This is a genomic window from Pseudomonas sp. NPDC089996, from assembly GCF_044748405.1.
GTDB lineage: Bacteria > Pseudomonadota > Gammaproteobacteria > Pseudomonadales > Pseudomonadaceae > Aquipseudomonas.
The window spans coordinates 170411-262344 of record NZ_JBIVGA010000009.1; the positions used below are offsets into that span (position 1 = coordinate 170411).

Annotated in this window: 103 protein-coding genes, 1 tRNA gene, 3 pseudogenes and 1 riboswitch (1 of these 108 cut by a window edge); of the genes and pseudogenes, 36 read left to right on the forward strand and 71 right to left on the reverse strand. The window is 62.5% G+C overall.

Features of this window, described 5'->3' with window-relative positions; genetic code table 11:
• The 5 genes in view from mrdA to ACIPW4_RS17540 are tightly spaced (at most 44 nt apart) and all read right to left on the reverse strand, a layout consistent with a single transcriptional unit that may run on beyond the window.
• Positions 1-57, reverse strand: the 5' end (the start) of a protein-coding gene (mrdA, locus tag ACIPW4_RS17520) for a penicillin-binding protein 2 (protein ID WP_400659993.1). Its footprint begins 1833 nt before the window's first position; only the first 57 of its 1890 coding nucleotides appear in the window; the start codon lies at positions 55-57; the stop codon falls past the left edge of the window.
• A 16-nt stretch (positions 58-73) separates the two neighbouring features.
• Complete coding sequence (rlmH, locus tag ACIPW4_RS17525) at positions 74-541, reverse strand: 23S rRNA (pseudouridine(1915)-N(3))-methyltransferase RlmH (protein ID WP_008090421.1); 468 nt, start codon at positions 539-541, stop codon at positions 74-76.
• A gap of 9 nt (positions 542-550) precedes the next feature.
• Positions 551-973: a ribosome silencing factor gene (gene rsfS / locus ACIPW4_RS17530; RefSeq protein ID WP_400659996.1), complete on the reverse strand. Its 423-nt coding sequence runs from the start codon at positions 971-973 to the stop codon at positions 551-553.
• A 44-nt stretch (positions 974-1017) separates the two neighbouring features.
• On the reverse strand, positions 1018-1677 hold the full coding sequence (gene nadD, locus ACIPW4_RS17535) for a nicotinate-nucleotide adenylyltransferase (protein ID WP_400659999.1): 660 nt from the start codon (positions 1675-1677) through the stop codon (positions 1018-1020).
• 1 nt (position 1678) lies between these two features.
• Entirely contained in the window at positions 1679-2950 is a 1272-nt protein-coding gene (locus ACIPW4_RS17540) for a glutamate-5-semialdehyde dehydrogenase (protein WP_400660001.1), read from the reverse strand.
• Between the two features lie 204 nt (positions 2951-3154).
• Here ACIPW4_RS17540 and ACIPW4_RS17545 point away from each other — a divergent pair, with 204 nt between their 5' ends.
• Both ACIPW4_RS17545 and ACIPW4_RS17550 read left to right on the forward strand, forming a co-directional pair.
• A complete protein-coding gene (locus ACIPW4_RS17545; protein WP_400660004.1) occupies positions 3155-3847 on the forward strand; it encodes a DNA-3-methyladenine glycosylase in 693 nt (230 codons plus the stop codon).
• 3 nt (positions 3848-3850) lie between these two features.
• Positions 3851-5167, forward strand: coding sequence for a bifunctional DedA family/phosphatase PAP2 family protein (locus tag ACIPW4_RS17550; protein WP_400660006.1), 1317 nt, complete (start codon positions 3851-3853; stop codon positions 5165-5167).
• Positions 5168-5294: 127 nt separating this feature from the next.
• Here ACIPW4_RS17550 and ACIPW4_RS17555 read toward each other — a convergent pair whose 3' ends face one another.
• From ACIPW4_RS17555 to ACIPW4_RS17565, 3 genes are read right to left on the reverse strand one after another with little or no spacing between them, the layout of a single operon-like run.
• Positions 5295-5885: an LON peptidase substrate-binding domain-containing protein gene (locus tag ACIPW4_RS17555; RefSeq protein ID WP_400660008.1), complete on the reverse strand. Its 591-nt coding sequence runs from the start codon at positions 5883-5885 to the stop codon at positions 5295-5297.
• A gap of 9 nt (positions 5886-5894) precedes the next feature.
• The gene (locus ACIPW4_RS17560; protein ID WP_400660176.1) at positions 5895-6605 is read right to left on the reverse strand and encodes an LrgB family protein; all 711 of its coding nucleotides are present in this window, start codon (positions 6603-6605) and stop codon (positions 5895-5897) included.
• 2 nt (positions 6606-6607) lie between these two features.
• On the reverse strand, positions 6608-6973 hold the full coding sequence (locus ACIPW4_RS17565; RefSeq protein WP_400660011.1) for a CidA/LrgA family protein: 366 nt from the start codon (positions 6971-6973) through the stop codon (positions 6608-6610).
• Positions 6974-7116: 143 nt separating this feature from the next.
• Between ACIPW4_RS17565 and ACIPW4_RS17570 the strand changes: the two genes are divergently transcribed.
• The 3 genes from ACIPW4_RS17570 (at position 7117) to ACIPW4_RS17580 (ending at position 10157) form a co-directional block, all read left to right on the forward strand.
• The gene (locus ACIPW4_RS17570; protein ID WP_400660014.1) at positions 7117-7572 is read left to right on the forward strand and encodes a MaoC family dehydratase; all 456 of its coding nucleotides are present in this window, start codon (positions 7117-7119) and stop codon (positions 7570-7572) included.
• Between the two features lie 179 nt (positions 7573-7751).
• The gene (locus tag ACIPW4_RS17575; RefSeq protein ID WP_400660016.1) at positions 7752-9485 is read left to right on the forward strand and encodes a C13 family peptidase; all 1734 of its coding nucleotides are present in this window, start codon (positions 7752-7754) and stop codon (positions 9483-9485) included.
• Positions 9486-9512: 27 nt separating this feature from the next.
• Positions 9513-10157, forward strand: a complete 645-nt coding sequence (locus ACIPW4_RS17580) for an oxidoreductase (protein WP_400660018.1) — start codon at positions 9513-9515, stop codon at positions 10155-10157.
• Between the two features lie 3 nt (positions 10158-10160).
• Here the strand turns inward: ACIPW4_RS17580 and ACIPW4_RS17585 are convergent, their stop codons facing one another.
• From ACIPW4_RS17585 to ACIPW4_RS17600, 4 genes are all read right to left on the reverse strand, one after another.
• Positions 10161-10448, reverse strand: coding sequence for a YceK/YidQ family lipoprotein (locus ACIPW4_RS17585; RefSeq protein ID WP_400660021.1), 288 nt, complete (start codon positions 10446-10448; stop codon positions 10161-10163).
• A complete protein-coding gene (gene ubiX / locus ACIPW4_RS17590) occupies positions 10445-11077 on the reverse strand; it encodes a flavin prenyltransferase UbiX (protein WP_400660024.1) in 633 nt (210 codons plus the stop codon). The genes ACIPW4_RS17585 and ubiX overlap by 4 nt, the downstream gene beginning before the upstream one ends.
• Positions 11074-12423, reverse strand: coding sequence for a UDP-N-acetylmuramate:L-alanyl-gamma-D-glutamyl-meso-diaminopimelate ligase (gene mpl / locus ACIPW4_RS17595; protein ID WP_400660026.1), 1350 nt, complete (start codon positions 12421-12423; stop codon positions 11074-11076). Before mpl ends, ubiX begins: the two co-directional genes overlap by 4 nt.
• Before the next feature lie 66 nt (positions 12424-12489).
• Complete coding sequence (locus ACIPW4_RS17600) at positions 12490-14466, reverse strand: sigma-54-dependent Fis family transcriptional regulator (protein ID WP_400660029.1); 1977 nt, start codon at positions 14464-14466, stop codon at positions 12490-12492.
• 255 nt (positions 14467-14721) lie between these two features.
• On the opposite strand from ACIPW4_RS17600, the gene ACIPW4_RS17605 reads away from it, so the two are divergent.
• The 9 genes from ACIPW4_RS17605 (at position 14722) to ACIPW4_RS17645 (ending at position 24014) form a co-directional block, all read left to right on the forward strand.
• A complete protein-coding gene (locus tag ACIPW4_RS17605; protein ID WP_400660032.1) occupies positions 14722-16242 on the forward strand; it encodes an aldehyde dehydrogenase family protein in 1521 nt (506 codons plus the stop codon).
• A 198-nt stretch (positions 16243-16440) separates the two neighbouring features.
• Complete coding sequence (gene eat / locus ACIPW4_RS17610) at positions 16441-17889, forward strand: ethanolamine permease (protein ID WP_400660035.1); 1449 nt, start codon at positions 16441-16443, stop codon at positions 17887-17889.
• 46 nt (positions 17890-17935) lie between these two features.
• Positions 17936-19330, forward strand: a complete 1395-nt coding sequence (locus tag ACIPW4_RS17615) for an ethanolamine ammonia-lyase subunit EutB (protein ID WP_400660037.1) — start codon at positions 17936-17938, stop codon at positions 19328-19330.
• A gap of 9 nt (positions 19331-19339) precedes the next feature.
• A complete protein-coding gene (eutC, locus tag ACIPW4_RS17620) occupies positions 19340-20158 on the forward strand; it encodes an ethanolamine ammonia-lyase subunit EutC (protein ID WP_400660040.1) in 819 nt (272 codons plus the stop codon).
• A gap of 109 nt (positions 20159-20267) precedes the next feature.
• Positions 20268-20726: a GNAT family N-acetyltransferase gene (locus ACIPW4_RS17625; protein ID WP_400660041.1), complete on the forward strand. Its 459-nt coding sequence runs from the start codon at positions 20268-20270 to the stop codon at positions 20724-20726.
• A gap of 307 nt (positions 20727-21033) precedes the next feature.
• Entirely contained in the window at positions 21034-21681 is a 648-nt protein-coding gene (locus ACIPW4_RS17630) for a DedA family protein (protein WP_400660043.1), read from the forward strand.
• 8 nt (positions 21682-21689) lie between these two features.
• Positions 21690-22505, forward strand: a complete 816-nt coding sequence (locus ACIPW4_RS17635; RefSeq protein ID WP_400660046.1) for a zinc-dependent peptidase — start codon at positions 21690-21692, stop codon at positions 22503-22505.
• Between the two features lie 105 nt (positions 22506-22610).
• On the forward strand, positions 22611-23138 hold the full coding sequence (gene ppa / locus ACIPW4_RS17640; RefSeq protein ID WP_016484715.1) for an inorganic diphosphatase: 528 nt from the start codon (positions 22611-22613) through the stop codon (positions 23136-23138).
• Positions 23139-23315: 177 nt separating this feature from the next.
• The gene (locus ACIPW4_RS17645; RefSeq protein ID WP_400660048.1) at positions 23316-24014 is read left to right on the forward strand and encodes a helix-turn-helix transcriptional regulator; all 699 of its coding nucleotides are present in this window, start codon (positions 23316-23318) and stop codon (positions 24012-24014) included.
• 329 nt (positions 24015-24343) lie between these two features.
• On the opposite strand, the gene ACIPW4_RS17650 is transcribed toward ACIPW4_RS17645, so the two are convergent.
• Positions 24344-26521 (reverse strand): TonB-dependent siderophore receptor, encoded by a 2178-nt coding sequence (locus ACIPW4_RS17650; RefSeq protein WP_400660050.1) that lies wholly within the window; start codon positions 26519-26521, stop codon positions 24344-24346.
• A 193-nt stretch (positions 26522-26714) separates the two neighbouring features.
• On the opposite strand from ACIPW4_RS17650, the gene ACIPW4_RS17655 reads away from it, so the two are divergent.
• The 8 genes from ACIPW4_RS17655 to ACIPW4_RS17690 all read left to right on the forward strand — a co-directional run bounded on the left by ACIPW4_RS17655 (position 26715) and on the right by ACIPW4_RS17690 (position 36142).
• Positions 26715-27407: a response regulator transcription factor gene (locus ACIPW4_RS17655; RefSeq protein WP_400660052.1), complete on the forward strand. Its 693-nt coding sequence runs from the start codon at positions 26715-26717 to the stop codon at positions 27405-27407.
• Positions 27407-28753 carry a histidine kinase sensor domain-containing protein gene (locus ACIPW4_RS17660; RefSeq protein ID WP_400660054.1) on the forward strand — a complete coding sequence of 449 codons (1347 nt, stop codon included), beginning with the start codon at positions 27407-27409 and terminating at the stop codon, positions 28751-28753. Before ACIPW4_RS17655 ends, ACIPW4_RS17660 begins: the two co-directional genes overlap by 1 nt.
• Before the next feature lie 70 nt (positions 28754-28823).
• Positions 28824-29714, forward strand: a complete 891-nt coding sequence (locus tag ACIPW4_RS17665) for an alpha/beta hydrolase (protein WP_400660057.1) — start codon at positions 28824-28826, stop codon at positions 29712-29714.
• Positions 29715-29801: 87 nt separating this feature from the next.
• A riboswitch (FMN riboswitch) is annotated at positions 29802-29943 on the forward strand.
• Between the two features lie 80 nt (positions 29944-30023).
• On the forward strand, positions 30024-30674 hold the full coding sequence (gene ribB, locus ACIPW4_RS17670; protein ID WP_400660059.1) for a 3,4-dihydroxy-2-butanone-4-phosphate synthase: 651 nt from the start codon (positions 30024-30026) through the stop codon (positions 30672-30674).
• A 262-nt stretch (positions 30675-30936) separates the two neighbouring features.
• Complete coding sequence (locus ACIPW4_RS17675; RefSeq protein WP_008092375.1) at positions 30937-31179, forward strand: exodeoxyribonuclease VII small subunit; 243 nt, start codon at positions 30937-30939, stop codon at positions 31177-31179.
• Entirely contained in the window at positions 31176-32063 is an 888-nt protein-coding gene (gene ispA / locus ACIPW4_RS17680; protein WP_400660061.1) for a (2E,6E)-farnesyl diphosphate synthase, read from the forward strand. Before ACIPW4_RS17675 ends, ispA begins: the two co-directional genes overlap by 4 nt.
• Before the next feature lie 188 nt (positions 32064-32251).
• Complete coding sequence (gene dxs, locus ACIPW4_RS17685; RefSeq protein WP_400660063.1) at positions 32252-34147, forward strand: 1-deoxy-D-xylulose-5-phosphate synthase; 1896 nt, start codon at positions 32252-32254, stop codon at positions 34145-34147.
• 111 nt (positions 34148-34258) lie between these two features.
• Positions 34259-36142: a TonB-dependent receptor domain-containing protein gene (locus tag ACIPW4_RS17690; RefSeq protein ID WP_400660066.1), complete on the forward strand. Its 1884-nt coding sequence runs from the start codon at positions 34259-34261 to the stop codon at positions 36140-36142.
• Here ACIPW4_RS17690 and ACIPW4_RS17695 read toward each other — a convergent pair.
• From ACIPW4_RS17695 to nrdR, 12 genes are all read right to left on the reverse strand, one after another.
• On the reverse strand, positions 36120-36932 hold the full coding sequence (locus ACIPW4_RS17695) for a cobalamin-binding protein (RefSeq protein WP_400660069.1): 813 nt from the start codon (positions 36930-36932) through the stop codon (positions 36120-36122). The two genes, ACIPW4_RS17690 and ACIPW4_RS17695, sit on opposite strands and share 23 nt — an antisense overlap.
• Positions 36932-37351 carry an MFS transporter gene (locus tag ACIPW4_RS17700; RefSeq protein ID WP_400660072.1) on the reverse strand — a complete coding sequence of 140 codons (420 nt, stop codon included), beginning with the start codon at positions 37349-37351 and terminating at the stop codon, positions 36932-36934. Before ACIPW4_RS17700 ends, ACIPW4_RS17695 begins: the two co-directional genes overlap by 1 nt.
• Positions 37348-37965, reverse strand: a complete 618-nt coding sequence (gene ribA, locus ACIPW4_RS17705; RefSeq protein ID WP_079226374.1) for a GTP cyclohydrolase II — start codon at positions 37963-37965, stop codon at positions 37348-37350. Before ribA ends, ACIPW4_RS17700 begins: the two co-directional genes overlap by 4 nt.
• A gap of 221 nt (positions 37966-38186) precedes the next feature.
• Entirely contained in the window at positions 38187-38930 is a 744-nt protein-coding gene (locus tag ACIPW4_RS17710) for a substrate-binding periplasmic protein (protein ID WP_400660076.1), read from the reverse strand.
• A 16-nt stretch (positions 38931-38946) separates the two neighbouring features.
• Positions 38947-39450 carry a phosphatidylglycerophosphatase A gene (locus tag ACIPW4_RS17715; protein WP_027917812.1) on the reverse strand — a complete coding sequence of 168 codons (504 nt, stop codon included), beginning with the start codon at positions 39448-39450 and terminating at the stop codon, positions 38947-38949.
• Entirely contained in the window at positions 39447-40415 is a 969-nt protein-coding gene (gene thiL, locus ACIPW4_RS17720; RefSeq protein WP_400660079.1) for a thiamine-phosphate kinase, read from the reverse strand. Before thiL ends, ACIPW4_RS17715 begins: the two co-directional genes overlap by 4 nt.
• A gap of 18 nt (positions 40416-40433) precedes the next feature.
• On the reverse strand, positions 40434-40934 hold the full coding sequence (gene nusB, locus ACIPW4_RS17725; RefSeq protein ID WP_400660082.1) for a transcription antitermination factor NusB: 501 nt from the start codon (positions 40932-40934) through the stop codon (positions 40434-40436).
• Positions 40931-41407 (reverse strand): 6,7-dimethyl-8-ribityllumazine synthase, encoded by a 477-nt coding sequence (ribE, locus tag ACIPW4_RS17730; RefSeq protein ID WP_103448796.1) that lies wholly within the window; start codon positions 41405-41407, stop codon positions 40931-40933. The genes nusB and ribE overlap by 4 nt, the downstream gene beginning before the upstream one ends.
• A 92-nt stretch (positions 41408-41499) precedes the next feature.
• Complete coding sequence (gene ribBA / locus ACIPW4_RS17735; protein ID WP_400660085.1) at positions 41500-42591, reverse strand: bifunctional 3,4-dihydroxy-2-butanone-4-phosphate synthase/GTP cyclohydrolase II; 1092 nt, start codon at positions 42589-42591, stop codon at positions 41500-41502.
• A gap of 18 nt (positions 42592-42609) precedes the next feature.
• A complete protein-coding gene (locus ACIPW4_RS17740) occupies positions 42610-43275 on the reverse strand; it encodes a riboflavin synthase (RefSeq protein WP_016497780.1) in 666 nt (221 codons plus the stop codon).
• Between the two features lie 42 nt (positions 43276-43317).
• Positions 43318-44448 carry a bifunctional diaminohydroxyphosphoribosylaminopyrimidine deaminase/5-amino-6-(5-phosphoribosylamino)uracil reductase RibD gene (ribD, locus tag ACIPW4_RS17745; protein WP_400660088.1) on the reverse strand — a complete coding sequence of 377 codons (1131 nt, stop codon included), beginning with the start codon at positions 44446-44448 and terminating at the stop codon, positions 43318-43320.
• 2 nt (positions 44449-44450) lie between these two features.
• A complete protein-coding gene (nrdR, locus tag ACIPW4_RS17750; protein ID WP_009685710.1) occupies positions 44451-44915 on the reverse strand; it encodes a transcriptional regulator NrdR in 465 nt (154 codons plus the stop codon).
• Between the two features lie 105 nt (positions 44916-45020).
• On the opposite strand from nrdR, the gene ACIPW4_RS17755 reads away from it, so the two are divergent.
• Genes ACIPW4_RS17755 through trxA form a run of 3 tightly spaced genes read left to right on the forward strand, consistent with a single transcriptional unit; the run spans position 45021 to position 47037 of the window.
• A complete protein-coding gene (locus ACIPW4_RS17755) occupies positions 45021-45473 on the forward strand; it encodes a YbaY family lipoprotein (protein ID WP_400660091.1) in 453 nt (150 codons plus the stop codon).
• Positions 45474-46133 carry a class I SAM-dependent methyltransferase gene (locus ACIPW4_RS17760; protein ID WP_400660094.1) on the forward strand — a complete coding sequence of 220 codons (660 nt, stop codon included), beginning with the start codon at positions 45474-45476 and terminating at the stop codon, positions 46131-46133.
• A gap of 31 nt (positions 46134-46164) precedes the next feature.
• Complete coding sequence (gene trxA, locus ACIPW4_RS17765) at positions 46165-47037, forward strand: thioredoxin (RefSeq protein ID WP_400660097.1); 873 nt, start codon at positions 46165-46167, stop codon at positions 47035-47037.
• 131 nt (positions 47038-47168) lie between these two features.
• Here the strand turns inward: trxA and ACIPW4_RS17770 are convergent, their stop codons facing one another.
• Positions 47169-47504 carry a hypothetical protein gene (locus tag ACIPW4_RS17770; protein WP_400660100.1) on the reverse strand — a complete coding sequence of 112 codons (336 nt, stop codon included), beginning with the start codon at positions 47502-47504 and terminating at the stop codon, positions 47169-47171.
• A gap of 131 nt (positions 47505-47635) precedes the next feature.
• Here ACIPW4_RS17770 and ACIPW4_RS17775 point away from each other — a divergent pair, with 131 nt between their 5' ends.
• The 6 genes and pseudogenes from ACIPW4_RS17775 to ACIPW4_RS17800 all read left to right on the forward strand — a co-directional run.
• Positions 47636-48211 carry a DUF2796 domain-containing protein gene (locus ACIPW4_RS17775; RefSeq protein WP_400660102.1) on the forward strand — a complete coding sequence of 192 codons (576 nt, stop codon included), beginning with the start codon at positions 47636-47638 and terminating at the stop codon, positions 48209-48211.
• Between the two features lies 1 nt (position 48212).
• Positions 48213-48923: an ABC transporter ATP-binding protein gene (locus ACIPW4_RS17780; protein WP_400660103.1), complete on the forward strand. Its 711-nt coding sequence runs from the start codon at positions 48213-48215 to the stop codon at positions 48921-48923.
• Entirely contained in the window at positions 48923-50188 is a 1266-nt protein-coding gene (locus ACIPW4_RS17785) for an ABC transporter permease (RefSeq protein ID WP_400660106.1), read from the forward strand. The genes ACIPW4_RS17780 and ACIPW4_RS17785 overlap by 1 nt, the downstream gene beginning before the upstream one ends.
• An 11-nt stretch (positions 50189-50199) precedes the next feature.
• Entirely contained in the window at positions 50200-50817 is a 618-nt protein-coding gene (locus ACIPW4_RS17790; RefSeq protein ID WP_400660109.1) for a DUF3299 domain-containing protein, read from the forward strand.
• A 109-nt stretch (positions 50818-50926) separates the two neighbouring features.
• Entirely contained in the window at positions 50927-51610 is a 684-nt protein-coding gene (locus tag ACIPW4_RS17795) for an OmpW family protein (RefSeq protein WP_400660111.1), read from the forward strand.
• An 82-nt stretch (positions 51611-51692) separates the two neighbouring features.
• A pseudogene (locus ACIPW4_RS17800) lies at positions 51693-52013 on the forward strand (winged helix-turn-helix transcriptional regulator); the annotation flags it as partial.
• Positions 52014-52147: 134 nt separating this feature from the next.
• Here the strand turns inward: ACIPW4_RS17800 and ACIPW4_RS17805 are convergent.
• Together ACIPW4_RS17805 and ACIPW4_RS17810 are read right to left on the reverse strand one after the other, a co-directional pair.
• Positions 52148-53080, reverse strand: a complete 933-nt coding sequence (locus ACIPW4_RS17805; RefSeq protein ID WP_400660113.1) for an NAD-dependent epimerase/dehydratase family protein — start codon at positions 53078-53080, stop codon at positions 52148-52150.
• Entirely contained in the window at positions 53073-53957 is an 885-nt protein-coding gene (locus ACIPW4_RS17810) for a sugar nucleotide-binding protein (RefSeq protein ID WP_400660116.1), read from the reverse strand. Before ACIPW4_RS17810 ends, ACIPW4_RS17805 begins: the two co-directional genes overlap by 8 nt.
• Before the next feature lie 283 nt (positions 53958-54240).
• Here ACIPW4_RS17810 and ACIPW4_RS17815 point away from each other — a divergent pair, with 283 nt between their 5' ends.
• On the forward strand, positions 54241-55038 hold the full coding sequence (locus tag ACIPW4_RS17815; protein WP_400660119.1) for a TSUP family transporter: 798 nt from the start codon (positions 54241-54243) through the stop codon (positions 55036-55038).
• Between the two features lie 5 nt (positions 55039-55043).
• On the opposite strand, the gene ACIPW4_RS17820 is transcribed toward ACIPW4_RS17815, so the two are convergent.
• Positions 55044-55853, reverse strand: coding sequence for a helix-turn-helix domain-containing protein (locus ACIPW4_RS17820; protein ID WP_400660123.1), 810 nt, complete (start codon positions 55851-55853; stop codon positions 55044-55046).
• A gap of 179 nt (positions 55854-56032) precedes the next feature.
• Between ACIPW4_RS17820 and ACIPW4_RS17825 the strand changes: the two genes are divergently transcribed.
• Together ACIPW4_RS17825 and ACIPW4_RS17830 are read left to right on the forward strand one after the other, a co-directional pair.
• Entirely contained in the window at positions 56033-57475 is a 1443-nt protein-coding gene (locus tag ACIPW4_RS17825; protein WP_400660125.1) for an alanine/glycine:cation symporter family protein, read from the forward strand.
• Between the two features lie 72 nt (positions 57476-57547).
• Positions 57548-58534: an asparaginase gene (locus ACIPW4_RS17830; protein ID WP_400660127.1), complete on the forward strand. Its 987-nt coding sequence runs from the start codon at positions 57548-57550 to the stop codon at positions 58532-58534.
• Positions 58535-58658: 124 nt separating this feature from the next.
• Here ACIPW4_RS17830 and ACIPW4_RS17835 read toward each other — a convergent pair.
• The 9 genes and pseudogenes from ACIPW4_RS17835 to ACIPW4_RS17875 all read right to left on the reverse strand — a co-directional run.
• A tRNA-Sec gene (locus tag ACIPW4_RS17835) sits at positions 58659-58754 on the reverse strand.
• A 6-nt stretch (positions 58755-58760) separates the two neighbouring features.
• Positions 58761-60683, reverse strand: coding sequence for a selenocysteine-specific translation elongation factor (gene selB, locus ACIPW4_RS17840; RefSeq protein ID WP_400660179.1), 1923 nt, complete (start codon positions 60681-60683; stop codon positions 58761-58763).
• Positions 60680-62107, reverse strand: a complete 1428-nt coding sequence (gene selA, locus ACIPW4_RS17845; protein WP_400660130.1) for an L-seryl-tRNA(Sec) selenium transferase — start codon at positions 62105-62107, stop codon at positions 60680-60682. Before selA ends, selB begins: the two co-directional genes overlap by 4 nt.
• A gap of 136 nt (positions 62108-62243) precedes the next feature.
• Positions 62244-63170, reverse strand: a complete 927-nt coding sequence (gene fdhE, locus ACIPW4_RS17850; protein WP_400660132.1) for a formate dehydrogenase accessory protein FdhE — start codon at positions 63168-63170, stop codon at positions 62244-62246.
• Positions 63171-63174: 4 nt separating this feature from the next.
• Complete coding sequence (locus ACIPW4_RS17855; protein ID WP_400660135.1) at positions 63175-63831, reverse strand: formate dehydrogenase subunit gamma; 657 nt, start codon at positions 63829-63831, stop codon at positions 63175-63177.
• Positions 63828-64778, reverse strand: coding sequence for a formate dehydrogenase subunit beta (fdxH, locus tag ACIPW4_RS17860; RefSeq protein WP_400660138.1), 951 nt, complete (start codon positions 64776-64778; stop codon positions 63828-63830). The genes ACIPW4_RS17855 and fdxH overlap by 4 nt, the downstream gene beginning before the upstream one ends.
• Positions 64778-67846 carry a formate dehydrogenase-N subunit alpha gene (gene fdnG, locus ACIPW4_RS17865; protein WP_400660141.1) on the reverse strand — a complete coding sequence of 1023 codons (3069 nt, stop codon included), beginning with the start codon at positions 67844-67846 and terminating at the stop codon, positions 64778-64780. Before fdnG ends, fdxH begins: the two co-directional genes overlap by 1 nt.
• Before the next feature lie 495 nt (positions 67847-68341).
• On the reverse strand, positions 68342-69211 hold the full coding sequence (locus tag ACIPW4_RS17870; RefSeq protein WP_400660144.1) for a DMT family transporter: 870 nt from the start codon (positions 69209-69211) through the stop codon (positions 68342-68344).
• A 322-nt stretch (positions 69212-69533) separates the two neighbouring features.
• Positions 69534-69848, reverse strand: a pseudogene (locus tag ACIPW4_RS17875) (NADP-dependent 3-hydroxy acid dehydrogenase); the annotation flags it as partial.
• A 170-nt stretch (positions 69849-70018) separates the two neighbouring features.
• On the opposite strand from ACIPW4_RS17875, the gene ACIPW4_RS17880 reads away from it, so the two are divergent.
• On the forward strand, positions 70019-70504 hold the full coding sequence (locus ACIPW4_RS17880; RefSeq protein ID WP_400660146.1) for a heme-binding protein: 486 nt from the start codon (positions 70019-70021) through the stop codon (positions 70502-70504).
• Positions 70505-70571: 67 nt separating this feature from the next.
• Here the strand turns inward: ACIPW4_RS17880 and ACIPW4_RS17885 are convergent, their stop codons facing one another.
• On the reverse strand, positions 70572-71123 hold the full coding sequence (locus tag ACIPW4_RS17885) for a single-stranded DNA-binding protein (protein WP_400660149.1): 552 nt from the start codon (positions 71121-71123) through the stop codon (positions 70572-70574).
• Positions 71124-71132: 9 nt separating this feature from the next.
• Positions 71133-72527, reverse strand: a complete 1395-nt coding sequence (locus ACIPW4_RS17890) for an MFS transporter (RefSeq protein WP_400660152.1) — start codon at positions 72525-72527, stop codon at positions 71133-71135.
• 129 nt (positions 72528-72656) lie between these two features.
• Between ACIPW4_RS17890 and uvrA the strand changes: the two genes are divergently transcribed.
• Positions 72657-75491, forward strand: coding sequence for an excinuclease ABC subunit UvrA (gene uvrA / locus ACIPW4_RS17895; protein WP_400660155.1), 2835 nt, complete (start codon positions 72657-72659; stop codon positions 75489-75491).
• Positions 75492-75563: 72 nt separating this feature from the next.
• Here uvrA and bfr read toward each other — a convergent pair whose 3' ends face one another.
• The 31 genes and pseudogenes from bfr to ACIPW4_RS18050 form a co-directional block, all read right to left on the reverse strand.
• A complete protein-coding gene (gene bfr / locus ACIPW4_RS17900; protein WP_400660158.1) occupies positions 75564-76028 on the reverse strand; it encodes a bacterioferritin in 465 nt (154 codons plus the stop codon).
• A gap of 164 nt (positions 76029-76192) precedes the next feature.
• Positions 76193-77632: a catalase gene (locus tag ACIPW4_RS17905; protein ID WP_400660160.1), complete on the reverse strand. Its 1440-nt coding sequence runs from the start codon at positions 77630-77632 to the stop codon at positions 76193-76195.
• A gap of 170 nt (positions 77633-77802) precedes the next feature.
• Positions 77803-78189, reverse strand: coding sequence for a 50S ribosomal protein L17 (rplQ, locus tag ACIPW4_RS17910; protein ID WP_003255451.1), 387 nt, complete (start codon positions 78187-78189; stop codon positions 77803-77805).
• Positions 78190-78231: 42 nt separating this feature from the next.
• Positions 78232-79233 carry a DNA-directed RNA polymerase subunit alpha gene (locus tag ACIPW4_RS17915; protein WP_003255452.1) on the reverse strand — a complete coding sequence of 334 codons (1002 nt, stop codon included), beginning with the start codon at positions 79231-79233 and terminating at the stop codon, positions 78232-78234.
• Between the two features lie 21 nt (positions 79234-79254).
• Positions 79255-79875 carry a 30S ribosomal protein S4 gene (rpsD, locus tag ACIPW4_RS17920; RefSeq protein WP_027917844.1) on the reverse strand — a complete coding sequence of 207 codons (621 nt, stop codon included), beginning with the start codon at positions 79873-79875 and terminating at the stop codon, positions 79255-79257.
• 15 nt (positions 79876-79890) lie between these two features.
• Positions 79891-80280, reverse strand: coding sequence for a 30S ribosomal protein S11 (rpsK, locus tag ACIPW4_RS17925; RefSeq protein WP_003255454.1), 390 nt, complete (start codon positions 80278-80280; stop codon positions 79891-79893).
• 18 nt (positions 80281-80298) lie between these two features.
• Positions 80299-80655 (reverse strand): 30S ribosomal protein S13, encoded by a 357-nt coding sequence (rpsM, locus tag ACIPW4_RS17930; RefSeq protein ID WP_003255457.1) that lies wholly within the window; start codon positions 80653-80655, stop codon positions 80299-80301.
• Between the two features lie 131 nt (positions 80656-80786).
• Positions 80787-80903, reverse strand: a complete 117-nt coding sequence (rpmJ, locus tag ACIPW4_RS17935) for a 50S ribosomal protein L36 (protein ID WP_002555468.1) — start codon at positions 80901-80903, stop codon at positions 80787-80789.
• A 28-nt stretch (positions 80904-80931) separates the two neighbouring features.
• Positions 80932-82263 (reverse strand): preprotein translocase subunit SecY, encoded by a 1332-nt coding sequence (gene secY / locus ACIPW4_RS17940; protein WP_003255459.1) that lies wholly within the window; start codon positions 82261-82263, stop codon positions 80932-80934.
• Positions 82264-82698 carry a 50S ribosomal protein L15 gene (gene rplO / locus ACIPW4_RS17945; protein WP_023382625.1) on the reverse strand — a complete coding sequence of 145 codons (435 nt, stop codon included), beginning with the start codon at positions 82696-82698 and terminating at the stop codon, positions 82264-82266.
• Between the two features lie 3 nt (positions 82699-82701).
• Positions 82702-82878, reverse strand: coding sequence for a 50S ribosomal protein L30 (rpmD, locus tag ACIPW4_RS17950; protein ID WP_003255463.1), 177 nt, complete (start codon positions 82876-82878; stop codon positions 82702-82704).
• Between the two features lie 2 nt (positions 82879-82880).
• Positions 82881-83381, reverse strand: a complete 501-nt coding sequence (gene rpsE, locus ACIPW4_RS17955) for a 30S ribosomal protein S5 (RefSeq protein WP_023382626.1) — start codon at positions 83379-83381, stop codon at positions 82881-82883.
• A gap of 3 nt (positions 83382-83384) precedes the next feature.
• Positions 83385-83735 (reverse strand): 50S ribosomal protein L18, encoded by a 351-nt coding sequence (gene rplR, locus ACIPW4_RS17960; protein WP_003255467.1) that lies wholly within the window; start codon positions 83733-83735, stop codon positions 83385-83387.
• Between the two features lie 10 nt (positions 83736-83745).
• Positions 83746-84279, reverse strand: a complete 534-nt coding sequence (rplF, locus tag ACIPW4_RS17965) for a 50S ribosomal protein L6 (RefSeq protein ID WP_167063069.1) — start codon at positions 84277-84279, stop codon at positions 83746-83748.
• 12 nt (positions 84280-84291) lie between these two features.
• The gene (gene rpsH, locus ACIPW4_RS17970) at positions 84292-84684 is read right to left on the reverse strand and encodes a 30S ribosomal protein S8 (protein WP_003255471.1); all 393 of its coding nucleotides are present in this window, start codon (positions 84682-84684) and stop codon (positions 84292-84294) included.
• Positions 84685-84893: 209 nt separating this feature from the next.
• The gene (gene rpsN / locus ACIPW4_RS17975) at positions 84894-85199 is read right to left on the reverse strand and encodes a 30S ribosomal protein S14 (RefSeq protein ID WP_008089807.1); all 306 of its coding nucleotides are present in this window, start codon (positions 85197-85199) and stop codon (positions 84894-84896) included.
• A 13-nt stretch (positions 85200-85212) separates the two neighbouring features.
• The gene (gene rplE / locus ACIPW4_RS17980) at positions 85213-85752 is read right to left on the reverse strand and encodes a 50S ribosomal protein L5 (protein WP_003255474.1); all 540 of its coding nucleotides are present in this window, start codon (positions 85750-85752) and stop codon (positions 85213-85215) included.
• Between the two features lie 20 nt (positions 85753-85772).
• The gene (gene rplX / locus ACIPW4_RS17985) at positions 85773-86087 is read right to left on the reverse strand and encodes a 50S ribosomal protein L24 (protein ID WP_003255476.1); all 315 of its coding nucleotides are present in this window, start codon (positions 86085-86087) and stop codon (positions 85773-85775) included.
• A gap of 11 nt (positions 86088-86098) precedes the next feature.
• Positions 86099-86467: a 50S ribosomal protein L14 gene (gene rplN, locus ACIPW4_RS17990; protein WP_008089810.1), complete on the reverse strand. Its 369-nt coding sequence runs from the start codon at positions 86465-86467 to the stop codon at positions 86099-86101.
• Positions 86468-86490: 23 nt separating this feature from the next.
• Positions 86491-86757 carry a 30S ribosomal protein S17 gene (gene rpsQ / locus ACIPW4_RS17995; protein WP_008089812.1) on the reverse strand — a complete coding sequence of 89 codons (267 nt, stop codon included), beginning with the start codon at positions 86755-86757 and terminating at the stop codon, positions 86491-86493.
• A gap of 2 nt (positions 86758-86759) precedes the next feature.
• Positions 86760-86951 carry a 50S ribosomal protein L29 gene (gene rpmC, locus ACIPW4_RS18000; RefSeq protein ID WP_002555481.1) on the reverse strand — a complete coding sequence of 64 codons (192 nt, stop codon included), beginning with the start codon at positions 86949-86951 and terminating at the stop codon, positions 86760-86762.
• The gene (gene rplP, locus ACIPW4_RS18005) at positions 86951-87364 is read right to left on the reverse strand and encodes a 50S ribosomal protein L16 (protein WP_003255479.1); all 414 of its coding nucleotides are present in this window, start codon (positions 87362-87364) and stop codon (positions 86951-86953) included. The genes rpmC and rplP overlap by 1 nt, the downstream gene beginning before the upstream one ends.
• Positions 87365-87376: 12 nt before the next feature.
• A complete protein-coding gene (rpsC, locus tag ACIPW4_RS18010; RefSeq protein WP_003255481.1) occupies positions 87377-88063 on the reverse strand; it encodes a 30S ribosomal protein S3 in 687 nt (228 codons plus the stop codon).
• A 13-nt stretch (positions 88064-88076) separates the two neighbouring features.
• Complete coding sequence (gene rplV / locus ACIPW4_RS18015; protein ID WP_003103908.1) at positions 88077-88409, reverse strand: 50S ribosomal protein L22; 333 nt, start codon at positions 88407-88409, stop codon at positions 88077-88079.
• Positions 88410-88420: 11 nt separating this feature from the next.
• Complete coding sequence (gene rpsS / locus ACIPW4_RS18020) at positions 88421-88696, reverse strand: 30S ribosomal protein S19 (protein WP_003255482.1); 276 nt, start codon at positions 88694-88696, stop codon at positions 88421-88423.
• Positions 88697-88712: 16 nt separating this feature from the next.
• On the reverse strand, positions 88713-89537 hold the full coding sequence (rplB, locus tag ACIPW4_RS18025; RefSeq protein ID WP_003255483.1) for a 50S ribosomal protein L2: 825 nt from the start codon (positions 89535-89537) through the stop codon (positions 88713-88715).
• Positions 89538-89551: 14 nt separating this feature from the next.
• Complete coding sequence (gene rplW, locus ACIPW4_RS18030) at positions 89552-89851, reverse strand: 50S ribosomal protein L23 (protein WP_003255484.1); 300 nt, start codon at positions 89849-89851, stop codon at positions 89552-89554.
• A complete protein-coding gene (gene rplD / locus ACIPW4_RS18035) occupies positions 89848-90450 on the reverse strand; it encodes a 50S ribosomal protein L4 (RefSeq protein WP_027917846.1) in 603 nt (200 codons plus the stop codon). The genes rplW and rplD overlap by 4 nt, the downstream gene beginning before the upstream one ends.
• Before the next feature lie 12 nt (positions 90451-90462).
• Positions 90463-91098 (reverse strand): 50S ribosomal protein L3, encoded by a 636-nt coding sequence (gene rplC / locus ACIPW4_RS18040; protein WP_027917847.1) that lies wholly within the window; start codon positions 91096-91098, stop codon positions 90463-90465.
• An 80-nt stretch (positions 91099-91178) separates the two neighbouring features.
• Positions 91179-91490, reverse strand: a complete 312-nt coding sequence (rpsJ, locus tag ACIPW4_RS18045; protein ID WP_003186070.1) for a 30S ribosomal protein S10 — start codon at positions 91488-91490, stop codon at positions 91179-91181.
• Between the two features lie 141 nt (positions 91491-91631).
• Positions 91632-91934 (reverse strand): annotated as a pseudogene (locus ACIPW4_RS18050) (elongation factor Tu); the annotation flags it as partial.

Here is a 91934-nt window from a genome sequence, read left to right on the forward strand (position 1 = left end):
GTTACGCACCAGGCGGGCGTCTTTCTCGTGGTCCTTGAGACGAATCGGCTGCGACATCGGACTGCTTACAGGCTCATTTGTGGTAAGGGTGCCCGGACAATACCGTCCAGGCCCGGTAGATCTGCTCGCCGATGAGTATCCTTACCAACGGGTGCGGCAGGGTCAGCGGCGACAGCGACCAGCGTTGCTCGGCGCGCGCGCAGACCTCAGGCGCCAGCCCTTCCGGGCCGCCCACCATCAAATTCACCGTGCGCGAGTCCAGGCGCCAGCGGTCCAGCTCGGTCGCCAGCTGCTCGGTACTCCAGGGCTTGCCATGGACCTCGAGGGTGACGATGCGTTCCCCAGGCTGGACCTTGCTCAGCATGGCCTCGCCCTCCTGACGGATCAGGCGGGCGACGTCGGCATTCTTGCCACGGGTGTTCAGCGGGATTTCCACCAGCTCGAGCGACAGCTCCTGGGGCAGGCGCTTGGCATATTCATGCCAGCCTTCCTCGACCCACTTGGGCATGCGCGAGCCGACCGCGATCAGGCGCAGACGCACGACGCTTCCTTATTCCCGGTCTTTGATCTTGGAATCGAAGTAGTCGCTGGCGTTTTCCGGGCTGTGGTGCTTGCCATCGGCGGCACGGCTCTGCTCGGCGCCCAGCCACAGGCGTTCCAGGTCATAGAACTGACGGGCAGCGGCAGTCATCATGTGGACGATGACGTCGTTCAGGTCCAGCAGTACCCAGTCGCTGTCACCCTTGCCTTCTTCGCCCAGCGGCTGCGCGCCCTTGGCCTTGACCGCTTCACGGACCTTTTCCAGCATCGCGTTGATCTGGCGGTTGGAGGTACCGGTGGCAATGATCATGTAGTCGGTCAGGCTGTGCTTATCGCGCACGTCGATGACCTGGATGTCCTGGGCCTTGACGTCTTCCAGGGCGGCTTTGGTCAACTCGACCAGTTCTTCGCCATTGATTTTTTGCTTGCTCATATAAAACTCTTCAACTCGTTTGGATGAGGCACCCTGGGGCACCGTCAGTTTGGGGCACGATACAGTTCGTGCGCCTCGATGTAGGCCAGTACGGCGTCCGGCACCAGGAACCTCACCGATTTGCCGCTGGCCAGCAGCTGTCGGATCTGTGTAGCCGACACCGCGAGCGGTGTCTGCCAGACGAACGAAATATTCCCCGCCGGGCCGGACATGGCGGTGGGATCGCTCTCCGAGCGCGCAGCCAGCAGGTTGCGCAACTCGTCAGGGGGTTCAACGTCGGCATCCGGGCGTTGCAGCACCAGGATGTGACAGTGTTGCAGCAGTTGTTCCCAGCGGTGCCAGGTGGGCAGGCCGCAAAAGGCATCCCAACCCAGCACCAGGAACAGCTGGTCGTCGGCACCCAACTCGGCACGGATCGATTCCAGCGTGTCGATGGTGTACGACGGTTTGTCGCGGTCAAGCTCGCGGGCATCGACGCTGAGGCAATCGACGCCCTGCACCGCTTCACGGACCATGGCCAGGCGGTCCTGCGCCGCCACCTGCGGGGTATCGCGGTGTGGCGGGCGGGCGTTGGGCAGCAGGCGCAGTTCATCGAGCGCCATGAACTCGGCCACTTCCAGCGCGCTGCGCAGGTGGCCGATGTGCACGGGGTCGAAGGTACCACCAAGAATGCCGATGCGCCGGACTGCCTGGGCCTTGCTCAACTCAGCAGGACTCCTGGCCGCGCAGCTGGCCGTCACCGATCACCACGTACTTCTCGCAGGTCAGGCCTTCCAGGCCGACCGGGCCGCGGGCGTGCAGCTTGTCGGTGGAAATGCCGATTTCTGCGCCCAGGCCATACTCGAAGCCGTCAGCGAAGCAGGTCGGGGTATTGAGCATCACCGATGCCGAGTCGACCTCGGCCATGAACTGACGGGCCTGGCCCTGGTGTTCGGTGATGATCGAATCGGTGTGGTGCGAGCCGTAGTGGTTGATGTGCTCGATGGCCTGGTCCAGGCCATCGACGACGCGAATCGACAGGATCGCGTCGAGGTACTCTGTGTGCCAGTCGTCTTCGGTGGCCGGCTTGGCGTCGATCAGCGCGCGGGTACGCTCGCAGCCACGCAGCTCGACGCCCTTCTCATGGAAGCGGCGGGCCATTTCCGGCAGGAAGCCTTCGGCCACGCGCTGGTCGACCAGCAGGGTTTCCATTGCGCCACAGATGCCGTAACGGTAGGTCTTGGCATTGAATGCCACGCGCCAGGCCTTGTCCAGGTCGGCGTGCTCGGCCACGTAGACGTGACAGATGCCGTCCAGGTGCTTGATGACAGGCACGCGGGCATCGCGGCTGATGCGCTCGATCAGGCCACGGCCGCCGCGCGGCACGATGACATCGACGAACTCTGGCATGCTGATCAGCGCGCCGACGGCTTCGCGGTCGGTGGTCTCGACCACTTGCACCACCGCCGCCGGCAGGCCGGCTTCGGCCAGGCCACGCTGGATGCAGGTGGCGATGGCGCGGTTGGAGTGGATGGCCTCGGAACCGCCACGCAGGATGGTGGCGTTGCCCGATTTCAGGCACAGGCTGGCGGCATCGATAGTCACGTTCGGGCGCGATTCGTAGATGATCCCGATCACCCCCAGTGGCACGCGCATCTTGCCCACCTGGATGCCCGACGGCCGGTAGCTCATGTCGCGAATGGCGCCGACCGGGTCTGGCAGGCTGGCTACCTGGCGCAAGCCGGTGATCATGCCGTCGATACGCGCCGGGGTCAGCGCCAGGCGGTCGAGCAGCGCTGGCTCCAGCCCGTTGGCACGGCCGGCGGCCAGGTCCAGCTCGTTGGCTGCGGCAAGCTCGGCGCGCGCAGCATCCAGCGCATCGGCAGCGGCCTGCAGGGCGCGGTTCTTCTGCGCGGTGCTGGCACGAGCGATGACGCGGGAAGCCTGGCGTGCGGCGCGACCCAGGCGGGTCATGTAGTCAAGAACGGACTCAGTCATGGGTTCGGTGTCTTGGCGAAGGGGAAATCGGCTGATTATAACTGTCGCGCAGGTATACGCCCAGCGGCGGGTGGCGGATGGTAGTAAATGGTGGCCACGACGCCATAGGAAAGATGTAACGGCGCTTATCGAACTGTCTCTGTTCAGCCTCGATTAAGCCATTCATTGCTATCATCCCCGCCTTTATTGCCACGAACCGCCAGCATGCCAGCCTCTACGCCCTGCCCTGCACGCGCCCTGCCTGACAGTTTCTTCGACCGCGACGCCCAGACCTTGGCCAAGGCATTGCTGGGCAAAGTCATCCGGCATCGCCACGGCAACCTTTGGCTGGCCGCACGGATCATCGAAACCGAGGCTTACTACCTGACCGACAAAGGCAGCCATGCGTCCCTTGGCTATACCGAGAAGCGCAAGGCGCTGTTCCAGGGCGGCGGGCACATCTACATGTATTACGCACGGGGTGGCGATTCACTCAACTTCAGCGCCCTGGGCCCGGGGAATGCGGTCTTGATCAAGTCCGCCTACCCTTGGGTCGATGGCATTTCCGACGCCAACAGCCTTGCGCAGATGCAACTGAACAACCCTGATGCCAGCGGCAAGCTGCGCCCCCCCGAACGCCTGTGCGCCGGGCAGACCTTGCTGTGCAAGGCCATGGGCCTGAAAGTGCCGCACTGGGACGCGCAACGCTTCGACCCCGAGCGCCTGTACGTCGAAGACTGCGGTATCGCCGTGCCACGGGTAATCCAGGCTGCACGCCTGGGCATTCCCCACGGCCGCGACGAACACCTGCCCTACCGCTTCGTCGATGCCGAATTCGCCCGCTTCTGCACACGGAACCCGCTGCGCCGGGGCCAAGTCGAAGGGCAAGACTTTTTCATCCTCAATCAAGGAAGCTGAAACATGGGCCAATGGCTCGACAGCCTTACCGGCTGGCTCAGCGCCAACCCCCAGTGGCTTGGCCTGGCGATTTTTCTGGTGGCCTGCGTGGAGTGCCTGGCCATCGCCGGCATCATCGTGCCGGGCACGGTGCTGCTGTTCGCGGTAGCCGTACTGGCCGGCAGTGGCGCCTTCAGCCTGGGGGAAACCCTGCTGCTGGGTTTCCTCGGTGGCCTGCTCGGTGACGCGCTGTCATACACCATCGGCAAGTACTTCCACCAGAACATCCGCCGCCTGCCGTTGCTGCGTCACCACCCGGAATGGATTGGCAGCGCCGAGGCCTACTTCCAGCGCTACGGCATTGCCAGCCTGCTGGTCGGGCGCTTCATCGGCCCGCTGCGGCCGATGCTGCCGATGGTTGCCGGGATGTTCGACATGCCGTTACCGCGCTTCATCGCCGTGAGCCTGTTAGCCGGAGCGGGCTGGTCGGTCGCCTACCTGTTGCCGGGCTGGACCACCGGCGCGGCCATGCGCCTGCCCTTGCCGGAAGGTTTCTGGCTGGATGCCGGGATCATCGCCGGCACACTTGCGGTGATTATCGGCCTGAGCCTGAACAGCAGCATTCGTGATCAGCGTCATGGTACCCGGCTGATTGCCGGTTTGAGTTTCATCGCCTTGGCTGGGCTGTTCATAGGCTGGCCTTACCTGCACGAATTCGATCAGGGTGTGATGACACTGGTGCAGGAACACCGCAGCCAGGCAATCGATGGCACCGTGGTGCTGGTGACCCGGCTCGGCGACTTCAAGACCCAGTTCTTCCTCGGCGGCCTGCTCACCGGCTTGCTGCTGCTCGCCCGGCAGTGGCGCCATGCCGTGTTCGCGGGCGGCGCACTGATGGGTACGGCGATTGCCAATGGCACGCTGAAATGGCTGTTTGCCCGGGCCCGGCCGGAGGTACTGACCGACCCGCTGACCAGCTACAGCATGCCCAGCGGGCACAGTTCAGCGTCGTTCGCGTTCTTCCTGACCCTGGCGGTGCTCGCGGGACGCGGCATGCCACCGCGCATGCGGCTGACCTGGGTTTTGCTGGGCTGCATTCCGGCACTGGCGATTGCCTTGTCGCGGGTGTATCTGGGGGCGCACTGGCCGACCGACATCATGGCTGGGGCCTTGCTGGCCTGCTGCGTGTGCGCGCTGAGCCTGACGCTGGTGCAGTACCGTCAGCCGTTGACGGCGCTGCCGCTAAAGGTGTGGTGGCTGGTGTTGCCGGCGTGCATCGCAATGCTGGCGTTCTTTGCCATGTATGCGCTGCCTCACGCTTTGCTCCGCTACCAGTATTGAGGTGGCCTGTACCGGCCTCTTCGCGGGCACGCCCGCTCCCACATGATGACCGTTTTCCTAAGGTCAGCGCGGTATCTGTGGGAGCGGCTTTAGCCGCGAAGAGGCCGGTACTGACAACCGAAATCAGTCAGGCGAACAGTTCGCCCTGAATCCGCTCCAGCAGCTTCTGGATCTCTTCCAGCCGCTGCGCCGGCGAGCCGATCGCCAGCAGGTCCAGCTTGTCCTCTTCCATGAAGGGCAACAGGTACGCCAGCTGGTTGGCCAGCGCCTGGCGCCCGTCGACATCCCGCGGCATGTCCAGCGCCTCGACCATCGGGTGCTCGCCCAGGGCAACCAGCAACGCCAGCAGGTCATCGTCCTGTTCGGTCAGCGGGCTGTCAGCCTGTTCGGCCAACCAGTGCACCTCGCCCACCAGCAACTGGTCCTTCTGCACCTCGGTCTGGCTCACCTCGAAGCGACGAACGCCCTCCACACGAATGCCCAGCAAGCCGTTGTCCTGCTGGACGAAGTCGCGAATCATCGGTTCGCAGCCAATCGAAGCCACCACCGGCGGCGCCTTGCCGACCTGCTCGCCTTCGACGATGCACACCACGCCAAAGCCGCTACCCTGCTTCATACAGCGGCCAATCATGTCCAGGTAGCGCGCCTCGAAGATCTGCAGATCCAGCAGGCAACCGGGAAACAACACGGTATTGAGCGGAAACAGCGGTAGCGTCATCACAACTCCTCAAGCCACCAGGCTGACCGCCAACGGCAGGAACACCGCCGTGGCAACCCCCATCAGGCTCATTGCCAGCGCGGCAAAGGCGCCGCACTCGTCACTTTCCTGCAAAGCCACCGAAGTGCCCACGGCATGGGCCGTTACTCCCAGCGACATGCCACGTGCCTCCGGGCTGTGCACACCCAACCGGGTCAGCAGCGCCGGCCCGAAGATCGCCCCGATCACACCGGTGATCAATACGAACACGGCCGCCAACGCCGCCACACCGCCAATCTGCTCGGCTACCAGCATGGCGATCGGCGAAGTGACCGATTTCGGCGCCATGGTCATCAGGATCATGTGCTCGGCGCCGAACCACCAGCCCAGCAACAGGCAGCACACCGTGGCGAACAGGCCTCCGACTACCAGCGTAGTAAACGTCGGCCAGAACAGCTGCCGGATGCGCCTCAAGTTGAGGTAGAGCGGCACCGCCAGGGCCACCGTGGCGGGGCCGAGGAGGATGTTCATGATCTCGGTGCTCTTGCGGTATTCGGCGTAGCTGATGCCGCAGGTCAGCAGCACGCCGATCACCAGCAGCATTGATACCAGTACCGGCTGCAGGAAGATCCAGCGGGTTTTTTCGTAGGCTGCCAGCACGATCTGGTAAGCGCCCAGCGTAATACCGATGCCGAACAAGGGATGGTGGATGACGGCGTCGAGCGCGCCTTGCCAGTCCAGAATCATGGTTGCTCCTCGTGCTTGCCGTGCTGGCGATCGATGAGCTTCTGCATCAGCCAACCGACGAACACCAGGGTTACCAGGCAGGAAATCAGCAAGGCCCCGGCAATGGCCCAGAAATCCGCGGCAATATCCTTGGCGTAGACCATCACCCCCACCGCCGGTGGTACCAGCAGCAGTGGCAGGTAACGTAACAAGCTACCCGCGGCCTCGTTCAGCGGCTTGCCAACCTCGCCACGGGCGATGAGGAAGAACAGTAACAACAACAGGCCTATGATCGGGCCCGGCAGAATCGGCACGCACAAGTGATTGAGCGCCGTGCCCAGCAGCTGAAACAGCACCAGCCAGGTCAAACCACGCAACAGCATAAACATCTCCTTCAGGCATGCCGGCCATTATAAGCACGCGCCGCCTGCAAGCCGATATTCGCCGAAAAGCGGGTATCTTGACTGAAACGGTTCGCCGTGATGATCTAGCACTCCCGTACCAAATGACAATCTGGAGTGTCGCGATGCCCTATGTACCGGTAAACGAGCTTGCGCAGTACGTTGGAAAGGAGCTGGGACGCTCCGACTGGTTGAAGATCGACCAGCAGCGCATCAACCTGTTCGCCGAGGCAACCGGTGATTTCCAGTTCATCCATATCGACCCGGAGAAGGCGGCGAAAACCCCGTTCGGCACGACCATAGCCCATGGTTTCCTGACCTTGTCGCTGATCCCCAAGCTGATGGAAGACATCCTGGTGATGCCTGAAGGGCTGAAGATGGTGGTCAATTATGGGCTGGACAGTGTGCGTTTCATTCAGCCGGTGAAGGTCGACAGCAAGGTGCGGCTGAAGGTGGACCTGGGTGAGGTCACCGAGAAAAAGCCCGGGCAGTGGCTGCTCAAAGCAACCGTTACCCTGGAGATCGAAGGCGAAGAGAAGCCGGCCTATATCGCCGAACCCCTCTCGCTCTGCTTCGTCTGAACCGGCCTCTTCGCGGGCACGCCCGCTCCCACAGGATCTTCACAAGCACTGGCCATTGTGCAACCCCTGTGGGAGCGGGCGAGCCCGCGAAGAATCCAGCACCGATTTCGATTGGATCACAGATACCTGCGCCCCCCATTCTGCGGCATACTCGGCAGACTTTTTGCCCGGATTCCGCCATGCGTCCACTGCTCCCCCTCGCACTGACCCTGATGCTCGCTGCCTGCGGCGATGGCGAGTCGTTGTCTCCGCCTGACGCGCGCCTGCCCGACGGCGGTCGCTACCGGGGCCAGGTGGTCGATGGCCTGCTGCAGGGCGAAGGGCGCATCGACTACCCCAACGGCAGCTGGTACGCCGGCAGCTTCAAGGACGGCCAGTGGCATGGCCAGGGCGAGTGGCACGGCAGCAATGGCGAGGTCTACCGCGGCCAGTTCGACAAGGGCCTGTTCCAGGGCCTTGGCGACCTGACCACCCCAGGCAGCCACTACGCCGGCACCTTCAGCCACGGCAGGCGCGACGGCGAAGGCGCCCTCAAGCAGGCCGACCAGACCTACCGCGGCCAGTTCAAGGACGACCAGTACGAAGGCGCAGGCGAGCTCGAACTGGCCGATGGCAGCCGCTACCAGGGCCTGTTCGCCAAGGGCAAGCCCAACGGCGCGGGCGTGCGCAGCGATGCCAGCGGCAACCAGTTCAGCGGCCGCTTCGTCGATGGCCAGCTGCAAGGCAGCGGCACCTATGACAGCGTCGATGGCGAGCAGTACATCGGTGAATTCAAGGACAACCGCCTGGAAGGCCGCGGCCGCTACGAAAATGCCGATGGCGACGTGTGGATCGGCGACTTCAAGGACGGTTCGCTGATCGGCGAAGGCGAATTGCTCGGCAGCGATGGCAGCCACTACAAAGGCACGTTCGTCGACTGGCGCCTGTCTGGCCAAGGCAGCCTGCAATTGCCTGATGGCAGCCACTACGTTGGCGGCTTCGACAACGACGCCTACCAGGGTCATGGCAAGCTGACCCTGGCCAGCGGCCAGGTCGAGAGCGGCTTCTGGGTCAATGGCGTGCGTATCCGTGACCAGAAAGGCAAGCTGCTGCCCGACCCGCTGGACCTTGCCCTGCTCAACCAGGGCCGACTGCTCGACGAAGCTTTGGCGCGAGTACCTCGCTCGGCGCCGCCCGTCCAGCTGTACAGCCTGGTGCTGGCCGGCGATGGCCAGCAGAGCGTGTTCCTGCGTGAAGCCGACTATGTCAGCAACATGCTCAAGGTGCGTTTCGGTGCCCGCGGCCAGGTCACCCTGGTCAACCACCGCGACCAGATGACCACCCGGCCCATGGCCACCCGCGAGAACCTCACCCGCGCCGCCCGCACCCTGGCCGAACGCAGCGGCCCGGAAGACCTGATCTTCATCTACCTGACCAGCCACGGCAGCCAGGACCACCAGCTGGTGCTGGACCAGCCGCGCTTGCAGCTGGCCGACCTGTCCGCCGACGAACTGGCCAGCGCCTTGGCACCACTCAAGGACCGCGACAAGGTCATTGTCATCTCCGCCTGCTATTCAGGTGGCTACATCGCCCCGCTCAAGGACGACCGTACGGTGATCATGACAGCGGCCCGTGCCGACCGAGTATCGTTCGGCTGCTCGGAGGAAGCTGATTTCACCTATTTTGGCGATGCCTTGTTCGCCGAAGCCCTGAACCAGACCGACGACCTGAAACAAGCGTTTGAACTGGCGCGTACCAGTGTTGCCGAAAGAGAACGAAGGGAAGGTTTCGAAGCCTCCGAGCCACAAATCTGGGCACCGCCCGCAGTACTGGCACATTGGCAGCAACTGCGTCAGCATCAGGCCGAGGAAGCCTTGCGTAATGCGGCTCAAGCCAAGGCGCAGGAGCAGGAAAAAACGCCGGCCAGCCGCTAAGCTTGAGTGTATCAAGGGAGAGACATCATGTATTTGACGCCTCAGCATGTCCTGCTTGCCGGAGCCACCGGCCTTACCGGTGAGCATCTGCTCGACCGCCTGCTCAACGAGCCCACCATCAGTCGCGTGCTGGCTCCGACACGCCGGCCATTGGCCGAACACCCCCATCTGGAAAACCCGGTGGGCGACCCGGCAGTGTTTCTCCCGCAACTGGCCGGTCGCGTCGATATCGCCTACTGCTGCCTGGGCACCACGCTCAAGCAGGCGGGCTCGGAGCAAGCGTTCCGCGCCGTGGACCTGGACATGGTCGTGGCCTTCAGCAAGCGGGCACGGGAAATGGGCGCGCGGCACCTGCTGGTGGTCAGCGCCATTGGTGCCGACCCCAAGTCATCGGTTTTCTACAACCGGGTCAAGGGCGAGATGGAAGAAGCGCTCAAGGCTCAGGATTGGCCACAACTGACCATCGTGCGGCCGTCGCTGCTGTTGGGTGAACGGGTACAACCACGGCTCGGCGAGAGGCTGGCATCACCGTTTTCGAAGTTGATTCCGGGTAAGTACCGGGGCATCGAGGCCTGCACCCTGGCACGGGCGCTGTGGCGCCTGGCGCTGGAAGAAGAGGACGGGGTACGGGTTATCGAGTCCGACGAGTTGCGCAGGCTCGGCAGGTTGTAACCCCTACAGCCCGCCTGAAGCCTGAAAGCCTATTCCTGCCGCAGTCAGCAATGACAGTGGCAGGAACAGTGTATCCAGCAGCATGCTGCCGGGCAGGTCCAGGCGTGGGTATGCTGGCGCTTCGGCCCCGAAACGATCCTTGGGGCAGCAACCGCCATTGATCACATACAGGTCCAGCCGGGTGCCGGCATACACCACCGGTGCCCCGGGCTTGTTGGCATCCAGCGTGCGCACCGTGGCGCAGCCGCCGAGCTGGCCTGCCACCAGCAACCCCGCCAGCAAACGCCTCAATCATCAACCCCGAAATGGTGTTCACCCCAGCGCGGCAGCATGTCCTGCGGAATGTTCAGCAGGTTGAGAACACGCGCCACGACGAAGTCGATCAGGTCATCGATGGTCTGCGGCTGGTGATAGAACCCCGGCGCCGCAGGCAGGATGACCGCGCCCATTTGCGACAGCTTGAGCATGTTCTCCAGGTGAATGGTCGAGAAGGGTGCCTCGCGCGGCACCAGGATCAACTGCCGACGCTCCTTGAGGGTGACGTCGGCGGCACGCTCGATCAGATTGTTGCAGGCACCGGTGGCGATGGCCGACAGGGTACCGGTAGAACACGGCACCACCACCATCGCAGCGGGCGCACCAGAGCCCGAAGCCACCGGCGACATCCAGTCTTCCTTGCCGTACACGCGGATCTGCCCGTCGGCAGCACCGGTATATTCGGTCAGAAACGCCTGCATCGCCTGAGGCTTGGCCGGCAGGAGTACATCAGTCTCGGTAGCCATCACCAGCTGCGCGGCCTTGGAAATGAGGAAGTGCACCTCACGGTCCTCGCGCACCAGGCAGTCGAGCAGACGCAGGCCATACTGCGCCCCGGAGGCACCCGTCATGGCCAGGGTGATACGTTCGGGACCGTTGCTCACTTCAACGCCTCGGCCAGCTTGCCATGCAGGCCGCCGAAGCCGCCGTTGCTCATGATCACCACATGCGTGCCCGGGCGTGCCTGGCCTTTGACCCGGTCGATGATCGCCTCGAGGCTATCGGCGACCACACTGGGCACGGTGCATTGCGCCGCAGTGGCGGCCAGGTCCCAACCCAGGTTGGCAGGCGCGTACCAGATCACCTGGTCGGCGTCGTTGACGCTTTCCGGCAAACCGTCACGGTGGGCGCCGAGCTTCATGGAGTTGGAGCGCGGCTCGATGATGGCGATGACCGGTGCTTCGCCAACGCGCTTGCGCAGGCCGTCGAGAGTCGTGGCGATGGCGGTCGGGTGGTGGGCGAAATCGTCGTAGATGGTCACGCCCTGAACTTCAGCGACCTTCTCCATGCGCCGTTTGACGCTCTTGAATGCGCTCAGGCCTTCGATACCCATGGCTGGCACCACGCCCACATGACGGGCAGCAGCCAGCGTGGCGAGGGCATTGGCGACGTTGTGCTGGCCGGTCAGGGCCCAGTCGACCACACCCTGCGCTTCACCATCGAACAGCACTTCGAAACGCGAGCCGTCGGCGCTGAGCAGGCGCGCCTGCCACTGGCCACCTTCACCGGTGGTCTGCACCGGGGTCCAGCAGCCCATGCCGATCACCCGCTCCAGCGCTTGCTCGGTGGTCGGGTGAATCACCAGGCCTTCGCTCGGAATGGTCCGCACCAGATGGTGGAACTGCCGCTCGATGGACGCCAGATCAGGGAAGATATCCGCGTGATCGAACTCAAGGTTGTTGAGGATCGCGGTGCGCGGGTGGTAATGCACGAACTTCGAACGCTTGTCGAAGAAGGCGCTGTCGTACTCGTCGGCCTCGACCACGAAGAACGGCGTGCCGCCCAGGCGCGCCGATACCGAGAAATTCTGCGGTACGCCGCCGATCAGGAAGCCCGGGCTCATGCCGGCGTGCTCCAGCACCCAGGCGAGCATGCTGCTGGTGGTGGTCTTGCCGTGGGTACCGGCGACAGCCAGCACCCAGCGGCCCTGCAGCACATGGTCGGCCAGCCACTGCGGGCCAGACACGTAAGGCAGGCCCTTGTTCAGTACATGCTCCACCGCCGGGTTGCCCCGCGACATAGCGTTGCCGATGACCACGAGGTCCGGCGCCGGCTCCAGCTGAGCCGGGTCGTAGCCCTGGGTCAGCTCGATGCCCTGGGCTTCGAGCTGGGTGCTCATGGGTGGGTAGACGTTGGCGTCGGAGCCGGTGACGCGGTGGCCGAGCTCTTTGGCCAGCACCGCCAGCGAACCCATGAAAGTGCCGCAAATACCGAGAATATGAATATGCATGGTCGACCTCGCAAAACTTCGAGGCAGGGTAGCCCAGGGCGCGGGAATTCGCACCCGGTGTTTTGCTCAGGCGCCCCTGGCGATGCCGTGTTTGCGCAGTTTTCGATACAAGGTATTGCGGCTGACCCCCAGGTGCTCGGCGACCCGGGTCAGGTGCCAGTGTTTTGCCTCCAAGATCTCCATCAATGCCTGTCGCTCAGCGTGTAGGAGCGGCCTTGTGTCGCGAAAGAGCTGCGCAGCAGCCCCGGCGGTTTCAGCGTCAGCGCAGAGAATGTGGGGCCGCTCAGCGGCCCTTTCGCGACACAAGGCCGCTCCTGCAGGGCTTGCACCATTGCGGACAATTGCAGGTAGATCCGATATTGCGACATGCGAGTTTTCACACAGCGCCACCAAGGTCCGCAGCACATTGCGCATCTGCCGCACGTTCCCCGGCCAGGCAAAATCAAGCAACGCCTGGCGTGCTTCGGGCGCCAGCTGCACCACCTGCCCTTGTGCCTCCTGGCGCAACAGGAAGTCCAGCAACGGCCCCTTGTCACTGCGCTCGCGCACCGCTGGCAGTGTTACCTCCAGCCCATTGAGCCGGTAGTACAGGTCTTCGCGGAAACTGCCCTGCTCCACCCGTTCCAGCAAATCCCGGTGGGTGGCACTGACGATCCGCACATCCACCGCCTGCGCCTCACCGCCAATCGGCACCACTTGGCGCTCTTCCAGCACCCGCAGCAGGCGGGTCTGCAAGGCCAGCGGCATGTCGCCGATCTCGTCCAGCAACAAGGTGCCGCCATCGGCCTGCAGCAGCTTGCCGCGCATGCCCTCCTTGCGCGCGCCGGTGAAACTGCCACCGCGATAGCCGAACAGTTCACTTTCGATCAGGCTCTCGGGGATCGACGCACAGTTCACCGCCACGAATGGCTTGCCACGGCGCTGGCTGGCCTGATGCACGGCTTGGGCGAAGGCCTCTTTACCGCAGCCGGTCTCGCCACACAGCAGTAGCGGCACATCGCGCTCGAACACGCGCACGGCACGCTGAAAATCCTGCTGCAAGGCCGGGTCCAGCAAGCAGATGCCAGGCTGTACGGCAGGCCTGGCCTGGGGCAGGCTGGCCGGTACTGTCCACAACGGCGCCCGTGCTTGCCCGCGCAGGCTGGCGTACACCTGGCGGCCGTCGCGGGTGCGCAACGGCCAGACCGTGCTGCCGCCTGGCGTGGCACGGCTGAACAGCTCATCATGGCTGCAGGCGAAGAACCTCTCCAGCGGCTTGCCCAGCACGCCGCCGCGGATGCTGCCCAACAGGTTCAGAGCACTCTGGTTGGCAGCGCAGATGCAGCCATCGCCATCGAACGCCAGCAACCCTTCGCTGAACTGGCCAACCGACTCGGCCTGCACATGGAAGCGCAGCAACCATTGCTGCTCGAAATGCCGCAGGAAGTAACAGCTCTCGATCATCTTCGCCGAGAGATTGACCAGCGCCATGGTGTGGAACTGGCTCTGGCGCGACACGTCTGGCCGCGCCGAGGACACATCAAGCACCGCCAGCAGCTCACCATGGGGGTCGAATACCGGGCTCGCCGAGCAGGTCAGCCCGGTATGGCGGCCACGAAAATGCTCGTTCTGGTGAATGGTCAGGGCCTGGCGCTCGACCAGGCAGGTGCCGATGCCATTGGTGCCTTCGCGAGCTTCACTCCAGTCCGCCCCCAGCCACAGCCCGGCACGCTCGAAACTGCGCCGCTCGCCGGGCGCCGTGACACAGTTGAGGATCACCCCGCGGGCATCGGTCAGTAGCACCGCATGGCCGGCACCGGACAGCTGCTGGTGCAGGCTGTTCATCTCGTTGCCGGCGATGCTCAACACCTGGCGCAGGCGCTCACGACTTTCCAGCAGGCGGCCGTGTTCGAGCACCACGGGAGCTTCGATCACTGACGGGTCGAGGTGATAGTCGTCCAGGCAGCGCAGCCAGGAGCGGGCAATGGAAGGATCGCTGCCCGCTTCACCACGGGCAACGGTGTGCACCTGCTGGGCATGGCGGCTGAATGAATTGCTCTGCATTAGTTGTTGTTCTCCGCAGATAGAGATTCACCCCAGCATCCTCCACCCGCGCAGGCTTTGCAACGTGCCCGCCGGCAGCGTGTCGCAAACGGTACAAAGTGTCACCCATGCTGTGCCAGGCCTGGTACAGCGCGGCTTCGCGCGATGCTGGGGCATTACCCAAGTCATTGATTGCACAGGGGCTCACCACGCTGGCCCAACCTTTGCTCTACGCTTTTCAACTCCCCAACAAACATAACAGCCAGGAGACACACCATGCGTTACGCACATCCCGGTACCGAGGGCGCGAAGGTTTCCTTCAAGAGCCGCTACGGCAACTTCATCGGTGGTGAGTTTGTGGCCCCCGTCAAAGGTCAGTACTTCGAAAACACCTCCCCGGTGAACGGCCAGCTGATCGCCGAATTCCCTCGCTCCACAGCCGAAGACATCGATAAAGCTCTGGATGCCGCCCATGCAGCCGCCGACGCCTGGGGCCGTACCTCGGTTCAGGACCGCTCCAACGTCCTGCTGAAGATCGCCGACCGCATCGAACAGAACCTGGAAATCCTGGCCATCACCGAAACCTGGGACAACGGCAAGCCAATCCGCGAAACACTCAATGCCGATATCCCGCTGGCGGTCGACCATTTCCGCTACTTCGCCGGCTGCATCCGCGCCCAGGAAGGCGGCGCCGCAGAAATCAACGAAGGCACCGTGGCCTACCACATTCACGAACCGCTGGGCGTGGTCGGGCAGATCATCCCGTGGAACTTCCCGATCCTGATGGCCGCCTGGAAGCTCGCGCCAGCATTGGCCGCCGGCAACTGTGTGGTGCTCAAGCCGGCCGAGCAGACCCCGCTGGGCATCACTGTGCTGGTCGAGCTGATCGGCGACCTGCTGCCCAAAGGCGTGCTCAACGTGGTGCAGGGTTATGGCCGCGAGGCCGGTGAAGCGCTGGCCACCAGCAAGCGCATCGCCAAGATTGCCTTCACCGGCTCTACCCCGGTCGGCTCGCACATCATGAAATGCGCGGCCGAGAACATCATCCCGTCTACCGTCGAACTGGGCGGCAAGTCGCCGAACGTGTACTTCGAAGACATCATGCAGGCCGAGCCGAGCTTCATCGACAAGGCCGCCGAAGGCATGGTGCTGGCGTTCTTCAACCAGGGCGAGGTGTGCACCTGCCCATCGCGCGCACTCGTGCAGGAGTCGATCTACCCGCAGTTCATGGAAGTGGTGATGAAGAAGGTTCTGCAGATCAAGCGCGGCGACCCGCTGGACACCGACACCATGGTCGGTGCCCAGGCTTCGCAGCAGCAGTTCGAGAAGATCCTCTCGTACCTCGAGATCGCCCAGAAGGAAGGCGCCGAGCTGCTGACCGGCGGCAAGGTGGAAAAACTCGAAGGCGCGCTGGCCACCGGTTACTACATCCAGCCGACCCTGCTCAAAGGCAACAACCGCATGCGCGTGTTCCAGGAAGAAATCTTCGGCCCGGTGGTCAGCGTCACCACCTTCAAGGACGAAGCCGAAGCCCTGGCCATTGCCAACGACACCGAGTTCGGCCTGGGTGCTGGCGTGTGGACTCGCGACATCAACCGCGCCTACCGCATGGGCCGCGGCATCAAGGCTGGCCGCGTGTGGACCAACTGCTACCACCTGTACCCGGCGCATGCCGCGTTCGGTGGCTACAAGAAGTCCGGTGTCGGCCGTGAGACCCACAAGATGATGCTCGACCACTACCAGCAGACCAAGAACCTGCTGGTGAGCTACGACATCAATCCGTTGGGCTTCTTCTAAACCGCGTACTTGGGGCTGCTGTGCAGCCCTTTCGCGACACAAGGCCGCTCCTACAGGCTATCGCGTCCCCTTGTAGGAGCGGCCTTGTGTCGCGAAAGGGCCGCAAAGCGGCCCCATGGATACTGGCTCGCTTCCTGCAATCCCCATCACCATCGGCCCGGAAACCCTCCGGCCACCAAGAAAAAGAACAGGTGAACTATGCCAAGCGATCAATCCGCCGGCGCGCCGGCAGGGTCTTCCGTGGACTTCGAAAAAGTCGGATCGGACTATTTCCAGCAACGTGAACTCAAGAAAGGTGCCGCCGGCTGGGTACTGCTGGTGGGCCTGGGCGTTGCCTATGTGATTTCCGGCGACTATGCCGGCTGGAACTTCGGCCTGGCCCAGGGTGGCTGGGGCGGCATGTTCCTCGCCACCCTGCTGATGGCCACCATGTACCTGTGCATGTGCTTCTCGCTGGCCGAACTGTCCTCGATGATCCCCACCGCTGGCGGCGGCTACGGCTTTGCCCGCAGCGCCTTCGGCCCGTGGGGCGGTTTTCTGACCGGCACGGCGATCCTCATTGAATACGCCATCGCCCCCGCCGCCATTGCCACGTTCATCGGCGCCTACTGCCAGTCACTGTTCGGCATCGGCGGCTGGATGATCTACCTGGCGTTCTATGTGGTCTTCATCGGCATTCACATCTTCGGCGTGGGTGAAGCGCTGAAGCTGATGTTCATCATCACCGCCATCGCGGCCATTGCCCTGGCCGTGTTCCTGGTGGCCATGGTGCCCCATTTTGATGCAGCCAACCTGTTCGACATCGCCAAAACGGACGCCGTCGGTGCCAGCAGCTTCCTGCCGTTCGGCTATGTCGGTGTGTGGGCGGCGATCCCCTATGCCATCTGGTTCTTCCTCGCCGTCGAAGGCGTGCCACTGGCCGCCGAAGAAACCAAGAACCCCAAGCGTGACCTGCCACGCGGCCTGATCGGCGCGATGCTGGTGCTGGTGGCCTTCGCCCTGCTGATCCTGGTGGTCGGCCCAGGCGGTGCGGGCTCCGAAGCCCTGAAGGCCTCGGGCAACCCGCTGGTCGAGGCGCTGGCCAAGGCCTACGGCGGCTCCACCTGGATGGGCAGCTTCGTCAACCTGGTCGGTCTGGCCGGCCTGATCGCCAGCTTCTTCTCGATCATCTATGCCTATTCGCGGCAGATCTTCGCCCTCTCACGCGCCGGCTACCTGCCGCGCAAGCTGTCGGAAACCAACAAGAGCAAGGCCCCGGTCATGGCGCTGGTGATCCCCGGGATCATCGGCTTCGCCCTGTCGCTGACTGGCCAGGGCGACCTGCTGATCCTGGTGGCGGTATTCGGTGCCACACTGTCGTATGTGCTGATGATGGCCGCGCACATCACCCTGCGTATCCGTCGGCCGAAAATGGAACGCCCTTACCGCACCCCGGGCGGCATCTTCACCTCGGGCCTGGCCCTGGTGCTGGCCTGCATCGCCGTGGTCGCGGGCTTCCTGGTCGACCCACGGGTGGTGATTGGCGCTGCAGTGATCTATGCGGTGCTGATTGCCTACTTTGCGTTCTACAGCCGCCACCACCTGGTTGCGGGCACACCGGAAGAGGAATTCGCCGCGATCCAGAAGGCCGAAGAGGCCCTGCACTGATCGCTGCCACCTGCCGCGGGCCATCCCGCGGCTCTGGAGATTCTGTATGGCAAGTTTCGTACACACGGTCGGCCACCTGGTCTACCGCTTCGACAGCCTCAAGGACCTGATGGCCAAGGCCAGCCCGGCCCGTTCCGGGGACTTCCTGGCCGGTGTCGCCGCCAGCAACGACGGCGAACGGGTCGCCGCGCAGATGGCCCTGGCCAACATCCCGCTGACGCATTTTCTGAATGAAGCGCTGATCCCCTACGAACAGGACGAAATCACCCGGCTGATCGTCGACACCCACGACGCCCAGGCCTTCGCCCCGATCAGCCACCTTACCGTTGGCGGCCTGCGCGACTGGCTGCTCGGCGATGATGCCGACGAACACAGCCTGCGCGCCCTGGCGCCGGGGCTGACGCCGGAGATGGCTGCGGCTGTGTCGAAGATCATGCGCGTCCAGGACCTGGTGCTGGTGGCGCAGAAGATCCGCGTGGTCACCCGGTTCCGCGGCACCATGGGCCTGCGCGGGCGCCTGTCGACCCGCCTGCAGCCCAACCACCCGACGGATGAGCCGGCCGGTATCGCCGCCAGCGTCCTCGACGGCCTGCTGTACGGCAACGGCGACGCCATGATCGGCATCAACCCGGCCACCGACAGCATCGCCTCGATCTGCGCCCTGCTGGAAATGCTCGATGCCATCATCCAGCGCTACGACATCCCCACCCAGGCCTGCGTGCTGACCCACGTCACCACCTCGATCGAAGCGATCAACCGCGGCGTGCCGTTGGACCTGGTGTTCCAGTCGATCGCCGGCACCGAGGCGGCCAATGCCGGCTTCGGCATCAACCTGAACGTGTTGCAGGAAGGTCATGAGGCCGGCCTGTCACTCAAGCGCGGCACCCTCGGGCAGAACCTGATGTACTTCGAGACCGGCCAGGGCAGCGCGCTGTCGGCCAACGCCCACCACGGTGTCGACCAGCAGACCTGCGAGACCCGCGCCTACGCCGTGGCCCGCCACTTCAAACCGTTTCTGGTCAACACCGTGGTCGGCTTCATCGGCCCCGAGTACCTGTACAACGGCAAGCAGATCATCCGCGCCGGCCTCGAAGACCACTTCTGCGGCAAGCTGCTGGGCGTGCCGATGGGCTGCGACATCTGCTACACCAACCATGCCGAAGCCGACCAGGATGACATGGACACCCTGCTGACCCTGCTGGGCGTGGCTGGGATCAACTTCATCATGGGCATCCCCGGGTCCGACGACATCATGCTCAACTACCAGACCACGTCATTCCACGACGCGCTGTATGCACGCCAGACCCTGGGCCTGAAGCCCGGGCCGGAATTCGAAGCCTGGCTGCAACGCACCGGCATCTTCACCCAGGCCGATGGCCGCGTGCGCTTTGGCGACAACCTGCCGCCGGCATTCCGCCAGGCCCTGGCACAGCTGGCATAAGAGGTGACCATGGCAGACCGTACCCCTACCCCGGACAACCCCTGGCGGGCCCTGCGCGAACTGACCCCGGCGCGCATCGCCCTGGGCCGCTGCGGCACCAGCCTGCCCACTGCCGCGCAACTGGACTTTCAGTTCGCCCACGCCCAGGCCCGCGATGCCGTGCACCTGGCGTTCGATCACGCCACCCTGAGCGAACAGCTCAAGGACCGTGGCCGCGACAGCCTGGTGCTGCACAGCGCCGCCACTGATCGCCACCAGTACCTGCAACGCCCCGACCTTGGCCGGCGGCTGAACGATGACTCGGCCGAACGCTTGCGCCAGCATGCCCTGGCCAGCCCCGAGGGAGTCGACCTGGCCATTGTTGTCGCCGATGGCCTCTCGGCCCTGGCCGTGCACCGCCATACCTTGCCGTTCCTGGCCCGTTTCGAAGAGCAGGCCGCTGCCGATGGCTGGACCAGCGCCCCAGTGGTGCTGGTGGAGCAAGGCCGGGTGGCGGTGGCGGATGAAGTCGGCCAACTGCTGGGCGCGCGCATGACCGTGATGCTGATTGGCGAACGCCCGGGGCTGAGCTCGCCGGACAGCCTGGGCCTGTACTTCACCTACGCGCCCAAGGTCGGCCTGACCGACGCCTATCGCAACTGCATCTCCAATATCCGGCTGGAAGGCTTGAGTTACGGCATGGCCGCCCATCGCCTGCTATACCTGATGCGCGAAGCCTGCCGGCGGCAGCTTTCCGGCGTGAATCTGAAGGACGAAGCCGAGGTCCATAGCATCGACAGCGAAAATGCCCCCACCCAGCGCGGCAACTTCCTGCTCGGCGAAGATTAAAGAACATGTCACGGAAGGCGGATTGCACTGATGGCCAGCATTGGGGCAGCATGCCCATGAAAGTTGCAGGCATTCCGCTGTTTCCCCAAATGGACTCTGAGGGCCGCACATGCGCATCATCAAGGCAACCCTGGAACACCTCGACCTGCTCACCCCGCTGTTCGTCAGATACCGCGAGTTCTATGGGCAGCTGCCCTATCCGGACAGCTCGCGCAAATTCCTGCAAAAGCGCCTCATGCGGGGTGAATCGATCATCTACCTGGCTTTGCCGGTTGACGATGACAGCAAATTGCTTGGCTTCTGCCAGCTTTATCCGAGCTATTCGTCGCTGTCGCTGAAGCGGGTGTGGATACTCAATGACATCTTCGTGGCCGAAGACTCGCGGCGCATGCTGGTAGCCGACCACCTGATGCGCGAGGCCAAGAAGATGGCCAAGGAAACCAATGCGGTGCGCATGCGGGTTTCGACCAGCGCCAACAACGACGTGGCGCGCAAGACCTACGAATCGATGGGCTTTCGCAAGGACACCGAGTTCGAGAACTACATTTTACCGATCAACCAGGATTGACCATTGTGGGAGCGGCCTTGCGTCGCGAAAGGGTCGCGAAGCGGCCCCGGTTTTTCAGCTTCGCAGCAAAAATTGCTGGGGCCGCCTAGCGGCCCTTTCGCGACGCAAGGCCGCTCCCACAAGGGCCGCGTAAGGCGACAGTAACCCCCCGCTACAAACTCCCCGGGCAGCTTTCCCACTTCGCCGTATAATGCTTCCTCCTGTCATGTGTGAAAATTTACCCACCCACAGGTAATCATGCCGACGCCCAGGGCATTGCCCGTCATCGCGTGCCCGTCGTCGCGGGTCAAGAACACAGGTGCTGTACATGGAATTCAACCCGCTGGACCTTATCCTGCATCTCGATGCCTACCTCGATCTGCTGGTTACCAACTACGGTCCCTGGATCTACGCGATTCTGTTCGCTGTCATCTTCTGCGAAACCGGCCTGGTGGTGATGCCGTTCCTGCCGGGCGATTCGCTGCTGTTCATCGCCGGCGCCGTGGCCGCTGGCGGCGGTATGGACCCGGTCCTGCTGGCAGGCCTGCTGATGGCAGCCGCGATCATGGGCGACAGCACCAACTACGTGATCGGCCGCACCACAGGCGAGAAGCTGTTCAACAACCCGAATTCGAAGATCTTCCGGCGCGACTACCTGCAGCGCACCCACGATTTCTATGAACGCCATGGCGGCAAGACCGTCACCATGGCGCGCTTCCTGCCGATCCTGCGCACCTTCGCGCCGTTCGTCGCCGGTATCGCGCACATGCACTACCCGCGCTTCCTCGGCTTCAGCGTGGCGGGCTCGCTGCTGTGGGTCGGCGGCCTGGTGACCCTGGGCTACTTCTTCGGCAATGTGCCGTTCATCAAGCAGCACCTGTCGCTGATGGTGGTCGCCATCATCGTGCTGTCGCTGGTACCGATGATCCTCGGCCTGCTGCGTGGCCGCCTGGGTCGCGCAGCCAAGGTTCACTGACAGCCGAGATGTGGTCCTTCAGCGCCTGGCGGCGCAAGCGCACCCTCGCGCGCTACCCGATCGAAGCACGGCAATGGCAGGTGATCCGTGATCGCCTGCCGATGCTCGACGGCATCAGCGATGCTGAGGACCAGTGGCTGCGCGAAGCCTGCATCCTGTTCCTGCTCGACAAGCACCTGACCACCCTCCCCGGGGTCGAGCTGGATGACGAGCAGCGCCTGTTTCTCGCCGCCCAGGCCCAGCTGCCGCTGCTGCACCTGGGCGAGTTGAACTGGTACCAGGGCTTCCACGAGATCATCCTCTACCCCGACGACTTCAAGAGCCCCCAGCGCCACCGCGATGCCAGCGGCGTTGAGCACACGTGGGATGCCGAGCACAGCGGCGAAGCGTGGCAACAGGGGCCGGTCATCCTGGCCTGGGCCGGCGTGCTGGCCAGCGGCGGCTGGGAGGCCTACAACCTGGTGATCCACGAGCTGGCGCACAAGCTCGACATGCTCAGTGGCGATGCCAATGGCCTGCCGCCGCTGCACCCTGGCATGCGCGTGGAAGATTGGGCCGCAGCCATGACGCAGGCCTATGACGACCTCAATCGTCAGCTGGACGCCAATCCCGATGCCGAAACCGCCATCGACCCCTACGCCGCTGAAAATCCGGCAGAGTTCTTTGCCGTCACCAGCGAGTATTTCTTCAGCGCGCCGGACCTGCTTGATCAAGCTTATCCACAGGTCTACCAGCAACTGTCATTGTTCTACCGGCAGAGCCCACTGGCGCGCCTGACGCAACTTCAGGCCGAGCACCCGGATTACCGCCAAACCCACGCCTGATGCACCCGCACATCTGCCCGCACATCAGGCCAGGCGTGGCATGGCCTGGCGGAATGTGCCTATAATCGCCGCCACTTTTTTGATCAAACACGGGGGCACTGCCCAATGAGCTACAGCAAGATTCCGGCTGGCAAAGACCTGCCGAACGACATCTACGTCGCCATCGAGATCCCGGCCAACCACGCGCCGATCAAGTATGAAATCGACAAGGACAGCGACACCCTGTTCGTCGACCGCTTCATGGCTACCCCGATGTTCTACCCAGCCAACTACGGTTTCATCCCGAACACCCTGGCCGACGACGGTGATCCGCTGGACGTGCTGGTCGTGACGCCATACCCGGTAGCCCCAGGCTCGGTCATCCGCGCCCGTCCGGTCGGCGTGCTGAACATGACCGACGACGGCGGCGGCGACGCCAAGGTCATCGCCGTGCCTCACGACAAGCTGAGCCAGCTCTACGTCGACGTGAAGGAATACACCGACCTGCCAGCCCTGCTGATCCAGCAGATCGAGCACTTCTTCGCGAACTACAAGGATCTCGAGAAGGGCAAGTGGGTCAAGATCGAAGGCTGGGATGGCGCCGACGCCGCCCGCGCCGCGATCACCAAATCGGTCGCTGCCTACAAGGGCTGATACCGCTTTGCGTAGAAAACCCCGCCTCGGCGGGGTTTTTTTATGGATAACGCAACAGGCCGGTAAAAAGTCCTACATAGTCCTACACCCACTTCCTACTTTCAGACCTTTTTCGCACCGTTTATATCAACATCACGTTCATTTCGTTACCAGCAACCGGCCGCTACACTCGGCTGCATGAATAGATCCGGCGACCGCTTCAAGGCACTCCTCAAGGAATGTGGCCTGACCCCCTCAGACTTCGCTGCCCAGCGCCGCGTTACCTCGCAGCACATCAACAACTGGTTCACCCGCGGCATCCCGATTGCCCGCCTGGACGAAATGGCCGAGTTGTTCTGCGTGCAGCGTCGCTGGCTGCAGACGGGTGAAGGCCCCAAGCACCCGCAGTCGTTTCTGCGCATGTACGCGCCCCAGGCAACCCAGATAGATGCATTCGGTGCCTCACCGGAGAAGCCTGTGCCGCTGGTGCAAGTGCCCTTTCACGAGCTGTGCAATGGCCAGCTCGTAGCGCTCGACAATCAACATCTGGCAATGCCGGCATCTGCGCTGGAGGCACTGGACGTACCGGAGGATCATGCCATTTGCATGACCATGCCGGCCTCCAACATGGCGCCGTGGATCCCACGCGATGCTCTCCTGGCGATCGACCTCAGCTACACCAAGGTGGTTGATGGCGAGATCTATGCCTTGTTGCACAACGGCAGGCTCAGGGTAAACAGCCTGAGCCTTGGCCACCGAGGCACCTTGTGCCTGCACAGCAACAACCGGCATGAGATCGTAGAGCGCTACACACCGTTGCAGAGCAAAGCGCAGAAGCTGGAAATACTGGGCTGGGTGTTCCATTGGTCGCATTACCGCCAGCGGCGCCCCGACTGACACATGCTGCGCCATTTTTTGCTGGGCATACCGCGCCGACCCTTGTATGCTACGCGGCACATTCAGCCCCGGTCGGCGCAAGCCGCATTCCAGAGGGCTCGGCGACGCTCCACACGAGCGTATGCCATCTCTTTCAGGCCCTTGCTGGCCACACCGTTAAGGCGGCTGCGACTTACCATAAATTAGTCGGAACCGTCCCCGAGAAGCCGGCCACAAGCCGGCTTTTTAATGCCCTTTTTTCGTATGTCGACCGTTTTGCAGCGCCTATCAGATCGAGCGCCGCCCGCGCGGCGTTCGATCTCACAGGCGACGCAAGGTCAAAGCCCTACTCAGAAGTCATACCGCGCCCCGACCATCATGCTCCGCGATGGCCCGTAGAAGTTGAACGTCGAAGTCGACCCCACCCGCGACAGGTAATCCCGGTCGAACAGGTTGTTGACGTTCAAGGTCGCGGTCAGCTTCGACGTCACCGGGTACGACAGCATCGCATCCACGGTGGCATAGCCCGGCGCATCGATGCGCACGCCACCGTTCTCGGAGTAGAAGTTGCTCATCGCCGACACACCGCCACCAATCGCCAGTCCGTTCAGCGGGCCCTGGCTGATGGTGTACTTGCTCCACAGCGACGCCTGGTTGCGCGGCATGATGAAGAAGGTGGTTTCGGCATCACCTTTGACGGTGTCGGTTTCCATCCAGGTATAGCCCGCCAGCAACTCCCAGTTCGGCGTGAGCTTGCCGCTGACTTCCACTTCCGCGCCCTTGACCCGGGTTTTGCCAGAGGCGACCGAGAAGCCGGTGTCCACGCCATCGGCATCGTATTCGGTGCTGGCGCGGTTCTTGTCGGTCAGGCGGAACACCGAGAAGCGGGTGTTCAGGTCGCCACCGAAGTAGCTGCTCTTCAGGCCGAATTCATACTGCTCGCCCTGGCGCGGCTTGAGCACCCGGCCATTGCCGTCGGTGTCCGACTGCGGCTTGAACACCTGCGAGTAACTGGCATACAGCGCGTGGTTTTCGGTCAGGTCGTAGACCAGGCCGCCATACGGGGTGAAGCGGCCATCGACGCGCTTGTCGTCATCGACCGTCGAGCTGCTGCTCAGGGTGGTGGTGTAGAAATCACCGCGGTACCAGCTGAAGCGACCACCGGCAATCAGGGCCAGGCGCTCGATCGGGCGGAAGGTGACCTTGGAGTACAGGCCGTATTCCTCTTCCTGCATGCCGGTCTCGGTGGTGTAGTTCGGCGACGGCTTGGCGAAACGCTTGGGCGTGTAGGTGTCGACGTTGATGCCACCCAGGTTGGTGGCGCCGTTGAGGTACTCGGTGTCGTAGTTCTTGTAGTCGGTGCCGACCACGAACTCGCTGACCTGGCCGAAGGTTTCGAACGGCTGGCTGTAGCTGGCATCCAGCGAGTAGGTGTCCTGGGTAAAATCGCGGGCGCTGGCGCGCTCGGAATTGGCCCCGGTGGTGGCATTGGTTGCGGTGAAGGCGTACAGGTAGTTGGTATCGCGGTGCGAGCCGCGCGCCGCGACGCGGCCATAGCCGCCGTTGTCGAAGCGGTGGGTCAGCTCGGCAACCAGGTCGGTGGTCTTGCCATCGAAGTAGTTCCAGTCGGCGCCGAGGAACTTCGAGTGGCTGAAATCAGGCACTTCGCCCGATAGCGTCGCGGGGTAGCCGTTGTGCGGCGTGATGTTCTTCACTTCGTGGATCAGCCCGAACGACAGCTGGGTGTCGTCGTCCAGGTCGATGTCCAGCGCGCCGTAGTAGCTGTTGCTGGTGTTCGCGTTGTAGTCGACTTCGCCACTGGTGTCGTCACGCGAGGCGATGAAGCGTCCGCGCACGCGGCCGGCATCGTCAAGCGGCCCGCTCAGGTCGATTTCTTCGTGGTTGGTGTCCCAGGTGCCGTAGCTGCCTTCGACATGGCCCTGGAACTCGGCGGTCGGGCGTTTGCGCACCATGTTGACGATGCCGCCCAGCTCGCTGGTGCTGCTGAACAGGCCGGCCGGGCCGCGCATGATCTCGACCCGGTCGAAGGCTGCCAGCGATGGCACGGTGCCGAAGATACAGGCCATGGGCGCCGGCAAGCCGTCGATGTTGAACTCGCTGTACTCATAGCCACGGGCGTAGATCGACGAACGGCCGCTGTCGTTGGTCAGGGTACGCAGGCCTGCGGTGTATTTGGCCAGGTCATCCAAGTGTACGAACTGGCGGTCCTTGACGTAGTCCTGGGTGTACACGGTGATCGATTGCGGAATGTCCTTGAGTGCCGCCGGGGTCTTGGTGCCCACTGTGGCGGCATCGACGCTGTAACCACCGGTCTGCTCGGAGGGCAGCATGTCGTAGAGGCGGTTGCCTTCGATGGTCAGGGCCGGCAGGTCGAGCGAAGTGCCATCCGCAACAGCCTGCTCTGCCACCGTTTCAGCCAGTGCCGACAGCGAAAACGGCGCCAGCAAACCCAGCACCAGCCATCCCCGAACCCGTCGCGGGCTCCCCGAACCTTTGAAACCGCTCATGTCACACCCTTCGCCCAAATGATATTTAATCGCAAACGAAACAAGTTGCTTTTTGCGAACGATACCGGACGAAAAACGGGGGTGCAGCAGGATTAACCTTCTTAACACATGCAGCCGACACGGGGCGATTGCCCTTTCCCCGCCCAGAATGGGATGATGGCTAACTGATACGAATTCTCATTAAAGACAGCCAATGCCCACCTCACTTCTTCTCGCCGAAGATGACGCCCGTCTGCGCGAGGACCTGCAGCGCCACTTTCTGAACCGCGGTTTCCTGGTCAACGCCTGCGCCACCGGTACCCAGGCGTTGAGCGCCGTGCAGCACGGCCGCTTCGACCTGATACTGCTGGACATCATGCTGCCGGGCATCGACGGTCTCAGCCTGCTCGACGAGCTGCGCCGCCAGCATGCCGTGCCGGTGATGCTGATGTCGGCGCTGGGCGCCGAGCAGGACCGCATCAGCGGCTTCACCCGGGGTGCGGACGACTACCTGCCCAAGCCATTCAGCCTGGCGGAGCTGGACGCCCGGGTGGATGCCCTGTTGCGGCGCGTGGCCTTCGGCCGCAGTACGCTCCCGCGCAGCGAAGCTGGCCCGCTGGTTTTCGACCAGGATGTGCAGGATGTACTGCACCACGGCAAGGCGGCCGGCCTGACCGCTTCCGAATTCCGCTTGCTGGCCTTGCTGAACGCCCACCCCGGCGAAGCCCTGAGCAAACCGTTCCTTTACCAGACCGTGCTGCACCGGGCCTACACCCGCCTGGACCGCGGCCTGGATGTGCACGTGTGCAACCTGCGCCGCAAGCTGGCCGATATCGCGGCCCAGCACCTGCAGATCCAGGCCGTGCGCGGCCAGGGCTACATCCTGGTCGACACGGAACACGCTTGATGCGCCGCCACCCCTTGCTGTGGAAACTGGCAGCCATGCAGGTGAGCTTCTGCCTGCTGCTGACCTGGCTGATCTGGACCTGGGGCCTGTCGGTGGAGCGCAGCACATATTTTCTCTCCCAGGCCGACCAGGACTATCTGGCACGCTACGCGCAGCAGGCCGAACAGGCCTGGGAGCAAGCCGGGGCGCCGGGGGCCGAGACCTTCCGGCGCAAGCTCGAACACGCCGAAGACACCTGGGCAGTGCTGCTCGGGCCGCACCTGCAAAGCCTTGGCACAACGGCCCTGGAGGCTGAAGAGGCCAGCCACCTCACCTTCATGCGCAAGCTCGACTGGCCGATGAGCCGGCGCCTGCAGGATGAACTGCCCTACGTCAGCATCGAGTTCCCGCAACACCCCGAAAACGGCCGCCTGGTGATGCAGCTGCCCGAGCGCCTGCTGCCCACAGGCCTGACACCCTGGACCCATGTCATCACCCATGGCGTCGCGCCCACACTGCTCGCCCTGCTGCTGGGCCTGGCGATCTATCGGCAGCTGGTGGTGCCGCTCAACCGCCTGCGCGACCGCGCCGACGCCCTGCGTGCAGACGACCTGGACAGCCCGGGCCTGCCCCTGCAGGAACGCCGTGATGAGCTGGGGGAGCTGGCACAGGCCTTCGAACACATGGCCGTGCGCTTGCGCCAGAGCCTTGAGCAACAGCGCCTGCTGCTGCGCACGCTGTCCCACGAATTGCGCACGCCCCTGGCGCGGCTGCGCATCGCCCAGGACAGCGGCCTGCCGCCGGCACAACTGCGCGAGCGCCTGGCGCGCGAAGTCAACGACATGCAAAAGCTGCTTGAAGACACCCTCGACCTTGCATGGATGGACACCGAGCAGCCGCAACTGGCCACCGAGCCGGTGCTGATGCTGTCCGTGTGGGAGGCGCTGTGCCAGGACATTTGCTTCGAAAGTGGCTGGGATCCCTCGCGCCTGCCCTGCTCGCTGGGCATCGAATGCCGGGTGCAGGCCCATCTGGACAGCCTGGCCCAGGCACTGGAAAACCTGCTGCGCAATGCCATCCGCCACTCGCCCGACGGCGGCCGGGTCAGCCTCGATGGCTGGCGTGAGGGCGACTGTTGGCACCTGCGCCTGAGCGACCAGGGCCACGGCGTGGCGCAAGCTGACCTTGAACGCATCTTCCTGCCCTACCAGCGGTTGCCGGGTAGCGGTGCAGGCTTCGGCCTGGGGCTGGCCATCGCCCGCCGCGCCATCGAACTGCAAGGCGGCCGGCTGTGGGCCAGCAATGGCCACCCGGGTTTGTGCCTGCATGTGGTGCTGCCGGTTGGCCAGGATTGTTTAGAAAGTTAATCCGCTTTACGCCCAAACAGCACTGATTATCATCTGGCTTTTTCCATGCCAAGCCCTGACGAGAAGCCTGATGAGCAAGATGACCCTGCCCCTGATCATGGCACTGGCACTGGCCGCCCCCCTTGCCGTGGCGCAGCCGGAACGTGACCAGAAGATGGATACATCGCTACTGCAGCGTCAGGACCTGGCCTACCGCTTCAGCCACCTTGACCTGGATTCGGCCGACGGCCAGCGCCACTACCGCCTGTGGATCGGCAGGCCGGACCGTCCGGCCCCTGCCGCCGGTTATCCGGTGCTGTGGATGCTCGACGGCAATGCCGCGCTGGGCGCGCTTGATGGCCAGCAACTTAGCAAGCTCGCTGCCGGCCAGGCGCCATTGCTGGTGGCCGTGGGGTATCAGACCGAGCAGCGTATCGAGCGCGCCGGGCGCACCTTCGACTACACCCCGTCATTGCCTGGGCAGGCCGAACAGCGCGATCCGCTGAGCGGCCAACCCAGTGGCGGCGTCGATGCGTTCCTTGACCTGCTGACCCAGCAGATGCGACCGATGGTGGCCGGCGTGGCACCGATCGACCTGCAGCGGCAGACGCTGTGGGGGCATTCCTATGGTGGCCTGGCAGTGCTGCATGCGCTGTTCACCCGGCCGGCGCTGTTCAGTGACTATGCGGCGGCGAGCCCTTCGCTGTGGTGGAACGACGGGGTGATCGTACGTGAGGCGCAGGGGTTGCAGCAGCGCCTGGGGGATAGCCGGCCGCAGTTGTTGTTGATGCGCGGGAGCGACGAGCCGGCCAATCCGCGTATGCCGGTGAAAGGCGATGTGGAAAGACCGGCGCGGGAGCTGGCGGCGGATCTGGCTAGGGTGCCGGGGTTGCAGGTGCGCTTCGAGCGGTTCGAAGGGCTGGGGCATGGCCCGATGTTGCCGGCTTCGCTGCACAAAGTGGTTGAAGAAATGTCGCGGTAAACCTGTGCCCGCGAAGAGGCCGGTACAGGCAGCCAAAAGTCGTAGAACGCCGGGTTGCCAGCAGGGTGGCACAGTGCTGTATGCTTGCCCGGTCTTCAGGGCGGGGTGTAAGTCCCCACCGGCGGTAAATCGAAAGATGAGCCCGCGAGCGCCCCGGCCATGCCGGGGGTCAGCAGATCTGGTGCGACTCCAGAGCCGACGGTCATAGTCCGGATGAAAGAAGGCGTCAGGCAGGGGCCATTCGGGCGCCCTTGCGCGCGCATTTTGTTCGCCCCGAGACGTTCATCGATCATTCACGAGGAGCGTTTCATGTCCCCTTTGCTGCAAAAACAATTTCCCAATGTGTCCGCCGCCGTCGCCGCCTTCCAGGCTGGGCGCCCTGTGCTGCTGCTCGACGATGATGATCGCGAGGACGAAGCCGATATCGTCGCCGCCGCCGAAAACCTGTCGCTGCAGACCATGGCCATGATGATCCGCGACTGCAGCGGCATCGTCTGCCTGTGCCTGGACGAAGCCACTGTCGATGCCCTGCAGCTGGCGCCGATGGTGCAGAACAACCAGGCCCGCCACGGCACTGGCTTCACCGTCACCATCGAGGCCGCTGAAGGCGTGAGCACCGGCGTTAGCGCGCAGGACCGCATCACCACCATCGAGGCGGCGCTGCGCTCGACTGCCGAGCAACGCCTTATCGTCAGCCCGGGTCATGTGTTCCCGCTGCGCGCGCGTGAGGGTGGCGTGCTGGCCCGTCGCGGGCATACCGAAGGCTCGGTGGACCTGGCACGCCTGGCGGGTTTGCGCCCGGCAGCGGTGCTGTGCGAGCTGATGAACCCCGATGGCAGCATGGCGAGGGGTGAGCAGGTGGCGGTGTATGCGCGGCAGTACAACCTGCCGGTGCTGACCATTGAAGAACTGGCGCGGTGCCGTGAGGCAATGGTTGAACTGGAAGCCGAGCCTGCCTGATCCATCGCCCAGGCTTCAGAGCTGACACAACACCTGTAGGAGCGGCCTTGTGTCGCGAAAGGGCCGCATAGCGGCCCCAAAATTTGAGCGCAAATGCAAGAATGGCCGGGGCTGCATTGCAGCCCTTTCCGACCGGTCCGGCGCCCCGGCAAGGCCGCCCCTACAAATCAGCGCGTTAACCGATCAGGTAGCCGGATGTTTGCTCCCCCCGCCCCGCTCTGCTAACGTCGCGCGGTTCTGATCCGCCAACGAGACTGTCGCCATGGCCCGCAAAAAAGCCTCCATCGATTTCGAGCAATCCCTCGCCGACCTGCAAGCCCTGGTCGAGCGCCTGGAGAACGGCGAACTGTCGCTGGAAGACTCGCTGGCCGCGTTCGAGCAAGGCATCGCCCTGACCCGCGATTGCCAGGGTGCCCTGGCCCAGGCCGAACAGAAAGTACAAATTCTGCTGGAACGTGACGGCGAACTCGCCGCTCAGCCGTTCGATGCGGAGCCAGAAGCATGATCACTGCTTACCAGGCCAGCTGCCAGGCCCGTGTCGACGCCGCGCTCGAACCGCTGTTCCGCGCCCCGACAAAAGAGCTGGAACGTCTTTATGCCGCCATGCGCTACAGCGTGATGAACGGCGGCAAGCGTGTACGCCCGCTGCTTGCCTATGCTGCCTGCGAAGCCCTTGGCGCGCCAGCTGAGCACGCCAACGGTGCTGCCTGTGCAGTGGAGCTGATCCACGCCTACTCGCTGGTACACGACGACCTGCCGGCCATGGACGACGACGATTTGCGCCGTGGTCAGCCCACTACCCACAAAGCCTTCGACGAAGCCTGCGCGATTCTCGCCGGTGACGGTTTGCAGAGCCTGGCCTTCAGCGCCCTGCTCGACCCGCGCCTGAGCCCGCAGGCCGACAGCACCCGCCTGGCAATGGTTCAGGCCCTGGCCAAGGCCGCAGGACCTGCAGGCATGGTCGGCGGCCAAGCCATCGACCTCGGCTCGGTCGGCCTCAAGCTGGACCAGCAGGCCCTGGAGTTCATGCACCGGCACAAGACCGGCGCCCTGATCGAAGCCAGCGTGCGCCTGGGCGCCCTGGCCAGTGCCCGCGCCGAGCAGGGGCAGCTGGATGCCCTGCAGACTTATGCACAGTCCATCGGCCTGGCATTCCAGGTGCAGGACGATATTCTCGACGTGGAAAGCGACACCGCCACCCTGGGCAAGCGCCAGGGCGCCGACATCGCCCGCGACAAACCGACCTACCCGGCGTTGCTGGGGCTGGAAGCCGCCAAGGCCTATGCGGTCGAACTGCGCGACCAGGCGCTGGCCGCACTGCAAGGGTTTGGCGAAAACGCCGAGCCGCTGCGGGCGTTGGCGCGTTACATCGTCGAACGCCGTCACTGATTGAATGGGGCCGCTGCGCGACCCTTCGCGGGCACGCCCGCTCCCACAGGTGATGCGCTGTCCTTGTGGGAGCGGGCGTGCCCGCGAAGGGTTGCGAAGCAGCCCCCCGTGATACCCGTCTGAATGGGCAGTATTTCCCACAATGGGGTAAACTGCCGCGTCTTCACACACCTATAACGACTCGCCTGATGCCCACGACGTTTCAAGAGATCCCCCGCGAACGCCCGGTCACGCCGTTGCTCGACCGTGCTGACACGCCTGCCGGCCTGCGCCGGCTGGCCGAAGCCGACCTGGAGACCCTGGCTGACGAATTGCGCCAGGAGTTGCTCTACACCGTTGGTCAGACCGGTGGGCATTTCGGCGCCGGCCTGGGCGTCATCGAGCTGACGATCGCCCTGCATTACGTCTTCGACACCCCGGATGACCGGCTGGTGTGGGACGTCGGCCACCAGGCCTACCCCCACAAGATCCTCACCGGGCGCCGCAACCGCATGCTCAGCCTGCGCCAGAAGGACGGCATCGCCGCCTTCCCGCGCCGCAGCGAGAGCGAGTACGACACCTTCGGCGTCGGCCATTCCAGCACCTCGATCAGCGCGGCGCTGGGCATGGCCATTGCCGCCCGGCTGCAGAACAGCGCGCGCAAGTCGATCGCCGTGATCGGCGACGGCGCCCTCACTGCCGGCATGGCCTTCGAGGCGTTGAACCACGCCCAGGAAGTCAACGCCGACATGCTGGTGATCCTCAACGACAACGACATGTCGATTTCGCGCAATGTCGGTGGCCTGTCCAACTACCTGGCCAAGATCCTCTCCAGCCGCACCTACGCGAGCATGCGCGAAGGCAGCAAGAAGGTGCTGTCGCGCCTGCCCGGTGCCTGGGAAATCGCCCGTCGCACCGAGGAATATGCCAAGGGCATGCTGGTGCCGGGCACGCTGTTCGAAGAACTGGGCTGGAACTACATCGGCCCGATCGACGGCCATGACCTGCCGACCATGATCGCCACCCTGCGCAATATGCGTGACCTCAAGGGCCCGCAGTTCCTGCATGTGGTGACCAAGAAAGGCAAGGGTTTCGCCCCGGCCGAGATCGACCCGATCGGCTACCACGCCATCACCAAGCTCGAACCCGCCGACAAGCCGGCTGCGCCGAAAAAGGCCAGCGGGCCGAAGTACTCCGCCGTGTTCGGCCAGTGGCTGTGCGACATGGCTGCTGCCGACAAGCGCCTGGTAGGCATCACCCCGGCGATGAAGGAAGGTTCCGACCTGGTCGCCTTCAGCGAGCGCTACCCGCAACGCTATTTCGACGTGGCGATCGCCGAGCAGCACGCGGTCACCCTCGCAGCCGGCATGGCCTGCGAAGGCAGCAAGCCGGTGGTGGCGATCTACTCCACCTTCCTGCAACGTGCGTACGACCAGTTGATCCACGACGTGGCGGTGCAGAACCTCGATGTCCTGTTCGCCATCGACCGTGCTGGCCTGGTCGGCGAAGACGGCCCGACCCACGCAGGCAGCTATGACCTGTCGTACCTGCGCTGCATCCCGGGCATGCTGGTGATGACCCCGAGCGACGAGAACGAGCTGCGCAAGATGCTCAGCACCGGCCACCTGTACAACGGCCCGGCGGCCGTGCGCTACCCGCGTGGCACCGGCCCGAATGCGCCGATCAGCGGCGACCTCGAACCGCTGGAAATCGGCAAGGGCGTGGTACGCCGCCAAGGCGAGAAAGTGGCCCTGCTGGTGTTCGGCGTGCAGTTGACCGAGGCCCTGCAGGTTGCCGAGCAGATCAACGCCACTGTGGTCGACATGCGCTTCGTCAAGCCACTGGACGAGGCTCTGGTGCTGGAAATGGCTGCCAGCCATGAGCTGCTGGTAACCATCGAAGAGAACAGCATCATGGGGGGCGCCGGGGCGGCCGTGGGCGAGTTCCTGGCCCAAGAGGGCGTGGTCAAGCCATTGCTGCACCTGGGGCTGCCGGATATCTATGTCGAACATGCCAAGCCGGCGCAGATGCTAGCCGAGTGTGGGCTGGATGCGGTTGGCATCGAAGCCTCGGTGAAAGCCCGTATCGACAGGCTCGGCCTGTAAATTTTGGGGCCGCTTTGCGGCCCTTTCGCGACACAAGGCCGCTCCTACACAGGATCGCGCAATCCTGTAGGAGCGGCCTTGTGTCGCGATCGAGGGCGCAGCCCTCGCAAAATGGAACAGCCAGTGAAAATTTCGACCTTTGCCACCCTGCTCTGCCTCCCCATGCCATTGTTGGCCGCCGAACGCGACGACGCCCTCAAGCTCCCCGATGTGCTGATCAGCGCCAACCGCCAGGTCGAATCACGCACCGCCACCAGCGCCGCCAACACCGTCTTCACCCGCGCCGACATCGACCGCCTGCAGCCCGGCAGCGTCACCGACCTGCTCGCCCGCGTGCCCGGCGTGCAAGTCGCGCCCACCGGGGGTCGCGGCAGCCTGCCGGGCATCTTCATCCGTGGCACCAAGGCCGCCCAGAGCCTGGTACTGGTCGATGGCGTGCGCATCGCCAACGCCACCTCCGGCGACAGCGGCCTGCAGTTTCTGGATGTCGACCAGATCGAGCGCGTCGAGGTGCTGCGCGGCTCACGATCGGCGGTGTATGGCAGCGATGCCATAGGCGGGGTGATCCAGATCTTCACCCGCCGCAGCAGTGGCCCCGGCCTGCAACCGCGCCTGCGCCTGGCAGCGGGCAGCAACCAGACGTTCCAGCGCAGCCTGGGGCTGTCTGGCGGGGACGACGCCACCCGTTTCAACCTCGGCGCCAGCCTGGATGAAACCGCCGGCATCGACTCGACCGGGCCGTCGTTTGCCAGCGATGGTGACCATGATGCCTACCGCAACAAGTCGCTCAACCTGAGCCTGAGCCATACCTTTGGCGAGCGCTTCGAAGCCGGCCTGAACCTGCTCGACAGCCGCGGACGCAGTGAATACGACAACCCGTTCGGCCGCTTCGACCCTGTTACGTTTCAGAGCTTCGGGCAAAAGCCCTACACCGACTTCGACGTCAGCAGCCTGGGCAGCTACCTAGACGCCCAGTTCAGCGACCTCTGGCATTCGCGCCTGGAGCTCGGCCACAGCGAAAACCGTGATGACAAACGCGACAAGCTCAGCGATGAGCGTTTCGTGTTCAACACCTACCGCGACCAGGTCACCTGGCAGAACGACCTCGCACTGACCGAGCGGCACAACCTGCTGCTGGGTGGTGACTGGTACCAGGACCGCGTACACGGCAGCACCGACTTTACCGAGGACAGCCGGTGGAACCGTGCGGCCTTCATCCAGCACCGCTACAGCGGCGAAGATTTTTCCACCGAGGTCGGTGTAAGGCGCGATCAGAACCAGCAGTTCGGCGGCCAGACCACTTGGAGTGGCAGCCTCACCGTACCGTTGGATGCCCGCAACGACGTGCTGCTGTCCTACAGCGAAGGCTTCCGCGCCCCGACGTTCAACGACCTGTACTACCCGCAGTTCAGCAACCCGGACCTCAAGCCTGAGCGTTCGAAAAGCTATGAAGTGCAGTGGCGCAGCCAGCTCACCCACGACAGCCGCCTGGAAACCTCGCTGTACCGCACCGACCTGCGCGATGCGATCATCTTTGGCCAGGACTCGATCCCGCGTAACGTGGCTTCGGCGCGCATCAACGGCCTGGAAATGGCCCTCGACCAGCAATGGGGCGAATGGCGCAGCCAACTGGGCCTGGCGCTGATCGACCCGCGCGACCGCGACAGTGGCCACACCCTCGCCCGCCGCGCCCGGCGCACCCTGAGCCTGGACCTGGATCGCCAATTCGAACGGTTCAGTGTGGGCGGCAGCTGGCAAGCGGTCAGCGCCAGCTACGACGATGAAGCCAACCGCAACCGCCTGGGCGGCTACGGCCTGCTTGGCCTGCGTGCGGGCTGGGCAGCAACGGAGGAGCTGAAGCTGGAAGTGAAGCTGGATAACCTGCTGGACAAGGGTTACAGCCGGGCGCTGTACAGCTTCGACGGTGCCAGCTACGGCTACCGCGAAGAAGGCCGCACCGCGCTGTTCAGCGTCACCTGGACGCCGGCACTCTAGCCGCCAGCAGCGCGCACAGGCGGGCGGTGGCTTCGATCATCTGCCCGCTGGGCCGCTCCAGCCCCTTGTCCGGCACTACCAGCAAGCCATTCCCCGCCACCGCGCTTAACCGTGGCCAAGCCTTCCAGCTCGCCAGCTGCGCCTGATCCGCTGCCAGAATCACCTGCGGGTCGCGCATCAGCACCGACTCTACATTCACCTGCGGTGCCGGCTGGCTCAGGTCGGCAAACACATTGCGCGCTCCGCACACCGTCAGAGCATCGCTGACCACCTGCCGTCCGCCCAAGGTGTACAGTGGCCGGTCCCATACCTGGTAGAAGACTCGCAGCGGCTGCTCGCGCCGATACTGCCGGCGCAGCTGCTGCAAACGCTCGCGCAGGGCCTGTACATAGGGCCGGCCTTGTTCGCCCCGCCCAACACGCACGGCAATGGCCTCGATCTGCTCGAGCAACTGGTTCAGGTCGTGGGGTTCGGCGCTGTAAGTGGCAATGCCCAGGCGCTTGAGCTGGTCGCGCTGGGCCGGCGCCACGCTGCCGGGCCAGAGCAGCAACAGGTCAGGCTTGAGGCTGAGCAGGGTTTCCATGTCCAGCTGGCCCTGGCGCCCGACCGAAGGCAGCTGTTGCAGCGCTTGCGGCCGCTCGCCTCCATCCAGCACGCCTACCAGCAGGTCGTCGGCGTGCAGTTCGAGCATGATTTCTGTCATCGAAGGTGCAAGGCTGACCACGCGCAAAGGCTCGCCTGCTCTCGCACCAAAGGCCAGCAGCGCCAGCAAGCAGAGCAGGACGCGCATCAGCCCAGTTGACGAGGAATGCGATAGAGGTACAGCAACACCACGGTGGACAGCGCAAGCAGGAACTGTGGCACCGCTTCGAGCCCGACCAGCACCGACAGCGCGGCAACCCAGGCCGGGAAGCAGGCGAACAGCATGGCCATGCGCCGCACTTGCGCCAGGGTGATCCAGGCGGATGGCTCTTCAGACGTACCCAGCACCTTCGAGGTGGCGATCAGCGCCCGCTTGTAGGCGCCGAAGCGCGGCAGGCTGAGAAACATGGTCGCGGCACCGGCGATGAACAGCGGCATCGCCAGCACCGGGATCAGCGCATCGCCACCACCGAAGGCCCAAGCCATGACCGGCAGCGGCACCAGGCCGACCGCCAGGTACTGCCACCAGGCCAGCGTCAGGCGCCGCTTGACCTCGCCACGGGTCACGCCTGGGGCACCTCGCCCTGGTGTTCGTTGCCCAGCATGTGGCCGAGCTTGCCGGCCTTGGTCGCCAGGTAGTAGCGGTTGTGCGGGTTGTGCCCGGTGTGCAGTGGCACGCGCTCGGCGACCTTGATGTTCATGTCGGTCAGCGCCTTGACCTTGCGCGGGTTGTTGGTCATCAGGCGCAGCGATTTCACGCCCAGGTGCTCGAGCATCGGCAGGCACATCGCGTAGTCGCGCTGGTCGGCGGCGAAGCCCAGGCGCTCGTTGGCCTCGACGGTGTCGGCACCACCGTCCTGCAGTTCATAGGCGCGAATCTTGTTCAACAGGCCGATGCCACGGCCTTCCTGACGCAGGTACAGCAGCACGCCACGGCCTTCGCGGGCGATCGCCTGCAGTGCGGCTTCCAGCTGCGAGCCGCAGTCGCAGCGCTGGCTGAACAGGGCGTCGCCGGTCAGGCACTCGGAGTGCAGGCGCCCGAGCACCGGCTCGCCGTCAGCGAAATCACCCAGGCTGAGCACCACGTGCTCACGGCCGGTGGCTTCGTCGAGGAAGCCATGCATGGTGAAGATCGCAAAGGGAGTCGGGAGTTTCGAGGCGGCAACAAAGACGACGGGCACGTTGTGCTCCTGGATAAGTAGGAAATTTCTCTGCAGCGATTGTATCAGCAGGTCGGCGCGTGTGCGCTCGTTGAATACCGTGGCTTAAGATCGAAAAGTTCGATGCTTAGCTGCCCCTGTGGGAGCGGGCGCGCCCGCGAAGAATCCAACGCGGTGCATGGCACCGGCTGCGCCGGTGTTCGCGGGCACGCCCGCTCCCACAGGGTCTGTGCCAGAGCGGGTTATTGCGGTTTGCTGTCCGGGGTAAAGGGGTACGGTTGGTTCCAGTGCTCGAAGATCGGCTTCAACTCACCACTGCGCACCAGTTCGGCCATGCGTTTGTCGAACAGGTCACTCAGGGCCTTGGCATGCTCGTTCCTGGAAAAAGCCAGGTACAGCGGCAGTTCGGCGACATGGGTCCTGCGGAAACGCTCAGGCTGCGAGCTCTGCCCGAGCACATAGTCGACTTCGGTCTGCGCATCGATGTAGAAATCCACCCGCTCATGCTCGAGCATCGGCAAGATACCCTCACGGCGCTGGATTTCACGGAAGTTGCTCGCGTTGGGCAGGTAGCTGCCATAGTCATAGCCGCGCACCCAGGCCAGGCGGTACTGACCGACAGTGGCCAAGGTCGGCACCGGCTTGCTGGCAAGGCCCAGGGCATAGATGTGGTCCATGTCGAAATGCCAACGCGGATAAAGGTTGTCGTCGTTTTCTTCCTTGTACGACCCGACCCAGGCATCGGCCTCGCCACGCCTCACCAGGCCGACCGCGCGGCTGTAAGGCGCGCTCTGGGTCATGACCTTGACGCCGGCAGGCTCGAACACCTTGCGCAGCACATCCCAGGCCACGCCACTGCCATCGGCATTGGTGTAGTCGATCCACTCCTCGCTGACCAGGTGAATCTGCCTGGGTAGCGCATCGGCCGCCATCACCCAAGGGGCGAGGCTCAGCAGCATTGCTAGCAGCACAGTCCTTATGGCCATCGAAATGCTCCCTGTTTCAGCCTACCGCCCACACCAGAATCTGCATGCCCAGCCAGGCGAACACCCCAGCCAGGATATCGTCGAGCATGATCCCGACACCCCCGTGCACATGGCGGTCGATCCAGCGAATCGGCCAGGGCTTGAGGATGTCGAAGAAGCGGAACATCAGGAACCCGGCGAGGATCCACTGCCACCCTTCCGGCACCAGCCAGAGGGTGATCCACATGCCGACCATCTCGTCCCAGACAATGCCTTCATGGTCGTGCACACGCAAGTCATTCGCAACTTTGCCGCACAGCCAGAACCCGAACAGCATCATCACGCCCAGCAGCAACCAGTAGCCCCAGTCGGGCAGCATCTGCCACAGCGGGATGAACGGGATCGCTACCATCGAGCCCCATGTACCGGGGGCCTTGGGCAGGGTGCCGGAGCCGAAGCCAAAGGCGATGAAGTGCCACGGGTTGCGCCAGACCGATGGCGGAACGAACTCCGCTGGCACCTGGTTGGGGTGGTCGGTCACGGTGTCTCCCTAAAGTGTTGATAGCCCCGTTGAACCGGGGTGATGTCCTGCCCCTGCGGATCGCGCAGGGTCACGCCCTGGCCTTCGAGCACGCGACCGATCACGTGCACCTCGGCGACACCGGGCCCGCTCAACGCGGCGAGCGCCGACGGCGGCAGGGTGAAGGCCAGCACGTAGTCGTCGCCGCCGGTCAGCGCTGCCTGCCGGGCCGCCTCATGGCCAAGGAAGGCCTCTAATGCTGGAGACACTGGCACCTGCGCCAGGTTCACCTCGAGTGCGACCCCGGAGGCCTTGGCGATGTGCCCGCAGTCGGCGAGCAGGCCATCGGAAATATCCAATGCCGCCGTGGCACGGCCGCGCAGCAGTTGGCCAAGGTTGAGCTGCGGCATCGGTGACCAATAGTGATCGAGCAGCGGCTCGGCCAGTTCGGCCGGTGCCTCACGCTCACCCAGCACCAGCGGCAACGCTCCGGCCGCCTTGCCCAGCGAACCGCCGACACACAACAAATCACCTGGCCGCGCGCCGCTGCGGCGCAACGCCTGGCCGGCCGGCACACGGCCGAACACGGTGACGGTGATGCTCAGAGGACCACGGGTGGTATCGCCACCAATCAGGCTCATGCGGCAACGGTGAGCCATACGGCTCAGGCCGTCGGCGTAGGCCGCCAGCCAGTCGGGGCCGACATCCGGCAGGGTCAGGGCGAGGGTGAAGCCGATCGCCGTCGCGCCCATGGCCGCCAGGTCACTGGCCGCCACGGCCAACGAGCGCTGGCCAAGCAGCAGCGGATCGCAGACAGCGGGGAAATGCACCCCGGCGACCAGGGTGTCGGTCGACACCGCCAGTTGCTCACCGGGGGGAAGGTCCAGCAGGGCGCAGTCGTCGCCGATGCCCAGAACCACGCCCTCGCCGCCCCGCGCACAAGGCGCGGCTGCGAAATAATGGTTGATCAGCTCGAACTCACCCATGGCTCGACAGCGCCAGGATCAGCGCTTGTTCGCCTTGACTTCGGCTTCACGCAGCGATGGCGCCAGCTTGTCCAGTACACCGTTGACGAACTTGTGGCCGTCAGTGGCGCCGTAGACCTTGGCCAGTTCCACGCCTTCGTTGATCACGACGCGGTACGGCACGTCGACGCGCTTGATCAGCTCCCAGGTGGACAGGCGCAGCACGGCCAGTTCGACCGGGTCGAGCTCATCCATGGCGATTGCCATGCACGGCTTCAGCGCGTTGTCGATTTCGCCCTGGATCGCCGGAACCCCATGCAGGATCTCGCGGAAATAGGCACCGTCGACATCGCTAAAATCGTTATCGACCCGGAACTGCGCTTCGATCTCGTTCAGCGAGTGCTTGGCCATGTGCCATTGATACAGCGCCTGGGTCGCGAGCTTGCGGGCTTCGCGGCGCTTGGCGCTCTTCGATGGCTTGCCGGCATCCGCAGGTTTTGGATCGCGCGGGTTGAAACGATCGCTTTCGTCGCTAATCACTTGGCCTCCAACTGCGCCAGCAGGCTGACCATTTCCAGTGCGGACAGGGCAGCTTCACCGCCTTTGTTGCCAGCCTTGGTGCCGGAGCGCTCGATGGCTTGCTCGATGGAGTCGACGGTCAGCACGCCGAAGGCCACCGGTACACCGAACTCCATGGACACCTGGGCCAGGCCCTTGGTGCATTCGCCCGCCACGTATTCGAAGTGCGGGGTACCGCCACGGATCACTGCGCCCAGGGCGATGATCGCGTTGTATTCACCCTGCTGGGCGACTTTCTGTGCCACCAGCGGGATTTCGAACGCACCCGGGGCACGGATGATGGTGATGTCGCTTTCGCTGACACCGTGGCGTACCAGGGTATCAACGGCGCCGCTTACCAGGCTTTCGACGACGAAGCTGTTGAAGCGGCCAACCACCAAAGCATAGCGACCTTTGGGGGCAATGAAGGTACCTTCGATGGTCTTCAGGGTCATTCCGATATTCTCATCTTCAAGAGCGAGGCCGCATACAAGCGGCCTCGGCAGGGGTCTGGACTCAAGCTCAAGGGCGTCAATGCCGCCTCAAGTCACTCGGAGGGCACGTATTCTACAACTTCCAGATCGAATCCGGATATCGCATTGAACTTCATCGGCGAACTCATCAGGCGCATCTTGCGCACGCCGAGGTCGCGCAGGATCTGCGAACCGGCACCGACGGTGCTGTAGGTGGTCGGTGCCTTGGTCGGCGCATCGCCCGCGCTTTCGCGGATGTGCGCCAGCAGCACGTCGCCGTCCAGCGGGTGGCCCAGCAGCAGCACCACGCCACTGCCCGCCTCGGCCACGGCGGCCATGGCCGCGCGCAGGCTCCAGCGGCCCGGCTGCTTGACCAGCAGCAGGTCGCGCAGCGGGTCCATGTTGTGCACGCGCACCAGGGTCGGCTGCTCGGCGCAGATGTTGCCCAGGGTCAGGGCCATGTGCACGTCGCCTTCCACCGCGTCACGGTAGGTAACCAGGTTGAACTCGCCCAGCTCGCTCTCGATCGGCTGCTCGGAGACGCGTTGCACGGTACGCTCGTGGATCATGCGGTAGTGGATCAGGTCGGCGATGGTGCCGATCTTCAGGCCATGCTCGGCGGCGAACACTTCCAGCTCGGCGCGGCGCGACATGGTGCCGTCGTCGTTCATGACTTCGCAGATCACACCGCTCGGCTCGAAACCGGCCATGCGCGCCAGGTCGCAGGCTGCTTCGGTGTGGCCGGCGCGGGCCAGGGTGCCGCCTGGCTGGGCCATCAGCGGGAAGATGTGGCCTGGGCTGACGATGTCTTCGGCCTTGGCGTCCTTGGCAGCGGCAGCCTGCACGGTGCGCGCGCGGTCAGCCGCGGAGATGCCGGTGGTGACGCCTTCGGCGGCTTCGATCGACACGGTGAACTTGGTGCCGAAACCCGAGCCATTGCGCGGTGCCATCAGCGGCAGCTTCAGGGTTTCGCAGCGCTCGCGGGTCATCGGCATGCAGATCAGGCCGCGGGCGTGCTTGGCCATGAAGTTGATGTGCTCGGGCAGGCAGCACTCGGCCGCCATGATGATGTCGCCTTCGTTCTCGCGGTCTTCGTCATCCATGAGGATGACCATTTTGCCCTGGCGGATGTCTTCGACCAGTTCTTCGATGCTGTTGAGCGCCACTCGGCACCCCCTTCTCAATCAGGATTTCAAGAAGCCGTTGGCGGCCAGGAAGCTTTCGGTAATGCCACTGCCCTTGCTCGGTTCGGCAGCCTTGTCGCCCAGCAGCAGACGCTCCAGGTAACGGGCCAGCAAGTCGACCTCAAGGTTTACCCGACGCCCTGCGCGGTAGTCGGCCATGATGGTTTCGGACAGGGTGTGCGGGACGATGGTCAGCTCGAATTCGGCGCCATTGACCTCATTGACCGTCAGGCTGGTGCCGTCGACGGTGATCGAACCCTTGTGGGCGATGTATTTGGCCAGCTCCTTGGGCGCACGCACGCGGAACTGGATGGCGCGGGCGTTATCGCTGCGCGAGATGATTTCGCCGACGCCATCGACATGGCCGCTGACCAGGTGGCCGCCCAGGCGGGTGGTCGGGGTCAGGGCCTTCTCGAGGTTGACCTTGCTGCCGCTCTTGAGGTCGATGAACGCGGTGCGTTTGAGGGTCTCGACACTGACGTCGGCCCAGAAACCATTGCCCGGCAGCTCGACGGCGGTCAGGCACACACCGTTGACGGCAATGCTGTCGCCGAGCTTGACGTCACCCAGGTCGAGCTTGCCGGTTTCGACGTAGACGCGCACGTCACCGCCCTTGGGGGTCAGGCTGCGGATGGTGCCGATGGATTCGATGATGCCGGTGAACATGGGGACTTCCTCAGAAACGGGTTGCGCGGGGCAAGCCCGGCATTATACGCCGGGTGCCGGCAGGGGGATGGCTGTGACCCGCCAGTCATCGCCCACTGCGCGCATTTCGGTGATTTTCAGCCGCGGCGCCTGGCTCATCTTGTCCAGCGGCCAGTCCAGCAATGGCCGGGCATGGGAGCCGAGGAAGGTACCGGCGACGAACAGCTGGTACTCGTCGACCAGACCCAGCTGGGCAAAGGCGCCGACCAGGCCGGCACCGGCCTCCAGCAAGATTTCGTTGACGCCGCGCGCGGCCAGCGTCTGCAGCAGTGCCGGCAGGTCCACCTGGCCATTGTCGCCCGGCAGGCTGAGCAGCTCATGGCCAGCAGCGGCATAGCGCGGGTCATCTGCGACGGCGGTGACCACCAGCGCCGGGCCGGCCTGGAAGAACGGAGCGTCCAGCGGCAGGCGCAGACGGCCGTCGACCAGCACGCGCAAGGGTGTGCGGCTCAGCGCCAGGGCGGTGGTTTCGGTATCCAGGCCCAGTTCGGCGCCACGCACGGTCATGCGGGCGTTGTCGGCCAGCACGCTGGCGGCACTGGTCAGCACCACACTGGAGCGGGCGCGCAGGCGCTGTACTGCCGAGCGCGCAGCGGGCCCGGTGATCCACTGGCTTTCGCCGCTGGCCATGGCGGTGCGGCCGTCCAGGCTCATCGCCAGTTTGGCGCGGACGAACGGCAGGCCGTGCTCCATGCGCTTGAGGAAGCCGGGGTTGAGGGCGCGGGCTTCGGCTTCAAGCACGCCGCTGGCCACGATGATGCCGGCGTCTGCCAGGCGCCGCAGGCCTTGGCCTGCGACTTGCGGATTGGGGTCCTGCATGGCGGCGACCACCCGGGCCACTCCGGCCTTGACCAGCGCCTCGGCGCACGGCGGGGTGCGGCCATGGTGGCTGCACGGCTCCAGGGTCACATAGGCACAGGCGCCGCGCGCCAGTTCGCCGGCCTGGCGCAGGGCATGCACTTCGGCATGCGGCTCGCCGGCACGCACGTGCCAGCCTTCACCGACCACCTCGCCATCGCGGACGATCACGCAACCCACACGCGGGTTGGGGTGGGTGGTGTACACGCCCTTGCGCGCCAGCTCCAGCGCGCGGGCCATGTAATGGGCATCGAGAAACGCGGTCTGGCTGGGCATGCTCACTCTTTGGCCGGCTCGCGGGCCAGGCGGTCGATTTCTTCGCGGAATTCGTCGAGGTCCTGGAAGCGCCGGTACACCGAGGCGAAGCGGATGTAGGCGACTTCATCGAGCTTGCGCAGCTCGGCCATGACCATTTCACCCACCACCAGCGACTTGACCTCACGCTCGCCGGTGGCGCGCAGGCGGCTCTTGATATGCGCCAGTGCCGCTTCCAGCCGCTCGACGCTCACCGGGCGCTTCTCCAGCGCGCGCTGCATGCCGGCGCGCAACTTGTCTTCATCGAAGGGTTGGCGTGTGCCGTCCTGCTTGATCAGCCGCGGCAGCACCAGTTCGGCGGTTTCGAAGGTGGTGAAGCGCTCGCCGCAGGCGACGCATTCACGGCGGCGGCGCACCTGTTCGCCCTCGGCGACCAGACGCGAGTCGATGACCTTGGTGTCGTTGGCACCGCAAAAGGGACAGTGCATGGTGGCAGGCAACAAAAAAAGGGAGGGCCATGGTAGCGCATTGCACTGGCAAGACAAGCCAAAGGGGTTAACATCCATACAATTCTGCCTGTAAAGGACCCACCCATGTATCTTCGTGCGCTCCTCGTGCTGTGCTGCGCTTCCCTGCTCGCTGCCTGCGGCAGTGACCGCCCCAAGAACGAAGCAACCCCCGTGCCCGTACCGGCCAAGGTGGCGAAAAACGCCCAACCGCTTGGCCCGCTGCCGGCCTATCAGCGTGAGTTGAGCGGCACCTTGCTGGAGATCCCCGCCGGCGCGGATGTGGAGCTGGCGCTGCTGGTCATCGACGAGCGCGACCGCCCGCAACAGCTGCTGGCCAGCAGCACCCTGACCGGCACCGGCCAGGCCCTGCCCTATCACCTGCGCTTCAACCCCGAAGCCTTCCCGGCCGGTGCCCGCGTCGAGCTGCGCGGGCGCGCCAGCAACTCCGGCCAGCTGATTATGCACCTGCCCCCCGTGCGCATCAGCCAGGCCCAGACCCAGGCCACCGGCCCGCTGCGTTTCGAGAAGGCGCCATAAGTGGTGCCACTTGCCCTGCAACATGCCCTCAGCGGCCTGATCGGCGAAGCGCGACTGGTGGTAAGCGAATTGCCCGGGTGCGAACTGAAGCTATGGCTGATCGATGATCAGAACATGGACCGCGCCTTCAGCAGCGAAGAAACCCGTCGCATCCTCGAAGAGCCACCGTACTGGAGCTTCTGCTGGGCAAGCGGCCTGGCCATGGCCCGCTACCTGGCAGCGCATCCCGAATGGGTTGCTGGCAAGCGCGTGCTGGACTTCGGTGCCGGCTCAGGCATCGCCGGGATCGCGGCGGCCCGTGCGGGGGCGCTGGAAGTGGTCGCCTGTGACCTCGACCCACTGGCCCTGCAAGCCTGCCGCGCCAACGCCCAGCTCAACGATGTCGAACTGGGTTACAGCACCGACTTCTTCGCCGAAGCCGACCGCTTCGACCTGATTCTGGTCGCCGACGTGCTGTACGATCGCGCCAACCTTCCGCTGCTCGATGCCTTCCTTGGCCGTGGCCGTCAGGCACTGGTGGCCGACTCGCGTGTGCGTGATTTCAGCCATCCGTTGTACCAGCCGCTTGGCGTGCTCGAAGCCCTGACCCTGCCGGACCTGGCCGAGCCACACGAATTCCGCCGGGTCAGCCTGTACCACGCCAGCCGCGAGCCTTTATAGTGGTGCCATTCACGGATTTACGAGAGTCGCGATGAGCCAGCAAACCCCGTACATTTTTGACGCCACCGATGCCAACTTCCAGCAGCTGGTGATCGAGAACTCCTTCCACAAGCCGGTACTGGTGGACTTCTGGGCCGAGTGGTGCGCGCCGTGCAAGGCGCTGATGCCGCTGCTGGCCAAGATCGCCGAGGGTTACCAGGGCGAATTGCTGCTGGCCAAGATCAACTGCGACGTCGAACAGCAGGTAGTTGCCCAGTTCGGTATCCGCAGCCTGCCGACCGTGGTGCTGTTCAAGGATGGCCAGCCGGTCGACGGCTTTGCCGGCGCGCAGCCGGAGTCGGCGATCCGCACCATGCTCGAGCCGCATGTACAGATGCCGGCCGCCCCGACTGCTTCGCCGCTGGAGCAGGCCAAGGCACTGTTTGCCGAAAGCCGTTTTGCCGAGGCCGAAGCTGCACTGCAGGTACTGCTGGGCGAAGACAACAGCAATGCCGAGGCATTGATCCTGTATGCCCGCTGCCTGGCTGAGCGCGGTGAACTGGGCGAGGCTCAGGTGGTGCTGGACGCCGTCAAGACCGATGAGCACAAGGCTGCATTGGCCGGCGCCAAGGCCCAGCTGACCTTCTTGCGCCAGGCTGCCAGCCTGCCGGAAGTCGCCGACCTGAAGAGCCGCCTGGCGCAAAACCCGCAGGATGACGAGGCGGCCTACCAGCTGAGCATTCAACAACTGGCGCGTCAGCAGTACGAGGCGGCGCTGGAAGGGTTGCTGAAGCTGTTCCAGCGTAATCGCGGGTACGAGAATGGCTTGCCGCAGAAGGCGATGCTGCAGGTGTTCGAGTTGCTGGGCAGTGATCATCCGCTGGTGGGCGTGTACCGCCGTCGTTTGTCTTCGGCCATGTTCTGACCTTGAGATTTTGGGGCCGCTTTGCGGCCCTTTCGCGACACAAGGCCGCTCCTGCAAGGGATCGCGCGGTCTCTTGTAGGAGCGGCCTTGTGTCGCGAAAGGGCTGCAGAGCAGCCCCAGAATCCAGAACCTCACCCCACCCAATGATACACCGGCGCATCGACGCCACTTTCCACCTTCACCTCACTGCTGTGGCGCAAACGCACCAGCAGCCGCTTGCCCGCCGCCGTGCTCCCGGTCAGCCCCTCCAGCCGGTCGAGCAACTCCGGCCCACTCATCTGCCCCGCCTCACGCAGCAGCTCACGCGCCGCATGCCACTGCCCATCATCCTGACGCGGTGCTGCGGCCACGGCGACCGGTTCAGCTACCGGCACCTCGATCTGCCGCCCCAGCTGCGCCCACTCCTGCGGCTCCAGCTCGATGGTCAGGTCTACCGGCCAGTCACCAATCTGCCCACGAATTCTCACGATGCGCCCCTTGAGCTCAAGTCAATGCAACCATGCTACCGCAACATGAAAGCTGTGCCACACAGGCTGGCGGCGCAAATAAAAGTTGTTATAACATAACTCAATATTCCAGCCCCCTCTCGGAGTCGCCCATGCGCCGCCTGCTACTCGCCCTGCCCTTTGCCCTTCTGCCCCTGGCTGTGGCCCATGCCCACGACGAACATGACCATGATCATGCTCACGGCACCCTGGGCGCCCACGAGCATGGCGTGGCCAAGCTCAATGCGGTGCTCGACGGCAACACCCTGGAGCTGGAGCTGGACAGCCCGGCGATGAACCTGGTCGGTTTCGAACACGTGGCCAGCAGCGAGGCCGATAAGGCCAAGGTCGCCTCCGTGCGCCAGCAGCTCGAGCAACCGCTGAAGCTGTTCAACCTGGCATCTGCCGCCGGCTGCAAGGAAGACCAGCAAGAACTGGAAAGCCCGCTGTTTGGAGATGCAGCCAAGACTGACGACGATGGTGACGAGCACGAGAAAGACCATGTGCACAGCGACATCAATGCCCACTACCAGCTGACCTGCGCCGCTCCGGACAAACTCGCCCAGATCGACCTCGCGCCGTTCTACAAGGCCTTCCCGGCCACCCAGAAGATCAACGTGCAACTGATCGGTCCGAATGGTCAGAAAGGCGTCGAAAGCTCGCCCGCCAAGGCTATGGTCGCATTCTGAAATGAGCCAGGCGTTGATTGAACTGCAGGACCTGGTGTTCGCCTGGCCCGGCCAGGCGCCGCTGCTGGATATTCAGGCGTTTCACCTGCAAGCCGGTGAAGCACTGTTCCTCAAGGGCCCCAGCGGCAGTGGCAAGACCACGCTGCTGGGGCTGCTCGGCGGGGTCAACCGGCCGGGCCAGGGGCGTATCCGGCTGCTCGGGCAGGACCTTGCCTTGCTCGGCCAAGGCGCGCGTGACCGCTTCCGGGTCGACCACACCGGCTACATCTTCCAGCAGTTCAACCTGCTGCCGTTCCTTTCCGTGCGGGAAAACGTCGAGCTGCCGTGCCGCTTCTCGCGCAGCCGCGCCGAACGGGCCATGCAGCGCCACGGCAGCATCGACCAGGCCGCCAGCGAACTGCTCGCGCACCTGGGTCTGGGCGACCCGGCGCTGCTTGCGCGGCGTGCCGACAGCCTGTCGATCGGCCAGCAGCAACGCGTCGCAGCAGCCCGCGCACTGATCGGCCAGCCCGAGCTGGTGATCGCCGACGAGCCGACTTCGGCGCTGGATGCCGACACCCGCGAGGCATTCATCCGCCTGCTGTTCGACGAGTGCCGCGCGGCCGGTTCCAGCCTGTTGTTCGTCAGCCATGACCAGAGCCTGGCACCGCTGTTCGACCGTCACCTGTCCCTGGCCGAACTCAACCGCGCCGCCAAGCCCCGGGAGGCCTGATGTACCTGTTCCGCCTTGCCCTGGCCAGCCTGGCCAACCGCCGTTTCACCGCGTTTCTCACGGCCTTCGCCATCGCCCTGTCGGTGTGCCTGCTGCTGGCTGTCGAGCGCGTGCGCACCGAAGCTCGCGCCAGCTTCGCCAGCACCATCAGCGGCACCGACCTGATCGTCGGCGCCCGTTCGGGCTCGGTGAACCTGCTGCTGTATTCGGTATTCCGCATCGGCAACGCCACCAACAACATTCGCTGGGACAGCTACCAGCACTATGCCCAGGACCCACGCGTGAAGTGGGCGATCCCAATTTCGCTGGGCGACTCGCACCGGGGTTACCGGGTCATGGGCACCACCACGGACTATTTCAGCCATTATCAGTACGGGCGCCGGCAACATCTGGAACTGAGCCAGGGCCGCGAATTCGCCAGCGACCCGTTCGAAGTGGTGCTCGGCGCCGAAGTGGCCGACGCGCTGCACTACAAGCTTGGTGACAAGCTGGTCCTGGCCCATGGCGTGGCAGCGATCAGCCTGGTCAAACACGACGACAAGCCGTTCACCGTGGTCGGCGTGCTCAAGCGCACCGGCACGCCGGTCGACCGCACCCTGCACATCAGCCTGGGCGGCATGGAGGCCATCCACATCGACTGGCACAACGGCGTGCCCGCCCGTGGTGCCGGGCGCATCAGTGCCGAGCAGGCGCGGACCATGGACTTGCAGCCGGCGGCCATTACCGCGTTCATGCTCGGCCTGAACAGCAAGATCGCCACCTTCAGCCTGCAGCGCGAGATCAACGAGTACCGCAGCGAGCCGTTGCTGGCGATTCTGCCCGGGGTTGCCCTGCAGGAGCTGTGGAGCCTGATGGGCACTGCCGAGCAGGCACTGTTCGTGGTGTCGCTGTTCGTGGTGCTGACCGGCCTGATCGGCATGCTCACGGCGATCCTTACCAGTCTCAATGAACGCCGCCGGGAGATGGCGATCCTGCGCTCGGTGGGCGCACGCCCGTGGCATATTGCCGGGCTGCTGGTGCTCGAAGCGCTGGCGCTGGCGGTGACGGGCATCGCGGCGGGGCTCGGGTTGCTCTACGCGGGTATCGCCCTGGCCCAGGGCTATGTTCAGGCCAACTACGGTCTGTACCTGCCGCTGGCCTTGCCAACTGCACATGAATGGACGCTACTGGCTATCATCCTTGGCGCTGCGCTGTTGATGGGCTGCGTACCGGCGTGGCGCGCCTATCGGCAGTCGCTGGCCGATGGCCTGTCCATTCACCTCTGAGAACCCTTGCAATGATCCGAGATCTCACCGCCCTTTTCACGGGCAAGCCCGCTCCCACAAGGCGCGCGCCGAACCCTGTGGGAGCGGGCTTGCCCGCGAAAGGGCCGGGACAGGCAGCACAACTTTTGCTAGCTGTGCTGCTCTCGCTAGCACTACCTGCCTGGGCCGCGGAGCCTCGCGAGCTGGACTGGCCTGCGCTCATCCCCGAAGGCGCGCCGGTCATCCCGCCACAACTGGCCCCTCTGCACGACATGTCGCAACTGAGCGATGCGCTGTCTGCCGAATCGGCGCCACCAGCACGCCAGCAAGGGCCCGACGCCCCGGTGGTGAAAAGCCTCGATGGCCAGCAGGTCAAGATCCCGGGCTATATCGTGCCGCTGGAGGTAAGCGAAGAGGGCCGCACCACCGAATTCCTGCTGGTGCCCTACTATGGCGCCTGCATCCATGTGCCTCCGCCGCCGTCGAACCAGATCGTGCACATTTTCAGCGAAATGGGTGTGCGCGTGGAGGACCTCTACCAGCCCTACTGGATCGAGGGAAAGATGCAGGTCAGAGCCTCCAGCAGCGAACTGGCCGACGCCGGTTACCAGATGGAAGCCGAGAAAATCTACGCTTATGTGCTCAAGTGAGAACTGTTTCGAATTCATGACGACGCTTCTTTGAGCTGGGTCAAACATTCTGTTTAAACAGCTCCGTACCATTGGACCATTCGATTACTCACGTCCTTTGGGAGCTTCCATGAACAAGTCCATGCTTGGCGCCTCGCTTGTGGCCCTTGCGCTCGCCGCCCCTACCGCCCACGCCCACCAGGCGGGTGATGTCATCGTCCGCGCCGGTGCCATCACCACGGCCCCGAACGAAAGCAGCGGCGATCTGAAATTCGACGGCAGCAAGGTGTCGGGCACCAAGGCGACCCTGGACAGCGACACCCAGCTGGGCCTGACCTTCGCCTACATGCTCACCGACCACATCGGCCTGGAGCTGCTGGCCGCCACCCCGTTCAAGCACAGCGTTGGCGTCAAAGGCTTGGGCGGCGGGCTGGACGGCAAGCTCGCCGACATCAAACAGCTGCCACCGACCCTGTCCGTGCAGTACTACCCGATGGAGCCGAGCTCGAAGTTCCAGCCCTATGCAGGCGTGGGCATCAACTACACCCTGTTCTTCGATGAAGACCTGACCAGCGAGCGCAAGCAGCAGGGCTTCAGCAATCTCAAGCTGCAGGATTCGGTGGGTATCGCCGGCCAGTTGGGCATGGACTACATGATCACTGACAACCTGCTGGTCAACGCCTCGGTCTGGTACGTCGACATTGACACCAAGGCCAGCGTCGACGGCCCGACCGCGCTGGGCTACAGCAAGACCAAGGTCGACGTGGATGTCGACCCTTGGGTGTACATGGTCGGCCTTGGCTACAAGTTCTGACCTGAACACGACAGGGCGGCTTCGGCCGCCCTTTTACGTTGCCCCCATGTCCAATACCCGAGTGCCAGCGCACTGATCGCCGAAGAACCTGGGGCTGGCGAAGAACATCCTGGCGTCGCGGTTGAAGCTGCTGGTGGAGAGTGGGTTGCTGGCTTTGCAGCCGGCGTCGGATGGCAGTGCCTACAAGGAATATGTGCTGACCGACAAGGGGCGCTCGGTGTTTCCGATCGTGGTGGGGTTGCGCCAGTGGGGGGAGCGTTTTTTGTTCGAGGCGGGGGAAGCGCGGTCTGAGCTGGTGGACAGTGCCAAGGGGCGGCCGGTCGGGATTCTGCAGGTGCGGGCCGAGGATGGTCGGCTGCTGGCTGCAGAGGATTGCCTACGTAAAGTTGTGCGGCATTCATGAACCTGGGGCCGCTTTGCGGCCCTTTCGCGACACAAGGCCGCTCCTACAGGGTTTGCGCAAGTTTTGATGTTTGCGCTGATCATTGTGGGAGCGGCCTTGTGTCGCGAAAGGGCTGCGCAGCAGCCCCGGCTATCTCAAGCCTTGCCGAGCAGCTTGGCCAACCCCTCGACCATCGGCGTCGCCGGCGGAAAATCGAAACGCGCCAGCAAACGCTGGTTGTCAGCCCGGGAATGGCGAATGTCACCCGACCGCGCCTGGCCGTAGCTGATCGCCGGCAAGCTGCCCACCACCTGCTCCAGCGCCTTGAGCATCTGGTTCAGCGAAGTCGCCTGGTTCAGGCCGACGTTCACTGCGCCCTCTTCCACCTGCGGTTGCTCCAGTGCCTGCACCATCACCTGCACCAGGTCGCCGACGTAGAGGAAGTCACGGGTCTGCTCGCCATCACCGAACACGGTGATCGGCAGGCCCTGGGCGGCCCGTTCGCTGAAGATGCTGATCACCCCGGAATACGGCGAGGACGGGTCCTGGCGCGGGCCGAAGATGTTGAAGAAGCGGAACACCACCGGCTCCAGGCCATGCTGGCGGCGGTAGAAATCCAGGTACTGCTCACTGGCCAGCTTGTCCACGGCATAGGGTGTCAGCGGCGCCTTGGGCGTGTCCTCGGCAATCGACTCACCTTCGCCATTATTGCCATACACCGCCGCGCTCGAGGCAAACAGCACCCGGCGCACGCCATGCACGCGCATGGCCTCGGCCACGTTGAGGGTGCCGATGAAGTTGCTCTGGTGAGTCTTCACCGGGTCTTCGACCGACGCCTGCACCGACGCCACCGCAGCCAGGTGAACCACGGCACGGCAACCGGCAGCGGCACGCTGAACCAGCGCGGCATCGGCCACATCGCCTTCGATCAGCTCGAGGCGCGGGTTATCCAGCTGCAGGTTGTCGCGCTTGCCGGTGGAAAGGTCGTCGAGAATACGTACGGCGTAGCCCTTGGCCAGTAACGCATCGCACAGGTGGGAGCCAATGAAGCCGGCGCCGCCGGTGATCAGGATGGGGGCATCAGCCATGGCGGTAGAATCGATCCAGTAGTGGCGGCAAACCCGCGCGCCAGGCACGCGGCTTGATGCCGAAAGTGTGAAGAATTTTCTTGCAGGCCAGTACTGCGTGCTGCGGCTCCTCGCTGGCATCCGGCCGTGCGGCATGGGCCTGCGCGGTCGGTGCCTGCACGGCCAGCTGACGGTACTGCCCGGCCTCGCTGAGAATCGCCTGGCCCAGCGCCAGCGGCGTGGTCGCCTCGTTGCCAGCGTAATGGTAGGTGCCCCACAGCGGCGCACTGCAGTCGAGCTGCTTGAGCACCGACAGGATGACCCGCGCGGCGTCGTCGACCGGCGTCGGGTTGCCACGCCGGTCATCGGCCAGCAGCAGCTCCTGAGGTTGCTCGGCGCGGGTCAGGAAGCGGCCCAGGGCACCGTCGATGCTCTCGTCCAGCAACCAGCCGAAGCGCAGCAGCACATGCTGCGGGCATGCCGCGCGCACGCTCTGCTCGATACGCCACAGGGCCTGGCCACGCTGGCCCAATGGAACCGGCTCGTCCTTTTCGCTGTAGGCCGTGGCCCGCGAACCGTCGAACACTCGGTAGCTGGAAGGCTGCACCAGGGTGATCTGGTGGTGCTGGCACAACTCCGCCAGCCGCTCCACCGCCCGTTCCTGCTGGGCCAGGCGCTGGTCGCTGACCGACTCGGCCTGGAACCAGTCGAAGTAGTAGGCCAGGTTGACCACGGCATCGGGACGATGATCGTCAAGCAGCTGAGTGAGGCTGGCCGGTGCCCAGCCGTCTTCTGGCGGACGCGGTGCCAGGAATGCGATGTCCTCCTCGGCCCCGAGACGAATCAGCGCTTGCCCGAGGGCATTGCCACCACCCAACAGCATCAGGCGCATACGCATAGAGTCAGCAGATCCGAACAGGTTGATTGAGGGAAAGGAGTCATTTTGCGGTTTCCTGGCAGGGAAGTCCAACCTTGGGGGGCTTATCACCAGATGCCGCTTGGCCGCATCAGCGACTCGGAATTGCCCTACGCGACGCACCGCCCTTTGCCGACTTCCTATCCCAACAAAGCTCGATTCAATAATCCAGCCAAAGCAACAAGCTTCAGCACATCCCCATAGACAATTACTTTCGAGGCCAAACCTTTATTTGCCGCCCGCAGCAAATACCGGACGAACACGCATGGAAATCGAAACTTCAACTTTGTTGATTCTTGCCGCCACTGCATTGCTGGCAGGTTTCTTCGACGCCATCGCAGGTGGCGGTGGTTTACTTACGCTTCCGGCGCTATTTATTGCCGGAGTCGATCCGCTGGCGGCAATGGCTACCAACAAATTCCAGGCCTCCTCGGCCAGTTCTTCAGCAGTCTGGGCGTTCGCCCGCAAACGCATGATCCAGTGGCGAGCAGACTGGCCAATGGCTTTGCTGTCATTCGCCGGTGGTGTAGCGGGCGCCTTGTCAATCAGCTTGCTCGACAGAGCAGTCCTTGAAGCAACTGTGCCGTTCTTGCTGATAACGGTCGCTACCTACTTTGCACTAAGCCCCAAGCTCGAGGATCAGGACCGCAAGCGGCGGCTGTCGTATTTCTGCTTTGCGCTCGTGGTTGCTCCAGGCATCGGTTTCTATGACGGCATTTTTGGCCCGGGTACCGGATCATTCTTTATGGTCGCCTTCACACTGCTGCTGGGGCAGCACCTAATGCAGGCAATCTGTAGCAGCAAACTGCTCAATGCATCCTGCAACCTTGGAGCGTTGTCGGTATTTGCCTTCGGTGGGGCCATCATATGGCCTTTGGCGCTGGCCATGGCGGCCTGCGCCATCATCGGCGCTCAACTCGGCGCACGCTGCGCCCTCTACTTCGGGCCGCAACTGGTCAAACCATTGTTGATCACGGTGTGTTGCCTGATGGCGGTGAAGTTGTTGCTAGGTGATGGTCATCCGGTAGGTGAATGGCTGCGCGCTTACACAGCGATGCGCTGAATATTTCACTCAATCTCGAACAAGCTGTTACGCAACGGCCCCACACTCAACCGTTCACGCACATCGTCATCGATCCGAGGATCGTCCGGCCGGTACAGCCTGACCTGCCGATAGGCGTTGATGCGGTTGATCTCCTCCCCCAGGTATTCCCACACAACCCGGGTACACGCCGGGTTGCGCCGGTCGCCGCTGGACACCCCGGACTTCAGGCCGTTCAGGCGGGTGATGCGGCTTTTGAAACTGGGGATGAGGATGGTCTGGCTCATCTCGTTGAAGGTCAGCGACTCGTAGTCGATAAGGAACACTCGGTCCTGCAGCTGGAACGCGGCGCCCAGGTAGCGGCAACGCACCTCGGCATGCTGGTCGGTGGCGCTGGAGCGTTCCTGGCGTTCCTGGCGCTCGAACAGGAAACGGCCGCGCTCTTCCCACAGGTGTACCAGCGATACCAGGATGTTGCCCGGTACCGACATGCTGTTGGAGTACTCGAAGTAATAGCCGCAATAGCGCGACAGATTGCCGGCGTGCTCGTGCAGCGGGCGGAACAGCTCACTGATCGGGTCGCCGGGCTGCTCGGTCACCGCCGAGACGCGCGCGCCGATCAGGCGGGCGAACTGTTCGGCCGGCAGATTCAGCTCGTAATCCTCGACACCGAAGAAGTCCCCGATGCGCTTGAGGTTGAAAGGCGTCGGGCGGCTCTGGCCGCTCAGGTACTTGTTGAACTGTGCGCGGTTGATCGAGAGCTGGCGGCAAACTTCCGAGATAGAGCGGTAATGGCTGCAGGCCAGTTTGAGGTTGGTAGCGAAATGATCGCTCATGGCAGGGAACTCAGGTGACGCGAATGATGCCAGTGTAGCATCAAGTCGCACCAAAACGGAGCAATGCGCGAAATTGTAACCACTCTTGTCATGGCCAACCATGCGCCCCAACGCATAGCGGTGCGCCTGCCGTCCGCTGGTCTTTCCACACGAAGAATAAGAATCGAGGTCATTTTCCAATGCTCGAAGTAATCAACGATTTCCTTTCGGGGAAACTCCTCATCGTGCTGATCGTAGGGCTGGGTAGCTACTTCACCATCCGCTCCCGATTCGTCCAGTTCCGCCACTTCGCCCACATGTTCGGGGTGTTCAAGGAATCGCTGCGGGGCCAGGCAGGCCAGTTGAGCTCCTTCCAGGCCCTGATGCTGAGCCTGGCCGGCCGCGTTGGCGCCGGTAACATCGCCGGTGTCGGCATTGCCGTGACCCTGGGCGGCCCAGGCGCGGTGTTCTGGATGTGGGTCACTGCACTGGTGGGCATGTCCAGCAGCTTCTTCGAATGCACCCTGGCGCAGGTCTACAAGCGCGCCGACGGCGACGGCCTGTACCGTGGCGGCCCGGCGTACTACATCCTGCATGGCCTGAAGCGCAGAAGCATGGCCATCGTGTTCTCGATCCTGCTGCTGGTTACCTACGGCTTTGCCTTCATCGGCCTGCAGTCGTACACCGTGACCCACTCGCTGCAGAACGCCTTCGCCTTCGACCCAAGCCACACCGGTATCGTCCTGGCCGTGTTGTTGGCCATCACCTTCATCGGCGGTATCAAGCGCATCGCCGCTGTGTCGGACCTGCTGGTACCGGTCAAGACCTTGGCCTACATCGGCGTGACCCTGTACGTGATCGGCACCCAGATCGAACACGTGCCAGCCATGCTGGAAACCATCTTCAAGAGTGCCTTCGGCCTCGACCCGGCATTCGGCGGCCTGCTCGGCAGCGCCATCGTCATGGGCGTGAAGCGTGGCGTGTTCGCCAACGAAGCAGGCCTGGGCAGTGCGCCAAACGTGGCTGCCGTGGCCGCCGTGAAACACCCAGGCGCCCAAGGCGTGGTTCAGGCCTTCAGCGTGTTCCTCGACACCTTCGTGATCTGCACCTGCACCGCGCTGCTGATCCTGTTGTCGGGTTTCTACACCCCAGGCTTCGAGGGTGACGGCATCGTCCTGACCCAGAACTCGCTGGCCGCCGTGGTCGGTGACTGGGGCCGCCTGTTCGTCAGCGTGGCGCTGTCGCTGTTCGTGTTCACCTGCATCCTCTACAACTACTACCTGGGCGAGAACAGCCTGCAGTTCCTCACCCGCAACCGCGGCGTGCTGATGGCCTTCCGTGGCCTGGTGCTGGCGCTGGTGGTGTGGGGCTCGATGCAAGACCTGACGACCGTGTTCGCCTTCGCTGACATCACCATGACCTGCCTGGCCTTCGTCAACCTGATCGCCCTGGCATTGCTGTTCAAGGTCGGCCTGCGGGTGATGCGCGACTACGATGACCAGCGCAAGGCTGGCATCAAGCAGCCCGTGTTCGACTCGTCGAAGTTCGCCGACCTGGACCTGGACCGCAACGCCTGGCCTGCCAATCCGCAGGTGGAAACAGCCACTGACAAAGCCGTCGGCCAAGCTCAGCCGCAGCGCTGATATCCTGCCCTGCCCAGCCGCCCCGTCCGTGGGCGGCTGCTTTACCTCCGCTCACCGCTTCGGATGCTCTCCATGCGTGCAGTCAAGAATCTCCTCGTGCTTTACACCGGTGGCACCATCGGCATGCTCGAAACCGCCGAAGGCCTGGCGCCGGCCGGTGGTTTCGACGCGCGGATGCGCGAACACCTCGCCCAGCTGACCGATGCACCCCAGGTGCAATGGACGCTGCAGGAAATGAACCCACTGCTCGATAGCGCCAACATGCAGCAGCACAACTGGCTGGCGATGCGCGATGCCATCGTCGCGGCGGTGGATGCCGGCCACGACGGCGTGCTGGTGCTGCATGGCACCGACAGCCTGGCCTACAGCGCCGCAGCGCTGTCGTTCCTGCTGCTGGGCCTGCCGGTGCCGGTGCTGCTGACCGGTTCGATGCTGCCGGCCGGGGCACCGGGCAGCGATGCCTGGGATAACCTGTGCGGGGCCCTGCGCCTGGTCGAACAAGGCCTGGAAGATGGCGTGCAGCTGTACTTCCACGGCCAGCTGCTGCATGGCTGCCGGGCTTCGAAATTGCGCAGCGAAGCCTTCGATGCTTTCGCGGCGCTGCCGCGCCATCGTGAAGGCGAGCGTGCCGGCGAATTGCCTGTCGCCTTGAGCTATCGCCAGCAGCGCCAGCCGGTCAACCTCGCGGTGATGCCGGTGTTCCCCGGCTTGCAGGCCGCGCACCTGAAGGCTCTGCTCGACAGTGACGTGCAAGGGTTACTGCTGGAGTGCTATGGCAGTGGCACCGGGCCGTCGGATGACCAGGCATTGCTGGAGGTGCTGCGAGCGGCGCGCCAGCGTGGTGTGCTGCTGGTTGCCATCAGCCAGTGCCCTGAAGGGTCGGTGGTGTTCGATACCTATGCTGCGGGTAACCGTTTGCGCGGTGCCGGACTGGTCAGTGGTGGCGGCATGACCCGCGAGGCGGCGCTGGGCAAGATGTTTGCGTTGCTGGGGGCCGGGCTGAATGTGGATGCAGCAGAGCAGTGGTTTGCGCTTGACCTGTGTGGGGAGCGGGCCTGATTGATGCTTGCTCTGGCCTCTTCGCGGGTAAACCCGCTCCCACACAGTCTGCGTTGCCCTCAATGCTGACACTGTCCTTGTGGGAGCGGGTTCACCCGCGAAGGGCCTGACAGGTACACGAAAATGGCGGAAGGCAGCGGGAGTCGAACCTGCCCGGGAACGGCTGCCGTCCCCAACCGGGTTTGAAGCCCGGCCGCGCCACCGGGCGCGATTGCCTTCCTTGAACTCAGTCCCTGGCCTGCTGCTGGGCCAGGGCGCTGTCGGCGCGGATGTGACGTTGATCGGCCACCCTGCGGGTGAGGCCGATGCGGTCGAAGTATTCGAGAACCTGCACACTGCGTTTGCGACCGATGCCCAACATATCGCGAAACGCGGCAACCTGCACTACCGGTGTCTCCCTGGCTTGCCCGAGCAACAGCTCTGCCATGCGCCGTAGCGTCGCCTCGGGGTAGAACAGGTCACGCACCACCTGATGCACCAGGCCGAGCCTGGCCAGCTTGCGCAGCAGCAGGCGCACATCCGCCTCTGCACACTTTTCTTCCGTGGCCAGCGTCCTCACCCAGGGCGGGTCGTACTGCCCTTCAAGCATCTTTGGCTGTAGCCGCGCCCACAAGGCACTGTCGGCTTCGCTCAACTGCACCTTGTGATCAGGCAGGTGCAGCCATGGCCCGCTGCTGGCAATCATCGCGTCATTGAGCAGCTCATCGAGCAGGCTCACGAATGCCGAGCGCTCCAGGGGCAAGGCAGCAAAGCGGCGCAAGCGGTCGCGGTCAGGGCCGAGCTGGTCGGGCTCCTGCTCGTGAAACCGCGCCAGCTGCTCCAGCACCTGATGCCTCAGTGCCTGCCATTGGCTTTTTGCAAACAGCAACGGGCCCTGCCGTGTGGCTATCACCTGCACATCATTGGGCAATAGCCAGGTTTCGCGCTGACGATTGAACTGGCGTTCCAGGCGCTGCGGGTCGAGCCCACCGAGCGCACTGGCGAGCATGGCCGGCAATGCTTCCTCCAGGTCATCTGCATCGCACAACACCTGCAGCTGGCGCAGGCGCTCCACACTGCGGCGCTGTCGACTCGGCGCGAACGGGTCCAGCACCCTGCCACCGCCGAGGGTGCGCTGGGCACGCTGGTCCCTTAGCACCAGACGGTCACCATGTACCGCCTGCAACGGCGCGTTGAGCAGCAGTTGGGCAAACATGCGCTGGCCGGCGGCCAGGGTTTCACCTTCGAGCAAGGCCACCCGCGCCGTCACATCCTGGGTACCGAGGTGCACATGAACGGCACTGAAATGTTCGAAAACGCGCGGCTCACCGGGTAGCAGGTAAAGTTCGATATCCACCCGTACGCCAGGCGCATATAGCCATTCGGGCAGCAACCAGTCGCCGCGGTGCACCTGGTCCACCGCCAGGCGTTCGGCGGCGATGTTCAGCGCCACTCGCTGGCCGGCCTCGGCCACCAAGGCAACCTGGTTCTGCGCGTGCAGGCCACGCACCCGCACCGGCTTGCCGGCCTTGCCCAGCAGCAAGGTGTCACCGGCACTAACCCGCCCGGCCAGTGCCGTGCCGGTGACCACTACCCCGGCACCGGTCACGGCGAAGACGCGATCGACTGCCAGGCGAAAGCCACCGCGCACGCTGCGCTGACGCACCCGCACCTCAGCCTCTAGCAAGGCCCGGCGCAACACCTCCATACCCTGCCCGGTGATGCTCGACACGGGGAATTGCCGTGCCTTGGCATAAGGCCCCTCAGCCAGCAAGTCCCTGACCTGAGCCTGCACCTCTGCCAGTCGCGCGGGCTCGACCCGGTCGCATTTGCTGATCACCACCAGCGCCTGGGGAATGCCCAGCAGCTCGATGATCGCCAGGTGCTCGCGGGTCTGCGGCATCACCCCGTCGTCGGCGGCCACCACCAGCAGCACCAGGTCGACGCCATGGGCGCCGGCCAGCATGTTGTGGATAAACCGTTCGTGGCCTGGCACATCGATAAAGCCGGTCAATGCCGCCCCTTCAGCCAGCGCCGCGTAACGGTAGCCAAGGTCGATGGTCATGCCACGGGCGCGTTCTTCCCGGCGCTGATCCCCGGCCTGGCCGGTGAGCGCCTGAAGCAACGCGGTCTTGCCATGGTCGATATGGCCGGCGGTACCGACGATCACTGCACCGCCCCCAGTTGCAGGGCTGGCAGTTGCGCAAGCCATTGGGCCTCATCGTCGAGCTGGCGCAAATCCAGCCACAGGGCATCGTCATCAATACGGCCAAGCACCGGCACCGGCAGATCGCGCAGGGCCCGCTCCAGCACATGCAGGCTGCGACCGCGCAGCTTCTTCGACACCTGTGGGCGCAGGCACAACGCCGCACTGGGCAGGCGCGCCACCGGCTGGCTGCCACTGCCGATCATGCCCAGTGCAGGCTCGATGCTGACCCGCCATTGCTCACCCAGATGCGCCATGAGTTCGGGGGCCAGGCGCTCGGCCTGGGCGTGGATTTCGGCCTGGCTACGGGTGAGCAGACGCAGGCTCGGCAGGCGTTCGGCCAGGCGGTCGGGGTTGCGGTACAGCGCCAGCACTGCTTCGAGTGCGGCCAAGGTGATCTTGTCGACCCGAAGCGCGCGTTTGAGCGGGTTCTTCTTGATCCTGGCGATCAAGGCCTTGCTGCCGACGATGATCCCGGCTTGCGGCCCACCCAGCAGTTTGTCGCCACTGAACGTGACGATGTCGGCGCCATCGGCCAAGGCCTGACGCACCGTGGGTTCTGCGGGCAGGCCCCAGCGCGTGAGGTCGAGCAGGCTGCCGCTGCCCAGGTCTTCGAGCAGCGGCAGGTCATGCTGGTGGGCGATACGTGCCAGTTCGGCAGTCGGCACCTGGTGGGTAAAGCCCTGAATGCTGTAGTTGCTGCAGTGCACGCGCATCAGCAGGCCGGTGCGCGGGCCTATGGCGGCTTCATAATCCCGGGCGTGGGTGCGGTTGGTGGTGCCGATCTCGTGCAGCTTCACCCCGGCGCGGGCCATGATGTCGGGGATGCGGAAGGCGCCACCAATCTCGATCAGCTCACCGCGGGAGATGATGCCCTCCCTGCGTGCGCCCAGGCTGTTGAGCGCCAGCAGCACGGCGGCCGCGTTGTTGTTGACCACGGTCACGGCTTCGGCGCCGGTCAGCTCGCGGATCAGGCCTTCGATCAGGTCGTCGCGGTCACCACGTTTGCCGGTGGCCAGGTCGAACTCCAGGTTGAGCGGGTAGCGGGCGGCAGTCTGCATGGCCTCGATGGCTTCCTCGGGCAGCAGCGCGCGGCCGAGGTTGGTGTGCAGCACGGTGCCGGTGAGGTTGAACACCCGGCGGACCTGGCTGCGCTGCTGGATCGACAGGCGCTCGCCGGCGCGGCCGAGGAGGATTTCAGGGGCCAGTTCGGCACTGCTGAGTTCGCCGTTGCGGGCGGGATCGCGCAGGTCGTCGAGCAGTTGGCGCAAGGTGGCCAGGACGGCGTCGCGGCCATGGCGGTCGATCAGCGGAAGGCAGGCCGGGTGGCGCAGGAGGGTATCGATAGAGGGCAGGCGTGGGATGTCGCTGGCTAGGCTGGAGGACATGCAGTACTACCTTGGACTGATCCGTTGTCTGTGCTGACCCTTTCACGGGCAAGCCCGCTCCTACAGGGAAAACGCATGCCCCTGTAGGAGCGGGTTCACCCGCGAAGCAGGCGACTCGGTATTACAGTGTAGACACTCACCCACTCCCGGGTGCCAGCATCAGGTTGGGTGCCAGACGATGAAAGCCCTCCTCGTCCAGCCGGATATCCAGCGCTAGGCTGGCCAGATCGTCCGCCAACGGCTCGGCCGCTGCATCGTTTTCCAGATAGCTCTGCTTCAGGTAGCTCTCGCACCCCGGGCAGCATTCCGCCCGCAGCGGCGCCTTGCCCGGCGCATGTCGGTCATCTTCGAGGCTGGTGTAGCGCAAATCCTTGCTCGACTCGCAATACACGCACTTGACCCGCACCACATGCCACTCACAGGCACACAGCGAACAGGCCAGATAACGCAATCCGTTGTGCTTGCCGCGGTTACGCACGACACCGGCCATCGCTGGCGAACCACAGGCCGGGCACTGGGCCAGGCTACCGGAGGGTTTCAGCTCGACAGCTGGCAGCGCCAGCAACCAGCTCGACCAGGCGGCCTGCAAGGCAGCGCCGATGAACGGTACCAGCGCCGCCGGCAGCGCACCGTACTGCCCTCCGAGCAAGGCGATACCCCAGCCCTTGCGCTGAGTGTCGTCACTCTTGCGCAGGGCTTGCAGTGCCTCGCCCAGCGCGCCACTGGCCTCGCTGTCGAAGTGCATGAGCAAAGCCTGCAGCCAGACCAGCCACGACCCTTCACGCACCAGGCTGTCGGCCGCAAGCGGTGGCAGGCCATGACTTATGCACAGGCGCTGGCGCTCCTTGGCCACCGGCAACCCGCCGGGCGGGTTATCCACAAGCTCCTGCTGCACCCGGCACAGCTGGGCGATCAGCCGCAAATACTCACCCAGGGCATTGCCCTGGGCGAGGTAGTCCAGGCGCGCAGCGCGCAGTCCAAACAGATCGGCAGGTGGCAGATGCAGAAACGGCGGCATCACCGCCGACGCTTCGATCTGCCCGGGTTCGAGTATCGTGCTCAAGCGTTCATCCTTCTTTGCGTCCGTGATCGCCCGGCGTCTTGTCGCCGGTCACTTCGCGATACCACAGCTCATGGTGTTTGCGTGCCCAGGCACGGCTGACCCACCCATGCAGCATGGCGCCAACCGAGCCCTTGATCCAGATGCCGGCGTAGATGTGCACGATGATGCTGAGGATCAGCACGAACGCCGCCAAGGCATGGGCCAGCGTCGACAGGCGAATGGCCTCGATGCCGAACAGGTGGCTGAAGTACGCGCGCCAGATCACCACGCCGCTGAGCAGCAGTACCAGCATGCACACCAACAGGGTCCAGAACAGCAACTTCTGCCCGGCGTTGTACTTGCCGATCGGCGGCACGCCCTCCTCCTTGTTCATCATTACCCGGTCGATGCGGCGCAGCCACAGGCGATCGTTGGCGGTGATGAAGTTGGCACGCCAGAAGCGGAACACCAGGCCAAGGAAGAACACGAACATCGCCACGCCCAGGAACGGGTGCAGGATGCGCGTCCATGGCCCGCCACCGAACAGATGGCTGAGCCAGAACAGTGCCGGGTGGAACAGCGCCAGCCCGGACAGCCCCGCCGTCATGAACAGGATCGCGACGATCCAGTGGTTGGTCCGCTCGTTGGCGTTGTAGCGCAGTATGGGTTTGTTGTCGTTCATGGCCGCTGCTCCCCTTGCCCGCCGGGCCTGGTCGGGTCATAGATATGCACCGACGGGTCCACCTTGTGCACGCTTTCGTCCGGCGCTGTGGGGTGTTCGTCCTCTTCCACCCGCTGTGGGCCCACCCGCACGTAGTGGAAGAACCCGGCCAGCACCGCCGCGCCCATGGCCAGTAGCGCCAGCGGCTTGGTGAAGCCCTTCCACAACCCCACCAGCGGGCTGATAACCGGCTGGTCCGGCAGGCCGGCGTAGAGCTTCGGCGTGTCGGCATGGTGCAGCACGTACATCACGTGGGTGCCGCCGACACCGTCCGGGTCATACAGCCCGGCCTGGTCGTAACCGCGCGACTTGAGATCGACGATGCGCTCGGCGGCATGCACTTTCATCTCATCCTTGCTACCGAACACAATCGCGCCGGTCGGGCAGGTTTTCACGCAGGCCGGCTCCAGCCCCACACTCACGCGGTCGGAACACAGGGTGCACTTGTACGCTTTGTGGTCCTTCTGCGAGATGCGCGGGATGTTGAACGGGCAGCCGGTGATGCAGTATCCGCAACCGATGCAGTGGTCCTGATTGAAGTCGACGATGCCGTTGGCGTGCTTGATGATCGCCCCGGGGCTCGGGCAAGCCTTCAGGCAACCCGGGTCGGCGCAATGCATGCAGCCATCCTTGCGGATCAGCCACTCCAGGTTGCCGTCGTCGCGCTCGTGCTCGGTGAAGCGCATCAGGGTCCAGGTTTCGGCGGTGAGGTCCTGGGGGTTGTCGTAGGTGCCGTGGTTGTGGCCGACCTCGTCACGCAGTTCGTTCCACTCCGAGCACGCCACCTGGCAGGCCTTGCAACCGATGCACTTGGTGGTGTCGATCAGCTTGGCGACTTCTTCCAGCTGGCGTACCGAGGACGGAACGGTGGTGGTGGCCGAGCGGGCGATGATGTCTTGGCTGGCCATCAGAGTTTCTCCACTTTGACGAGGAACGACTTCGACTCTGGCGTCTGGGTGTTGCCGTCACCGAGGAACGGCACCAGGGTGTTGGTCAGGTAGCCATGCCGCGTGCTCCCGGTGAAGCCCCAGTGCAACGGGATGCCGATCTGGTGCACGGTCTGGTTGTTGACCTGCAGCGGGCGAATGCGCTTGGTCACCACAGCCACCGCATCGATGTGCCCACGCTTGCTCGACACCCGCACCCGGTCACCGGCCTTGATGCCTTTCTCGTTGGCCAGCACCTCGCCGATCTCGACAAACTGCTCGGGCTGGGCGATGGCATTGAGCCGACAATGCTTGCTCCAGAAGTGGAAGTGCTCGGTCAGCCGGTAGGTGGTCGCCGCATAGGGGAACTCGTCGTGCTTGCCGAGGGTGTCCCACACCGAATCGAAGATCCGCCCGGCCGGGTTGCTGGTCGCCTTCTTGTTCTGCGGGTGCAGCGGGTTGATGCCGATTGGCGTCTCGAACGGCTCGTAGTGTTCGGGGAACGGCCCTTCGGCCATCTTGTCGATGGCGAAGAACCGCGCTACGCCCTCGGGGTTCATGATGAACGGGTTCATCCCCGCCTCGGGTGGCGAGTCGACCTTGAAGTCGGGCACGTCAGTGCCGGTCCAGGCCTTGCCGTTCCACCACACCAGACGCTTCTTCTCCGGGTCCCATGGCTTGCCTTGCGGGTCGCTGGAAGCACGGTTGTAGAGGATGCGCCGGTTGGCCGGCCAGGCCCACGCCCAGTTCTGCACCTGGTGCATGCCGTACGGGTCGCTGTTGTCGCGGCGGGCCATCTGGTTGCCCTGCTCGGTCCAGCAGCCGGCGAAGATCCAGCAGCCGGACGCGGTGCTGCCGTCGTCCTTGAGCTGGCCGAAGCCCGCCAGCTGCTGGCCAGCCTTGATGACCGCACCGGTCGGGTCGGTGACATCCGTCACTGCCCAGCCGTTCATCTCCTTGGCCAACTCCTCGGGTGAAGGCTCTTCAGGAATCTTGTAGGGCCAGTGGATGTTCATCATGGCGTCCGGATAAGCGCCGCCTTCTGCCTGGTAACGCTGGCGCAGGCGGATGAACAGCTCGCTCATGATCTGCACGTCGGTACGGGTCTCGCCCGGGCCGTCGGCGCCCTTCCAGTGCCACTGCAGCCAGCGACTGCTGTTGACCAGCGAACCATCCTCCTCGGCGAAACAGGTGGTGGGCAGGCGGATTACCTCGGTCTGAATATTGGCCGTGTCGACGTCGTTGAACGGCCCGGCGTTGCGCCAGAACTCCGATGTCTCTGTGGCCAGCGGGTCCATGACCACCAGCCACTTGAGCTTGCCAAGCGCCGCAGTGACGCGGTTCTTGTCCGGCAGTGCGGCGATCGGGTTGAAGCCCTGACACATGTAGCCGTTGACCTTGCCCTGGCTCATCATCTCGAACATGCGCAGCACGTCGTAGGCCGGCACGTCGAGCTTGGGCAGCCAGTCGTAGCCCCAGTTGTTTTCCGCTGTTGCGTTGGGGCCGTACCAGGATTTCATCAGACTGACGTGGAATTTGCCGTAGTTCTGCCAGTACGACAGCTGCCCCGGACGCAGCGGCTTCGACGCACGCTTGTCGATGTAGGTGGCGTAGTCCTGCTCGGCATCGCCCGCCAGGGTCAGGTAGCCCGGCAGTGAATTGGACAACAGCCCGAGGTCGGTCAGGCCCTGGATGTTGGAGTGCCCGCGCAGGGCATTGACCCCGCCGCCGGGCATGCCGACGTTGCCCAGCAGCAGCTGGACCATGGCCGCACTGCGGATAATCTGCGCGCCGATGGAGTGCTGAGTCCAGCCGAGGGCGTAGAGGATCGTCATGGTCTTGCCCGGTACCGAGCAGGTGGCGATCTCTTCCCAGACCTTCATCATGGCGTCCTGCGGCATGCCGCAGGTCATGCTGGCCAGTTCCGGGGTATAGCGGCTGTAGTGCTGCTTCATCAGCTGATACACGCAGCGCGGGTGCTGCAGGGTCGGGTCGACTTGGGCGAAGCCATCCTCGCCCAGCTCGTAACCCCAGCCGGATTTGTCCGCATACACACGTTTGGCCTCGTCGTAGCCGCTGAACAGCCCGTCCTCGAAGCCATAGTTCTCTTTGACGATGAACGACACGTCGGTGTAGTTGCGCACGTACTCGTGCTGGATCTTGTCGTTGCTCAGCAGGTAGTTGATCAACCCGCCCATGAAGGCGATGTCGGTGCCGGTACGGATCGGCGCATAGTAGTCCGCCACCGAAGCGGTACGGGTAAACCGCGGGTCGACCACGATCAGCCGCGCCTGGTTGTGCGCCTTGGCTTCGGTCACCCATTTGAAGCCACACGGGTGCGCTTCTGCTGCGTTGCCACCCATCACCAGGACCAGATTCGCGTTGGCGATATCGGACCAGTGGTTGGTCATGGCGCCACGGCCGTACGTCGGGGCAAGACTTGCCACCGTCGGGCCATGTCAGACACGTGCCTGGTTATCGAACCCCAGCATGCCGGTTGCGCGGATGACCTTGTGGGTCAGGTAGCCGGCCTCGCTGGAGGCGGCGGAGGCGGCCAGGAAACCGGTGGTAAGCCAGCGGTTGACCGTTTGCCCCTGGGCGTTCTTCTCGATGAAGTTGGCGTCGCGGTCCTGCTTCATCAGGTCGGCGACGCGATCGAGCGCTTCGTCCCAGCTGACCCGCACCCACTCGTTGCTGCCCGGCTTGCGCATTTCGGGGTACTTGAGGCGGCTGGGGCTGTGGATAAAGTCGAGCAGGCCGGCGCCTTTAGGGCATAGTGTGCCGCGGTTGACCGGGTGGTCGGCATCGCCTTCGATGTGGATGATGTTCTGTTTGACGTTCTTGCCCGCATCGCCCTGGCTGTACAGGATCAGGCCACAGCCGACCGAACAGTAGGGGCAGGTGTTGCGGGTTTCTTTGGTGTGCGCCAGCTTGAAGTGACGCACCTGCTCGGCGAAGGCCGGCGTCGGGGCCATGCCCAACGCCGCCAGGCTAGAGCCTCCAAGGCCGACGGCGGCGACCTTGAAGAACTGCCGACGGTTGAGGTCCATCGTGCACTCCTGATCAGGTTTGGACGCACGGAACATGGCCGGCGCCTCTTGAGTAGTCACGGTGGCGGCTTTTTGATGGCTGCCGATAGGTAAGACTAGTCAAGAAACGAGAAGGTGCGATGACATGGGTCAGGTTGTTGGCATTGACTTCAGCTGTTGTTAACACACGACAGAGAATCCGGGGCCGCAATGCGGCCCTTTCGCGTCATACGGCCGCCCCTACAACTCCACCGTCGGCCCTGATGGTCTCAATGAAATATCGAAGTCGTCCTCTGCTATATGATGGATTTCTACATGTTCTCTAGCATCCTTACCATTAATGCCAATTACCTTGTAACGAGCAAGCAGAAAAGAGCGACGTAACTCGAACATTTACAGCCCGCATCCAGGCGCATGACACGAGATTTATGGCGTTCGATCTCATAGGCGCTAACCATGGTGTGACGAGCGCCAAACGGCCCTCTTTCATTTTGTGGAAGAGCCACACGAAAAATGTCACCCGTAAAGATGCAGAAGAACAGCCCCTGACAACACCAGACTGACTCCACCAATCTGAACTATCGACAGTCGCTCGCGATAGAACAAGTAGCCCAGGATCGCAGCAATGCCGCCCGAAAGGGTGCTGATGACGGTGACGACGGAAACCGAGCCATTGAGCGCTCCCCAGGAAAACGCGGAGAACCCGCCCAGGTTGAAAAGACTGGCGCTGCATAGTGATCCAAAGGTCTTCAACCTGATCGTCGCGTGGTCCCGCAGCAACCTGAAGGCTTCAGGGATGAGAAATATGACCCCCACTGCATAGCCCAGCGCCAGCATGTTCACCGGCCCTAGCACCGGCAAGGCGAACTTGCCCTGAATCCAGAAGCTGATGCCGTAAAGCATCGCAGCTAATAACGCAAACCCTACTGATATCGTGCTGGTGGTCCTGCGCTCGGAATCACCTCCGTGATCACTGCGGCTGGCCAGTAAAACCCCGAAGAAGCAAACGAGTATGCCGCTCACCTGCCAGGCTGATAGCGCATCTCCGCCCAGCCATGCCAGCAAGGTTGTAAAAACGCCATACGAAGTGACCAAAGGTGCCACAACCGCAGTTTTGCCAACAGCAAAGGCCTTCGACAGCGCCAACGCCCCCACTACGGTACACAGAGAAGCTACTACGCCCACCCCTAGCGCACGCCATGGTGCAGATATGAGCTTTTCCCACTGACTCGCTGAGATGACAATAATGATCGTCATTAACAAAAGCCCCAGCAGTTGCCCGAAAAAAACCGCCCGCTTGACTCCAACCGCTCGTGCGTTCACGCCGACCAAAAAGTCCGTAGCCCCCCAGAGCGCCGCCGCTAACAGACCCATGAATACGTCCACAGTCATGTTCCTTATTACAAATTATCCCTGTTCTCCATCAGACAGTAATCGGGACAATGTCAAAAATCAAACACGTGCATGCACTTTTGCCCGACTACCAACTCAACAATAGAATCAACACAATTAGTCAATACTACCGACACAAGAATAAGTATCAAAAGAGCAATATAGGAACTTTCCCACAAGATTCCACCTTACGTCCTACGCCAAGCACCACTAATCTCAAGAAACTTTTCGTATTCATCAGTACACCCCCTCAATGGAAATAATTAGTTTCAATCCCGGCACCTCGCTTGGCATAGAGAAGGTGCGATGACATGGGTCATCGCATACGCCAATCAACACCGCGGCAGTTACGCGCCACATTGAGCGCCGCGCTGCTCTGGGCCATCGGCATGATCTCGACGGTATTGATGTTCACATGCCCCGGGTGCTCAGCGATCCAGGCCACCGTAGTGGCGATGTCCACTGGCAAGATGGCCTCCACGTCGCGGTAGAGGGTTTGCACCGTATCCAGGTCGCCGTTCAGGCGAACCACCGAAAAGACGATGCCCGAGCACAACCCCGGCTCGATATTGCTCACCCGCACGCGGGTGCCTGCCAGGTCGGCACGCAGTTTGAGGCTGAACTGGCGAACGGGCTTTGCCCTGACCAAACTGGCGAGCTTCCTGGACTCGCCGGAGCCGGGGTTGTTTTATTGAGCGGTATGCCGAGCCACTCCCGCTCGGCAGCTTCGGAAAAGGACTACATCAAATTGCGTGGAGTCTGGCTAGGTTTAGGCAAATTCCGACAAAGGGAGCTGTCCTCATGAATTTCAAGGCACTCGCCCTGAGTGTACTCGTCGCCGGCCCATGCACCACTGCTCCAATTTATGCAGCTGCCTTGGGTGAAAATCCTTCGCCACTCACTTCACAACAAGCGCGAAAAATGACGGCGGCCGCCGAACAAGCGGCCGCTGCCCAAGGCTATGCGATCGTCATCAGCATTATCGACAGCCATGGCAACCTGAAACACTTCCACCGCATGGACGGCACCAGCAGCGGCAGTATCAAGGTGGCGCAACTCAAGGCCGCGACCTCTGCCCGGTTCCCGTTGTCTTCACGCTCACTTGGCGAACGCAGCTCCGCATACCCGGCCAACCCCTATGCATCATTACCGGGGTTTACCTTGCTGGAGGGAGGCTTGCCAATAATGGACAAGAACGGCATGCACATCGGAGGTATCGGCATCAGTGGTGCAACGCCAGAGCTGGATACACAGTTTGCTCAGGCGGCGCTGGATAGCGATGCCTGAACAGGCATAAAAAAACCCAGAGCAACTACCCTGGGTTTCTGTTTCAGCTAAACGCCTGACCGTTCAATCAGAACGGAATATCGTCATCAAAGCTGTCGAAGTCAGCCGCCGGCTGCGGCGCAGGCTGCTGTGGCGCCGGGCGCTGCTGTTGCTGCTGCGGACGCTGGGCCTGCTGGCGTGGCGGAGCTTGGTTGTACTGCTGCTGCTGGCCACCGCCCTGGTTGTAGTTGCCGCCACCCTGGTTGTACGGGTCGCCGCCCTGCTGCTGGCCCTGCGGACGACCGCCGAGCAGCTGCATGGTGCCGTTGATGTCGACAATGATCTCGGTGGTGTAGCGCTTGATGCCGTCCTTTTCCCACTCGCGGGTCTGCAGCTTGCCTTCGATGTAGCACTGCGAACCTTTGCGCAGGTACTCGCCGGCGATTTCGGCAACCTTGCCGAACAGCGACACACGGTGCCACTCGGTACGCTCGACCTTCTGGCCCGACTGCTTGTCGGTCCACTGCTCGCTGGTGGCCAGGCTCAAGTTGGTCACGGCGTTACCGTTGGGCAGGTAGCGGACTTCGGGATCCTGGCCACAGGTGCCGACCAGAATGACTTTGTTAACCCCACGGGCCATAACGTTCTCCTAGGCTTCGCACGCCGAAGAGGCTGGATTAACCAGTCGCTCGAGGGTCGCACGGTCCAAAATTTTCGTATCCAGTTTGATATAGATAGCGGCTTCATCTGCCACCACCACGGCATCGCTCACACCCGGCACGGCCATCAGGCGCTCGGTCAAGCCGGCTTCCCGAACGGCTTCTGGCGTCAGCGGCATGCGCAGGCTGGTCACATAGGGCGGCTCGTTCATGCGCAAGGCGACGACCAACCAGATGGCACACAGGATTGCGCAACCAAGGAACACCATGTTCAGCCCGCCGTGCTGGAACAGCCAGCCACCGAGGATTCCTCCCAGTGCGGCGCCGAGGAACTGGCTGGTGGAATACACCCCCATCGCCGTCCCCTTGCCGCCAGCAGGCGACACCTTGCTCACCAGTGAAGGCAACGAAGCCTCCAGCAGGTTGAATGCGGTAAAGAATACCACGGTGCCAATCACCAGTCCGCGCAAACCGTCAGCCCACTGCCAGAAGAATATCTCCGTCAGCAGCAGCACACTGACCGCACCGGCCAACACACGTTTCATCTTGCGCTTTTTTTCGCCGTAGATGATGAACGGGACCATTGCAAAAAATGAGATGAACAGCGCGGTCAGGTACACCCACCAGTGCTGCTCTTTTGGCAGACCGCCGCGCTCGACGAAGGCCAGCGGCAATGCGACGAAGCTGGCCATGAGGATGGCGTGGAGGATGAAAATGCTCACGTCCAGGCGCAGAAGGTCCGGATGGCGCAGGGTCGGGCCGATGGCCTGGCGCGCTACACCTGACTCGCGGTGCTGCAGAATGCTGTGGGAGTTGGGCACCACGAAGGCGACCAGCAGGATGCCGACCAGGGCCAGTCCTGCAGTGGCCAGGAACAAACCTGACAAACCAAAGGCACTTGTCAGCAGTGGGCCGATGACCATGGCCACGGCGAACGACAACCCGATGCTCATGCCGATCATGGCCATGGCCTTGGTTCGGTGTTGCTCGCGGGTCAGGTCGGACAGCAGTGCCATGACCGCTGCGGAAATCGCCCCGGCGCCCTGCAGGATGCGCCCGGCGATCACGCCCCAGATGGAATCGGCCTGGGCTGCCAGTACGCTGCCCAGGGCAAAGATCAACAGCCCCAGGTAAATGATCGGGCGGCGGCCGATGCGGTCGGAAATCATCCCGAACGGGATCTGCAGTACGGCCTGGGTCAGGCCATAGGCGCCAATGGCCAGGCCGATCAGCGCGGGCGTGGCGCCAGCCAGGTCCATGCCGTAGGTGGCCAGCACCGGCAAGACCATGAACATGCCCAGCATACGAAAGGCAAAGACCAGGGCCAGGCCGCCAGCAGCACGGGTTTCGCCGCTGCTCATGCGCTCGTTGTGGGTGTCGTGCATGGATAAACCTCGTGTGAACCGGCGGCGATTCTATCAGTCCGACAGCTTGACGGCATCTACGCGACGCTTTGCCGCGTACTGGCAGCGCGCCGTATACTTCCTTGTTTATGCCCGCCGAGCGAGGCCGCAGTGGACAAGATCCTGATTCGTGGGGCGCGTACCCACAACCTGAAGAACATCGACCTGACCCTGCCGCGGGACAAGCTGATCGTGATCACCGGCCTGTCCGGCTCCGGCAAGTCGTCCCTGGCATTCGACACCCTCTATGCCGAAGGTCAGCGTCGCTACGTGGAATCGCTGTCGGCCTATGCCCGGCAATTCCTGTCGATGATGGAAAAGCCCGACGTCGATACCATCGAGGGCCTGTCGCCAGCCATTTCCATCGAGCAGAAGTCGACTTCGCATAACCCGCGCTCAACGGTCGGCACCATCACCGAGATCTACGACTACCTGCGCCTGCTGTATGCCCGCGTTGGTACGCCGCGCTGTCCGGACCACGACATCCCCCTGGAAGCGCAAACGATCAGCCAGATGGTCGACCTGGTGCTGGAGCGCCCGGAAGGCAGCAAGTTGATGCTACTGGCGCCGGTAGTGCGCGAGCGCAAGGGCGAGCACCTGGCGGTGTTCGACGAACTACGCGCCCAGGGCTTCGTCCGTGCACGGGTCAACGGCAAGCTCTACGAGCTGGACGAACTGCCCAAACTGGACAAGCAGAAAAAGCACAGCATCGACGTGGTGGTGGACCGCTTCAAGGTCCGCGCCGACCTGCAGCAGCGCCTGGCCGAGTCGTTCGAGACTGCGCTGAAGCTGGCAGACGGCATTGCTCTGGTAGCGCCAATGGACGACGAGCCCGGTGAAGAGATGATCTTCTCCGCACGCTTCGCCTGCCCGGTGTGCGGCCATGCGATCAGCGAACTGGAGCCGAAACTGTTCTCCTTCAACAACCCGGCCGGTGCCTGCCCCACTTGTGACGGCCTTGGCGTGAAGCAGTTCTTCGACACCAAGCGCCTGGTCAACAGCGAGCTGACTCTGGCCGAGGGCGCGATCCGCGGCTGGGACCGGCGCAATGTGTATTACTTCCAGATGCTCGGCTCGCTGGCTGCTCATTACGGCTTCAGCCTGGAGGAGCCGTTCGGCGAACTGTCGGCCGAGCACCAGAAAGTCATCCTGCAAGGGAGCGGCAAGCAGAGCGTCGACTTCAAGTACCTCAACGACCGCGGCGACATCGTCAAGCGCTCGCACCCGTTCGAAGGCATCGTGCCGAACCTGGAGCGGCGTTACCGTGAGACCGAGTCGGCCACCGTGCGTGAAGAGCTGGCCAAGTTCCTCGGCACCCAACCCTGCCCGGACTGCCGCGGCACCCGCCTGCGCCGCGAAGCGCGCCATGTGTGGGTGGGCGAGAAAACCCTGCCGGCGGTGACCAATTTACCGATCGGCGAAGCCAGCAGCTACTTCGGCGAACTGACCCTGACTGGCCGACGCGGCGAAATCGCGGCGAAGATCCTCAAAGAAATCTGCGAGCGCCTGCAGTTCCTGGTCAATGTCGGCCTCGACTACCTGACCCTGGACCGCAGCGCCGATACGCTGTCTGGCGGTGAAGCCCAGCGCATCCGCCTGGCCAGCCAGATCGGTGCGGGCCTGGTCGGGGTGATGTACATCCTCGATGAACCATCCATCGGTCTTCATCAGCGCGACAACGATCGCCTGCTGGCCACCCTCAACCACCTGCGCGATCTGGGTAACACCGTGATCGTGGTGGAGCACGACGAGGACGCCATCCGCCTGGCCGACTACGTGGTCGACATCGGCCCGGGTGCCGGTGTGCACGGCGGCCAGATCGTCGCCGAGGGCTCGCCGCAGGAGGTCATGGACCACCCTGACTCATTGACCGGCAAGTACCTGTCCGGGCGCAAGAAGATCGTCGTGCCGGCCAAGCGCACCCCGCGCAACAAGAAGCTGCAGCTCAAGCTCAAGGGTGCGCGTGGCAACAACCTGCAGAACGTCGACCTTGAAGTGCCGATCGGCCTGCTGACCTGTGTGACCGGCGTGTCCGGCTCGGGCAAGTCGACGCTGATCAACAATACGCTGTACCCCCTCGCTGCCACCGCACTGAATGGCGCAAGCAGCCTGGAAGCCGCACCGCACGGCAGCATGGACGGCCTCCAGCACCTCGACAAGGTGGTGGATATCGACCAGAGCCCGATCGGCCGCACACCTCGCTCGAACCCGGCGACCTACACCGGGATCTTCACCCCGATTCGCGAACTGTTCTCCGGCGTGCCGGAATCGCGTTCGCGTGGCTACGGCCCAGGGCGTTTCTCGTTCAACGTCAAAGGTGGCCGTTGCGAAGCCTGCCAGGGCGATGGCCTGATCAAGGTGGAGATGCACTTCCTGCCGGACATCTACGTGCCCTGCGACGTGTGCAAGAGCAAGCGCTACAACCGCGAAACCCTGGAGATCAAATACAAGGGCAAGAACATCCACGAGGTGCTGGAAATGACCATCGAGGATGCCCGCGAGTTCTTCGATGCGGTGCCGGCGCTGGCGCGCAAGCTGCAGACCTTGATGGACGTGGGCCTCTCGTACATCAAGCTCGGGCAGTCGGCGACCACCTTGTCCGGTGGCGAGGCGCAGCGGGTGAAGCTGTCCCGGGAGCTGTCCAAGCGCGATACCGGCAAGACCTTGTACATTCTCGACGAACCGACCACCGGCCTGCACTTTGCCGATATCCAGCAACTGCTGGACGTATTGCATCGCCTGCGAGACCACGGCAACACCGTGGTCGTGATCGAGCACAACCTGGATGTGATCAAGACCGCCGACTGGTTGGTGGATCTGGGGCCGGAAGGCGGTTCCAAGGGCGGTCAGATCATCGCCTGCGGTACGCCAGAAGAACTAAGCAAGATGAAGCAGTCGTATACCGGGCACTATCTCAAGCCACTGCTGGAGCGTGACCGGGCCTGAGCAGCCTCGGTGACATGAAAAAGCCCCTGGTACCGTGAGTGCCAGGGGCTTTTTTGTGAGGCTGTGGATAACTTACATCTGCGACTGCAGGTAGTTTTCCAGGCCAATCGCCTTGATCAGGCCCTGCTGCTTTTCCAGCCAGTAGGTGTGATCTTCTTCGGTGTCGGCCAGCTGCGCGCGCAGGACGTCACGGCTGATGTAGTCCTTGTGCAGTTCGCACAGCTCAATGCCTTTGCACAACGCGCCCCGCACCTTGTATTCGAGCTTGAGGTCGGCCTCGATCATCTCGGGCACAGTGCTGCCCACTTCCAGGTCGTCCGCACGCATATCAGGTGTGCCTTCGAGCATGAGGATACGGCGCATCAGGGCATCGGCGTGCTGCGTTTCTTCTTCCATCTCGTGGTTGATACGTTCGTAGAGCTTGGACAGGCCCCAGTCTTCGTACATGCGCGAGTGGATGAAATACTGGTCACGTGCGGCCAGTTCGCCCTTCAGCAACGTGACGAGGTAATTGATTACGTCCGGGTGACCTTGCATCGCCCTGCTTCTCCATGTGAAAACGGCTAGATGCAGATAGTGTGAACCAGCTTTTGCTCGCGGTCACTGAAAAACGCGCAATAAGATGCAAATAATCGGTTAAACAGTAGTGATATTCATTGAAAAACCGCCCAAATGAGGGCGGTTCTACTTATCATTTCGACTCAGGCGAGATGAATGCCCAATGCCTCGGCAATAGCTTCCCCATAGGCCGGGTCTGCCTTGAAGAAGTACTGCAACTGGCGCTGGACCACATCCTCACTGACGCCCGCCATCGTGCCGGCGATGTTGCTGACAAGCAGGGCCTTCTGATCGCCGCTCATCAGGCGGAACAGCGCACCGGCGTGGCTGAAGTAGTCGTTGTCTTCACGATGATCGTGCCGATCCGCTGCTCCACTGAGGGCGAGCGCTGGTTCGGCATGCCGTGGCGACTGCTTCGGCGCATCGGCGTAGCTGTTGGGCTCGTAGTTCGGAGCACTGCCATAACTGCCCACGGCCATGGAACCGTCACGCTGGTAGCTGTTCACCGGACTGCGCGGGGCGTTCACCGGCAGCTGCTGGTGGTTGGTGCCCACGCGGTAGCGATGTGCATCGGCATAGGCGAATACGCGGCCCTGCAGCATGCGGTCAGGCGAGAGGCCGACACCCGGGACCATGTTGCTCGGAGCAAACGCCGCCTGTTCCACTTCGGCAAAGTAGTTGAGCGGGTTGCGGTTAAGTTCCAGTACACCGACTTCGATCAACGGGTAATCCTTCTGCGACCAGGTCTTGGTCACATCGAATGGGTTTTCGTCGCGGCCGGCCGCCTCGGCCTCACTCATTACCTGGATGCACACGGACCAGCGCGGGAAGTCACCACGCTCAATGGCTTCGAACAGGTCGCGCTGGGCGTAGTCTGGGTCGGTACCAGCAAGGCGTGCTGCGTCGGCCGGGGCAAGGTTCTTGATGCCTTGCTGGGTCTTGAAGTGCCATTTGACCCAGGTGCGTTCACCTTGTGCATTGATCAGGCTGTAAGTGTGGCTGCCGAAACCGTGCATGTGCCGGTAACCGTCCGGGATACCTCGATCAGAGAACAGAATGGTGACCTGATGGAGCGCCTCGGGCGAATGCGACCAGAAGTCCCACATCATTTGGGCGTTCTTCAGGTTGGTGTGGGGGTGGCGCTTCTGGGTGTGGATAAAATCCGGAAACTTGAGGGGATCGCGGATGAAGAACACAGGCGTGTTGTTGCCAACGATGTCCCAGTTGCCTTCCTCTGTGTAGAACTTCACCGCAAAGCCGCGTGGGTCGCGCTCGGTGTCCGCCGAGCCGCGCTCGCCACCGACGGTCGAGAACCGCAGGAAGCTCTCGGTCTGCTTGCCGATCTGTTCGAACAGCCTGGCGCTGGTGTATGAGGTGATATCGCGGGTCACCGTGAACGTACCGTAGGCACCCGAGCCTTTGGCATGTACACGGCGCTCAGGGATGTTCTCGCGGTTGAAGTGGGCAAGCTTCTCGATCAGATGAAAGTCGTCAAGCAGCAGCGGGCCACGCGGGCCAGCGGAACGGGAATTCTGGTTGTCAGCAACGGGGGCACCGCTGGCGGTGGTGAGAATCTTGCTCATGGGCTCTCCTTATCGGGCTTCGTGCACCGTTATCGGGTTGACAAGGAGTATCGACGAGCGGTCATCTCATAACAAATTCATTACATGACTTGCATCAATAGAAATTAACAATACCTGCAAGCACAAAAAACCGGGCACTGGGCCCGGTTCTTTGTAGCAGACAGAACGTCTTACTCAGCAGCTTCTACAGCACCGCCGACCGGACGATCAACCAGCTCGACGTACGCCATAGGCGCGTTGTCGCCAGCGCGGAAACCGCACTTCAGGATGCGCAGGTAGCCGCCCTGACGGGTGGCGTAACGCTTGCCCAGGTCGTTGAACAGTTTGCCAACAGCGGACTTCGAACGGGTACGGTCGAAGGCCAGACGACGGTTAGCAACGCTGTCTTCCTTGGCCAGGGTGATCAGCGGCTCGGCAACGCGGCGCAGTTCCTTGGCTTTCGGCAGGGTGGTTTTGATCAGCTCGTGCTCGATCAACGACACTGCCATGTTCTGGAACATAGCCTTGCGGTGAGAGCTGGTACGGCTCAGGTGACGTCCACTTTTACGATGACGCATGATTCATTCCTTACCAAACACTACGTTCGGTGATTACGACGATCAGGCGGTCGCCTTGTCGTCTTTCTTAAGACTTGCAGGCGGCCAGTTGTCGAGGCGCATGCCGAGAGACAGACCACGAGAGGCCAGGACGTCCTTGATTTCAGTCAGGGACTTCTTGCCAAGGTTAGGAGTCTTCAACAGCTCTACTTCGGTACGCTGAATCAGGTCGCCGATGTAGTAGATGTTCTCCGCCTTGAGGCAGTTGGCCGAACGTACAGTCAGTTCCAGGTCGTCAACCGGGCGCAGCAGGATCGGATCGATCTCGTCTTCCTGCTCGACTACGACAGGCTCGCTGTCACCTTTGAGGTCGACGAACGCGGCCAGCTGCTGTTGCAGGATGGTCGCAGCGCGGCGGATAGCCTCTTCAGGATCCAGGGTGCCGTTGGTTTCCAGATCAATGACCAGCTTGTCCAGGTTGGTACGCTGTTCAACACGGGCGTTTTCGACCACATAGGCGATACGACGCACCGGGCTGAACGAAGCGTCCAGCTGCAGACGGCCAATGCTACGGCTTTCGTCTTCGTCGGTTTGACGGGAGTCGGCCGGCTCGTAACCGCGACCACGAGCTACGGTGAGCTTCATGTTCAGGGCGCCGTTGGACGCCAGGTTCGCGATCACGTGATCGGGGTTGACGATCTCGACATCGTGATCCAGCTGAATATCGGCAGCGGTAACCACCCCCGAACCCTTTTTCGACAAGGTCAGCGTAACTTCGTCACGACCGTGCAGCTTGATAGCCAGGCCTTTCAGGTTCAACAGGATTTCAATTACGTCTTCCTGAACACCTTCGATCGCGGAGTACTCATGGAGTACACCATCGATCTCGGCCTCGACTACTGCACAGCCAGGCATGGAGGACAACAGGATGCGGCGCAGCGCGTTGCCCAGGGTGTGGCCAAAGCCACGCTCGAGAGGCTCGAGCGTGATCTTGGCGCGGGTTGGACTGACTACCTGCACATCAATGTGGCGGGGAGTCAGGAACTCATTTACCGAAATCTGCATGGATGCACCTATTTCTAGCCCTTACTTGGAGTAGAGCTCGACAATCAGGTTTTCGTTGATGTCGGCAGACAGATCGCCACGAGCTGGAACGTTCTTGAAAACGCCCGACTTTTTAGCGGAATCTACGTCTACCCACTCAACGCGGCCACGCTGGGCGCACAGTTCAAGGGCTTGAACAATGCGCAGCTGGTTCAGCGACTTCTCGCGAACCGCGACCACGTCACCCGGACGAACTTGGTAGGATGGAATGTTTACAGTCTTACCGTTGACGCTGATCGCTTTGTGCGAAACCAGCTGACGGGACTCGGAACGAGTCGAGCCGAAGCCCATACGGTAAACGACGTTATCCAGACGGCACTCGAGCAGTTGCAGCAGGTTCTCACCGGTTGCGCCTTTTTTCGAGGCAGCAGCTTGGTAGTAACCGCGGAACTGACGCTCCAGAACACCGTAGATACGACGGACTTTTTGTTTCTCGCGCAGCTGGGTACCGTAGTCGGACTGACGGCCACGGCGCTGGCCGTGGATACCTGGGGCTGCTTCGATGTTGCACTTCGATTCCAGAGCGCGAACGCCGCTCTTCAGGAACAGGTCGGTGCCTTCACGACGAGACAGTTTGCATTTTGGACCAATGTAACGTGCCATTCTTCTGTCTCCTGATTACACGCGACGCTTCTTCGGCGGACGGCACCCGTTATGCGGGATAGGCGTCACGTCGGTGATGCTGGCGATCTTGTAGCCGCAGCTGTTCAGTGCACGAACGGCGGATTCACGACCTGGACCTGGACCCTTGACGTTGACGTCGAGGTTCTTCAGACCATATTCCAGCGCAGCTTGACCAGCACGCTCAGCAGCAATCTGAGCTGCGAACGGGGTGGATTTGCGCGAACCACGGAAACCCGAACCACCGGAAGTAGCCCAGGACAATGCATTGCCCTGACGATCGGTGATGGTCACGATGGTGTTGTTGAAAGAAGCGTGGATGTGGGCGATGCCATCAACCACTGTCTTTTTGACTTTCTTACGAGGACGAGCAGCAGGTTTTGCCATGTCTATATTCCTGGGCGATTACTTGCGGATCGGCTTACGCGGGCCCTTACGGGTGCGTGCGTTGGTCTTGGTGCGCTGACCGCGAACCGGCAGACCTTTACGATGACGCAGGCCGCGGTAGCAACCCAGGTCCATCAAGCGCTTGATCTTCATGTTGATGTCACGACGCAGGTCACCTTCGGTGGTGAACTTCGCGACTTCGCCACGCAGGGTTTCGATTTGCTCGTCGCTCAGATCCTTGATCTTTGCGGCTGGGTTGACACCAGCGTCTGCACAAATCTTCTGTGCAGTTGTGCGACCGACACCATAGATGTAGGTCAGCGAGATAACAGTATGCTTGTTATCTGGAATGTTGACGCCTGCAATACGGGCCATTCAGTGGGACTCCAATTGACAGCTACCTACGCCCCGGAAGCCAAGAAATAGGGCGCGAGATAATATCGCTGTAGAAACGAATAATCAACCCAGCAGCACACTAGCTGCTGGGTTTGAAGCGCAGATCACACTCAGCCTTGGCGCTGTTTGTGACGCGGTTCCGCGCTGCAGATCACTCGTACGACGCCTTCGCGACGGATGATCTTGCAGTTACGGCACAGCTTTTTCACCGATGCACGAACTTTCATTACCGACTCCTCGAACCTTAGGGGCGTATCAGCGCAGCAAACCGCTGCCGCCGTAGCCTTTCAGGTTGGCTTTCTTCATCAGGGATTCGTACTGGTGCGAAACGAGGTGCGATTGTACTTGGGACATGAAGTCCATCACAACCACTACCACAATCAGCAACGAGGTCCCGCCAAGGTAGAACGGCACATTTGCTGCCACCACCAGGAACTGGGGCAGAAGGCAGACGGCCATCATGTAAAGAGCACCGAACATGGTCAGACGAGTCAGAACGCCATCAATGTAGCGTGCGGACTGCTCACCAGGACGGATACCCGGAATAAAGGCACCGGACTTCTTCAGGTTTTCCGCTACGTCTTTCGGGTTGAACATCAACGCTGTGTAGAAGAAGCAGAAGAAAATGATCCCTGCGCTAAACAGCAGAATGTTCAACGGCTGACCAGGAGCGATCGACTGCGAGATGTCCTGCAGCCAGCCCATACCTTCTGACTGACCGAACCAGGCACCCAGCGAAGCCGGGAACAGCAGAATGCTGCTCGCGAAAATGGCCGGGATAACCCCCGCCATGTTCACCTTCAGCGGCAAGTGGCTGGTCTGCGCCGCGAAGACCTTGCGGCCCTGCTGACGCTTGGCGTAGTGAACGGCGATTCGACGCTGACCACGCTCAATGAACACCACGAAACCGATGATCGCTACTGCAAGCAAACCGATTGCGACCAGGGCGAAAATGTTGATATCGCCTGTGCGTGCAGACTCGAAAGACTGCCCGATTGCTCTCGGAAGACCGGCAACGATACCTGCGAAGATCAACATCGAGATACCGTTGCCCACACCGCGCTCGGTGATCTGCTCACCCAGCCACATCATGAACATCGCGCCTGCCACGAAGGTGGAGACGGCAACGACATGGAAGCCGAGGCCTGCAGAAAACGCCACGCCCTGGTTGGCCAGGCCAATGGACATGCCAATAGCTTGAACCAGTGCCAGGATAACGGTGCCGTAGCGGGTGTACTGGCTGATCTTGCGACGGCCAGCTTCACCTTCCTTCTTCAACTGCTCCAGTTGCGGGCTGACCGCAGTCATCAGCTGCATGATGATCGATGCCGAAATGTACGGCATGATCCCCAGTGCAAAGATGCTCATGCGCTCAAGCGCGCCACCGGAAAACATGTTGAACAAGCTAAGAATGGTCCCCTCATTCTGCCGAAACAGATCCGCCAGACGGTCTGGATTGATGCCAGGAACCGGGATATGCGCACCTATCCGATAGACGATGATCGCCATGAACAGAAAGCGCAGACGAGCCCAGAGTTCCGACATCCCGCCCTTACCGAGCGAAGAGAGAGCACCTTGCTTAGCCATTTATTCCTCGAATTTGCCGCCAGCTGCTTCGATAGCCGCACGCGCACCCTTGGTGGCTGCGATGCCCTTGATGGTGACTGCGCGAGTGACTTCGCCAGACAGCATGATTTTCACACGCTGTACGTTCTGGCCAATCACGTTGGCGTCCTTCAGGGACTGTACGGAAACCACGTCGCCTTCCACTTTGGCCAGCTCGGACAGACGCACTTCAGCGCGGTCCATGGCTTTCAGGGAAACGAAGCCGAACTTCGGCAGACGACGGTGCAGCGGCTGTTGACCGCCTTCGAAGCCAGGAGCGATCGAACCGCCCGAACGGGAAGTCTGACCTTTGTGGCCACGGCCGCCGGTCTTACCCAGACCGCTACCGATACCACGACCTGGACGATGCTTCTCGCGACGGGAACCCGGCGCTGGACTCAGATCATTGAGTTTCATCGATTAACCCTCGACCTTCAGCATGTAGTAAGCCTTGTTGATCATCCCGCGGTTCTCGGGAGTATCCTGGACTTCTACAGTGTGACCGATGCGACGCAGACCCAGACCTTTAACGCACAGTTTGTGGTTAGGCAGGCGGCCCGAGACGCTCTTGATCAGCGTTACTTTTACGGTTGCCATGATTAGATGATCTCCTCAACGCTCTTGCCGCGCTTGGCAGCAATGGACTCAGGAGATTGCATGGCTTTCAGACCCTTGAAGGTGGCGTAAACCACGTTCACCGGGTTGGTCGAACCGTAGCACTTGGCCAGGACGTTCTGAACACCAGCAACTTCCAGGACGGCACGCATGGCGCCGCCGGCGATGATACCGGTACCTTCCGAGGCAGGCTGCATGTAAACCTTCGAGGCGCCGTGGGCAGCCTTGGTGGCGTACTGCAGGGTGGTGCCCTTCAGGTCAACCTGGATCATGTTGCGACGAGCAGCTTCCATGGCTTTCTGGATCGCAGCAGGTACTTCGCGCGACTTGCCACGGCCGAAACCAACGCGACCCTTGCCATCACCTACCACGGTCAGCGCGGTGAAGGTGAAGATACGGCCGCCTTTAACGGTTTTGGCTACGCGGTTAACTTGAACCAGCTTCTCGATGTAGCCTTCGTCGCGCTTTTGATCGTTATTTGCCATAACTTAGAACTCCAGCCCGCCTTCACGAGCAGCATCAGCCAGCGCTTTGACGCGGCCATGGTACTTGAAGCCGGAACGGTCAAAGGCAACTTGAGATACACCGGCGGCTTTCGCACGCTCAGCTACCAGCTTGCCAACCTTAGTGGCCGCGTCGATGTTGCCAGTGGCGCCATCACGCAGGTCTTTGTCCAAGGTCGAGGCGCTTGCCAGAACCTTGCTGCCGTCGGCCGAAATGACCTGGGCGTAGATGTGCTGCGAGGAGCGGAACACGCACAGGCGCACGACTTCGAGTTCGTGCATCTTGAGGCGTGCTTTGCGAGCGCGACGCAGTCGAATAACTTTTTTGTCGGTCATTTGCTAGGCCCTACTTCTTCTTGGCTTCTTTACGACGGACTACTTCATCCGCGTAACGCACACCCTTGCCTTTGTAAGGCTCTGGCGGACGGAACCCGCGGATTTCAGCGGCCACCTGACCTACCAGCTGCTTGTCGATGCCCTTGATCAGGATATCGGTCTGGCTAGGCGTTTCAGCGGTGATACCGGCTGGCAGTTCGTAGTCCACTGGGTGAGAGAAGCCCAGGGCCAGGTTCAGGATTTCGCCTTTGGCCTGTGCCTTGTAACCAACACCGACCAGCTGGAGCTTGCGCTCGAAGCCTTGGCTTACGCCCTGGACCATGTTGTTCACCAGGGCGCGGGTAGTACCGGCCATGGCGCGAGCTTGCTGGTCACCGTTGCGAGCGACGAAACGCAGCTCGCCAGACTCTTCGGTAACTTCAACAGACGAGTGAACGTTCAGTTCGAGAGTGCCTTTGGCACCCTTCACCGAAAGCTGCTGACCGGCGAATTTGACTTCGACACCGGATGGCAGCTTAACGGGGTTCTTAGCGACGCGAGACATGCCTATCTCCCCTTAGAACACTGTGCACAGAACTTCGCCGCCGACACCGGCAGCGCGCGCAGCGCGGTCAGTCATCACACCTTTGTTGGTGGAGACAATAGACACGCCCAGACCGCCACGTACTTTCGGCAGGTCGGTGACGGCCTTGTACTGGCGCAGGCCAGGACGGCTGGAACGCTTCAGTTCCTCGATGACCGGACGGCCTTCGAAGTACTTCAGTTCGATCGACAGAGAAGGCTTGGCCTCACCAGTTACCTGGTAGCCGGCGATGTAACCTTCGTCTTTCAGAACTTTGGCAACCGCGACCTTCAGGGTGGAGGAAGGCATGCTTACGACGGACTTTTCAGCCATCTGGGCATTACGGATGCGAGTTAGCATGTCCGCTAACGGGTCCTGCATACTCATGGGCTAGATGCTCCTGATACAAGAAATATTAGCCTTGCGGCTATCACAACCACCCGAACGGGCAGGGTAAAAAACCCAGGCTCGGGTGAGCCGGTCATTCTAGACACAAGGCAGAAACGAAACAAGCCCCACGAGGGGGCTTGTTTGTTGGCGAGGTCACCGGCGGTCGGAAGATTGCTCCCCTTGCGCCGGGATCACACCTGCAGCGTTTACCAGGAGGCTTTGACCAGGCCTGGTACGTCGCCGCGCATTGCCGCTTGACGCAGCATGTTACGGCCCAGGCCGAACTTACGGTATACACCGTGAGGACGACCGGTCAGGCGGCAACGGTTGCGCAGACGCGCAGCGCTGGCATCACGTGGCTGCTTCTGCAGAGCGACAACGGCAGCGAAACGCTCTTCAGGAGAGGCGTTCACGTTGACGATGGTCGCTTTCAGCTCAGCACGCTTCTTGGCGAACTTGGCTACCGTGAGCTGACGCTTCAGCTCGCGGTTTTTCATGCTCTTCTTGGCCATTTTCCTACTCCAATCAGTTGCGGAACGGGAATTTGAATGCACGCAGCAGAGCGCGGCCTTCGTCATCCGAACGAGCAGTGGTGGTCAGGGTGATGTCCAAACCGCGCAGAGCATCGATCTTGTCGTAATCGATTTCCGGGAAGATGATCTGCTCTTTCACGCCCATGCTGTAGTTGCCACGACCATCGAAGGACTTGGCATTCAAGCCGCGGAAGTCGCGAACCCGAGGCAGGGAGATCGCCAGCAGGCGGTCCAGGAATTCGTACATCTTGTCGCTACGCAGGGTCACCTTGACGCCGATCGGCCATCCTTCACGGACTTTGAAGCCCGCGATGGATTTACGAGCGAAAGTCACGACCGGCTTTTGACCGGTGATCTTTTCCAGGTCGGCAACAGCGTGCTCGATGACTTTCTTGTCGCCGATCGCTTCGCCCAGACCCATGTTCAGGGTGATCTTGGTAACGCGCGGAACTTCCATCACGTTCGACAGCTTAAGTTCTTCCTTAAGCTTAGGAGCGATCTCGTTCCGGTAAATCTCTTTCAGTCGTGCCATGGTCTTCTACCTAGCAGTGTTCAAGCATCAACCGCTTTTTGGGTCGACTTGAAGACACGAATTTTCTTACCGTCTTCTACTTTGAAACCAACGCGGTCAGCTTTGTTGGTTTCGCCGTTGAAGATGGCAACGTTGGAAGCGTGCAGAGGCGCTTCTTTTTCGACGATACCGCCCTGAACGCCCGCCATCGGGTTAGGCTTGGTATGACGCTTGACCAGGTTCACGCCACCGATAACCAGACGGTCATCAGCCAGAACCTTCAGCACCTTACCGCGCTTACCTTTGTCTTTGCCGGCGATCACGATGATCTCGTCGTCACGACGAATCTTTTGCATGTCGGATCTCCTTACAGCACTTCAGGGGCGAGCGAGACGATCTTCATGAACTTCTCAGTACGAAGTTCACGGGTCACTGGCCCGAAGATGCGAGTGCCGATCGGCTCTTGCTTGGTGTTCAGCAGAACAGCAGCGTTGCCGTCGAAACGAATGATGGAACCGTCAGCGCGACGTACACCGTGACGGGTACGGACGACAACAGCAGTCATCACCTGGCCTTTTTTGACCTTACCGCGCGGAATCGCTTCCTTGACGGTTACTTTGATGATGTCACCGATGCCGGCGTAACGGCGGTGCGAACCGCCGAGCACCTTGATGCACATGACGCGACGAGCGCCGCTGTTATCGGCCACATCGAGCATGGATTGAGTCTGAATCATAAAATTTCTCCGACCCCTAGCCCTTAGACTTCAACAGCGCGTTCGAGGACTTCAACCAGTGCCCAGGACTTGGTCTTGGCCAGCGGACGGGTTTCACGGATGGAAACCTTGTCGCCGATTTTGCACTGGTTGGATTCGTCGTGCGCGTGCAGCTTAGTCGAACGCTTAACGTATTTACCGTAGATCGGGTGCTTGACGCGACGCTCGATCAGAACGGTGATGGTCTTGTCCATTTTGTCGCTGACGACACGGCCAGTCAGCGTACGGACGGTTTTTTCAGCTTCAGCCATGATCACTTACCTGCCTGCTGGTTAAGCACAGTTTTCACGCGAGCGATGTCACGCTTAACTTGCGAGAGCAGGTGCGACTGCCCCAACTGGCCAGTTGCTTTCTGCATACGCAGATTGAACTGGTCGCGCAGCAAGCCGAGCAGTTGCTCATTCAGTTGCTGTGCAGATTTTTCACGAAGTTCATTCGCTTTCATCACATCACCGTCCGCTTAACAAAGGAGGTGGCGAGAGGCAGCTTTGCAGCAGCCAGGGCGAAAGCTTCGCGCGCCAGCTCTTCAGAAACACCCTCGATCTCGTACAGGACTTTACCTGGCTGGATCTGGGCAACCCAGTATTCCACGGAGCCCTTACCTTTACCCATACGAACCTCGAGAGGCTTCTTGGAGATCGGCTTGTCCGGGAACACACGGATCCAGATCTTACCGCCACGCTTAACGTGACGGGTCAGCGCACGACGTGCGGACTCGATCTGGCGAGCGGTGAGGCGACCGCGAGCAACAGCTTTCAGGGCGAACTCGCCGAAGCTGACTTTGCTACCGCGCAGTGCCAGACCACGGTTGTGGCCAGTCATCTGCTTGCGGAATTTTGTACGCTTTGGTTGCAACATTTGGCGTACCCCTTACTTAGCAGCTTTTTTACGAGGCGCTGGTGCTTGTGGTTTCAGTTCTTCTTGGCGACCACCAATAACTTCGCCTTTGAAGATCCAAACCTTCACACCGATCACACCGTAAGTGGTGTGAGCTTCGTAGGTGTTGTAGTCGATATCGGCACGCAGGGTGTGCAGAGGCACACGACCTTCGCGATACCACTCGGTACGAGCAATCTCAGCACCGCCGAGACGACCGCTCACCTGGATCTTGATGCCCTTGGCACCAATACGCATGGCGTTCTGTACGGCGCGCTTCATGGCGCGACGGAACATTACGCGGCGTTCCAGCTGCTGAGCTACGCTCTGCGCAACCAGCATTGCGTCGAGTTCCGGCTTGCGGATCTCTTCGATGTTGATGTGCACAGGCACACCCATCTGCTTGGTCAGGTCCTGACGCAGCTTCTCGACATCTTCACCTTTCTTCCCGATAACGATACCTGGACGAGCGGTGTGGATGGTGATGCGTGCAGTTTGAGCCGGACGATGAATATCGATACGGCTTACGGACGCGCTTTTTAGTTTGTCTTGGAGGTACTCACGCGTTTTCAGATCCTTCAACAGGTAATCTGCGTAAGTAGCACCGTCTGCGTACCAGACGGAGGTGTGCTCCTTGACGATTCCCAGGCGAATGCCAGTGGGATGTACTTTCTGACCCATCTGATCGACTCCGTTACTTGTCCGCAACCTTGACAGTGATATGGCAAGACCGCTTGACGATGCGATCAGCACGGCCTTTGGCACGTGGCATGATGCGCTTCAGCGAACGCCCTTCGTTGACGAAGACGGTGGAGACCTTCAGGTCATCAACGTCAGCGCCTTCGTTGTGTTCGGCGTTGGCTACGGCCGACTCGAGGACTTTCTTCATGATTTCAGCGGCTTTTTTGCTGCTGAAGGCCAACAGGTTGAGCGCTTCGCCCACCTTCTTCCCGCGGATCTGGTCGGCGACCAAGCGGGCTTTCTGGGCGGAGATGCGAGCGCCCGACAACTTAGCGGCTACTTCCATTTCCTTACCCCTTAACGCTTGGCTTTCTTGTCAGCCACGTGCCCGCGATAGGTGCGGGTACCGGCGAACTCGCCCAGTTTGTGGCCGACCATGTCTTCGTTCACGAGAACTGGGACATGCTGGCGACCGTTGTGAACCGCGATGGTCAGACCGACCATTTGTGGCAGGATCATCGAACGACGCGACCAGGTTTTAACTGGCTTGCGATCGTTCTTCTCCACCGCCACTTCGACCTTCTTCAACAGGTGAAGATCGATAAAAGGACCTTTTTTCAGAGAACGTGGCACTGTCGTATCCCTCTAGTTACTTGCGACGACGGACGATCATGTTGTCGGTACGCTTATTACCGCGGGTCTTCGCACCCTTGGTTGGGAAGCCCCATGGCGATACCGGATGACGACCACCGGAGGTACGACCTTCACCACCACCATGTGGGTGGTCAACCGGGTTCATGGCAACACCACGAACGGTTGGGCGAACGCCGCGCCAGCGTTTGGCACCAGCTTTACCCAGCGAACGCAGGCTGTGCTCGGAGTTCGAGACTTCGCCCAGGGTCGCACGGCACTCAGCCAGGACTTTACGCATTTCACCAGAGCGCAGACGCAGGGTCACGTAGACACCTTCGCGAGCGATCAGCTGAGCCGAAGCACCAGCGGAACGTGCGATCTGAGCACCTTTACCCGGCTTCAGTTCGATGCCGTGAATGGTGCTACCTACTGGAATGTTGCGCAGCTGCAGGGAGTTACCGGCCTTGATTGGGGCCAGGGCACCTGCGATCAGCTGGTCGCCAGCGCTCACGCCTTTAGGGGCGATGATGTAGCGACGCTCACCGTCTGCGTAGCACAGCAGGGCGATGTGAGCAGTACGGTTTGGATCGTATTCGATACGCTCGACAGTGGCTGGGATGCCATCTTTGTCGTTGCGACGGAAGTCGACCAGACGGTAATGCTGCTTGTGACCACCACCAACGTGACGAGTGGTAATGCGGCCATTGTTGTTACGACCACCAGACTTCGATTTTTTCTCGATCAGCGGTGCGTGAGGAGCGCCTTTGTGCAGCTCCTTGTTGACCACCTTGACCACGAAACGGCGGCCAGGGGAAGTCGGTTTGCATTTAACGATTGCCATGATGCACCCCTTCCTTACTCAGCACTGCTGCTGAAATCGAGATCTTGGCCTGGCTGAAGGGAGACGATCGCCTTCTTCCAGTCATTACGCTTGCCCAGACCACGTGCGGTACGCTTGGTTTTACCCAGAACGTTAACAGTCGACACGTTTTCAACTTTTACGTTGAACAGGCCTTCGACAGCTTTCTTGATTTCCAGCTTGGTTGCGTCAGTAGCAACCTTGAATACGAACTGGCCTTTTTTCTCAGCCAGAACGGTAGCCTTCTCGGAAACGTGCGGGCCAAGGAGGACTTTGAATACGCGTTCCTGGTTCATCCCAGCAGCTCCTCGAATTTCTTCACGGCCGAGACGGTGATCAACACCTTCTCGTATGCGATCAGACTGACCGGGTCGGAACCTTGAACGTCACGTACATCGACGTGCGGCAGGTTGCGAGCAGCCAGGTACAGGTTCTGATCAACAGCGTCGGAAACGATCAGTACGTCGTTCAGACCCATGCCGTTCAGCTTGTTCAGCAGATCTTTGGTTTTCGGCGCTTCAACAGCGAAGTCCTGAACCACGACCAGACGGTCGCTACGCACCAGCTCAGCGAGGATGGAGCGCAGGGCTGCGCGGTACATCTTCTTGTTGAGCTTCTGCGAGTGATCTTGAGGACGAGCTGCGAAGGTTACACCACCGCCACGCCAGATCGGACCACGGGTGGTACCAGCACGAGCACGGCCAGTACCCTTCTGACGCCATGGGCGCTTACCGCCACCAGCCACGTCGGAACGGGTCTTCTGCTGCTTGGTGCCCTGACGGCCGCCGGCCATGTAGGCCACGACTGCTTGGTGTACCAGCGTCTCGTTGAATTCGCCACCGAAAGCCAGTTCGGAAACTTCGATCGCCTGAGCGTCATTTACATTAAGTTGCATGTCAGTATCCCCTTAACCGCGAGCCTTGACAGCTGGACGTACAACCACGTCGCCGCCAGTAGCGCCAGGTACGGCACCCTTGACGAGCAGCAGGTTGCGCTCAGCGTCTACGCGAACTACTTCCAGGGACTGAACAGTCACGCGCTCGGCGCCCATGTGACCGGACATTTTCTTGCCCTTGAACACACGACCAGGAGTCTGGCACTGGCCGATGGAACCTGGGACACGGTGCGACACGGAGTTACCGTGGGTGTTGTCCTGGCCACGGAAGTTCCAGCGCTTGATGGTACCGGCGAAGCCTTTACCTTTGGACTGACCAGTAACGTCAACCAGCTGGCCTGCAGTGAAGAGTTCAGCTTTGATCGAGTCGCCAGCCTGGAACTCGCCTTCTTCAAGACGGAACTCCCAGACACCGCGACCAGCGGCAACGTTAGCCTTGGCGAAGTGACCTGCCTGAGCGGCAGTCACACGCGAAGCACGACGCTCGCCGACAGTGACTTGCACTGCACGGTAGCCATCGGTTTCTTCAGTTTTGAACTGGGTGACACGATTCGGCTCGATCTCAATGACCGTGACCGGAATGGAGACACCTTCTTCGGTGAAAATGCGGGTCATACCGCACTTGCGACCGATTACACCAATAGTCATGTTGTAAACCTCATGAGTGTACGGGGCTTTCACCCGCTATGGCCGCCCATTTCAGAGCGTTACACGACTAGACCGAAGTCTTAGCCGAGGCTGATCTGTACTTCCACACCTGCCGCCAGATCAAGCTTCATCAGCGCGTCAACGGTTTTATCCGTTGGCTGGACGATGTCCAGAACACGCTTATGAGTGCGAATCTCGTACTGGTCACGCGCGTCTTTGTTGACGTGCGGGGAGACCAGAACGGTGAAACGCTCTTTGCGGGTAGGCAGTGGAATTGGACCACGCACTTGTGCACCAGTACGTTTCGCGGTTTCCACGATTTCCTGGGTGGATTGGTCGATCAGGCGATGGTCGAAAGCCTTCAACCTGATACGGATTTGCTGATTTTGCATTGGATTTCAGACTCCAGGCTGTTCCCAACGGACGCACTACGCCCGCTAAAAGGAGGCGTGATTCTATAGACGCCCCAATTTAGTGTCAACCCAATAAAAAAAACCCCCGCTGAGCGGGGGTTTTTTCAATCGGTCGAGTGATTACTCGATGATTTTGGCTACGACGCCGGCGCCGACGGTACGACCGCCTTCACGGATAGCGAAGCGCAGACCGTCTTCCATTGCGATGGTCTTGATCAGGGTGACAGTCATCTGAATGTTGTCACCTGGCATTACCATTTCAACGCCTTCCGGCAGTTCGCAGTTACCGGTCACGTCAGTGGTACGGAAGTAGAACTGAGGACGGTAGCCTTTGAAGAACGGAGTGTGACGGCCGCCTTCTTCCTTCGACAGGACGTAGACTTCTGCGGTGAACTTGGTGTGCGGCTTGACCGAACCTGGCTT

Bases quoted from the DNA above. Each gene is read 5' to 3' on its own strand.
- rsfS (WP_400659996.1), bottom strand. From the start codon at position 973: ATGAGCAAGCAAAAAATCAATGGCGAAGAACTGGTCGAGTTGACCAAA.
- ACIPW4_RS17540 (WP_400660001.1), bottom strand. From the start codon at position 2,950: ATGACTGAGTCCGTTCTTGACTACATGACCCGCCTGGGTCGCGCCGCA.
- ACIPW4_RS17545 (WP_400660004.1), top strand. From the start codon at position 3,155: ATGCCAGCCTCTACGCCCTGCCCTGCACGCGCCCTGCCTGACAGTTTC.
- ACIPW4_RS17550 (WP_400660006.1), top strand. From the start codon at position 3,851: ATGGGCCAATGGCTCGACAGCCTTACCGGCTGGCTCAGCGCCAACCCC.
- ACIPW4_RS17555 (WP_400660008.1), bottom strand. From the start codon at position 5,885: ATGACGCTACCGCTGTTTCCGCTCAATACCGTGTTGTTTCCCGGTTGC.
- ACIPW4_RS17565 (WP_400660011.1), bottom strand. From the start codon at position 6,973: ATGCTGTTGCGTGGTTTGACCTGGCTGGTGCTGTTTCAGCTGCTGGGC.
- ACIPW4_RS17570 (WP_400660014.1), top strand. From the start codon at position 7,117: ATGCCCTATGTACCGGTAAACGAGCTTGCGCAGTACGTTGGAAAGGAG.
- ACIPW4_RS17575 (WP_400660016.1), top strand. From the start codon at position 7,752: ATGCGTCCACTGCTCCCCCTCGCACTGACCCTGATGCTCGCTGCCTGC.
- ACIPW4_RS17580 (WP_400660018.1), top strand. From the start codon at position 9,513: ATGTATTTGACGCCTCAGCATGTCCTGCTTGCCGGAGCCACCGGCCTT.
- mpl (WP_400660026.1), bottom strand. From the start codon at position 12,423: ATGCATATTCATATTCTCGGTATTTGCGGCACTTTCATGGGTTCGCTG.
- ACIPW4_RS17600 (WP_400660029.1), bottom strand. From the start codon at position 14,466: ATGCAGAGCAATTCATTCAGCCGCCATGCCCAGCAGGTGCACACCGTT.
- ACIPW4_RS17605 (WP_400660032.1), top strand. From the start codon at position 14,722: ATGCGTTACGCACATCCCGGTACCGAGGGCGCGAAGGTTTCCTTCAAG.
- eat (WP_400660035.1), top strand. From the start codon at position 16,441: ATGCCAAGCGATCAATCCGCCGGCGCGCCGGCAGGGTCTTCCGTGGAC.
- ACIPW4_RS17615 (WP_400660037.1), top strand. From the start codon at position 17,936: ATGGCAAGTTTCGTACACACGGTCGGCCACCTGGTCTACCGCTTCGAC.
- eutC (WP_400660040.1), top strand. From the start codon at position 19,340: ATGGCAGACCGTACCCCTACCCCGGACAACCCCTGGCGGGCCCTGCGC.
- ACIPW4_RS17625 (WP_400660041.1), top strand. From the start codon at position 20,268: ATGCGCATCATCAAGGCAACCCTGGAACACCTCGACCTGCTCACCCCG.
- ACIPW4_RS17630 (WP_400660043.1), top strand. From the start codon at position 21,034: ATGGAATTCAACCCGCTGGACCTTATCCTGCATCTCGATGCCTACCTC.
- ACIPW4_RS17635 (WP_400660046.1), top strand. From the start codon at position 21,690: ATGTGGTCCTTCAGCGCCTGGCGGCGCAAGCGCACCCTCGCGCGCTAC.
- ppa (WP_016484715.1), top strand. From the start codon at position 22,611: ATGAGCTACAGCAAGATTCCGGCTGGCAAAGACCTGCCGAACGACATC.
- ACIPW4_RS17645 (WP_400660048.1), top strand. From the start codon at position 23,316: ATGAATAGATCCGGCGACCGCTTCAAGGCACTCCTCAAGGAATGTGGC.
- ACIPW4_RS17650 (WP_400660050.1), bottom strand. From the start codon at position 26,521: ATGAGCGGTTTCAAAGGTTCGGGGAGCCCGCGACGGGTTCGGGGATGG.
- ACIPW4_RS17655 (WP_400660052.1), top strand. From the start codon at position 26,715: ATGCCCACCTCACTTCTTCTCGCCGAAGATGACGCCCGTCTGCGCGAG.
- ACIPW4_RS17660 (WP_400660054.1), top strand. From the start codon at position 27,407: ATGCGCCGCCACCCCTTGCTGTGGAAACTGGCAGCCATGCAGGTGAGC.
- ACIPW4_RS17665 (WP_400660057.1), top strand. From the start codon at position 28,824: ATGAGCAAGATGACCCTGCCCCTGATCATGGCACTGGCACTGGCCGCC.
- ribB (WP_400660059.1), top strand. From the start codon at position 30,024: ATGTCCCCTTTGCTGCAAAAACAATTTCCCAATGTGTCCGCCGCCGTC.
- ACIPW4_RS17675 (WP_008092375.1), top strand. From the start codon at position 30,937: ATGGCCCGCAAAAAAGCCTCCATCGATTTCGAGCAATCCCTCGCCGAC.
- ispA (WP_400660061.1), top strand. From the start codon at position 31,176: ATGATCACTGCTTACCAGGCCAGCTGCCAGGCCCGTGTCGACGCCGCG.
- dxs (WP_400660063.1), top strand. From the start codon at position 32,252: ATGCCCACGACGTTTCAAGAGATCCCCCGCGAACGCCCGGTCACGCCG.
- ACIPW4_RS17690 (WP_400660066.1), top strand. From the start codon at position 34,259: ATGGAACAGCCAGTGAAAATTTCGACCTTTGCCACCCTGCTCTGCCTC.
- ACIPW4_RS17695 (WP_400660069.1), bottom strand. From the start codon at position 36,932: ATGCGCGTCCTGCTCTGCTTGCTGGCGCTGCTGGCCTTTGGTGCGAGA.
- ACIPW4_RS17710 (WP_400660076.1), bottom strand. From the start codon at position 38,930: ATGGCCATAAGGACTGTGCTGCTAGCAATGCTGCTGAGCCTCGCCCCT.
- thiL (WP_400660079.1), bottom strand. From the start codon at position 40,415: ATGGGTGAGTTCGAGCTGATCAACCATTATTTCGCAGCCGCGCCTTGT.
- ribE (WP_103448796.1), bottom strand. From the start codon at position 41,407: ATGACCCTGAAGACCATCGAAGGTACCTTCATTGCCCCCAAAGGTCGC.
- ACIPW4_RS17740 (WP_016497780.1), bottom strand. From the start codon at position 43,275: ATGTTCACCGGCATCATCGAATCCATCGGCACCATCCGCAGCCTGACC.
- ribD (WP_400660088.1), bottom strand. From the start codon at position 44,448: ATGCCCAGCCAGACCGCGTTTCTCGATGCCCATTACATGGCCCGCGCG.
- nrdR (WP_009685710.1), bottom strand. From the start codon at position 44,915: ATGCACTGTCCCTTTTGCGGTGCCAACGACACCAAGGTCATCGACTCG.
- ACIPW4_RS17755 (WP_400660091.1), top strand. From the start codon at position 45,021: ATGTATCTTCGTGCGCTCCTCGTGCTGTGCTGCGCTTCCCTGCTCGCT.
- trxA (WP_400660097.1), top strand. From the start codon at position 46,165: ATGAGCCAGCAAACCCCGTACATTTTTGACGCCACCGATGCCAACTTC.
- ACIPW4_RS17775 (WP_400660102.1), top strand. From the start codon at position 47,636: ATGCGCCGCCTGCTACTCGCCCTGCCCTTTGCCCTTCTGCCCCTGGCT.
- ACIPW4_RS17780 (WP_400660103.1), top strand. From the start codon at position 48,213: ATGAGCCAGGCGTTGATTGAACTGCAGGACCTGGTGTTCGCCTGGCCC.
- ACIPW4_RS17785 (WP_400660106.1), top strand. From the start codon at position 48,923: ATGTACCTGTTCCGCCTTGCCCTGGCCAGCCTGGCCAACCGCCGTTTC.
- ACIPW4_RS17790 (WP_400660109.1), top strand. From the start codon at position 50,200: ATGATCCGAGATCTCACCGCCCTTTTCACGGGCAAGCCCGCTCCCACA.
- ACIPW4_RS17795 (WP_400660111.1), top strand. From the start codon at position 50,927: ATGAACAAGTCCATGCTTGGCGCCTCGCTTGTGGCCCTTGCGCTCGCC.
- ACIPW4_RS17805 (WP_400660113.1), bottom strand. From the start codon at position 53,080: ATGGCTGATGCCCCCATCCTGATCACCGGCGGCGCCGGCTTCATTGGC.
- ACIPW4_RS17810 (WP_400660116.1), bottom strand. From the start codon at position 53,957: ATGCGTATGCGCCTGATGCTGTTGGGTGGTGGCAATGCCCTCGGGCAA.
- ACIPW4_RS17815 (WP_400660119.1), top strand. From the start codon at position 54,241: ATGGAAATCGAAACTTCAACTTTGTTGATTCTTGCCGCCACTGCATTG.
- ACIPW4_RS17820 (WP_400660123.1), bottom strand. From the start codon at position 55,853: ATGAGCGATCATTTCGCTACCAACCTCAAACTGGCCTGCAGCCATTAC.
- ACIPW4_RS17825 (WP_400660125.1), top strand. From the start codon at position 56,033: ATGCTCGAAGTAATCAACGATTTCCTTTCGGGGAAACTCCTCATCGTG.
- ACIPW4_RS17830 (WP_400660127.1), top strand. From the start codon at position 57,548: ATGCGTGCAGTCAAGAATCTCCTCGTGCTTTACACCGGTGGCACCATC.
- selA (WP_400660130.1), bottom strand. From the start codon at position 62,107: ATGTCCTCCAGCCTAGCCAGCGACATCCCACGCCTGCCCTCTATCGAT.
- ACIPW4_RS17855 (WP_400660135.1), bottom strand. From the start codon at position 63,831: ATGAACGACAACAAACCCATACTGCGCTACAACGCCAACGAGCGGACC.
- fdxH (WP_400660138.1), bottom strand. From the start codon at position 64,778: ATGGCCAGCCAAGACATCATCGCCCGCTCGGCCACCACCACCGTTCCG.
- ACIPW4_RS17880 (WP_400660146.1), top strand. From the start codon at position 70,019: ATGAATTTCAAGGCACTCGCCCTGAGTGTACTCGTCGCCGGCCCATGC.
- ACIPW4_RS17885 (WP_400660149.1), bottom strand. From the start codon at position 71,123: ATGGCCCGTGGGGTTAACAAAGTCATTCTGGTCGGCACCTGTGGCCAG.
- ACIPW4_RS17890 (WP_400660152.1), bottom strand. From the start codon at position 72,527: ATGCACGACACCCACAACGAGCGCATGAGCAGCGGCGAAACCCGTGCT.
- bfr (WP_400660158.1), bottom strand. From the start codon at position 76,028: ATGCAAGGTCACCCGGACGTAATCAATTACCTCGTCACGTTGCTGAAG.
- ACIPW4_RS17905 (WP_400660160.1), bottom strand. From the start codon at position 77,632: ATGAGCAAGATTCTCACCACCGCCAGCGGTGCCCCCGTTGCTGACAAC.
- rplQ (WP_003255451.1), bottom strand. From the start codon at position 78,189: ATGCGTCATCGTAAAAGTGGACGTCACCTGAGCCGTACCAGCTCTCAC.
- ACIPW4_RS17915 (WP_003255452.1), bottom strand. From the start codon at position 79,233: ATGCAGATTTCGGTAAATGAGTTCCTGACTCCCCGCCACATTGATGTG.
- rpsD (WP_027917844.1), bottom strand. From the start codon at position 79,875: ATGGCACGTTACATTGGTCCAAAATGCAAACTGTCTCGTCGTGAAGGC.
- rpsK (WP_003255454.1), bottom strand. From the start codon at position 80,280: ATGGCAAAACCTGCTGCTCGTCCTCGTAAGAAAGTCAAAAAGACAGTG.
- rpsM (WP_003255457.1), bottom strand. From the start codon at position 80,655: ATGGCCCGTATTGCAGGCGTCAACATTCCAGATAACAAGCATACTGTT.
- rpmJ (WP_002555468.1), bottom strand. From the start codon at position 80,903: ATGAAAGTTCGTGCATCGGTGAAAAAGCTGTGCCGTAACTGCAAGATC.
- secY (WP_003255459.1), bottom strand. From the start codon at position 82,263: ATGGCTAAGCAAGGTGCTCTCTCTTCGCTCGGTAAGGGCGGGATGTCG.
- rplO (WP_023382625.1), bottom strand. From the start codon at position 82,698: ATGAAACTCAATGATCTGAGTCCAGCGCCGGGTTCCCGTCGCGAGAAG.
- rpmD (WP_003255463.1), bottom strand. From the start codon at position 82,878: ATGGCAACCGTAAAAGTAACGCTGATCAAGAGCGTCTCGGGCCGCCTG.
- rpsE (WP_023382626.1), bottom strand. From the start codon at position 83,381: ATGGCAAATAACGATCAAAAGCGCGACGAAGGCTACATCGAGAAGCTG.
- rplR (WP_003255467.1), bottom strand. From the start codon at position 83,735: ATGACCGACAAAAAAGTTATTCGACTGCGTCGCGCTCGCAAAGCACGC.
- rplF (WP_167063069.1), bottom strand. From the start codon at position 84,279: ATGTCTCGCGTCGCTAAGAACCCCGTTAAGCTGCCATCCGGTGTCGAA.
- rpsH (WP_003255471.1), bottom strand. From the start codon at position 84,684: ATGAGTATGCAGGACCCGTTAGCGGACATGCTAACTCGCATCCGTAAT.
- rpsN (WP_008089807.1), bottom strand. From the start codon at position 85,199: ATGGCCAAGAAGAGCATGAAAAACCGCGAGCTGAAGCGTCAGCTCACG.
- rplE (WP_003255474.1), bottom strand. From the start codon at position 85,752: ATGGCACGACTGAAAGAGATTTACCGGAACGAGATCGCTCCTAAGCTT.
- rplX (WP_003255476.1), bottom strand. From the start codon at position 86,087: ATGCAAAAGATTCGTCGTGACGACGAGATCATCGTGATCGCCGGCAAA.
- rplN (WP_008089810.1), bottom strand. From the start codon at position 86,467: ATGATTCAGACTCAATCCATGCTCGATGTGGCCGATAACAGCGGCGCT.
- rpsQ (WP_008089812.1), bottom strand. From the start codon at position 86,757: ATGGCTGAAGCTGAAAAAACCGTCCGTACGCTGACTGGCCGTGTCGTC.
- rpmC (WP_002555481.1), bottom strand. From the start codon at position 86,951: ATGAAAGCGAATGAACTTCGTGAAAAATCTGCACAGCAACTGAATGAG.
- rplP (WP_003255479.1), bottom strand. From the start codon at position 87,364: ATGTTGCAACCAAAGCGTACAAAATTCCGCAAGCAGATGACTGGCCAC.
- rpsC (WP_003255481.1), bottom strand. From the start codon at position 88,063: ATGGGTCAGAAAGTACATCCCACTGGCATTCGCCTGGGAATCGTCAAG.
- rplV (WP_003103908.1), bottom strand. From the start codon at position 88,409: ATGGAAGTAGCCGCTAAGTTGTCGGGCGCTCGCATCTCCGCCCAGAAA.
- rplB (WP_003255483.1), bottom strand. From the start codon at position 89,537: ATGGCAATCGTTAAATGCAAACCGACTTCCCCTGGCCGCCGTTTCGTG.
- rplW (WP_003255484.1), bottom strand. From the start codon at position 89,851: ATGAACCAGGAACGCGTATTCAAAGTCCTCCTTGGCCCGCACGTTTCC.
- rplD (WP_027917846.1), bottom strand. From the start codon at position 90,450: ATGCAACTTAATGTAAATGACGCTCAGGCGATCGAAGTTTCCGAACTG.
- rplC (WP_027917847.1), bottom strand. From the start codon at position 91,098: ATGACTATTGGTGTAATCGGTCGCAAGTGCGGTATGACCCGCATTTTC.
- rpsJ (WP_003186070.1), bottom strand. From the start codon at position 91,490: ATGCAAAATCAGCAAATCCGTATCAGGTTGAAGGCTTTCGACCATCGC.